98 protein-coding genes (2 of these 98 running past the window's edge) are annotated in these 115343 nt (G+C 70.9%); 38 read left to right on the top strand and 60 right to left on the bottom strand.

The window, feature by feature from the left end; genetic code table 11:
- On the top strand, nt 1–593 hold the 3' portion of the coding sequence (locus UA74_RS13115) for a cellulase family glycosylhydrolase (RefSeq protein ID WP_075740487.1). The gene continues 1024 nt to the left of window position 1, outside the view; the window shows 593 of its 1617 coding nt (coding positions 1025–1617); its start codon lies off the left edge, out of view; it ends in the stop codon at nt 591–593.
- A gap of 228 nt (nt 594–821) precedes the next feature.
- Here UA74_RS13115 and UA74_RS13110 read toward each other — a convergent pair whose 3' ends face one another.
- The 4 genes from UA74_RS13110 to UA74_RS13095 all read right to left on the bottom strand — a co-directional run bounded on the left by UA74_RS13110 (nt 822) and on the right by UA74_RS13095 (nt 4895).
- A complete protein-coding gene (locus UA74_RS13110; protein ID WP_083683172.1) occupies nt 822–1415 on the bottom strand; it encodes a winged helix-turn-helix domain-containing protein in 594 nt (197 codons plus the stop codon).
- A 529-nt stretch (nt 1416–1944) separates the two neighbouring features.
- The gene (locus UA74_RS13105) at nt 1945–2583 is read right to left on the bottom strand and encodes a DUF1707 SHOCT-like domain-containing protein (RefSeq protein WP_404799974.1); all 639 of its coding nucleotides are present in this window, start codon (nt 2581–2583) and stop codon (nt 1945–1947) included.
- A gap of 51 nt (nt 2584–2634) precedes the next feature.
- Nucleotides 2635–4269: an amidohydrolase gene (locus UA74_RS13100; protein ID WP_075740485.1), complete on the bottom strand. Its 1635-nt coding sequence runs from the start codon at nt 4267–4269 to the stop codon at nt 2635–2637.
- Nucleotides 4270–4319: 50 nt separating this feature from the next.
- Nucleotides 4320–4895 carry an FxsA family protein gene (locus UA74_RS13095; RefSeq protein WP_075740484.1) on the bottom strand — a complete coding sequence of 192 codons (576 nt, stop codon included), beginning with the start codon at nt 4893–4895 and terminating at the stop codon, nt 4320–4322.
- Between the two features lie 405 nt (nt 4896–5300).
- Between UA74_RS13095 and UA74_RS13090 the strand changes: the two genes are divergently transcribed.
- From UA74_RS13090 to UA74_RS13080, 3 genes are read left to right on the top strand one after another with little or no spacing between them, the layout of a single operon-like run.
- Nucleotides 5301–7910: an FtsX-like permease family protein gene (locus UA74_RS13090; protein WP_157434153.1), complete on the top strand. Its 2610-nt coding sequence runs from the start codon at nt 5301–5303 to the stop codon at nt 7908–7910.
- Nucleotides 7911–7914: 4 nt separating this feature from the next.
- Nucleotides 7915–8619: an ABC transporter ATP-binding protein gene (locus UA74_RS13085; RefSeq protein ID WP_075743760.1), complete on the top strand. Its 705-nt coding sequence runs from the start codon at nt 7915–7917 to the stop codon at nt 8617–8619.
- The gene (locus UA74_RS13080) at nt 8616–9305 is read left to right on the top strand and encodes an ABC transporter ATP-binding protein (RefSeq protein WP_075740482.1); all 690 of its coding nucleotides are present in this window, start codon (nt 8616–8618) and stop codon (nt 9303–9305) included. Before UA74_RS13085 ends, UA74_RS13080 begins: the two co-directional genes overlap by 4 nt.
- 9 nt (nt 9306–9314) lie before the next feature.
- Here UA74_RS13080 and UA74_RS13075 read toward each other — a convergent pair whose 3' ends face one another.
- Together UA74_RS13075 and UA74_RS13070 are read right to left on the bottom strand one after the other, a co-directional pair.
- Entirely contained in the window at nt 9315–10211 is an 897-nt protein-coding gene (locus UA74_RS13075; RefSeq protein ID WP_157434152.1) for a putative RNA methyltransferase, read from the bottom strand.
- Nucleotides 10212–10509: 298 nt separating this feature from the next.
- Nucleotides 10510–11160, bottom strand: a complete 651-nt coding sequence (locus tag UA74_RS13070; RefSeq protein WP_232237737.1) for a class I SAM-dependent methyltransferase — start codon at nt 11158–11160, stop codon at nt 10510–10512.
- A gap of 381 nt (nt 11161–11541) precedes the next feature.
- Here UA74_RS13070 and UA74_RS13065 point away from each other — a divergent pair, with 381 nt between their 5' ends.
- The gene (locus tag UA74_RS13065) at nt 11542–12621 is read left to right on the top strand and encodes a GDSL-type esterase/lipase family protein (RefSeq protein WP_075743757.1); all 1080 of its coding nucleotides are present in this window, start codon (nt 11542–11544) and stop codon (nt 12619–12621) included.
- A gap of 197 nt (nt 12622–12818) precedes the next feature.
- Here UA74_RS13065 and UA74_RS13060 read toward each other — a convergent pair whose 3' ends face one another.
- Complete coding sequence (locus UA74_RS13060) at nt 12819–13271, bottom strand: Lrp/AsnC family transcriptional regulator (protein ID WP_075740481.1); 453 nt, start codon at nt 13269–13271, stop codon at nt 12819–12821.
- Nucleotides 13268–14425: a M24 family metallopeptidase gene (locus tag UA74_RS13055; protein ID WP_075740480.1), complete on the bottom strand. Its 1158-nt coding sequence runs from the start codon at nt 14423–14425 to the stop codon at nt 13268–13270. The genes UA74_RS13060 and UA74_RS13055 overlap by 4 nt, the downstream gene beginning before the upstream one ends.
- A 145-nt stretch (nt 14426–14570) precedes the next feature.
- Here UA74_RS13055 and UA74_RS13050 point away from each other — a divergent pair, with 145 nt between their 5' ends.
- Nucleotides 14571–15533, top strand: coding sequence for a 5'-3' exonuclease (locus UA74_RS13050; RefSeq protein ID WP_075740479.1), 963 nt, complete (start codon nt 14571–14573; stop codon nt 15531–15533).
- Nucleotides 15534–15750: 217 nt separating this feature from the next.
- Here UA74_RS13050 and UA74_RS13045 read toward each other — a convergent pair whose 3' ends face one another.
- The 3 genes from UA74_RS13045 to UA74_RS13035 all read right to left on the bottom strand — a co-directional run bounded on the left by UA74_RS13045 (nt 15751) and on the right by UA74_RS13035 (nt 20876).
- Nucleotides 15751–16965, bottom strand: coding sequence for a GNAT family N-acetyltransferase (locus UA74_RS13045; protein WP_075740478.1), 1215 nt, complete (start codon nt 16963–16965; stop codon nt 15751–15753).
- Between the two features lie 64 nt (nt 16966–17029).
- Nucleotides 17030–17668 carry a DUF4333 domain-containing protein gene (locus UA74_RS13040; protein WP_075740477.1) on the bottom strand — a complete coding sequence of 213 codons (639 nt, stop codon included), beginning with the start codon at nt 17666–17668 and terminating at the stop codon, nt 17030–17032.
- Between the two features lie 169 nt (nt 17669–17837).
- Nucleotides 17838–20876: a DEAD/DEAH box helicase gene (locus UA74_RS13035; protein WP_075764432.1), complete on the bottom strand. Its 3039-nt coding sequence runs from the start codon at nt 20874–20876 to the stop codon at nt 17838–17840.
- A gap of 522 nt (nt 20877–21398) precedes the next feature.
- Between UA74_RS13035 and UA74_RS13030 the strand changes: the two genes are divergently transcribed.
- Nucleotides 21399–21611, top strand: a complete 213-nt coding sequence (locus UA74_RS13030) for a zinc finger protein (protein WP_075740475.1) — start codon at nt 21399–21401, stop codon at nt 21609–21611.
- 149 nt (nt 21612–21760) lie between these two features.
- Here UA74_RS13030 and tatA read toward each other — a convergent pair whose 3' ends face one another.
- The 5 genes from tatA to pafA form a co-directional block, all read right to left on the bottom strand.
- A complete protein-coding gene (tatA, locus tag UA74_RS13025; protein WP_075740474.1) occupies nt 21761–22168 on the bottom strand; it encodes a Sec-independent protein translocase subunit TatA in 408 nt (135 codons plus the stop codon).
- On the bottom strand, nt 22146–22415 hold the full coding sequence (locus tag UA74_RS34255) for a bacteriophage holin (protein WP_075740473.1): 270 nt from the start codon (nt 22413–22415) through the stop codon (nt 22146–22148). The genes tatA and UA74_RS34255 overlap by 23 nt, the downstream gene beginning before the upstream one ends.
- A 4-nt stretch (nt 22416–22419) precedes the next feature.
- A complete protein-coding gene (locus UA74_RS13015) occupies nt 22420–23409 on the bottom strand; it encodes a helix-turn-helix transcriptional regulator (RefSeq protein ID WP_075740472.1) in 990 nt (329 codons plus the stop codon).
- Nucleotides 23406–24383: a helix-turn-helix transcriptional regulator gene (locus UA74_RS13010; RefSeq protein ID WP_075743756.1), complete on the bottom strand. Its 978-nt coding sequence runs from the start codon at nt 24381–24383 to the stop codon at nt 23406–23408. The genes UA74_RS13015 and UA74_RS13010 overlap by 4 nt, the downstream gene beginning before the upstream one ends.
- A 153-nt stretch (nt 24384–24536) precedes the next feature.
- Complete coding sequence (gene pafA, locus UA74_RS13005) at nt 24537–25895, bottom strand: Pup--protein ligase (RefSeq protein WP_075740471.1); 1359 nt, start codon at nt 25893–25895, stop codon at nt 24537–24539.
- Between the two features lie 170 nt (nt 25896–26065).
- Between pafA and UA74_RS13000 the strand changes: the two genes are divergently transcribed.
- Together UA74_RS13000 and UA74_RS12995 are read left to right on the top strand one after the other, a co-directional pair.
- A complete protein-coding gene (locus UA74_RS13000; RefSeq protein ID WP_083683171.1) occupies nt 26066–27460 on the top strand; it encodes a bifunctional phosphatase PAP2/diacylglycerol kinase family protein in 1395 nt (464 codons plus the stop codon).
- Between the two features lie 157 nt (nt 27461–27617).
- Complete coding sequence (locus UA74_RS12995; protein WP_075740469.1) at nt 27618–28103, top strand: universal stress protein; 486 nt, start codon at nt 27618–27620, stop codon at nt 28101–28103.
- Between the two features lie 210 nt (nt 28104–28313).
- Here the strand turns inward: UA74_RS12995 and prcA are convergent, their stop codons facing one another.
- The 4 genes from prcA to dop all read right to left on the bottom strand — a co-directional run bounded on the left by prcA (nt 28314) and on the right by dop (nt 32183).
- Nucleotides 28314–29102, bottom strand: a complete 789-nt coding sequence (gene prcA, locus UA74_RS12990) for a proteasome subunit alpha (RefSeq protein ID WP_075740468.1) — start codon at nt 29100–29102, stop codon at nt 28314–28316.
- Between the two features lie 276 nt (nt 29103–29378).
- A complete protein-coding gene (gene prcB / locus UA74_RS12985; RefSeq protein WP_075743755.1) occupies nt 29379–30224 on the bottom strand; it encodes a proteasome subunit beta in 846 nt (281 codons plus the stop codon).
- 172 nt (nt 30225–30396) lie between these two features.
- Nucleotides 30397–30594, bottom strand: coding sequence for a ubiquitin-like protein Pup (locus tag UA74_RS12980; RefSeq protein ID WP_075740467.1), 198 nt, complete (start codon nt 30592–30594; stop codon nt 30397–30399).
- 89 nt (nt 30595–30683) lie between these two features.
- Nucleotides 30684–32183, bottom strand: coding sequence for a depupylase/deamidase Dop (dop, locus tag UA74_RS12975; RefSeq protein WP_075740466.1), 1500 nt, complete (start codon nt 32181–32183; stop codon nt 30684–30686).
- A gap of 56 nt (nt 32184–32239) precedes the next feature.
- On the opposite strand from dop, the gene UA74_RS12970 reads away from it, so the two are divergent.
- The gene (locus tag UA74_RS12970; RefSeq protein WP_075764428.1) at nt 32240–32767 is read left to right on the top strand and encodes an NUDIX hydrolase; all 528 of its coding nucleotides are present in this window, start codon (nt 32240–32242) and stop codon (nt 32765–32767) included.
- 249 nt (nt 32768–33016) lie between these two features.
- On the opposite strand, the gene UA74_RS12965 is transcribed toward UA74_RS12970, so the two are convergent.
- The 3 genes from UA74_RS12965 to arc form a co-directional block, all read right to left on the bottom strand.
- Nucleotides 33017–33973, bottom strand: a complete 957-nt coding sequence (locus UA74_RS12965; protein ID WP_075766111.1) for an aldo/keto reductase — start codon at nt 33971–33973, stop codon at nt 33017–33019.
- Nucleotides 33974–34553: 580 nt separating this feature from the next.
- Nucleotides 34554–35087, bottom strand: coding sequence for a DUF3558 family protein (locus UA74_RS12955; protein ID WP_083683170.1), 534 nt, complete (start codon nt 35085–35087; stop codon nt 34554–34556).
- A gap of 477 nt (nt 35088–35564) precedes the next feature.
- On the bottom strand, nt 35565–37358 hold the full coding sequence (gene arc / locus UA74_RS12950; protein ID WP_075743753.1) for a proteasome ATPase: 1794 nt from the start codon (nt 37356–37358) through the stop codon (nt 35565–35567).
- A gap of 229 nt (nt 37359–37587) precedes the next feature.
- Between arc and UA74_RS12945 the strand changes: the two genes are divergently transcribed.
- The 3 genes from UA74_RS12945 (at nt 37588) to UA74_RS31760 (ending at nt 40775) form a co-directional block, all read left to right on the top strand.
- The gene (locus UA74_RS12945) at nt 37588–38304 is read left to right on the top strand and encodes an Rv0361 family membrane protein (RefSeq protein WP_075740463.1); all 717 of its coding nucleotides are present in this window, start codon (nt 37588–37590) and stop codon (nt 38302–38304) included.
- Nucleotides 38305–38567: 263 nt separating this feature from the next.
- Nucleotides 38568–39401: a hypothetical protein gene (locus tag UA74_RS32795; RefSeq protein WP_075740462.1), complete on the top strand. Its 834-nt coding sequence runs from the start codon at nt 38568–38570 to the stop codon at nt 39399–39401.
- Nucleotides 39402–39905: 504 nt separating this feature from the next.
- Nucleotides 39906–40775, top strand: a complete 870-nt coding sequence (locus tag UA74_RS31760) for a hypothetical protein (protein WP_157442211.1) — start codon at nt 39906–39908, stop codon at nt 40773–40775.
- A gap of 138 nt (nt 40776–40913) precedes the next feature.
- On the opposite strand, the gene UA74_RS12925 is transcribed toward UA74_RS31760, so the two are convergent.
- Complete coding sequence (locus UA74_RS12925) at nt 40914–41747, bottom strand: tRNA (adenine-N1)-methyltransferase (protein WP_075743752.1); 834 nt, start codon at nt 41745–41747, stop codon at nt 40914–40916.
- A gap of 219 nt (nt 41748–41966) precedes the next feature.
- Nucleotides 41967–43097, bottom strand: coding sequence for a site-2 protease family protein (locus UA74_RS12920; RefSeq protein WP_075740459.1), 1131 nt, complete (start codon nt 43095–43097; stop codon nt 41967–41969).
- A gap of 408 nt (nt 43098–43505) precedes the next feature.
- On the opposite strand from UA74_RS12920, the gene UA74_RS12915 reads away from it, so the two are divergent.
- Both UA74_RS12915 and UA74_RS12910 read left to right on the top strand, forming a co-directional pair.
- Nucleotides 43506–44399 (top strand): RecB family exonuclease, encoded by an 894-nt coding sequence (locus UA74_RS12915; protein WP_075764422.1) that lies wholly within the window; start codon nt 43506–43508, stop codon nt 44397–44399.
- Nucleotides 44400–44580: 181 nt separating this feature from the next.
- Nucleotides 44581–46566, top strand: a complete 1986-nt coding sequence (locus tag UA74_RS12910; protein ID WP_075764420.1) for an ABC1 kinase family protein — start codon at nt 44581–44583, stop codon at nt 46564–46566.
- A 95-nt stretch (nt 46567–46661) separates the two neighbouring features.
- Here UA74_RS12910 and UA74_RS12905 read toward each other — a convergent pair whose 3' ends face one another.
- Complete coding sequence (locus UA74_RS12905) at nt 46662–46973, bottom strand: antibiotic biosynthesis monooxygenase family protein (RefSeq protein ID WP_075740456.1); 312 nt, start codon at nt 46971–46973, stop codon at nt 46662–46664.
- 529 nt (nt 46974–47502) lie between these two features.
- On the opposite strand from UA74_RS12905, the gene add reads away from it, so the two are divergent.
- Nucleotides 47503–48537, top strand: coding sequence for an adenosine deaminase (gene add / locus UA74_RS12900; RefSeq protein WP_075740455.1), 1035 nt, complete (start codon nt 47503–47505; stop codon nt 48535–48537).
- A gap of 166 nt (nt 48538–48703) precedes the next feature.
- On the opposite strand, the gene hisG is transcribed toward add, so the two are convergent.
- From hisG to lanKC, 7 genes are all read right to left on the bottom strand, one after another.
- Nucleotides 48704–49549 carry an ATP phosphoribosyltransferase gene (gene hisG / locus UA74_RS12895; RefSeq protein WP_075740454.1) on the bottom strand — a complete coding sequence of 282 codons (846 nt, stop codon included), beginning with the start codon at nt 49547–49549 and terminating at the stop codon, nt 48704–48706.
- A 17-nt stretch (nt 49550–49566) separates the two neighbouring features.
- Nucleotides 49567–49830 carry a phosphoribosyl-ATP diphosphatase gene (locus UA74_RS12890; RefSeq protein WP_075743751.1) on the bottom strand — a complete coding sequence of 88 codons (264 nt, stop codon included), beginning with the start codon at nt 49828–49830 and terminating at the stop codon, nt 49567–49569.
- Nucleotides 49831–50164: 334 nt separating this feature from the next.
- On the bottom strand, nt 50165–50497 hold the full coding sequence (locus tag UA74_RS12885; RefSeq protein WP_075740453.1) for a hypothetical protein: 333 nt from the start codon (nt 50495–50497) through the stop codon (nt 50165–50167).
- Complete coding sequence (locus UA74_RS12880; protein WP_075764418.1) at nt 50494–52875, bottom strand: prolyl oligopeptidase family serine peptidase; 2382 nt, start codon at nt 52873–52875, stop codon at nt 50494–50496. The genes UA74_RS12885 and UA74_RS12880 overlap by 4 nt, the downstream gene beginning before the upstream one ends.
- Entirely contained in the window at nt 52872–54404 is a 1533-nt protein-coding gene (locus UA74_RS12875; RefSeq protein ID WP_075740451.1) for an MFS transporter, read from the bottom strand. Before UA74_RS12875 ends, UA74_RS12880 begins: the two co-directional genes overlap by 4 nt.
- Nucleotides 54405–54496: 92 nt before the next feature.
- Nucleotides 54497–54601, bottom strand: coding sequence for a class III lanthipeptide (locus UA74_RS32790; RefSeq protein WP_198043007.1), 105 nt, complete (start codon nt 54599–54601; stop codon nt 54497–54499).
- Nucleotides 54598–57255: a class III lanthionine synthetase LanKC gene (gene lanKC / locus UA74_RS12870; RefSeq protein ID WP_075740450.1), complete on the bottom strand. Its 2658-nt coding sequence runs from the start codon at nt 57253–57255 to the stop codon at nt 54598–54600. The genes UA74_RS32790 and lanKC overlap by 4 nt, the downstream gene beginning before the upstream one ends.
- A 324-nt stretch (nt 57256–57579) precedes the next feature.
- Here lanKC and UA74_RS12865 point away from each other — a divergent pair, with 324 nt between their 5' ends.
- Nucleotides 57580–58218, top strand: a complete 639-nt coding sequence (locus UA74_RS12865) for a transcriptional regulator (RefSeq protein ID WP_075740449.1) — start codon at nt 57580–57582, stop codon at nt 58216–58218.
- Between the two features lie 64 nt (nt 58219–58282).
- Here UA74_RS12865 and UA74_RS12860 read toward each other — a convergent pair whose 3' ends face one another.
- From UA74_RS12860 to UA74_RS12850, 3 genes are all read right to left on the bottom strand, one after another.
- Nucleotides 58283–59584, bottom strand: a complete 1302-nt coding sequence (locus UA74_RS12860) for a sensor histidine kinase (protein WP_075740448.1) — start codon at nt 59582–59584, stop codon at nt 58283–58285.
- Nucleotides 59585–59954: 370 nt separating this feature from the next.
- Nucleotides 59955–61463: a carboxylesterase/lipase family protein gene (locus UA74_RS12855; RefSeq protein ID WP_075764416.1), complete on the bottom strand. Its 1509-nt coding sequence runs from the start codon at nt 61461–61463 to the stop codon at nt 59955–59957.
- Nucleotides 61464–61641: 178 nt separating this feature from the next.
- A complete protein-coding gene (locus tag UA74_RS12850; RefSeq protein ID WP_075740446.1) occupies nt 61642–62451 on the bottom strand; it encodes a methyltransferase domain-containing protein in 810 nt (269 codons plus the stop codon).
- Nucleotides 62452–63005: 554 nt separating this feature from the next.
- Here UA74_RS12850 and UA74_RS12845 point away from each other — a divergent pair.
- Entirely contained in the window at nt 63006–63950 is a 945-nt protein-coding gene (locus UA74_RS12845; RefSeq protein WP_198043006.1) for a polyprenyl synthetase family protein, read from the top strand.
- A 59-nt stretch (nt 63951–64009) separates the two neighbouring features.
- Complete coding sequence (shc, locus tag UA74_RS12840; protein WP_083683168.1) at nt 64010–65950, top strand: squalene--hopene cyclase; 1941 nt, start codon at nt 64010–64012, stop codon at nt 65948–65950.
- Here shc and UA74_RS30755 read toward each other — a convergent pair.
- Complete coding sequence (locus UA74_RS30755) at nt 65887–66438, bottom strand: PPOX class F420-dependent oxidoreductase (protein WP_198043005.1); 552 nt, start codon at nt 66436–66438, stop codon at nt 65887–65889. The two genes, shc and UA74_RS30755, sit on opposite strands and share 64 nt — an antisense overlap.
- 279 nt (nt 66439–66717) lie before the next feature.
- Between UA74_RS30755 and UA74_RS12830 the strand changes: the two genes are divergently transcribed.
- Together UA74_RS12830 and UA74_RS12825 are read left to right on the top strand one after the other, a co-directional pair.
- On the top strand, nt 66718–67488 hold the full coding sequence (locus tag UA74_RS12830) for a methyltransferase domain-containing protein (RefSeq protein ID WP_232237736.1): 771 nt from the start codon (nt 66718–66720) through the stop codon (nt 67486–67488).
- Between the two features lie 119 nt (nt 67489–67607).
- Nucleotides 67608–68513, top strand: a complete 906-nt coding sequence (locus UA74_RS12825) for a prenyltransferase (RefSeq protein WP_075740442.1) — start codon at nt 67608–67610, stop codon at nt 68511–68513.
- Nucleotides 68514–68936: 423 nt separating this feature from the next.
- Here the strand turns inward: UA74_RS12825 and UA74_RS12820 are convergent, their stop codons facing one another.
- The 3 genes from UA74_RS12820 to UA74_RS12810 are packed head-to-tail and all read right to left on the bottom strand — an operon-like array spanning nt 68937 to nt 71312.
- Nucleotides 68937–69617: a maleylpyruvate isomerase N-terminal domain-containing protein gene (locus UA74_RS12820; protein WP_075740441.1), complete on the bottom strand. Its 681-nt coding sequence runs from the start codon at nt 69615–69617 to the stop codon at nt 68937–68939.
- Entirely contained in the window at nt 69614–70135 is a 522-nt protein-coding gene (locus UA74_RS12815; protein ID WP_083683166.1) for an aromatic-ring-hydroxylating dioxygenase subunit beta, read from the bottom strand. Before UA74_RS12815 ends, UA74_RS12820 begins: the two co-directional genes overlap by 4 nt.
- A gap of 7 nt (nt 70136–70142) precedes the next feature.
- Nucleotides 70143–71312, bottom strand: a complete 1170-nt coding sequence (locus UA74_RS12810) for an aromatic ring-hydroxylating oxygenase subunit alpha (protein WP_198043004.1) — start codon at nt 71310–71312, stop codon at nt 70143–70145.
- A 366-nt stretch (nt 71313–71678) separates the two neighbouring features.
- Here UA74_RS12810 and UA74_RS12805 point away from each other — a divergent pair, with 366 nt between their 5' ends.
- Together UA74_RS12805 and UA74_RS12800 are read left to right on the top strand one after the other, a co-directional pair.
- Nucleotides 71679–73013: a cytochrome P450 gene (locus tag UA74_RS12805; protein WP_075740439.1), complete on the top strand. Its 1335-nt coding sequence runs from the start codon at nt 71679–71681 to the stop codon at nt 73011–73013.
- Between the two features lie 30 nt (nt 73014–73043).
- Nucleotides 73044–73577, top strand: coding sequence for a cupin domain-containing protein (locus tag UA74_RS12800; RefSeq protein ID WP_157434148.1), 534 nt, complete (start codon nt 73044–73046; stop codon nt 73575–73577).
- 22 nt (nt 73578–73599) lie between these two features.
- Here the strand turns inward: UA74_RS12800 and UA74_RS12795 are convergent, their stop codons facing one another.
- On the bottom strand, nt 73600–74652 hold the full coding sequence (locus UA74_RS12795) for a zinc-binding dehydrogenase (protein ID WP_075743748.1): 1053 nt from the start codon (nt 74650–74652) through the stop codon (nt 73600–73602).
- Nucleotides 74653–75206: 554 nt separating this feature from the next.
- Here UA74_RS12795 and UA74_RS12790 point away from each other — a divergent pair.
- Together UA74_RS12790 and UA74_RS12785 are read left to right on the top strand one after the other, a co-directional pair.
- The gene (locus tag UA74_RS12790; RefSeq protein WP_083683165.1) at nt 75207–76457 is read left to right on the top strand and encodes a cytochrome P450; all 1251 of its coding nucleotides are present in this window, start codon (nt 75207–75209) and stop codon (nt 76455–76457) included.
- A gap of 243 nt (nt 76458–76700) precedes the next feature.
- Complete coding sequence (locus UA74_RS12785) at nt 76701–77243, top strand: MOSC domain-containing protein (RefSeq protein WP_075764414.1); 543 nt, start codon at nt 76701–76703, stop codon at nt 77241–77243.
- 405 nt (nt 77244–77648) lie between these two features.
- Here UA74_RS12785 and UA74_RS12780 read toward each other — a convergent pair whose 3' ends face one another.
- Nucleotides 77649–78500 carry a GNAT family N-acetyltransferase gene (locus UA74_RS12780; protein ID WP_075740436.1) on the bottom strand — a complete coding sequence of 284 codons (852 nt, stop codon included), beginning with the start codon at nt 78498–78500 and terminating at the stop codon, nt 77649–77651.
- A 245-nt stretch (nt 78501–78745) separates the two neighbouring features.
- Nucleotides 78746–79975 (bottom strand): sialidase family protein, encoded by a 1230-nt coding sequence (locus UA74_RS12775; protein ID WP_075764412.1) that lies wholly within the window; start codon nt 79973–79975, stop codon nt 78746–78748.
- 180 nt (nt 79976–80155) lie between these two features.
- Here UA74_RS12775 and UA74_RS12770 point away from each other — a divergent pair, with 180 nt between their 5' ends.
- On the top strand, nt 80156–80563 hold the full coding sequence (locus tag UA74_RS12770) for a hypothetical protein (RefSeq protein WP_157434147.1): 408 nt from the start codon (nt 80156–80158) through the stop codon (nt 80561–80563).
- 80 nt (nt 80564–80643) lie between these two features.
- Nucleotides 80644–82965 (top strand): protein translocase subunit SecD, encoded by a 2322-nt coding sequence (gene secD, locus UA74_RS12765; RefSeq protein WP_157434146.1) that lies wholly within the window; start codon nt 80644–80646, stop codon nt 82963–82965.
- 289 nt (nt 82966–83254) lie between these two features.
- Here the strand turns inward: secD and UA74_RS12760 are convergent, their stop codons facing one another.
- Complete coding sequence (locus tag UA74_RS12760) at nt 83255–83854, bottom strand: TetR/AcrR family transcriptional regulator (RefSeq protein WP_075740433.1); 600 nt, start codon at nt 83852–83854, stop codon at nt 83255–83257.
- A 153-nt stretch (nt 83855–84007) separates the two neighbouring features.
- On the opposite strand from UA74_RS12760, the gene UA74_RS12755 reads away from it, so the two are divergent.
- From UA74_RS12755 to UA74_RS12735, 4 genes are all read left to right on the top strand, one after another.
- Entirely contained in the window at nt 84008–85372 is a 1365-nt protein-coding gene (locus UA74_RS12755; protein WP_075740432.1) for an APC family permease, read from the top strand.
- 222 nt (nt 85373–85594) lie between these two features.
- Nucleotides 85595–90370 (top strand): OmpL47-type beta-barrel domain-containing protein, encoded by a 4776-nt coding sequence (locus UA74_RS12750; RefSeq protein WP_083683164.1) that lies wholly within the window; start codon nt 85595–85597, stop codon nt 90368–90370.
- Between the two features lie 79 nt (nt 90371–90449).
- Nucleotides 90450–91139 carry a 3-keto-disaccharide hydrolase gene (locus UA74_RS12745; RefSeq protein WP_083683163.1) on the top strand — a complete coding sequence of 230 codons (690 nt, stop codon included), beginning with the start codon at nt 90450–90452 and terminating at the stop codon, nt 91137–91139.
- Between the two features lie 684 nt (nt 91140–91823).
- The gene (locus UA74_RS12735) at nt 91824–92552 is read left to right on the top strand and encodes a sugar isomerase domain-containing protein (protein WP_075740429.1); all 729 of its coding nucleotides are present in this window, start codon (nt 91824–91826) and stop codon (nt 92550–92552) included.
- Between the two features lie 54 nt (nt 92553–92606).
- Here the strand turns inward: UA74_RS12735 and UA74_RS12730 are convergent, their stop codons facing one another.
- On the bottom strand, nt 92607–93011 hold the full coding sequence (locus tag UA74_RS12730; RefSeq protein ID WP_075740428.1) for a winged helix-turn-helix transcriptional regulator: 405 nt from the start codon (nt 93009–93011) through the stop codon (nt 92607–92609).
- Nucleotides 93012–93157: 146 nt separating this feature from the next.
- On the opposite strand from UA74_RS12730, the gene UA74_RS12725 reads away from it, so the two are divergent.
- Together UA74_RS12725 and UA74_RS33995 are read left to right on the top strand one after the other, a co-directional pair.
- The gene (locus UA74_RS12725; protein ID WP_232237735.1) at nt 93158–93883 is read left to right on the top strand and encodes an SDR family oxidoreductase; all 726 of its coding nucleotides are present in this window, start codon (nt 93158–93160) and stop codon (nt 93881–93883) included.
- Nucleotides 93880–94011, top strand: a complete 132-nt coding sequence (locus UA74_RS33995; protein ID WP_257787506.1) for a hypothetical protein — start codon at nt 93880–93882, stop codon at nt 94009–94011. Before UA74_RS12725 ends, UA74_RS33995 begins: the two co-directional genes overlap by 4 nt.
- A gap of 415 nt (nt 94012–94426) precedes the next feature.
- Here the strand turns inward: UA74_RS33995 and UA74_RS12720 are convergent, their stop codons facing one another.
- The 6 genes from UA74_RS12720 to UA74_RS12695 all read right to left on the bottom strand — a co-directional run bounded on the left by UA74_RS12720 (nt 94427) and on the right by UA74_RS12695 (nt 99803).
- The gene (locus UA74_RS12720; RefSeq protein WP_075743744.1) at nt 94427–95233 is read right to left on the bottom strand and encodes an enoyl-CoA hydratase/isomerase family protein; all 807 of its coding nucleotides are present in this window, start codon (nt 95231–95233) and stop codon (nt 94427–94429) included.
- Nucleotides 95234–95411: 178 nt separating this feature from the next.
- On the bottom strand, nt 95412–95621 hold the full coding sequence (locus UA74_RS12715) for a helix-turn-helix domain-containing protein (protein WP_075740427.1): 210 nt from the start codon (nt 95619–95621) through the stop codon (nt 95412–95414).
- 176 nt (nt 95622–95797) lie between these two features.
- On the bottom strand, nt 95798–97426 hold the full coding sequence (locus UA74_RS12710) for an ABC-F family ATP-binding cassette domain-containing protein (protein ID WP_075740426.1): 1629 nt from the start codon (nt 97424–97426) through the stop codon (nt 95798–95800).
- 227 nt (nt 97427–97653) lie between these two features.
- The gene (locus UA74_RS12705) at nt 97654–98214 is read right to left on the bottom strand and encodes a hypothetical protein (RefSeq protein ID WP_075740425.1); all 561 of its coding nucleotides are present in this window, start codon (nt 98212–98214) and stop codon (nt 97654–97656) included.
- 273 nt (nt 98215–98487) lie between these two features.
- Entirely contained in the window at nt 98488–99207 is a 720-nt protein-coding gene (locus UA74_RS12700) for an acVLRF1 family peptidyl-tRNA hydrolase (protein ID WP_075743743.1), read from the bottom strand.
- Nucleotides 99204–99803 carry a hypothetical protein gene (locus tag UA74_RS12695; protein ID WP_075740424.1) on the bottom strand — a complete coding sequence of 200 codons (600 nt, stop codon included), beginning with the start codon at nt 99801–99803 and terminating at the stop codon, nt 99204–99206. The genes UA74_RS12700 and UA74_RS12695 overlap by 4 nt, the downstream gene beginning before the upstream one ends.
- 159 nt (nt 99804–99962) lie before the next feature.
- On the opposite strand from UA74_RS12695, the gene UA74_RS12690 reads away from it, so the two are divergent.
- A complete protein-coding gene (locus tag UA74_RS12690; protein WP_075740423.1) occupies nt 99963–100688 on the top strand; it encodes a class I SAM-dependent methyltransferase in 726 nt (241 codons plus the stop codon).
- 317 nt (nt 100689–101005) lie between these two features.
- On the opposite strand, the gene UA74_RS12685 is transcribed toward UA74_RS12690, so the two are convergent.
- From UA74_RS12685 to UA74_RS12670, 4 genes are all read right to left on the bottom strand, one after another.
- Complete coding sequence (locus tag UA74_RS12685) at nt 101006–102568, bottom strand: deoxyguanosinetriphosphate triphosphohydrolase family protein (protein ID WP_075743742.1); 1563 nt, start codon at nt 102566–102568, stop codon at nt 101006–101008.
- A gap of 195 nt (nt 102569–102763) precedes the next feature.
- Nucleotides 102764–104224, bottom strand: a complete 1461-nt coding sequence (locus tag UA74_RS33515) for an SDR family oxidoreductase (RefSeq protein ID WP_232237734.1) — start codon at nt 104222–104224, stop codon at nt 102764–102766.
- A 90-nt stretch (nt 104225–104314) separates the two neighbouring features.
- A complete protein-coding gene (locus UA74_RS12675; RefSeq protein WP_198043003.1) occupies nt 104315–105259 on the bottom strand; it encodes an alpha/beta hydrolase in 945 nt (314 codons plus the stop codon).
- Between the two features lie 20 nt (nt 105260–105279).
- The gene (locus UA74_RS12670; protein WP_075764408.1) at nt 105280–107778 is read right to left on the bottom strand and encodes a glycosyl hydrolase family 95 catalytic domain-containing protein; all 2499 of its coding nucleotides are present in this window, start codon (nt 107776–107778) and stop codon (nt 105280–105282) included.
- A 248-nt stretch (nt 107779–108026) separates the two neighbouring features.
- On the opposite strand from UA74_RS12670, the gene UA74_RS12665 reads away from it, so the two are divergent.
- Both UA74_RS12665 and UA74_RS12660 read left to right on the top strand, forming a co-directional pair.
- Nucleotides 108027–109256, top strand: coding sequence for a lycopene cyclase family protein (locus UA74_RS12665; RefSeq protein ID WP_232237732.1), 1230 nt, complete (start codon nt 108027–108029; stop codon nt 109254–109256).
- A gap of 68 nt (nt 109257–109324) precedes the next feature.
- Complete coding sequence (locus UA74_RS12660) at nt 109325–111061, top strand: GGDEF domain-containing protein (RefSeq protein WP_075740421.1); 1737 nt, start codon at nt 109325–109327, stop codon at nt 111059–111061.
- Between the two features lie 182 nt (nt 111062–111243).
- On the opposite strand, the gene UA74_RS12655 is transcribed toward UA74_RS12660, so the two are convergent.
- A complete protein-coding gene (locus tag UA74_RS12655) occupies nt 111244–111642 on the bottom strand; it encodes a hypothetical protein (RefSeq protein WP_232237731.1) in 399 nt (132 codons plus the stop codon).
- Nucleotides 111643–111783: 141 nt separating this feature from the next.
- Between UA74_RS12655 and UA74_RS12650 the strand changes: the two genes are divergently transcribed.
- Both UA74_RS12650 and UA74_RS33510 read left to right on the top strand, forming a co-directional pair.
- Nucleotides 111784–112662, top strand: a complete 879-nt coding sequence (locus UA74_RS12650; protein WP_075743737.1) for a helix-turn-helix domain-containing protein — start codon at nt 111784–111786, stop codon at nt 112660–112662.
- A gap of 96 nt (nt 112663–112758) precedes the next feature.
- A complete protein-coding gene (locus tag UA74_RS33510) occupies nt 112759–112893 on the top strand; it encodes a DUF397 domain-containing protein (RefSeq protein ID WP_232237837.1) in 135 nt (44 codons plus the stop codon).
- A gap of 128 nt (nt 112894–113021) precedes the next feature.
- Here UA74_RS33510 and UA74_RS12640 read toward each other — a convergent pair whose 3' ends face one another.
- The 4 genes from UA74_RS12640 to sufC form a co-directional block, all read right to left on the bottom strand.
- Nucleotides 113022–113441 (bottom strand): metal-sulfur cluster assembly factor, encoded by a 420-nt coding sequence (locus UA74_RS12640; protein ID WP_083683160.1) that lies wholly within the window; start codon nt 113439–113441, stop codon nt 113022–113024.
- Complete coding sequence (gene sufU, locus UA74_RS12635; protein WP_075740419.1) at nt 113438–113899, bottom strand: Fe-S cluster assembly sulfur transfer protein SufU; 462 nt, start codon at nt 113897–113899, stop codon at nt 113438–113440. Before sufU ends, UA74_RS12640 begins: the two co-directional genes overlap by 4 nt.
- Nucleotide 113900: 1 nt before the next feature.
- Complete coding sequence (locus UA74_RS12630; RefSeq protein ID WP_075740418.1) at nt 113901–115211, bottom strand: cysteine desulfurase; 1311 nt, start codon at nt 115209–115211, stop codon at nt 113901–113903.
- Between the two features lie 130 nt (nt 115212–115341).
- Nucleotides 115342–115343 carry a 2-nt sliver of a Fe-S cluster assembly ATPase SufC gene (gene sufC, locus UA74_RS12625; protein WP_075740417.1) on the bottom strand. 769 nt of this gene lie beyond the right edge of the window, so only 2 of the gene's 771 nt are visible here; its start codon lies beyond the right edge, outside the window — the gene reads right to left on this strand; the stop codon is cut by the window's right edge — 2 of its three bases fall inside, at nt 115342–115343.

Genomic DNA, 115343 nt, shown 5'->3' with positions numbered 1-115343 from the left:
GAACGCCGAGCGCCTCGGCGGTGTCCGCGACCAGCGTCACGCTGAACTGGACGGCGTCCACCGACGACGTCGGCGTCACCGGCTATCAGGTGGTGCGCGTGGCAGGCGGTCAGGAGACCGCCGCCGTCACGAGTCCCACGAACTCGGCGACCGTGGCCGGACTGCATCCCGACACCGCCTACAGCTTCGCGGTGTACGCGCGTGACGCGGCGGGCAACCGATCGGCCCGGTCCGCCACCACGACCGTCACCACCGAGCCGGGGCAGGCGGCAGGCTCCTGCGCGGTGTCCTACCGCGTCTCCGGTCAGTGGGGCGGCGGCTTCCAGGCCGACGTGGTGATCCGCAACACCGGGACGAGTCCGATCAACGGCTGGACCCTCGGCTGGAGTTATCCCGACGGGCAGACCGTGTCCAACGTCTGGGGCGGGACCGCGACCCAGACCGGGAACACGGTCACCGTGCGCAATGTCGACTACACGGCCGCCATCCCGGTCGGCGGGTCGGTATCCTTCGGCTTCCTCGGCAGTTGGACCGGCACCAACAGCGTCCCCGCCGCGTTCACCCTCAACAACGGGGGCTGCACCGTCGCCTGACGCCCGGCTCGTCCGGGCCTGCCGAGGCGGCGGGCCCGGACGTGCAGGCCGCGTGTCATGGCGGGCAGGTGTTCGACGGACGGCTGAGCAGGCGGCGGTGCGGACGGTCCCTCGAGGACGGTCCATCGTCGACGGCGGCGTCCCGAGCACTGGGCGCCGGGGTCTTCGCACCGGCGCCGTCACACCGACGGCCGACCGCGCCGGTCGAAGGCCGCAGGCACCGACTGATCAGAGCTGTCCACGCCGCACGACCACGCCTGCGGCGTCGTCGATCCGGTAGCCGACACCCCGGACGGTGCTGATCACCTCGACGTCGTCGCCGAGCTTGGCCCGGATGCGCCGGACGTGCACGTCCACCGTCCGGGCGCCGGGCGGCTCCTGCGCCGCGCCCCAGAGCCGGGTGATGAGCGAGTTCCGTCGATGTACTCGGTCGCGGTGCTCGCAGAGGAAGAGCAGGAGGTCGAACTCCAGCCGCGTCAGCTCCACCACCGTGCCTCGGCAGGAGACGCTGCGGGAGGGCACGTCGATCAGCACGGTCGGCACGGGCCGCGTCAACGAGACGATCCGCCTGCGCGGCGGCGTCTCGACCGAGGGGAGCAGCCGGGGCGCGGCGGCTCGCAACGTGGTTCCCCGCACCGTCACGGTCACCGAGTGCGGTTGGAGGACGGTGCCGATGATCTCGATCAGCCTGCCTGCCAGACCGGTCGGGTCGTCCGTCTCGGCGTTCATGGTGACGATGACGGCCGTCTCGCTGATCGGCTCGTCAGCGGGTTCGGCCGCGGGTGTCGTGGTGAGCGGTGATGTCTGGGTCGGCTGCGCCATGGAGTTCCTCACCGAGGGCCTGAGCAGGACTGGTCTCGCCGAGCGGACCCCTCGAACAGGCCTGAGTGGACACGCGGGCGTAGTCCACGTGACGACGTCGCGTGAGCACGGTGGGAACCACAGCATGATCGCATCAAGCCCACGGCCGGGTGTCAACGACTCCCAGTGACTGGACGCTTCGGCGCAGTGGTCACGACGTGCGTCGCGGCGGCCGACACCCGACGACAGAGCGCGGACTCGGTGCCGGGAGGCGACGGCGTGGACCACCGGCGAGCTGAGCCGGACGGGCTGCCCAGCACGCTCCCACCGGGGGGATGATGGAGTGGGCCGTCGACGAACCCGCCGCCGCCCGGAGCGACGCGGAGCGGACCCGCTCCGATCAGCGAGACAGGGCCCGCCCGGCAGGACCGCCCGACCCGCCACGAAGGTGTCACGAACCGGCCTGCGCGGGCGTCGCGGCGTGGCACCGACGGCGCGACCTCGGGCGGGACCGAGTCCGTCGGACGCACCGCCTCGGCGACCGCCGAGTTCAGTCCTCCAGCTCGCGATCCCGCTTGCGCTTGCGCTTCTTCTTGGGATTCTTGATGTCCGAGCCGCCGAGCACCGAGTACGAGCGGATGCGGATCACCGGCGAATTGGGCAGGACCGCGGTCTCATCGATCTTGACCTCGTCGCCGCCCATGAGATCGAATCCGCCGGACTTCTCCACCCGGACACCGCGCGGAACGATCACGGTGTGCCCGCCGAGGATGCTGACCAGCGTGAGTTCGACCTCGGGTGCGTCCAGCTCGGCGTCACAGAGGTTGATGTCGCTGCCGCCGAGGAGGCCGAAGAAGCCCATCCGACGCCGGACCCGCCAGCGCCCCTTGAGATCGCTGCCGCCGAGCACGGCGAGGTTCCACTTGCGCTTGCCGCCCGCCTCGTCGTCACCGTCGGAGCGCACCGCCAGGGGCGGTGCCTCCGGTGCGGTGCGAGACACCGGCAGGTCGGTCACCAGCATGTCCAGCTCGCTGCGAGTCGTCGCCTCGTAGGCGAGCCCGACGCGATGAGTGAACTCGTCGAGACTCAACCGCCCCTCACCGACGGCCTGGTTCAGCAGGGACGCGATCTCGTTGCGCTCGGCATCGGAGGCGCGGACCTCCGGGTTGCGGTCCGGTTGTTCCGTCACGGTCATGCACCCTACGTGGTGAGCAGGCGTCCTCGTGCGGGCACGGTGGAATCAGCTGACGGGCAGCAGGCCCTCCGCGTCGTGGATCACTCGGCCCCGCAGCACCGTGGCGCGGCAGACGGGCAGGTCGGCGCCCGGCTCCACCGAGGGCAGTCGCGGGACCCTGGAGCGGGGATCGGTCGACCAACGGGCGATCCGGCTGTCGGAGACGGGCGTGACCAGCTCCCCCGCCGTCCAGATCGCATAGGTGGCCGAGGCGCCGGGCACCAGCGTCCCGGTCAGCTCCTCGGCGGCACCGGCCGCCCGCCAGCCGCCCCTGGTATGCGCGGTGAACGCGGCTCGCGGTGAGATGCCTGCGCCGGGGGTGCGGTGGTGGACGGCGGCCCGCACGGCGGCCCAGGGCCCGACCGAGGTGACCGGCGCGTCCGAGCCGAACGCCAACGAGACGCCTGCCGAGGCCAGCGTCGAGAAGGGATTGAGCCCGGCCGCCCGCGAGACGCCCAGCCGCTCGGCGTACATGCCGCTCTCGCCGCCCCACAACGCGTCGAACATCGGCTGCACGGAGGCGGTGATCCCCCAGCGGGCCAGCTCGGCGGCCTGTTCGGCGTCGACCATCTCCAGGTGCTCCAGGCGGTGCCGTCGTACGGTGAGGGCCCGCAGCCCCACGGCGGCCTCGGCAAGGCGGAAGCCCTCGATGATCGCCGCGGTGGCGTCGTCGCCGATCACGTGGAAGCCCGCCTGGAGACCGTGGCGGGTGCACTCCACCAGGTGTTCGGCGATCTGGGGCGGCTCCAGGTAGCGGGCGCCGCTGGTGTCGGGAGCGTCGGTGTAGGGCGCGCGCAGCGCGGCGGTGCGGGAGCCGAGGGCGCCGTCGGCGAACAGGTCGCCCGCCAGCCCCGCCACCCGCAGGCGGCGGGCGACGCCCACCGCGCCGAGTTCGCCCCAGTACCCGGTGACCTCGGGAAGGTCTTCGGTGCCCGCCAGGACGAACAGGTCGTGGAGGTCCTGAGGGTCGGAGATGTCCGGTCCCGCGCACTCGTGCACGGCGGCGATGCCCTGCGCGGCGGCGTGACGCAGGAAGCCGAGCTGCGCGGCCCGACGCTGCGCGCCGTCGATGCCGTCGCGGGCCACCCCACGAACCAGATGATGAGCGTCCCTGGCCAACGGCCCGTCCTCGTGGAATCCCGCCGCCGACCGCGCCTCGGGCACCATGGCGAGCAGCGCGCTGGAGACCAGCGCGGAGTGGACGTCGATCCGGGACAGGTACACCGGCTTCGCGCCGACTGCCGCGTCGATCTCGGCTCTGGTCGGCGGACGGTGCTCCGGCCAGCGACTCTCATCCCAGCCGTGGCCCCACAGGACTCCGGCGGGGTGGGCGGCGGCGTGCTCGGCCAGGCGCCGAAGACAGTCGGCGAGCGTCGGACAGCCGGTGAGGTCGAGCCCTTCCAGCAGCAGGCCCGCCGAGGTCGCGTGGACGTGGGCATCGACGAAGGCAGGCGCGACGAACGCATCGTCCAGATCGACCGTCGTGGCCTGCCCGCCGAAGAGGGCGTCGCCCGCCGCGTCCTGGCCGATCCAGACGACGACGCCGTCGATGATCGCCATCGCGGTGGCGTCCTGGCTGGCGGGCGAGTGGATCCGACCGCCCCTCAACAGGAGCGTGGTGGGGTGCGCAGTGGTCGTCACAGTGGTGCAGTCTGCCCCGGCCTCCCCGGACGGGCGGACGGGGTGTGAGGTCAATCGCGATCGTCGCCGGGCTTCGGATCGCCGGTAGGCCTGCCTGCCGGTCCGTCGGCATTACGGGGCTCGGACTCGATGGTCTCGGAGAGCACCTCGCCGTCGATGACCTCGCCCTCGACGACATCCCCGCGAGCGGTGGTGCCCGAGCGTGGGATCGGCCCACCTGGCCCGCCGGGACGGGGCCCGAACGGCGACGCACCGCCGCCTGCCTGGGCCGCGAAGGGTCCGCCGGGCTGGGCGACGAAACGAGGGCTGCGCCGCATCCGACGCGCGACGAGGGTGCGACTGCCGGGGATCAGTAGGAGCAGCCCCGAGGCCGTCGTGATCAGGCCCGGGATGAGGAACAGGATCGCCACGACGATGGTGGTCGGGTCGGCGGAGTCGGACGGCAGCCTGCGGTGGCGCATCGCCTCCTGCATGGCGGCCATCGCCCGGCTGCCCTCCCTGCGGAGCAGGAAGCCGCCCAGAACACTGCTGCCGACGACCAACAGGAGTGTGAACAGCACTCCGATGAGGTTGCCCACCACGATCAGGGCAGTGATCTCCAGGAGCATGAGCAACAACAGAGGCACGTGGGCGGCTCCTTGAGAGGTCGGCGGCCCGTGGTCCGGGCAGCTGGCGGCTCGTCTTGTACTCAACGAACGAGACGTCCGTTTTGCTCCCGCCGCCGAGTCCGATGGTAGTGACGGTCCGGTCCGGGCCGTCGCCCCCGCCGCCAGGGGCAGGCAGGCAGGCCCGTGCGCGACGTCACCGACGGGACCGGCCGAGGTCACCGTGCGCGACGAAACCGTTCCGCTGCGCGGCCGTCCCCGCAGTGCAGGCCCGGTGCATGCTCGCCGAGTGTCGGACGGTCGACCGTCGGCCCGCGGCTCGTCGAACACGAGATCGTCCGGCAGTCGGAGTCAGGTGTTACCAAAGCATGTCGGTTCGCCCGAATCGGTGGTGGCGCATTTCACCGTCGTGTCACGCTCGTGCGCGTGAAGTCCGAGCGAAGGCCGACCCTCAAGCTGCCGTGGACCAGGGCACCACGCGCTGCATTGTCCAGTCCCTCCACCATGCTGGTCGCGGTGTTGACCGGGCTGGTCCTGTCATTCGTGATCGCCGGTGCCGTGTTGCACGTCTCCACGGTGGGCAGCGCCGCCGTCCAGTACAACCTGGATCGGCTGTGCCCCCAGGCCGTCGGCCCGAACGTCGTCGGCGAGGACCTCGCTGCCGAGAATTCCGCGACGCTGGTGGAAGCGGCGCGGGAGGCAGGCACCGAGCACGGCTTCACCGAGAGCATCACCGGCCGCTACACCTACCCGACCGGGATCGCCTTCGGCGAGAACACCCCGACCAGCAGGCTCGGTCACCGTGACGGGGCCCTGGATCACCTCCGGGTCGTCGAGGGCGGCGACCGCAGCGGACTGTGGATCGCCCAGTCGGTGGCGGAGGCGGGCGAGGTCGAGATCGGCGACCGTCCGAGTCTCGCGGGCGTCACCGACCTGCCACCCGTGACCACCGTCTACGCAGACCTGGCGGCGCCCCAGGAGGACTACTGGTGCACCGAGGAGGGGACCGTCACCGTGCGGCCGCTCAGCGGTGACTTCGAGGACGCCCAGGTGGCGTTCTTCGCCGACGGCGACGAGTTCGACGACTTCGCGCACCAGTCGGGGACACCACTCATCACCACGGTCCGCTACCCCGTCGAGACACCCGACACCCCGGAGCAGGCGGCGGCGCTGTCGGAACGGGCCCGGCTGCTCACCTCGGAAGTGCACGAGGCCGTCGCGCACTTCCCGGTGTTCGAGCCGGTGAACGCCAGGGCCTATCTGGACCGACCGGTGGAGCTGTCCCATGAGTCCAGCCGGACGGTGACCCTGGCCGTACTGCCGTTGACACTGGTCAGCCTGTTGGTCGGCCTGGTCGGAGTCGCAGCGGTCGCGATGCAGTGGTGTCAGCGCAGACATACCGAGATCCGGCTGCTCTGGTCACGCGGGATCTCCCCCGCCTCGATCGGCGGCAAGGCCGTCCTGGAACTGGGACTGCCGCTGACCGTGGGCATCGGACTGGGCGTCGGCACGGCAGCGGCCACGCTGAGCCTGTTCGCCCCCTCCTCGGTCATCCAGCCGGGCACCGTCACCACCCTGACGGTGATCATGCTCTGCGTGGCGGTCATCGCCGTCGGCGTGCTGGCGGGCACGGTGGCACTGCGGACCAGGGCCGCCTTCGAGCGCGAACGGGTCCAGCGCGGCGGACGCGGGCGACGAGTGCTCGCCCTTCTGCCGTGGGAGCTGGTGAGCGCCGGGCTGGCCGTCTGGGCGGGCAGCCGCCTCTGGGACGGCGCGCTGACCGTCGAGACGGGTGAGGTCATCCCCCGCATCGACCCGGTCGCCCTGGCCTTCCCGCTGTTGGTCGTGCTCACCGTCGCCGGTCTGGTCGCCCGCCTGCTCAACGGCTCGCTGATCAAGTCTCATCGCCTGCGCATGTGGTCGCGGCCTGCGGCTCAGCTGGGCATCCGCAGGCTCGCCGCCTCCCGGGGCACCGTGACGGGCGTGCTCGTCGTGGCGCTGCTGGCGGTGGGCACGATCGCCGTCGGCGACGGCGTCGTCACCGCGCAACGGCAGGCCTTCGACGCGAAGTCCGGGTTGAGCGTGGGGGCCGAGAGCGCGGTGCAGATCGGGAACGCGGAGGTTCGCGACGGTCTCGTCCTGCCGGACTCGCTGGCGGGGCAGTCCACCATGGTGGGCGTCACGACCCGCGACATCCTCGATCAGGGGCGGGACGGGCGCATCATGGCGGTCGACCCGGCCACCTTCGCCGACGGCGCCTACGCCGATGACACGCCCCTGCATCAGCAGATCAGCGAGCAGCTCGGCTCGCTGGGGGCGCCCGACGCCGACGGCGTGGTTCCCGCGCTGGCGGTCGGCGGCGCCGCCGAAGGCACGGTCGACACCGGTCGCGGACTTCAGGTCCGCACCACCGGGTCGTTGGAGGGCTTCCCCGGCCTCACCCGAGGGATCGGCTACGTGATCTCCGCCGAGGCCGTGGACCAGCCTTCGACCCTCGGCGCCTGGTACGTGTGGTCGACCCTGGACCTGACCGAGGTGGTCGATGCGCTGGCCGCCGTGGACGTCATGGCGCTCAACACCGCTGAGCGGTCGTCGGCCATGGACGCGCTCGCCTTCCTCACCATCCAGTGGACCTTCTCCTTCATCGTGGTGCTCGGCGTCGTGCTGGCGGTGCTCGCGGTCGTGTCGCTGCTGCTGGCGGTCGAGGCCCGGCGTAGACAGAACGTGCTCTCGGGCGCTTTGGCGACCCGGATGGGTCTGCGGCTGCGGACCCTGGTGTCGAGTTATCTCGTGGAGTTGAGCGTCGTCGCCGTGCTCGCCATCGGCTTCGGGGCGCTGGCGGGCATCATCGGGGCGGAGTTGTCGGCGGTGCGGCTGGACCCGGCGCCGGAGGTCTTCCCGCTGCCGTCCCCCGGAATGCCGCTGGGCTTCTTGATCTGGACGGTGCTGATCGGCGCCGCGGTGGTGGCGATCGCGAGCTGGATCGCGGTCCGTCTGGTGCGGACCGCACGAGTGGGAGAGCTGATCCGTGGCTGAGACGATGACCGCCGAGCCGACCTCGGCTGTCGAGCAGGTACTGGGACTGCGTTCGGTGTCGGTGACCTACCCGACGCCGTCGGGGCCGGTGAGCGCCGTGCGCGACGTGACCCTGGACGTTCCCGCCCGTGGCCTGACCGTGCTGGCAGGCCCGTCCGGCTCGGGGAAGTCCACCCTGCTGCGGGTCCTCGCGCTGCTCGACCGACCGACCTCGGGCCAGGTGCTCCTGCGGGACCGTGAACTGGGCAGGCTGGACGCGGGCGCGCTGCGCCGACTGCGTCGCAGCCGGATCGCGCTGGTCTACCAGAATCCGGGCGAGAACCTGTTCGACTACCTGACGGTGGCGGAGAACCTGCGCGCCGCCGCGCAGCTGGCGAACCGGCCCGATCCCGGCGAGGAGCTGCTCGAGGAGCTCGGCCTGCCGGGAACCGGGGGCTGGCGCATCCGGGCGCTCTCGGGGGGACAGCAGCAGCGACTCGCGTTGGCCTGCACCCTGGCCATGGGGTGCGAGGTCGTGCTGGCCGACGAGCCCACCTCCCAGCTCGACGCGCGGTCGGCGGACCTGGTGCTCGACTCGCTGCGCCGCGTCACCGCGCTGAACGTCCCGGTGGTGGTCGCCTCGCACGACGAGCGGCTGCGGGCCGGGGCCGACACCCTGGTGTGGCTCCGGGACGGCGAACTGATCAAGGTCGAAGGGGGACGACGATGAGTGAGGCAGGTGTACTGATCGACACGGTGGTCCTGCGGGCGAACGGCGTACGTCGTTCCTTCCCGCAGGGCACGAGCCGGGTCGAGGTGCTGCGCGGAGTGGACCTGGCCGTGTCGGCAGGCGAGGTCGTGACGCTGTCCGGGCCGTCGGGCTCGGGAAAGAGCGCGTTGTTCTCCGTGCTCTGTGGCTTCGACCAGCCCGACGAGGGCGAGGTGCTCATCCTGGGCGAGCCGATGAGCCCGATGGTCGCCTGGCACGTCGTGGCCGTGCTGCCCCAGGCCATGGGGCTGGCCGACGAGCTGACGCTCGCCGAGAACGTGGCGCTGCCGATGCGGCTGGCGCCCGAGGAGATCGCGGGCAGGCTCGGCGACGTCGACCGGCGGGTGACGGAACTGCTGACGATTCTGAAAGTCGATCAGCTCGCCGAGCGCTACCCGTCCGAGGTGTCCTTCGGCCAGCAGCAGCGGGTGGCGCTGGCCCGAGCACTGGCGATCCGTCCCCGACTGCTGCTCGCCGACGAGCCGACCGCGCATCTGGATCACGAGATGGTGGGCGCGGTGCTCGGTCTGCTCCACGAGGCGGCCGAGGACGGCACCTGTGTGCTGCTGTCCACCCACGACGACGAGGTCCGCGCCGCCGCCGACCGCAGACTCCAGATCGTCGATGGTCAGGTGACGGAGGGCTGAGGGACGGGGCTACGCCGGGCCGTACCGGGAGACGTCGACGGAGAAGTCGACCTCGATCCTCTCCGGCAGCCCGGCGACCTTCTCGGCGAGCGCCGCCGAGTCCTGGTGCCACGCGTTGGGTCCCATGCCGACGACCGCCCGTACCTGGGCGTGATCCAGCTCGCGGCGCCAGGTGACGGTGTCTCGGTCCCGTAGCACCAGGCCGGGCCCCAGCGTGTCGGCGAGGCGGCCGCGCTTGTCCGGCGCGACGGTGAGCAGGTCCAGCTCGGCGACCAGCTGTGCCAGGTGCCGGTCGGTGGGGGTGACGATGAGCAGCGTGCCCTGCGGCGCGAGCACGCGCCGCAGTTCGGCGCCGTTGCGCGGCGCGAAGACGTTGATCGCCGCCGCCACCGAGCCGGTGCGGATCGGCAGTCCGCGCCACACGTCGCAGCACACGGCGGCCATCCGCCGATGCGCCTTGGCCGCCCGGCGCAGCGCGTGCTTGGACAGGTCCACGGCGACGCCGACGCGGTCGGGCATCTCGGCCAGCACCCGGCCGAGATGGCGACCGGTGCCCGCGCCGACGTCGAGCACGCAGCTGGACGCGTCGGCAGCGGCGGCGACCAGCGGAGCCAGGGCCTCGGAGATCGGATCGAGGTGGCCGCCCGACAGGAACTCCTCCCGTGCGGCCACCATCGCCGCCGTGTCCGCCACGTGCGGGTTGCTCGCGCCGGAGAGCAGGGAGACGTAGCCCTGGCGGGCGACGTCGAAGACATGGCCCGCCGGACATCGCAGCGAGGCGTCGGCGCGATGCAGGTCCTGGGCGCAGTGCGGGCAGCGCAGGAAGGGAACCGCCTGGTCGAGGGGTGTCGGCGCGGTCGTCACCTCGTCGCCGCCCCCGCCGTCGAGTGATGGCCGGTCCGGCATGTCGTCGTCACGAGCCGATACCTTAGAGCCTGTCTTCCCTCCTCCTCCGTCGTGAGCGGGGATCAGCGTGGCTGAGCTGCCAGGCGACAGGAGAGCCACGACGGAGTCATGGTGGGGCGACGACCACTGCCGCCGATCGCCGCGCAGGCCCCGGGCAACAGGACAGCGGGGAGCAAGAACAGGCTCTCCGGCGGCGGTCCGGGTGGAGTCAATACGGCTGGACGTCGAGCAGTACGCATCCGAGCTACGAACCCACCGCGCAGGGACACCCGCGGCGTGGCCGCTCGGGCGTCGCTCGTCAGCGCAGGGACGTCGCCGGACGTCGAGAGAACAACGAGTACCGCCAGTAGAGCCGCCTGCGGATGACGACGTCGGGCAGCAGCAGTTCGGCCTCCCGGCGGATCTCCGCGAGGGTCATCCGAGGCTCGCTGACCGGCGCCGTGTCCACGACGGACGTCGCACGGCCGCGTAGCCGAGAGGAGAGGCGGACCGCGACGTTCGCCGCGAGGTTCGTCGGAGCGGCGATCAGGTCCGGGAGAAGGTCGGGCAGCGTGACCTGTCGGTAACAGCCGAGCACCGCCAGGACTCCGCCGGGCGTCAGGGCCCGAGACAGCCGAGTGATCGTCTCGGCGAAGGGCATGTGGTGGATGCTGGCGAGCGCGGCGATGTAGTCATAGCGGCCCTCGCCCAGGTCGTGCTCGGCGAGGTCGGCGTGCACGTACCGGACGTGCGGCAGGTCGGCAGACCGCGATCGGGCGGTCTCGATCACCTCGGCGGAGCGGTCCAGGGCGTCGACGGCACTCGCCCGCAGCGCCAGTCGCCGGGCGAAGACCCCGGTTCCGCAGCCCACGTCCAGCGCCCGAGCACAGTCCGGCGGAACCCGGCGCAGCAACGACCCGTGATAGAAGTCGTTGTGGTTGAAGCCGGGCCGTCCCACGCCGTCAGTCACGTGACTCGCGCCTCCTACCGGACGGATCGCTCACCGGTGTTCACCCGCCGGAATCCCCGATCGGCATCGGTGACGGGACGCAGCCGCCGTCGCGCCGTCTCCGGGTAGGACGACACCAACATCGTCGAATGCTATCGATCGCCGCGGGCCCTGCCGTGGCCCGGAGGGCGGTCCGCCAGTCCGGCCGTCGACGAGGCGGGTCGGCCCGGTCCGGGGCGCGCCGACGAGATCGGCACGACCGAAGGCGAGGGCGTCGCGACCGGAGACCGGTCTCAGGTCGAGACCGGCGAGCCGAGGTCGAGGGCGGTCCGGTCGATCACCGTCCTCGGTCCGGCCCGATGGATGGCGAGCAGTCACGACGGACTCTTAGACTGGACGACGATGCACCCTCCTCGCCACCGACTCCCGATCCTCCTGCTGATCCTCGCACCCGTGCTCGGCCTCGTGGTGCTGGTCGGCGACAGCCCCGTGCCGCCGAGACCCGGCCCGCCGCCCGGCGCCCCCGACGTGGTGGTGGCCATGGGCGACAGCACGATGTCGGGAGAGGGCGCGGGCGACTACGAGGTGGGCACCCACGGCGAGGACGGGAACTGGTGCCACCGCTCCCCCGCCGCTCTGATCAACCTCGTCGACGACGACGCCATCGACGAGCGGATCAACCTGAGCTGCTCGAGCGCTCGCTCCGAGCACCTGCGGATCGACGGCGACGGACAGCACGGCGCCGAGTCGCAGACGGCGCTGCTGGCCGAGCTGGCGGCGGAGAACCGCGTCCGGGCCGTGGTCATCGGGCTGGGCGCCAACGACGATCCCCGGTTCTCCGACGTGCTCAGCGCCTGTTTCCAGGCCTGGTTCCTCCGTAACGGACCGGGCTGCACCCACGGCGAATTCGAAGACGAGTGGCTGGACCGAGTCGACCGGATGGTCCCGAAGGTGAGCAACGTGCTGGAGGACGTCCGCACCGTGATGCGGGCCAACGGCTACCCGGACAACGCCTACGAACTCGTCGTGCAGTCCTACGCCTCGCCGGTGGGTCCGGACATCCAACGCGATCTCGGCAGCCTGGCGGGCTGCCCGTTCCGCGTCGAGGACGCCCAGTGGATGCGGGAGGTCGGCGTGCAGACCCTCTCCGACGGGCTGCGTCGCGCGGCCGACAGCGTGGACGCCCGATTCCTCGACTATGCGGAGGCGGGTGTCGGCCGCGAGGCGTGTTCCGCCGAGAAGCAGACCGAGGAGTGGTTCACCCGGCTCGTGGTCGACTGGTCCGCGCTGGAGGACGAGGACCGCGCCCCGCACGCCGTGCAGGAGTCGTTCCATCCCAATGCCGCCGGGCATCGCGCCTTCGCCCAGTGTCTGTCGGAGTTCCTCACCACGGACGCCTCGTCGGCCCGCTGCCTGCCCGATCAGCAGGGCGGTCTGCGGGCCGTCCCGGAGACGGGACAGACCAGTCAGGCCACCGGCTAGCGCCGGCCTCCGCCACGAACAGGCCGGGCCCGCAGCGCCGGTCTGTGCCCCTGCCCTTCTGTTGCGCGGGGGCCTGCGCGGCGATCTGCGGCGCCGTCGTCGGTCACCATGGCATCCGTGACGGCTTCCGCAGGCCCCCGGGCAGCTCGTCCACGCCGATCCCCGCTCACGACTCCAAGGGGATCAAAGACAGGCTCTCAGACGGCGGGCGAGCGGTTCTCGAACGGGGTGGAGAGGACGACCGTGGTGCGGGTGGCGACCTTGGCGGCCTCGCGAATCTGCCGCAGCAGGTCCTCCAGGCCTGCGGGCGAGGCGACCCGCACCCGCAGGATGTAGGACTCCTCCCCCGCCACCGAGTAGCAGGACTCGATCTGCGGGAGGTGCCGCAGCCGTTGCGGGTAGTCGTCGGGAGCGGCCGGATCGGTCGGCGTGAGCGAGATGAAGGCCGTCAGGCCGAGGCCGATCTGGTCGCCGTCCAGCCGCGCCGCGTAACCCTGCACGACGCCGCGCTGTTCCAGCCGCTTGACGCGCTGGTGCACGGCCGACACGCTCAGTCCCACCCGCTCGGCGAGGTCGGTGAAGCTGCAACGGCCGTCGGCGGCCAGCTCACGCAGGATCGCACGGTCAGTGGGTTCCAGGCCTGCGGTCATGCCGGTAGCACCGCGAGCTCGTGCGGCCTGGTGTTCACCGCCCGGACGCCGTCGGCGGTGACCACGACGATGTCCTCGATCCGCGCTCCCCAGCGGCCGGGCAGGTACAGGCCCGGTTCCACGCTGAAGGCCATGCCCTCCTGAAGCGGCAGATCGTTGCCGCCGACGATGTAGGGCTCCTCGTGCACGTCCAGACCGATGCCGTGTCCGGTGCGGTGGATGAAGAACTCGCCGAGTCCGGCCTCCTCGATGGTCCCGCGCGCCGCCGCGTCGATCTCGGCGGCCGTCACGCCCGGCCGGACCGCGTCCACGGCGGCCTGCTGGGCCCGCCGCAGCACCTCGTAGGCGTCGTGGACGTCGGAGTGCGCGGGTTCGCCGAGGACGTAGGTCCGGGTGCAGTCGGAGTTGTAGCCCGACTCGACGGGTCCGCCGATGTCGATCACCACCACGTCGCCCGCCTCGACGACGCGGTCGGAGACACGGTGATGCGGGCTCGCCCCGTTCGGGCCGGACCCGACGATCACGAAGTCCGGTCGGGTGTGTCCCTCGGCGACGATCGCGGCGGCGATGTCGGCACCGATCTCGGCCTCGGTGCGACCCACCCGCAGCCACTCGCCCATCCTGGCGTGCACCCGGTCGATGGCGGCGCCCGCTGCCGCCAGCCCCTCGATCTCCTCGGCGGTCTTGCGCATCCGCAGCTCGCGCAGCACCGGGCCGGTGAGGCTCTGTTCGATGCTCGGGTCCGCAGCGCGCAGACCGAGCACGTGCAGCGCCTCCAGCATGTCGCCGACGGCGACCCGACGGGGCGTCGATCCTCCTCGGGACAGCAGGTCGACGACCAGCCGGTAGGGGTCCTCGCCGTCCACCCAGGTGGCGATCTCCAGCCCGATCTCGGCGGCGGGCACCTCGGTGAATCCGGGGGCCTCCAGCTTGGGCAGCACCAGCACCGGGGCGCCGCCGATGGACGCGGCAGGCACCACGAGCGTGGTGAGCCGTTCTCGGGAGCCGCCCTCGACGCCGAGCAGGTACCGGAGGTCGGAGCCCGGAGCGACGACCAGCGCGTCGACACCCGCTTCCGTGCACGCCTCGCGGGCCCGATCGAGTCGGGAACGCAGCACCTGGGCGGGGGGCAGGGAGGAGGAAGTCGACGCCATGGGCGACAGCGTAGCGAGCCGCCCGCGTCGGGCAAGGCGCGTGCCTGCCCCGATACGCCGCCCCGCCGGTCGGGCGAGCGCCCGAGGGACCTCGGCAGCCGGGGATCGAGGCGCGATCGTCAGCCATGGCCGGCAGGCTGGGGCGGTGAACGCTCCCCTGGTGCTGCTCGACTCCGCGAGCCTGTGGTTCCGCTCCTTCCATGCCCTGCCCGAGTCGTTGACCGCCCCGGACGGCACGCCGGTCAACGCCGTGCGCGGCTTCGTCGACACCGTGTCGCGCATCGTGTCGGATCGACGACCCGGCAGACTCGTCTGCTGTCTGGACGCCGACTGGCGGCCGGAGTTCCGAGTGCGAGCGCTGCCCTCGTACAAGGCCCACCGGGTCGCCGAGGAGGCGCCGCACGAGGGCACCGAGCCCGGCGCGGCCGAGTCGGTGCCGGACACGCTGACGCCGCAGGTGCCGATCATCCTGGACGTGCTGGCAGCGGCGGGGCTGGCGACCGCCGAGGCAGCGGGCTTCGAGGCGGACGACGTGATCGGCACCCTCGCCGCCCGCGAGGACCGCGATCCGGTGGAGATCGTGACCGGCGATCGCGACCTGTTCCAGACCGTGCGCACCGAACCGACGTCGGTGGTCGTCCTCTACGTCGGGCGAGGCTGGCTGAAGCGGGACCGGATCGGCCCGGCGGAACTGGCGGCGAAGTACGGGATTCCCGAAGAGGGCGCCGGTTCCGCCTACGCGGAGATGGCGATGCTGCGCGGCGATCCGTCCGACGGGCTGCCCGGCGTGCCCGGCATCGGCGAGAAGACCGCGGCGAGACTGATCACCGGCTTCGGCTCGCTTGCCGCGCTGCGGAAGGCGGCCGAGGAGGGCTCGGCGGGGATTCCCGCTCGAGCACGGGCAGCGCTGCTCGGCTCGGCCGACTACCTGGACGTCGCCCCGACCGTGGTGCGAGTGGCGCTCGACGCGCCGATCAGCGGGAGCGACTCCGACCTCGTCCCGACCCGGCCCGCCGACCCGGCCCGGCTCGCCGAGCTGGGCGAACGCTGGGGACTCGGCGGTTCACTCGGTCGACTGACTCACGCTCTGGGGGCAGCAGACCGATAGGGGCGAAGGCACCGACGGATCGATCGAGGAGGCCCCATGGCGCCGGCCGCAGGGGCCGAGCCACTCGACGAGCGGCATCGGGCCCCCGCAGGCACCGGAGCCCTGCGGACGGCGGCTCCGGCGGCCGCAACGCGCCGGTTCACCTGCGCCAGGGGATGAGCGAGCCGCCGGGTCCGGCCGGGTGAAGACACCGTCGCAGAAGGGCCTCGCCCGGCCGTCAGAAGAAGGTGCCGCAGTACGGGGGCGTCGGGGTGCGGAACAGTCGGTCGGCCCGGCCCAGTGCCGCCTGGCCGGGTTCGCCGGACCAGGTGATCAAGCCGTTCTCGGCGAGCGTCGACGGCGCGACGTCGCCCAGATAGAGGGCGCCGAGCGCGGCCACGCCCATCACGAGATCTGCGGTGGCCTCGGTACGGCGGGCGCCGTCGGCGCCGACCCGGTATCGGCCGGTGTTCGCGGGCAGCAGGTCGTCGACCAGCTCGATCACCACGGGCTCCGCGTCGCCGTACGACCGGGCCGCCAAGGCGGCGGACACGTCGAGCAGGCGCAGCCAGGTCGAGTCGGTCACGCCGTCGACGCCCACGGCCCGGCGATCGACGAGTGACCACTCCAGCGGGTCGTCCAGCGGCTGCGAGCCTGCCTTGATCACGGCGGTCAGGTCGAGGCCGATCAGGAAGCGCCAGAGTTCCCGGATCGCCGTCGGCGTCGCGCCGTGCAGGTCCTCGACGCGCAGTTCGGCGCGAAAGCCGCCCGACTTCACGGCCCGGTAGGTGACGAAGCCGTCGGCGACGCCGTCGGCGTTGGTGTGCACCGCCGTGCGGGCGAGACCGTCGAGCTTGGTCTCCCGCACCCGCCAGATGCCCCACAGCCCGGCCGGGCGAGTCATCATGCCCGGTCGGCGCAGACCGATCTGCTCGTAGAGCGCGGGCAGCAGGGTCTCGGCCTCGGCGGCGTCGATCAGCCGGGTCCGGCCGACTCGCGGAAGATCGGGCCGGATCTCGGCCGTCGACGGGTTCACCGTGATCGATCGCACCCGCTCGGCGACGCCGTAGCCGAACCGCCCGTAGATGGTCGCCTCGCTGGCACGCAGGGTGGCGATGACATCGCCCTGCTCCACGAGGCTGCTCAACTGGCGACGTTGCAGGGCCGTGAGGATGCCGCGTCTGGTGTGATCGGCACGCACGCCGATCCTGCTGACGGCGCCCATCCTCGGCACCGCGCCGCCGGGCACGGCCAGGGCGGAGGGATAGGACATCGCGGTGCCGACCAGTTCGTCGCCGTCGAAGGCGCCCAGCGCTCGTCCCGGCACATAGCTGGGCCGCAGGTTGTCGAGTTGTTCGGCGGCGGTGGGGGGAAGGTGGAGCGTCCCCAGGAAGAGGGCGTCCGCTGCGGCGATGTCGGCGTCGTCGAGTGTTCTGATCTGGTAGTCGGGCACGTCGACGATGATGCCTGGTGGGCGCGCGGAAATGCGAATGCCTTTCACTGCGCGCCCGACCAGGTCAGGAGGGCTGGCCCACCTGGTACTCGCCGTCGTCGGTCTGGACGGAGATGGTGATGCGGGACGCCTCGCCGTCGACCGTCGCGGTGCACTCGAAGGAGGTGCCCGCCTCCAGCGGCTGGCCCGCCGGGCAGCTCACCCCGGTGACCTCACCTGCGCCGTAGTCGTCCTCGACGATCCGGGTGACCGCCTCGGCGACCGCGTTCTCGTCGAACACCCTGGTGTTGAAGAAGCCCGGCCAGACGAAGCCGAGGACGGCCAGTGCACCGAGGAGCACCACGACGATGCCGGTGATCACCCAGGGCAGTGCGGTCTTCTGCGGCTGCGGCGGCGGACCCTGCGGGTAGCCGTACCCGCCGGGCTGGCCGTAACCCTGCTGCGGGTAGCCGCCCTGCTGCGGGTAGCCCTGCTGCGGGTAACCGCCGGTCTGAGGATAGCCGCCGTACTCCTGACCAGCAGGCGGCTGGCCGTACCCCTGGCCCGCAGGCGGCTGCCCGTAGCCCTGCTGCGGGTAGCCGCCGTAGGCGCCCTGCTCCGGCGTCCCGCCCGTGGGAGTGCCGGGGTTGTAGCCCCCGTAAGGCTGCTGTCCCCACTGCTGCTGCGGGTCGTTCCCCCCGGACGGTCCGTACGGGCTGGTCATGGTTCGCCTCCGGGTCGACGCTGGAATGCGCGTGGCTGTTCGAGGGATCTGGTGCGGAGTCTCGTAGAGCGAAGTCTTCGTCACCGATCCGCGCGATCAAACCATAGTCTCTGTCGCTGACCACACCGAACAGTCGATGCCGTAGTAGTGCTGTGACCGGGAGTCGTTCTCACGACGTGCTCATCGCGACGACTCCCCGACGCAGGGCGACGACCGCCTTGGCTGCGGCGGCACCCACCGGATCCCGGGTGCCGACCACGTCACGAAGCTGGTCGAGCAGGTCCACGACCTGACGACACCAGCGCACGAAGTCGCCAGCCGACAGATCATGGCCCGTGCTCTCCGCCGCCGTCAGCACCTTCTCCAGCGACTCGCCGCGCGCCCACCGGTACACGGGCCAGGCGAAGCCCGCGTCCGGTTCGCGGGTGCGGTCCAGCCGGTGCCGCCGCTCGTCGTCCTCCAGATCGGCCCAGATGCGGATGGTCTCCGCCAGTGCGTCGGTGACCGGTCCCTCCGGCAGGGCCGCGACCGGGCCGGTGTCGCGACGCGACTCGAAGACCAGCGCGGAGACCACCGAGGCCAGCTCGGCCGGTCCGAGGCCTCGCCATACGCCGTGGCGCAGACATTCGGCCGCCAGCAGGTCGGACTCGCTGTAGATGCGGGCCAGCCGCCTGCCGTGTTCGCTGATCGTCTCCTGATCGACGACCACGACCGTGCCCTTGCCGCCGGGTGCCGCGCCGACGGCGGACACGGGGCCGACGGCGGACACGGCGTCCCTCGAAACCTCGGCAGGCTCGGCCTCGGCCTGCTCCGCCTCCGCAGCGGAACCGGCGGTCTCCTCGGCCACACCGGTCTCCGCAGTATCGCCGTCGGTTCCCGTCGCTCCCGCGCTCGCGGCGTCGTCCGCGTTCACGGCAGCGGTGGCGCCCTCGGCGTCCGGACCGCCGGGGACGGCGGGTGCAGGAGCCAGATAACCCCTCGCCCGCAGCAGCGCCCTGATCCGGTCGAAGGTGCGCACCAGCGAGTGGGTGGTGCCCGCCACCTTCCGGCGGAGCTGGTCGTTCTCACCCGCGAGACGATGGTGTCGCTCGGCCCATCTCGCGTGGTCCTCTCGCGAGTCACAGCCATGGCAGGGGTGGGCGCGCAGTGCACGACGCAGGGTGTTCAGCTCACCGTCCTCGTGCGGGGCACCCGGCCGGCTCCTGCCCCGGGCTGGCACCGCGATCCCGGTGTCGCGCAGCGCCGAGGCCAGGTCCCGCCTCGACCGGGGCGAGCGCACCTCGACGTCCTTGGGCAGCCGCATCCGGCCCAGCGCCTCCACCGGCGTCGGGAAGTCGACCACCGACAGCCTGCCCGCCCATCGATCCTCGGTGACCACCAGCGGGCGCGGCTCGTTGAGCGGGTCCAGGCCGGGATCGACGACCACGGCCAGCCCGGACCGCCTGCCAGCGGGCACGGCGATGACGTCGCCCTTGCGCAACCGCTCCAGCGAGGCCGCAGCATCGGCGCGCCTGCCTGCGGTGTTCTGCTTGGCCAGGACCTTCTCCCTGGCGGAGACGCGACGTCGCAGCTCCATGTACTCCTCGAAGTCGCCGAGGTGACAGCTCGCGGACTCCCGATAGCCCGCCAAGGCCTCCTCGTTGCGTTCGATCCGGCGAGACAGGCCGACCACCGAGCGGTCGGCCTGGAACTGGGCGAAGGACTGCTCCAACAGGTCGCGCGCCGCCGGGACGCCGACCCGGTGCACCAGGTTCACGGCCATGTTGTAGCCGGGCCGGAAGGAGGAGCGCAGCGGATAGGTCCTGGTCGAGGCCAGCCCGGCGACCTGCCGCGGATCGACGCCGGGCTGCCACATGACCACCGCGTGACCCTCGACGTCGATGCCGCGCCTGCCCGCCCTGCCGGTGAGCTGGGTGTACTCCCCCGGCGTCAGGTCGACGTGTGCCTCGCCGTTGTACTTGACCAGCTTCTCCAGCACCACGGTCCGCGCGGGCATGTTGATGCCCAGTGCCAGCGTCTCCGTGGCGAAGACGGCCCGGACCAGCCCGCGCACGAACAGCTCCTCCACCGTCTCCTTGAAGGCGGGCAGCATTCCCGCGTGGTGGGCGGCGACCCCGCGCTCCAACGCCTCTCGCCATTCCCAGTAACCCAGGACACCGAGGTCGCCGTCCGGCAGGTCGACGGTCTTGAGGTCGATGACGCGACGAATCTCCTCGGCCTCGGCCTCGGTGGTCAGCCGCAGCCCGCCGCGAACGCACTGGGTGACGGCGGCGTCGCAGCCCGCTCGACTGAAGATGAAGACGATCGCGGGCAGCAGCCCGGCGGCGCCGAGTCGCTCGATGACGTCGGTGCGCGCGGGCGGCCGGAACCGGGCGGGATGCGAAGCGCCGTTCCGTCGGTCACGCGGCCCCCGGTCCCGACGCGGCCCCCGCCAGGCAGGCTCGCTGCGCTCGGTGTTCTGCACCTGACGCAACAGGTTCGGGTTGAGCTTCAGCTCGCCTGCGGACTCCCCGCCGAACAGGTCCATCGTGCGGCTGCCGACCATCATGTGCTGCCAGAGCGGCACCGGTCGATGCTCGTCGACCACCACGGAGGTGTCGCCTCGGACGGCCACCAGCCATTCGCCGAACTCCTCGGCGTTGCTGACCGTCGCCGACAGCGACACCAGGCGGACACTCTCCGGCAGATGGAGGATGACCTCCTCCCACACCGCGCCCCGGAATCGATCCGCGAGGTAGTGGACCTCGTCCATCACGACGTAGCCGAGCCCGTCGAGGCTGGACGAGCCCGCGTAGAGCATGTTCCGCAGGACCTCGGTGGTCATCACGACCACGGGGGCGTGGCCGTTGACTGCCGCGTCGCCCGTGAGCAGCCCGACGTTCTCGGCGCCGTGTCGGGCACACAAGTCCGCGTACTTCTGATTGGAGAGCGCCTTGATGGGCGTCGTGTAGAAGCACTTCCTTCCCTCGGCGAGTGCGAGATGGACGGCGAACTCGCCGACGACGGTCTTGCCCGCGCCGGTCGGCGCGCAGACCAGGACGGCGTGTCCCACCTCCAGCGCCCGGCAGGAGGCGAGTTGAAACGGATCGAGCTCGAAGGCGATCTCGCTGAGGAACTCCGTCAGCCTCGGATGGGCCTGACGTGAGCGGGCAGCGGCGTAACGCTCCGCAGGAGACGTCGCCGAATTGTTCGAAGAGCGTGCGGCCACGGCATCAGGCTTTCACATCGGGCCGACGTGCACCCGAGTCTTCGGCGGTCTGTTCACACCTGTCGGACGACGGCGCCGGGACGAGAGCGGAGCGGGGCGGTCCTCGGGCGGCGGCGCGGCGTCGTTCGGCGCGGACCAGCCGATACACCAGCCCGACGTACCGACGTCAGCCAAGTGGGACCGAAAGGAGGACGGGCGAACGGCCCGGCCGCCCGTGCCGACCGGCGCTGCGGCGCCACGCGAGGTGCTGCGATGCCCGTCGATGCCCCGACGGTCCGGCGGGAGCCGGGCGGGCGGCGAGGCCCTCGCGCAGGCGAGCTCGGCAGGCGGACCGCGGCAGGGAGGGACTTCGGCCGGAATCGGCCGGAGCGGAGCAGGCCGCCCCCGGACGGAGACCGCAGGCGTCACTAGGAAGGCGGAACCTCTCGCCATCAGTCGTTCAGCGTCGTTAACGTGGTGAGGCGAGATCATCACCGGCCGTGGTGATCCTCGCTCTCACGGACAGCAGAGGGGTGTGCACTGGTGAGCGTCTACCACTGGCAGCCTGCGAGCAGGCAGCGCCATGTGCTGCCCGGACCACGCGGCACGTACAAAACCGGAGACAAGGCGACCGCCCTGTGCGAGGAGTTGGTCGAAGTGGCCGACACGGCGACCATGGCGCGATTCTGGGCGAGCTGCGAGAAGTGCTGGGAGGCAGCCAAGCAGGTCGACATGTCGGCGACCAGACCGCGCTGAGGAGGGCCGTGAAGCGGCATTGTGAGACGAGGCCCGGAGCATCATCCCGGTGCCTGCTCCGGCCGGACGGCGAGCAGCCGACCGGCCGGGACTGACGGCGGAAACGACGGGCAGGAGACAGGCAGCGCCCAGACCCGGGCGGACGGGACCTACTGCGCGGGCGGCGTCTGCGTCGTCGAGGGCTGCGGCTGGGCAGCCTGCTGCGGTTCGGCGGCGGGCTGGGCGACCGGCTGCGCGACGGGCTGCGGAGCGGCGACCGGCTCGGCGACGGGCTGCGCCTGCGGCTGCGCGACGGGCTGCTGCACGACCGGCTGCGCGACCGGCGGCTGGGGAGCGGCCAACGGCTGCGGCGCGGCCGCCTGGGCCGGATCTGCCTGCGGCGCGGCCTCGGCGGCCGCCTCGTCCTTGCCGTCGTTGCGCATGCCCTTGGTCTCCGCCTTGAGGATGCGGGCCGACTGGCCGAGCGAACGAGCCATCTGCGGCAGCTTCGTGGCGCCGAACAGCAGCACGAGCACGCCCGCGATGATCAGGATCTCAGCGGTTCCCAGGTTGAACATTGATGATGCTCCCGTTCTCGTCCGTGTGCCCGTGCCGAGGCCTTGACATGGGCCGACGCCGCTCCTTCACCGCCACCTCCACGGCAGCGAGCCGTGCTCGGAGCAGGCCGCCCCGGTCCTCGACGGTACGCCGCAGTCGCGACTGCGCACGACGCACCGTCCGCACGGACCTTAGTAGTCGGAGCACGACGACGACCAGGAGGAGGAGACCGAGGGCGATCATCAGCCCGCTGAGCAGATACGACACGGCCTTACCGTAGTCCGTCGGCGATGAGATCGGCGGCGAGCTTCTCACCGAGCAGCAGCGCCTCCGACGCCTGGCTGCGGACCGCCTCGGCGAGGCTGCGGGGCTCCAGCACCCGCACGCCGCTGCCCAGTCCGAGCACCAGGCGCAGCATCCACGAGCTGTCGGAATAGCGCATGGTGACCCGCAGGCTGCCGTCCTCGAGTTCGACGGGCTCCTCCACCGGGTGATACTCGGCGACCCAGCGCGCGTCACGACCGAGGACGAGCACGGCCGCGAGCTGGTCGGGCGCGGCGCGGAACGGTCCGGTGGTCAGATCGACGGGCTCGGCATGCTGCGGCGGGGCGGCGGGCTCGTCGGTCACCTCGGCCTGGTCGACGCGATCCATCCGGAACAGGCGCATCCCCTCGGCCGAACGGCACCAGCCCTCCAGGTACTCGCGGCCGTCCAGCAGGACCAGTCGTGTCGGGTCGACCGTCCGTTCGCTGATCTCGTCGCGCGAGGCCGTGTAGTACCTGATCCGCAGGGCCCGCCGAAGCTCCAGTGCCCGCTGCGCTGCCTCCTGCACGCCAGCTCGGACCGCGCCTCGCCTGCCGAGGCCGACCACGACGCCCGCTGGCTGGGCCCGGCCGACCGCGGCCTCGATCTTGGCGACGGCACGGACGACCGCGTCGACGTCGGCGAGTCCGGGGTCGTCGGTCAGCGCCCGCAACGCCACCAGCAGCGAGGTCGCCTCGGTCGTGGTGAGCCGCAGCGGCCTGCTCATCCCGGCGTCGTAGGAGACCATCACCGACTCGTCGTCGAATGACAGGTCGATCAGGTCGCCGGGGCCGTAGCCGGGCAGCCCGCACATCCACAGCAGCTCGAGGTCCTTGCGCAGCTGTCGAGGCGTGACGTCGAAGTCCGCCGCCGCCTCGGCCAGCGGGATGCCCGGTCTGGCCAGCAGGTACGGCACCAGAGCCAGCAGGCGGGACAGCCGTTCGGACGAGGCGCTCATCGTTCTCCCTCTCCCATCGCGCCGAGCAGCACCTCGCGCACGGACTCCCGCAGCGACTCCGGCTCGACGACCAGGACGTCCGGACCGTAGCCCGCGATCCAGTCGGAGGCGGAGCCGGAGTGGTTGAACTCGATCTCCAGCAGGTCGCCGTCGATCCCGCCGACGACGCGCTCGCCGGTCGTCCTGCCGTGCCTGCGCAGCCCGTTGGCCCGGTCCTTGGCGATCCAGAGCAGTGCGGGCGGCGCGGGCGGCGGCGGCTCGGCGGTGGCCGCGACGATCGACAGCAGGTCGACGCCCTCCGGACGCTGGACCGCGCCGTCGGGACCGGAGGTCGTGACCGGCCCGACGATGCGCGAGAGCCGGAAGCATCGGGTGGCCTGGCGGTCGAGATCGTGTCCGACCAGGTACCAGCGCCCGCGCCAGGACACCACGCCCCAGGGTTCGACGACTCGGCGCATCGGCTCAGGACTGCTGCTGCGCCGGTGATCGAAGGTGACCAACCGCCCTGCCTGCACCGCCGCGTGCAGCACGGCGAACGACGGCTCGCTGATCCGCACCCTGGGCTCCACGGCGGGAGCGGTGCCGTGATCGACGTCCACGCCCGCGGCTCGTAGCTTGACCACGGCCCGGCGAGCGGCGTCGGCGAAGTCGTGCGAGTCCCAGAGCCGGGCGGCCAGTGCCACGGCGGCGGCCTCGTCGGGCTCCAGGTCGATCTCGCCCAGCTCGTAGTCCCGGCGGGCGATGCGGTACCCCTCGGTGCCGTCGAAGCCGGAGTTTCGGCCGGTCTCCAACGGAATGCCCAGGTCCCGCAGCTCGGCCTTGTCCCGTTCGAACATCCGGAAGAACGCGTCGCCGGTGGGCGCGTCCGCGTAACCGGGGACGATCCCCCGAATTCGATCGGCGCCGAGGAACTGACGGGTGGAGAGCAGGCACAACACCAGGTTCACCAGGCGCTCAGCGCGTGCAGTCGACACGATCGGCACCCTAGTCGTTGCGGGTGGCCCGTCGTGACGCGACCGCCTGATTTCCGGCCGAAGGTCCGTGCCTGGGCGATCAGGCCGCAGGCAGGCGGGGTGCGGGCCGGGCGGGGCCGCTCGTGGCGACGAGTCACCCCGCCCGACGCCCGGTCACAGCGACGCGATCAGCCGCTCCACCCGTTCGTCCACGGCACGGAACGGGTCCTTGCACAGCACGGTGCGCTGTGCCTGGTCGTTGAGCTTGAGATGCACCCAGTCGACGGTGAAGTCCCGGTTGGCGGTCTGGGCCGCCGCGATGAAGTCGCCGCGCAGCTTCGCCCTGGTGGTCTGCGGTGGCGTGTCCTTGGCGGCCTCGATCTCGCCGTCGTCGGTGACCCTGGCGACCAGGTCCTTGCGTTGCAGCAGGTCGAAGAGCCCCCGGCCCCGACGGATGTCGTGGTAGGCGAGGTCGATCTGCGCGATGCGCGGGCTGGACAGCTCCAGATCGTGCTTGTTCCGATAGCGATCGATGAGCCGCTGCTTGACGGCCCAGTCGATCTCCCGATCGATGAGGCCGAGGTTCTGCTGCTCGACGGCGTCGAGCGTGCGACCCCACAACTCCACCACGCGGTCGAGCAGCGCATCCGGCTCGCGGTCGCGCAGGTGCTCGACGGCCTTGGCGTAGTAGTCCCGCTGGATGTCCAGCGCGGAGGCCTCCCGGCCGCCCGCAAGCCGAACGTTGCGCCGCCCGGTCAGGTCGTGGCTGATCTCGCGAATGGCCCGGATCGGGTTGTCCAGCGTGAAGTCGCGGAACTGCACGCCCGCCTCGATCATCTCCAGCACGAGGTGCGCGCTGCCGACTTTGAGCATCGTGGTCGCCTCGGACATGTTCGAGTCCCCGACGATCACATGGAGCCTGCGGTAGCGCTCGGCGTCGGCGTGCGGCTCGTCCCGCGTGTTGATGATCGGTCGAGACCGCGTGGTCGCGCTGGAGACGCCCTCCCAGATGTGCTCGGCCCGCTGCGACAGGCAGTAGACCGCGCCCCGAGGGGTCTGCAGGACCTTGCCCGCACCGCAGATGAGCTGGCGGGTGACGAGGAACGGCAGAAGGACGTCGGCGATCCTTGCGAACTCGCCTGCCCGCCCCACCAGGTAGTTCTCGTGACAACCGTAGGAGTTGCCCGCCGAGTCGGTGTTGTTCTTGAACAGGAAGATGTCCCCGCCGATGCCCTCGTCGGCGAGCCGCCGCTCGGCGTCGACCAGCAGATCCTCCAGGACCCGCTCGCCCGCCTTGTCATGGGTCACCAGCTGCGCGATGTCGTCGCACTCCGCCGTGGCGTACTCGGGGTGCGAGCCCACGTCGAGGTAGAGCCGCGAGCCGTTGCGCAGGAACACGTTGGAGGAGCGCCCCCAGGACACCACCCGTCGGAACAGATATCTGGCCACCTCGTCCGGGGAGAGCCGACGCTGCCCGTGAAAGGTGCACGTCACCCCGAACTCGGTCTCGATCCCGAAGATCCGCCGCTGCATGGGTCCACAGTAAGCGCTGCGACGGGATTCCTCCGTGATCCGTTCGGGGAAACGCTAGCGTCTATCCGGTGTGGAAATGGCTGCGCAGCGTTGCAGGTGAGGTCGACCGCCGGGATCGAGAACTCGTCCGGCGGAGTTCACGCCTACCGAAAAGCCCTGTCGACCCCCTGATGAAGGAACTGGGCACGGCCGCCAACCACAGTCTGCTGTGGTTCACGGCCGCCTCGGTGCTCGCATTACGCAAGGGGCCGACACGCCGAGCGGCGTGGCGCGGGCTCGCCGCGATCGCCGGGGCGAGCGCACTGGCCAACGCGGTCGGCAAGCCGCTGTTCCCTCGCAGGCGCCCTGCGGTGGAGCTGATTCCCGAGTCACGTCGGTATCGGAATCCCCCACGGTCCTCGTCCTTCCCCTCCGGACACGCCGCCTCGGCCGCCGCCTTCGCCACGGCGGTGGCCATGGAGAGCCCTCGGACGGCCAGGGTGGTGGCGCCGTTGGCCGCCGCGGTGGCCTTCTCGCGGGTGCACACCGGAGTGCACTGGCCCAGCGACGTCCTCGGCGGTGCGCTGCTCGGCGCGGCGGTCGCCGGGGCCACCCGACGCTGGTGGCCGGTCCCGGAGGAGGTCTACGACGGCCCCGGCGTGGAGGTGGACCTCCCCCCGCTCAGCGACGGCGCGGGCCTGGTGCTGCTGATCAATCCCGGTTCGGGGCTGGAGGGCGAGGACGCGGGCGAACAGATCGCCCAGGCGTGGCCGGCGGCCACCGTGGTCTACCCGAAAGAGGGCGTCGACCTGATCGACCAGTTCGCCGAGATCGTGGACGGACTCGGCTCGGCCGTGCGGGCGGTCGGGGTCTCCGGCGGTGACGGCACCGTGGCGGCCGTGGCGGCCGTCGCCGCCGTGCGCAAGCTCCCGCTGCTCGTGATCCCCGGCGGCACGCTGAACCACTTCGCCCGCGACATCCGGGTGGACGGGCCGACCGCGGCGACCATGGCAGCCGAGCACGGCACCGGCATCGAGGTCGATCTGGGCAGTGTCGAGATCGACGGCCGGATCGAACGGTGGTTCCTCAACACGGCGAGCCTCGGCGGCTATCCCGACCTGGTCGGATACCGGGAACGCTGGGAGGACCGGTATGGCAAGTGGCCTGCGGCGGCTGCGGCGCTGGTACGGGTGCTGCGCGAGTCCCGGCCGCTCACGGTGCGCATCGACGGCCGGGTCCGACAGGTGTGGCTGCTGTTCGTGGGCAACGGCGTCTACACGCCGCGCGGCTTCGCCCCGATGATCCGCGGCGGGCTGCACCACGGCACGCTGGACGTGCGCTATGTGCGCGCCGACGTCCGATTCTCCCGGCTTCGGTTCGTGCTGGCCGCCGTGACCGGCGCACTGCATCACAGTCGCACCTACGTGCAGCGCGAGTGCGCGGAACTGGTCGTGCAGGTGGCGGGCGACCCCGTCATCGCGGCGACCGACGGCGAGGTGGGCCCGGCGGGACGTCGATTCCGCTTCGCGGCCCACTGCGGCACGCTCCGGGTGTATCGGCCGCGCCTGAGCAGAGTCGAGCCGTGACCACCCTGGATTTCCCCCGAACGGCAGCTCGCCACAGTAGTGTGGCATGTCTCACGCTGGAGCGAGCGACGCAGGGAGGCCGTCATGCCGAAGATCGTCGAGGTCCACCGTTCGAGACAAGACCCCCACACCCCGCCGCGATCGGGCCGGTGACGCCATGCGCGCTGACCTGGACATCGACGGCGGCGTCGTCGTCGGCATCGACGGCTCGGACGCCTCGCTCCACGCCCTGTCCCTGGCGTCCGACGAGGCCCGGCGGCGAGACTGTCCGCTGCACGTCGTGCGCGCGTGGACCCTGCGCACCGCGCCTCGGCCGCCGGACGTCCCGCCGTCGGCGGTCCCCAGCGTCGCCGAGTTCCGCGACTGGATCGTCCTGCGTACTCGGGCGCTCGTCGAGCACACCTTGCCCGATCCCGAGAATCTGGCCAGGGTTCAGCTTCATCTGCCGCGTTCCCAGGCCGTCGGCGCGCTGTTGACGGCCGCGGAGACGGCCGACCTGCTGGTGGTGGGCCACCGGGGTCGCGGCAGCAGGCTGATGCTCGGGTCGGTGGCGGCGATCTGTGTCCGCCGTGCGGGGTGTCCGGTGCTGGTCACCCGGCCGCATCACCGTCGCGCGTCGAGGCGGAACCCCGCAGCAGGCTGAGTCGCGCATCCGCCCGGGTTGTTCGCCGGGCCGGGGCAGGCCGCGTCGGAGGTCGGCAGGCGATCGGCGCTCACCGAGTCGTTGACGACGTCGGGACGCGCCGTGGTCGCCCATCGTGGCCGGCCGCACTCGGCTCGCACACCCCGCCGGCCCCGGCCGTCGCCCGACTGGCGGCGGGCCGGGGCCGGGGCCGGGTGGCGTGACTCGGTCCTACTTCTTCTCGTCCGGCGCGGCCGAGGCGTCCTCGGGCTTCTCGGCCGTCGCGGGCTCGGTCTTCGCGGCGCCCTCGCCGAGCATCTCCGTCACGACGGCCGGGGGGATGCGTCGGAAGGCGCGATGCGGCCGATCCCGTTCCAGCACGGCCACCTCGAGCTGGCCGAGGGCGGGCTCTCTCGCCTCGCCCTTGCTCGCCGTCCCCTTGCCCGTCGTCGGTTCCGTGGTCAGGGCACTCACGGCACTCCGCAGCGTCTCGGCCAGGCTCGACGAGGCGTGGTCGGAGTCGCGCAGTGCGCCGGAGATGGTCTCGGCCTGACCGCCCATCACGACGAAGCCGGGCTCCTCGATGATGGAGCCGTCGTAGGTGAGGTGGTAGAGCTGGTCGAGATCCGGCGAGGCCCCGACCTCGGCCACACAGATCTCCACCTCGTAGGGCTTGATCTGCTCGGTGAAGATCGCGCCGAGCGTCTTGGCGTAGAAGCTGGCCAGCGACCGACCGGAGACGTCTCGACGGTCGTAGGCGTAGCCGGTCAGGTCGGCGTGCCGGATGCCCGCCACCCGCAGATTCTCGAACTCCGGGTAGCGACCGGCAGCCGCGAATCCGATGCGGTCGTAGATCTCCGAAACCTTGTGCAGCGTCTTCGACGGGTTCTCGGCGACGAAGAGCACGCCGCCCGCATAGGTCAGCACGATGGCGCTGCGGCCCTTGGCGATGCCTTTGCGGGCCAGCTCGGACCGCTCGCGCATCAACTGCTCTGGCGAGGCGTAGAACGGCATGCTCACGAGGGACGCTCCTGGCGTGGTCGGGCGGGCACGGAATGAGTGGGAGTAGTCAGTGCCTGCGCGGGGCGGGCGGAGGGGGTCGACGTCCGAGGGGAACGGACGCGAGCAGGCGGGAAACCCTGGGCGACGCCCACAGCGCGGGCCGACGCACGTCGGGCGTGATCGACGACGGCGACGGGCACGGGGCACGGCACCGCCCGCCGAAGCGCGCATCGGGCGATCGACTGCCCCGACACGGCGGGCGAGACGCGCAGGAAGGCGCGGGACACCACGGACTCAGCCGCCCGGATTCTCCTGGCGGCCTGCCACCACCGCGCGGGCGACGGCCTCGGCCCGATCGTCGTCGAGTCGCACCGCCCCCTCCGCCCCGGTGATCAGGACCACCGTCGGATAGATCCGGCGGACGAGGTCGGGATGGCCGGTCGCCGTGTCGTCGTCGGCGGCGTCGTAGAGGGCCTCCACGGCGACCCGCACCGCCGCGTCGGCGTCGGCGTCGGGGTCGTGTCGCTTCTTCAAGGCCGACTTGGCGAACAGCGAGCCGGACCCCACCGCGTGATAGCCGGCCCGTTCCTCGTACCGGCCGCCCGCGACGTCATAGGAGATGATGCGGCCCGCCCGGTCGGGGTCGGCCGCGTTGACGTCGTAGCCCACGAACAGCGGGACGGCCGCGAGCCCCATCATCGCCTGCTCCAGGTTGCCCCGGACCATGCCCGCGAGCTGGTTGGCCTTGCCGTCCAGCGACAGCGAGACGCCGTGGATCTTCTCGTAGTGCTGAAGCTCCACGGTGAACAGCCGGGCCAGCTCGACGGCGATCCCGGCCGCTCCCGCGATGGCCACGGCGGAGTGGTCGTCGGTGACGTACACCTTGTCCACGTCCCGCTGCGCGATCAGGTTTCCGCTGGTGGCGCGGCGGTCCCCTGCGATCAACACGCCACCTCGGAAGGTGACTCCGACGATCGTCGTGCCGTGCGGCGCGTCCACCCGGCCCCCGTTCTCAGCTCGGCCGCCGGGCAGCAGCCCCGGTGAGGCCGCCCGGAGGAAGTCGACGAAGGACGAGCCCGGCGCGAGGTAGGCGGCGGGCAGCACGGCGCCGGACGAGGGCGCGACCGAGGACTGTTCCATCGACGCGATGATCTCCTTGATCTGAGGAAGGGTGGCGGGTCGCCGACGGCGGGATCTGATCCCGCCCTCGGCGGAGAGGGGCACCTCGGCTGCATCCGACGGCACCTCGGCAGAGGAGAGTGCCTCGACTGCATCCAATGGCACCTCGGCGGAGAAGAGTGCCTCAGTGCGGCTACTCGCCGCCCTTCTGGACGTAGGCCCGAACGAAGTCCTCCGCGTTCTCCTCGAGCACGTCGTCGATCTCATCCAGGATCGTGTCGACGTCCTCGCCGAGCTGCTCGCGGCGTTCCTGGCCGCCGGTGCCCGCGTCCGGGGTCTCGTCCTCGTCGCCGTCACCGCCGCCATGGCGTTGCACTCGTTCCTGTGCCATCTCGCCTCCCTTATTACAGTGGAGCCCGCCATCAACATTACCCAGCAGTGCCTGCCCTGTCGCCTGTCGACGCGGGCCGGTCCGGGTCCTCAACGACGAGTCAAGGAGTCCACCAGTTCCTCCGCCGTCTGTGCCGCCTCCAACAGGTGTCCGACGTGCGCCTTCGTGCCGCGAAGGGGTTCGAGGGTGGGAATCCGCACCAGCGAGTCTCGACCCAGATCGAAGATCACCGAGTCCCACGAGGCGGCCGAGACCGCCGAGGGGTAACGCTCCAGGCAGCGGCCCCGGAAATAGGCCCTGGTGTCCTCCGGCGGGGCGGTCACCGCAGCCAGGACCTCTTCCTCCGCGACGAGCCTGCGCATCGAGCCGCGCGCGACCAGGCGGTTGTAGAGGCCCTTGTCGAGCCGGACGTCGGAGTACTGGAGGTCCACCAGGTGCAGCCGGGGCGAGGCCCAGCCGAGGCCGTCCCGGCTGCGGTAGCCCTCGAGCAGCCGGAGCTTGGCAGGCCAGTCGAGCCGATCGGCGCACTCCATCGGGTCACGACCGAGGGCGGAGAGGATCTCGCCCCAGGCGGCCAGCACGTCCCGCCCCGGCGGTTCCACGCCACCCGCCTCGGCGAAGCGCTCGGCCCGCTCGTGATAGGCCCACTGCAGGTCGAGGCCGGTGAAGCGGCGGCCGTCCGCCAACGAGACGGTGGCCCGCAGGCCGGGGTCGTGGCTGATGGCGTGGACGGCGTGGACGGGATCGGCGAGCCGGAGGTCGTCGAACCGGTGGCCGGACTCGATCATGTCCAGGACCAGCGCCGTCGTGCCCAGCTTGAGATAGGTCGAGGTCTCGGCCAGGTTCGCGTCACCGATGATGACGTGCAGCCTGCGGTACTTGTCGGCGTCGGCGTGCGGCTCGTCACGGGTGTTGATGATGCCCCGCTTGAGAGTGGTCTCGAGGCCGACCTCGACCTCGATGTAGTCGGCGCGCTGTGAGAGCTGGAAGCCCGCGCCGTCGCCGGATGCGCCGAGGCCGACCCGCCCGGAGCCGCAGATCACCTGCCTGGAGGCGAAGAAGGGCGTCAGACCTGCGACGACGGCGGTGAACGGGGTGCTGCGTGCCATCAGATAGTTCTCGTGCGTGCCGTAGGAGGCACCCTTGTTGTCGATGTTGTTCTTGTAGAGCTGGAGCCGGGGCTGGCCGGGCACGGTGGCGGCCCGCATCGCCGCCGCCTCCATGATCCGCTCGCCCGCCTTGTCCCAGATGACCGCGTCGCGAGGGTTGGTGACCTCGGGTGCCGAGTACTCCGGGTGCGCATGGTCGACGTAGAGCCGGGCGCCGTTGGTGAGGATGACGTTGGCGGCACCGAGATCGTCGGAGTCGGGATCGGCGGACGGGAAGTGACCCGCGCCCAGATCGAAGCCGCGCGCGTCGCGCAGCGGGGACTCGACCTCGTAGTCCCACCGGGCCCGCCGCGACCGAGGGATGTCCGCCGAGGCCGCATAGGCCAGCACCACCTGCGTCGAGGTGAGCACCGGATTGGCGGTGCTGTCCCCCGGCACTGCGATGCCGTATTCCACCTCGGTGCCCATGATCCGCCGCATGGTCGTCAGCCTACGGGTTCAGGGGGTCTGACGGTCAGTGGTGAGAGGATCACTCGATGGGCACTCCAGACGAGCTGGTCGCCGTGTTCGACGCGACCGGCAGCCGGATCGGAGCCACCACCCGCGCAGACATGCGAGCGCGCTCGCTGTGGCACGCCGCGAGTTCGGTTCTCGTCCGATCGGGTAATGGCAGGCGGGTCTACGTGCATCGGCGGACCGAGACCAAGGACGTGTTCCCCGGCAGGTACGACTGTTGGGCGGGCGGGGTGCTGGGGGCGGACGAGGAGATGGGCCAGTGCGCACGGCGTGAGCTGGCCGAAGAACTCGGCGTGAGCGGAACACCGCTGGTCCGACTGTTCGACGGCCGGTACGAGTCCGACACGGTGCGGCTCTTCACCACCGCATTCGAGGTGCGCTGGGACGGCCCGATCCGGCATCAGCTCACGGAGATCGCCGAGGGCGGCTGGCTGGACCTGGCGGCGTTGCGCGCCAAGGTCGCGGACCCGGCCTGGCCGATGGTCCCGGACGGCCGCGAGCTGGCTCGGCGGTGGCTGACCCTGCTCGACGCGGGCGAGTTCGACTGATCAGCGCTCGACCGATCGTCGAGCGACGGACCACTCTCCCCGGCCGGTCACCTGTTCGACAGTCTCACCCGTTCGGCGGACATCGCAGTCCCGGACGGGCATCACGGTCGCCTCGGGCGGGGCGTCGCCTGCCGTTCGGCGCCGCGATTCGGGAAGCCGTCGGTGTCCTCGGCGGTGCGGACTCGGGCCTCGGATCGAGGACCGCGGCCGTCACCGGACCCGAGGAGACGAGTCAGGTCCAGGGACGGGTCAGGTCCAGGACAGCTCGGCACGCTCGTTCCAGTACCGGTCGGCGGGGACGGCGAGGCCGAGCAGCGCGTCGAGTTCGGCCGCATCGAGGCGCAGGCCGTCGACGGCGAGGTTGGCGCGAAACTGTGCGGGTCCGGCGGGTCCCAGCAGCACGGTGTCCACCCACGGTCGAGACAACGCCGCCGCCAGCGCGACCGCGTCCGGACCGACCTCGTGCCTACGGGCGATCTCGGCGAGCACCTCGGGCGGACGCACCACCAGCCTGCCGTTGGCCAGCGCCTCCTTCACCAGGACGTGGAAGCCTGCTGCGTGCGCCTCGGCGAGTGCGCCGCCCACTGAGGGCTCCAGGGGATTCCACGTCGACTGCACCGTCTGGAACAGCCGCCGTCCGTCGACCTCCAACGCCGAGGCCCTGCGCACCGTGTCGGCCTGGCGGGGTCCGGAGGTGGAGAAGCCGAGCCGGACTCCCTCGCCCGCGATGTCGGCGAGTTCGGCGAGCAGGTCGGCGTCGTCGAACAGCGGACTGTCCCAGGTCAGCGAGTGCACCTGGTAGAGGTCGATCCGGTCGCCGAGGAGATCCCGGCTCTGCGCCCACTGGGTTCGCAGTCGGGCCGAGGAGTGCTCCTTGACCTCGTGCACGGGAGCATCGGCCCGCCAGTCGGCGACGTAGGCGTAGCCCCACTTGCTCGACACCATGACGTCGGTGTGCCCCCGGTCGTCGAGCCAGTCCGCGAGGAACTCCTCGGAGCGACCGTAGGACCGGGCGGCGTCGACCCAGCGGACGCCCTGCGCATAGGCGACGTCCAGCGTCGCCCAGGTCGCCGCACGCATCGCCGCGACGGTGCGCTCCGCAGGCAGCTCCCGCTCTCGGCCGAGGTTGATGTAGGCGGGACGGCCGAGGGCGGCCAGCCCCAGTGCCAGGCGGGGGACGACCGGGCGATCAGACGTGTCGGACACGGACGCCACGGTAACCGCAGGCCGCTGGCCGAGCCGAGACGGCACCGGTCGCCGGTGCGAGCGCTGTCCGCACGGCACGGGAGATCTGCGGCACCGCCGTCGGCGGTCGACGCCGGTCGGCCGAGCAGCGCTCGCGGTGCAGCGCACCGCCCGACTGGGCGATGCCGAGGATCAACAGCCCCGCCGTCACCCTGCCGCCGGACCGATGCTCACGCGGCAATGGTCACCGCAGGCGAGGGCGGCAGAGACGGCCCTCCGGACCTCGTCGAGACCCGGCCGAACGGGCGACGGTCAGGATCAGGACCGCCCCGAAGGCGAGGCGGGCGCCGCCGGTCACACCCGCCGCACCGCCTCAGCGCCACGGGCACCGCAGTCCCGTTCCGTGCCGAGTCCCGGAGATCGAGTCCCGGTGGCTGCGGGAACGCTCGTCGGCAGGCCGGATCACCTACCCTCGCTGGGCCCCGCTCCGCTCGCAGCCGTCGGGGGCCTGCGGACGACGACGTCCGTCGGGGTCCCGCCGGACAGCTGGCAATCCTGGCCGGGAGCGGACCGAGGACACGCCTGCCGAACTGCCTACCGATCAGCGGTTGTTCAGGACCTCGGTCGCCAGCCGCGACGCCACCTCGCACGACGGCTCGTCCTGACTCAGCCGGACGTCCACGCTGAGCGCCGCACCGTCGACGTCCACCAGGACCGCACAGCCCTCGGCGGTGGCGCCCTGGCTGCCCGGCAGACCCGCGATCTCCACCGCCGAGATCTCCCCGGTGATCAGCGTGTCGGACTCCACCCATTCCGAATACGGCGCGCCGGTGACCGCCGTGATCGTGGCCCCTTCGAGGTAATCCCGATTAGTCCAATTGCAGGTAGGCCCCTGCATCCGATTGGTGGTGTAATTCCCCGTCGCGTCGGGTAATTCGTCGAGCACCACCTGAGTCGGCTCGTCACAGGCTCGTTTCGTGGCGGCGATCAGTTCGTCCTCGGCGGTCTCGACGACGCTTCGGATGTCGGCGTCCCCACCGGGGGCGGCGGAGTCTGCCTCGCTGCACGCGGCCACGAACAGCAGCAACACCGCCGACGCGCCCACGCCCGCCAACCGAGGATTAGGAATCGACATATCAACTACCTCTGTAATCGCATCGGGCAAATGACGCTCATGGGGCTCGCCAGCCGAGCAAATCCCACTTCGTGGACTCGATCAGTGCGGGCGACGGCATTCTCCGGACCGCACATCGACCCCACACCTCGCCGTCGTCACTCGAACTTTGGAAGCGAAGATCACCATACACAGCGGGCAGGCCCGGATTGCAAGATCGAAAAGAAGTCACCAGAAGCGAAATTTTCACCGGAGCAGCGGGCTGGCCGCTGACCTGCGTGATCAGCCTGCCCCGAGCGGGGACCGGGGCGGCGATCGCGGACCTTCCTGCCCACCCGTTGAAATTCAGACCACCGCAAGCAATTCACCAGATAGGCACGGCAGCCCGAAAGGAATTCGCGAGAACCGCGGAGCCGGGCACGACGCGACGGGCCCGTCGCCGATGAATGCATCGGCGACGGGCCCGCTGCTCGTCGATCAGCGTTCTCCGGGGTCGGGTTACAGGTACTGCCCCGTGTTCGTCGCGGTGTCGATGGCTCGGCCGGACTCCTGATTCTTGCCGGTGACCAGAGTGCGGATGTAGACGATCCGCTCCCCCTTCTTGCCCGAGATCCGCGCCCAGTCGTCCGGGTTCGTCGTGTTGGGCAGGTCCTCGTTCTCGGCGAACTCGTCCACGATGGCGTCCAGCAGGTGCTGGACGCGGAGGCCGGGCTGTCCGGTCTCCAGCACGCCCTTGATCGCGGCCTTCTTCGCCCGGTCCACGATGTTCTGGATCATCGCCCCGGAGTTGAAGTCGCGGAAGTACAGCACCTCTTTGTCACCGTTGGCGTAGGTGACCTCCAGGAAGCGGTTCTCATCCGACTCGGCGTACATGCGCTCGACGGTGTTCTGGATCATCGCCTCGACGCAGGCCTGCTTGTCGCCTCGGAACTCCACCAGGTCGTCGGCGTGGATCGGCAACGTGGCGGTCAGATACTTCGAGAAGATGTCCTTCGCGCCCTCGGCGTCCGGCCGCTCGATCTTGATCTTCACGTCGAGCCTGCCTGGCCGCAGGATTGCCGGGTCGATCATGTCCTCCCGGTTGGAGGCGCCGATCACGATGACGTTCTCCAGCCCCTCGACACCGTCGATCTCACTGAGGAGCTGCGGGACGATGGTCGTCTCGACGTCGGAGGAGACGCCGCTGCCCCTGGTGCGGAAGATCGAGTCCATCTCGTCGAAGAAGACGATCACCGGCGTGCCCTCGGAGGCCTTCTCCCTGGCCCGCTGGAAGATGAGCCGAATGTGTCGCTCCGTCTCGCCGACGAACTTGTTCAGCAGCTCGGGGCCCTTGATGTTGAGGAAGTAGGACTTGGCCTGCTCGTCGGGGCCGCCTCGGGCCGAGACGACCTGTTTGGCCAGCGAGTTGGCCACGGCCTTGGCGATCAGCGTCTTGCCGCAGCCGGGCGGGCCGTACAGCAGCACGCCCTTCGGCGGCCGTAGTTCGTACTCCCGGAAGAGGTCGGCATGCAGGAAGGGCAGCTCCACCGCGTCGCGGATCTGCTCGATCTGCCTGCCGAGACCACCGATGTCGGTGTAGCCCACATCGGGGACCTCTTCCAGGACCAGATCCTCGACCTCGGCCTTGGGCACCCGTTCGTAGGCATAGCCTGCCTTGCTGTCCACCAACAGGGAGTCGCCCGACTTCAGCGGCGACTCGGCCAGCGGAGCCGCCAGCCACACCAGACGTTCCTCGTCAGTGTGACCCACGACCAGTGCACGGCTCGGGCTGTCCTGGCCGGGATCGGACAGAACCTCGCGCAGGGTGCAGATCTCGCCGATCCGCTCGTATCCGCCCGCCTCCACCACGGTCAACGCCTCGTTGAGGCGCACCGTCTGGCCTAGGGTGAGGTCGCCGATCTCCACGTTGGGCGAGAGCGGGACTCGCATCCGACGGCTGGCGGTGAACACGTCCACCGTGCCGTCCTCGTGGCCCCGCAGGAAGACCCCGTAGCCGCTCGGCGGCTGCGCGAGGCGGTCGACCTCTTCGCGCAGGGCCATGAGCTGCGTGCGGGCATCTTTGAGGGTGTCCACCAGTTTCGCGTTGCGCTCGGTAAGCTGGTCAATGCGATCAGACGCCTCGGCGAGGCGCTGTTCCACTAGTTGAGACTGTCGAGGAGACTGGGACGACTGGCGGCGCAGCAGTGCCACCTCGTCCTCCAGGAATCGGATCTGCGCAGCAAGCTCGGCGTCGCCGCCGAACCTCTGCTCGTCGCCGCTGTCAGGCCTGCTGCCGGGATGGTCGTGCGGCATCTCGGCACCTCCTCCCGTGCTGGTGGATACCACGGTACCGGCGATCACCGTCCTTGGCGGTGTTGCTCCTGGGTGTGACCCATAAACGCCCGGTCGGCGGGACCGGATACACCGAACAGGCCTATTCGGCACGCCGAAGCAACTACCGTGCGTCCCGAGTGACCATGCAGGTTCGGCCGGTCGCTAAGCTCCGACCGGTCACGATGAGGCAGCAGTATGAGGAGAAGTCATGACCGTCCCGCCCAACCCCCAAGGCCCTTACGGCGGACAGCAGGGCCCGCAAGGCCAGCCGGGCGGTCAGCCGCCGTACGGCCAGCAGCCCGGACCGTACGGCCAGGGCCCGCAGGGCGGCCAGCCCCAGTTCGGCCAGCAGCCCGGCCAGCCCGAACAGTTCGGCCAGCAGCCCGGCGGCGCGCCCTACGGCCAGCAGCCTGACGGCTTCGGCGGCCCCGAGGGCGGCGCGCCCAAGAAGAGCCCGCTGCCCTGGATCCTCGCGGGCGGCGGCGTCGTCGTGATCGCCGTCATCGTCGTGCTGATCTTCACCCTGGGTGGTGGTGGCGCGGGCGGTTCGAGCAGTCCCCAGCAGGCCGCGGACGACTTCACCGCAGCGTTCAACGACGGCGACTACCAGCGTGTCAACGAACTCATGTGCGAAGCCGACCGGGCTGAGGACAGCGAGCTCGCCGAGGCCGAAGAGGCCATGTCCGAGATGACCGACGAGCTGGCGGCTCAGTTCGGCGAGGGCGTCTCCGTCGAGTTCTCGGTCGACAACGTGAGCGAGCCTGCCGACGGCAGTGCCACCGCCGAGCTGAGCTTCCGCTTCAACGGCCTCGACCCGGAGATGGAGGAGATGCTGGCAGGCAGCATGGACGAGATGACCTTCCCTCTCGAACTTGTCGACGAGGACGGCTGGCGAGTCTGCGGCATGAGCGGCATGACCGGTTGAGCGAGATCGTCTGATCAACTCGGCTGACGAATGCGGCCGGGCTCGTACGAGCCCGGCCGCATTCTGCGTCTCCAGCCTGTGCACGTGAGAATTTCTCTCACTGCCCACCATGCTTCTTTGGCAAGAGGCCACCCAGCACCTCATGGGCCGATACGGTCGCCCGGCAGAGGTGTGTGAGTCACGGGACCGACGCCGCAGTCATGCGGGTCGGCGCGCTCTGCCGATAGACGTCGACGAGACCACCGTGAGTCGTAGGAGAGAACATGTCCATGCCGCCTCAACAGCCCGGCCCGTACGGCCAGCAAGGAGGCTGGCAACCCCAGCAGGGCGGCCCGCAGTCCGGCGGCTTCCCCCAGCAACATCCCCAGCAGGGCGGCCCCCAGTCGGGCGGCTTCCCCCAGCAGTACGGACCGGGCGGTCAGCAGGGCTACGGTCAGCCCGGCCAGTACGGCCCCGGTCAGCAGGGTCCCGGTCAGTACGGCCAGCCCGGTCAGTACGGCCAGCCCGGCGGCTTCGGCCCCGAAGGCGGGCCCCCGAAGAAGAGCGCGCTGCCCTGGATTCTGGCGGGCAGTGGCGTCGTCCTGATCGCCGTCGTGGCCGTCCTCATCTTCACTCTGGGCGGCGACGACGGCGACGAGCAGGCCGCCCAGCCCGGCACGGGCGGAACGAGCAGCACCACCGAGGAGAGTCCCGACCCGTCCGACGACGAAGGCACACTGCCGGACGGCGGCGGACTCGCCACCGGGTCACCGCAGGCGACGGCCGACGCCTTCGCCGCCGCGCTGACCGAAGAGGACTACATCGCCGCCAACGCGTTGATCTGCGAGGCGGAGCGGGTGTCAGACGCCGAGGCCTCGGAACTCGACCTCATGGAAGGGGCGCCGCCGGAGATCGCCGATGCCCAGCCGCAGTTCACCGCCACCTCGGTGTCGGAGCCCACGGCCGACGGCGTCGTCACCGGCGTGATCGAGTTCTCCCTCACCGGCCTGCCGCCGGAGATCGAGCAGACCGCCGAGGACCAGGGCATCGCGCTCACCAATGAGCTGCCGATCGAACTGGTCGACGAAGGCGAGTGGAAGGTCTGCAGCTTCGGCTGAGACCGACGCGGTCGCCGTCCCTCGATCACGGCCGGGCTCGTCCTCGAGCCCGGCCGTGATCGCGTTCCACCGACATGGTCGACCGGCCACGGCGGGTCGCGCCGAACAACGGTGTGCGGCCCGTCGACGAGCCGGTCGAGTCGACCCACTCCCGACATTCGAGGTCAGCTCCGGCGAGTCCGTCTTCGGTCCCGCTCCAACGTGCGCGGAGCTCGGCGTCGGTGAGCTGCTGGCGACCGGAGGAAGCCGTCCCGGAGTCGTCATGACCGACGACGACGCAGCTCGCCACTCCTGCCCCGCGCAACGGGACACCAGCGACCAAGGACAGGTTCGAAGAATCGTCGTGCCGATCAGCGGGCGACTTACCGGCAACCAGTCACCATTCCCGCGACCTCGCCCGATAGCGTCGCCCGCACGCCACCGCCCGGATCGGATGCGGATCGGCGCATCGCGGGCACCGGCTCGGTGTCGGCTCGACCTTCCTCAGTCGTAGGAGACATCTTCATGTCCATGCCACCTCAGCCAGGCCCGTACGGGCCGCCCGGCGGCTGGCAGCAGCAGCCCGGACCGCAGTCGGGCGGCTTCCCGCAGCAACCCGGCGGGTATCCCAAGCAACCCGGCGGGTATCCCCAGCAACCCGGCGGGTATCCCCAGCCCGGCGGCCCGCCGTCCGGCGGCTTCCCCCAGCAGCAGCCCGGACCGCAACCGGGTTGGAGCGGGCAACAGCAAGGTTGGGGCGGGCAGCAGCCCGGCTACGGTCCGCAGTACGACCCCGCCGGGTCGGGGGGTCCCGGCGGGCCGAAGAAGAGCCCGCTGCCCTGGATCCTCGGCGGCGGCGGGGTGCTCGTCGTCGTCCTGATCGTCGTCCTCGTGCTCGTCCTCGGCGACGACTCCGACGGCGGCGCCACGACCGACGCGGGCGGCTCCGGCGCCCCTGGCGACAGCCGGTCCGACGGCGGTGGCGGGGACGGCAGTGGCGGCGGTGTCTCGGGAAGCCCGGAGCAGGCGGCCCAGACGCTGGCCGAAGCCGTGACGAATGAGGACTTCCAGACGTTCGTCGACATGACCTGCACGCAGTACCAGGACGAGCTGGGCGTCTCGGGCGTCGAGGACTTCGCCGCCGGTCTGGACCCCGGTGCGATCGATCCGTCGCTGGCCGCCATCGAGGTCGCCTTCACCGTCGACGCGGTCGCGCAGCTCAGCCCGGGGGAGGCGGAGGCGCGGATGCTGATCTCCTACACCAACGTGCCCGCCGAGATGGCGGACTACCTGACCGAGATGGCCATGTACTTCACTCTGGTGCCGGAGGACGGCCAGTGGAAGGTCTGTGACTACCGGGTGGACGAGAACTCCCTGATCATCCCCACCTACTGACCCTCCCGAACCGTCGATCGCGACCCGCGGCGTCGCCGCCGAGCACTCCGCTCGCGGCGACGCCGTTCGTCGTTCACGGTTCCGGTCGCCGAAGACGGTCCCGGCAGGGACTCGTCTCCGATGTGGAGCGAACCGGCGTCAGCCCTTGCTCGGCCGCCGCTGCGGCCTCGGCGCGGTCACCCCGTCGGCGAGCCGCCGCGCGGTGAGCAGGAAGGCGGTGTGGGCGACCATCCGGTGCTCCGGCCGCACCGCGAGACCGACGACGTGCCAGGGCCGGACGAGCGTCTCCCAGGCTTCCGGCTCGGTCCAGCACTGCTGCTCACGCAGCGCCTCGGTGATCCGGGAGAGCTGGGTGACGGTGGCGACGTACACCACGAGGACGCCGCCGGGAATCAGGTTCGCCGCGACGACGTCGAGCATCTCCCACGGCCCGACCATGTCCAGGATCACGCGGTCGACGGGCCCGCCGTCGTAGTCGGCCAGGTCGGCGACGTGCAGCGACCAGTTGTCCGGCTTGTCACCGAAGAAGCGCCGCACGTTGCGGTCGGCATGATCGGCGTGGTCCTGCCGGATCTCGTAGGAGGTCACCGAGCCCTCGGAGCCGACGGCCCGCAGCAGCGAGCACGTCAGTGCGCCGGAGCCTGCGCCTGCCTCCAGCACTCGCGCGCCAGGGAAGACGTCCCCCCACATCAAGATCTGCGCCGCGTCCTTGGGATAGATGACCTGTGCGCCTCGGGGCATCGAGAGCGTGTAGTCGGCCAGCCGAGGGCGCAGCGCGAGATAGGAGGTCCCGCCGCCCGCCGACGTCACGACCGAGCCCTCCGGGGCGCCGATGAGCGCGTCATGAGCCAGTCTCCCTCGATGGGTGTGGTACTCGCCGCCCTCTTCGAGCACCACGGTGTAGTGCCTGCCCTTGGGGTCGGTGAGCTGTACCCGGTCGCCGATCTGGAACGGGCCGCTGACGCTGCTCACTGGTGTCGAACCTCCTGCGATGATCTGGGGGAAGCCGCGTCGATCCCCGCCGTTCCTGCTCGCCGGGAGGAGGATCGGGCGTCGGCTCCGCGAGTGCGCCGCACGGCGTGCGGCGGCGCTGATGGTCGCAGACCGGCGGCCGTCTGCCGCGCGGAACCTCCCGATCGCCCGCTGCACCGCCTCGTCCATGGTCGGACACCGGCCGACGGGAGCCGTCGATCAGCCTGCGTCGAGCGCCGCCCGCAGCTCCTCCCTGCGGAGCACCCCGCACGGTCGCCCGTCGGCGTCGACGACGAGGAACTGCCAGGCCGAGGTGCTCAGCACCCGCTCGGCGATCTCCTCCCCCGACTCCGAGTCCAGGACGACGTTCTCCGCCGTGATCGCCTCGGTCGCGTACTCGGCAGGAGAGGACGGCGAGACGACCGCCAGCTCCTCGGCCGCCCGGCGATCCAGCAGGCCGACGGCGACCCCGTCGGCCCGCACCAGTACGACGCCGCGCCCGGCCGAGGCGGCCAGCGCGTCGGCCACCGGGCTCTCGGAGGGGAGCTGCAACACCGGTCGGGTCAGCTCCGCAAGCCGCAGCTCCGGCGGCCAGACCCGCCTGCCGGTGACCGCGAGTTCGGCGCTGATCCCCATCGCGATGAACCAGATCATGATCACGCAGGCGCCCAGCCGCAGCCAGCGGTCGTCGCTGCCCGCGAGGAGGCCTGCCGCAGCCCACCAGGCGAGCAGCACCGCGACCAGCGTCCCGCCGACCGCCGCCGCCCTGGTACCAGTCACCCGTCGGCCGCTGACCGCCCAGACCGCCGCCCGCAGGACCCGTCCCCCGTCGAGCGGCAGACCGGGCAGCAGGTTGAAGGCCCCGACGACGGCGTTGGCGACGGCGACCTGGACGACGAGCAGCCAGAGCACCCCGCGCGGCTCGATGATCGGCAGAAGACCCGCGAAGAAGGCGGCGAGGGCGAGCGACACCGCCGGGCCTGCCGCCGCGATCAGCCCTTCCTGCCCCGCCCTGGCGGGGGTCCGGACGAGTTCGGCCACACCGCCGAGGAACTGGAGTCGGATGCGGCGGACCGGCAGGCCGAGGCGCAGTGCCACGAAACAGTGTCCCAGTTCGTGAAGCAGCACCGAGACGCCCAGCAGGAGGGCGAACGCCGCCGCGAGGAGTGCCGAGGTGACCAGCCCGGTGTCCGGGAGCAGTCTGCGCACCAACGGCGTGTACAGGGCGACGATCAACAGGGAGATCAGCCACCAGGACGGGGCCAGCAGGACCGGCACGCCGCTCACTCGGAGCAGCAGCAGTCCCGACACCGAACCCGCTGACGGGGCGGGTCTGCTGGCGGCGGGCATCTAGGCAGCCTAGAACCCCGGGGGTGAGGCGGCAGTGCATCGGGTCGCCCAGCGCCGCCGAGGCCCGGTACCCCGGTGGTCGAGCGGGCCCTCGGCCCGGCACCCCGACGAGGCCCGGCACCACGGGAACCCGGCGGAGGTCGAGGACGACGCCGAAGACCAGGGCGGCACGGCCGAACACAGCACAGGCCTGTCTCGACATCCCCGTCTCGGCGTCCCCGCCCCTCGACATCCCCGTCTCGGTGTCCCCGTCTCGGTGTGGCGGCCCGCCGGGCGCTCGGTGCCCGACCGGCCGGGCGCGCGCGCCGGTCGTCCCGGCGCAGTGGACGACGCCGAGGTCGCATCCGGCTCGGTCACGCGCCTCGCGTCGCGGTCGGACCGTCGGCCGGGTGACCTAGGGTGCGCTGCATGACCGACACGGCGGGCACGAGCATCGACGCGGGCCGACGTTCCACGGGCACCGTCAGGAGACCTGCGCTGTCGCCCTCTCGGGCAGGCGACTTCAAGCAGTGTCCCCTGCTGTATCGCTTCCGGGCGGTCGATCGGCTCCCGGAGAAGCCGACGAAGGCACAGGTCCGAGGAACGGTCGTCCACGCCGTCCTGGAACGGCTCTTCGCGCTGCCGATCGACGAGCGGCTGCCAGAACGCGCCGAGGCCCTGCTCGAGCCCTGCTGGCAGGAGCTGTCCGCCGATCAGCCTGCCTGGACCGCGTTGTTCACCGGGCCGGACGATCCCGCGCTCGCGGAGTGGCTCGGTTCGGCGCGACGGCTGCTGGCGGGCTACTTCGAACTCGAGGACCCGCGACGGCTGGAGCCGGAGGCCTGTGAGCTGCTGGTGGAGACCGAACTCGACTCCGGCGTGCTGCTGCGCGGCTACATCGACCGCATCGACGTCGCCCCGACCGGCGAGATCCGGGTGGTGGACTACAAGACCGGCGCGGCGCCGCGTGCGATCGGCGAGGGCAAGGCCCTCTTCCAGATGAAGTTCTACGCCCTGGCCCTGTGGCGGCTGCGCGGCGTGGTGCCCCGCCAGCTCCGGCTGATGTACCTGGCCGATCGGCAGTCCCTGTCCTACACGCCCGACGAGGCCGAGCTGCGCCGCTTCGAGCGCACCCTCGACGCGATCTGGCAGGCCATTCTGCGCGCCGGTCGTACCGGCGACTTCCGCCCCAACCGCAGCAGGCTGTGCGACTGGTGCGATCATCAGGCGTTCTGTCCTGAGTTCGGCGGGACTCCCCCGACCTATCCCGGCTGGCCGGAGCCGATCGCACCCGACGAGACCCCGTTGGACCGCGCCGACTGACCTCCGGCTGCGGGCGGGCTCGGCGAGCGGCCGCGCATGCCTGCCGGGTTCGGCGGCTGGCAGACCGCGTCGAGGTGCCGGGCAGCTCCGGCCCGTGGCGCGGCTCGACCGGAGGGTCGTTGCCTCGACGGACAGAGCGGATCGATCTCACGGGTCTCACGTGTCGTCGAGAGGGGTACTCATGCTCGCCATCGTGGCGGCGGTGACGTTCATCGGACTGGTCTTCTTGTTCGGCACGATGGCGCGTCGCCTCCTCGGTATTCGCTTCAGTCGGTTCCGCGCGGTGGCGGCCGGGCTGCTCGCGCTGACCATCGGCGGCCCGCTGGTGAGTCTGATCGTGGGCTCCTCGCTCGAGCAGGGTGAGGGCGTGGCGTTGCTCCTGCTCGTCCTCGCGACCGCCTGTGCCGTGCTGGCCGCAATGATCTTCCTCGTGCTGGCCGAGGCGTTCGTGCCGAGCGGTTCGGTGCCCCGAGTGATGGAGTGGCTGCCCGCGCTGCGGCGGCGTATCGCCAGAACCAGCCGTTACACCCGCCTGAGCACGATCGCCGTCCGACATGGACTGGGCCCGTATCTGCGCGGTCGCGGTGAGGCCGCACCGTCCTCGGTGGGCGGCAGGCAGCGGCTGGCCCGCTCGCTGCGCGCCGCCCTCGACGAGGGCGGGGTCACCTTCATCAAGCTAGGCCAGGTGCTGTCGACTCGGCAGGATCTCCTCCCGCCGGAGTTCGTCGAGGAGCTGGCAGGCCTGCAGGACCGGGCGAGCGCGGCGCCGTGGGAGCAGGTCGAGGAGGTTCTGGTCGCCGAGCTGGGCAGACCGGTCCAGGAGGTCTTCGCCGAGTTCGACCAGGAGCCGCTCGCGGCGGCGTCGATCGCGCAGGTGTACGTGGCTCGGCTGCGCACCGGCGAGGAAGTGATCGTCAAGGTCCAGCGACCGGGCATCAGGACCACGGTGGAGCGGGATCTCGACATCGTCACCCGACTGGGCCGTTCGCTCCAGAACGGCACTCGCTGGGGTCGGTCGCTGGGGGTCGCGGAGCTGACCGAGGGTTTCGCCGAGGCGCTGCGCGAGGAGCTGGACTTCCGCATCGAGGCGGGCAACATGGCGGCGGTGGGCGCGGCCGCTCGGCTCCGAGCCGACACGAGCGTGCTGTACCCGGTCCCGCACGAGGAGCTGTCCGGCGAGCGGGTACTGGTGATGGACCGGCTGCCCGGCCGGTCGCTGCGGCGATCGGGCTCGATGGTCGACGAGGCGGGGTGGGACCGTGCCGAACTGGCTCGCTCGCTGCTGCACTGCGTGCTGCGGCAGATCATGTTCGACGGGGTGTTCCACGCCGACCCGCATCCGGGCAACGTCATGGTGACCGAGACAGGCCGAATCGGGCTGCTGGACTTCGGCTCGGTGGGCAGGCTCGACGGCCTCACCAAGGACTCGCTGGCCCAGCTGCTGCTCGGGTTGAACGCGGGCAACGCCTCGATGGTGGCCGACGCGCTGCTGGCGGTGGTGGAACGTCCCGACGACGTGGACGAACAGCGGCTGGAGCGAGCACTCGGCCAGTTCATGGCCCGCCATCTCAGCGCGGGCATGACGCCGTCCGCCCAGATGTTCGTCGACCTCTTCGGCATCGTGTCGCGCCACGGCCTCGCGGTGCCGCCGCAGCTCGCCGCCGTGGCGCGGGCGCTGGGCACCCTCGAAGGCACCCTGCAGGTCCTGCTGCCCCGGTTCGACCTGGTCGCCGAGGCACGGACCTTCGGGGAGCAGGCGCTGGCCTCCCAGGGCACCGCAGGCTCGGTTCGGGAGACGGTCAAGGGCGAGCTGCTCGCCATGCTGCCCATGCTGCGCAGACTGCCCCGGCGCCTGGACCGGATCTCCGATTCGCTGGAGCAGGGCAGGCTGAGCATCAACGTGCGGCTGTTCGCCGACGAGCGGGATCGCCGCTTCGCCACCGGTCTGGTGCACCAGGTCCTCTTGACCCTGCTCGGCATCACCAGCGGCCTGATCGCGGTGATGCTGCTCGGACTGCAGGGCGGGCCGCAGGTGTTGGGGAGCGAACTGTCGCTGTATGCCGTGTTCGGCTACTGCCTGCTCGTCATCGCGTCGGTGCTCGTGCTCCGGGTGCTGGTGTCGATCTTCCGTACCGATCGAGGTCGGGACCCGGCGAGCCGACTCTGACCTCGGCCTGCATCCGTCCGGCGGACGACCTGCCGCGATCACGCCGCCGAGCCGAGGCGCCCACCGCGAGGACGCCTCGGATGTCAGCTCGGGTGTCAGTGGACAGCCGCCACGTCGGGCAGCACCGACGCGTAGTGCTCGACGGTGGGGAACGGGTCGTAGAAGTGGTGCAGCAGCTCGCGCCACCTCGGGTAGTCCGGCCCCTGCCGGAAGCCGACCGTGTGATCCTCCAAGGTGGCCCACCGGACGAGCAGCAGGTAGCGCCCCGGCTGCTCCAGACATCGGCTCAGATCGAGGCCGAGGAAGCCCGGCGACGCGGAGATGAGCGGTCGCGCCTGGGCGAAGGCGAGTTCGAACTCGGCCTCGCGGTCGGGGATCACGTCGAGGGTGGCGGCTTCGAGGATCATCACGTTGTCCTTGCTCGGTCGACATGGCGGGGAGACCGAGTCTCGCGCGAGGGGGCGACGGCGCCGCATCCCGCACGACGACCGCGACGACGAGCGACGCCGCACGGATCGGCATGCTCGATCTCCGCCGCCGCGAGCGGCCCTCGAAGCGGACTGCGCGGCTGCTCCGATACCGGCGCGTGCTCGTCGCCGGCCGGACTCCGTGCCGCCGCCAGACGTCGGCAGGCAGGTCGGCGCCCGTCGGCCACACCGTCCCGCCGAAGCCTGCCGCCCGCCGAGATCGCCTCGGGGGCAGGCAGACTCCCCGGACGCCGCTCGCGCGATCTCCGAAGACGAGTGACACGAGACAGACCGGCCGGCTACAGTGCGGGGCATGCGTCCGTTCCCCGAGCCGCCTCCTCTGCCCCTGTACGGGGAGGATCACGAACGCGGAGACCTCGCACCCTGAACCGGCGACGAGCAGGCCGTTCGTCGCGCCGCTCGTCTCGCAGACACTCACTCCACCCCCACCCGGTCAGGGAGCTTCGTCATGCCCGAGTCCACCCGCTCCGTCCACACCTTGATCGACGCGCTGCCCAAGGTCGAACTCCACGTCCACCTCGAGGGCTCGATCGCCCCGACCACCCTGCTGACGCTGGCGCGCAAACACGACCTGCCCGCCGTGCCCGCCACCCTGGACGCGTTGCGCGAGTGGTACGCGTTCCGCGACTTCCCGCACTTCATCGACGTGTACCTGACGTCGGTGCAGGCGCTGCGGGACGAGGAGGACTTCGCGCTGCTCACGTTGGAGACCGCGCGCAACCTCGCCCGCCAGAACGTCCGGCACGCCGAGGTCCATCTCAGCCTGCTCAACCATCTGGAGCGCGACGTGCCCGCCGAGGTCGTCTTCGCGGGGATCGAGGCGGGGCGCAGACAGGCCGAGCAGGAGCACGGGATCACGCTGACCTGGATTCCCGACTTCCCGGGTCACTACGGCGTCGAGGCGGGCGAGCAGACGCTCAAGGAGGTCCTCGACGTCGGTCCGGACTCCGTGATCGGTTTCGGCGTCGGCGGCATCGAGGTCGAGCGAGACCCGTTCGTCGACATCTTCGCCAAGGCGAGGGCAGCCGGGCTGCACAGCCTCCCGCACGCGGGCGAGACGCACGGCCCGGACCGCGTCTGGTCGGCCATCCGCACCCTGCACGCCGAGCGCATCGGACACGGCATCGGGAGTATGCAGGACCCGGAACTGGTCGCCTACCTGCGCGACACGCAGCTCCCGGTCGACGTCTCGCCGACCTCGAACGTCGCGACCCGCATGGTCGCGACCGCAGCGGAGCACCCGCTGCCGCAGATGCTCGCCGAGGGCGTCTTCGTCACGCTCAACTCCGACGACCCGCCGATGTTCGGCACCGACCTGACCAACGAGTACCGCACCGCGCACGAGATCGGTCTGGCCCCGGAACAGCTCGCGCTGCTGGCCCGCAACGGCGTCACCGCGTCCTTCCTGCCTGCGGAGCGCAAGGCCGCCCTGCACGCGGAGATCGGCGCGGTGGTCGCCCGCTGGCAGGCAGGCGAGATCTGATCTGAACGACGCAGGCCGTGACCAGGTCCGAGTACGACCTGGTCACGGCCGGTCCGCCCGGCATGACTTCGCTCGACGGTGCGGCGTCAGCCTTCCGCAAGCGGTGCGTGCCCACCGGAGGTGAGCGGAGCACCGCCCGCGCCCGGTCGGAGCGCGGGGCGCGTCGTCACAGCCGACAGAAGCGGATGTCCGAGGCGAGGATCGCCTTGGCACCGAGGACGGCGAGCTGATCCATCACCTCGTTGGCCTGCTTCCTGGGCACCATCACGCGTACCGCGTTCCAGTCCTGTTCGGCCAGCGTGGAGACCGTCGGCGACTCCAGGCCGGGAGCGACGTGGATCGCCTCCGGCAGCAGCGCCGCCGGGCAGTTGTAGTCGAGCATCAGATACTGCTGCGCGATCACCACACCCTGCAGCCGGGCGGCGAGCTGCGCCCTGGCCGGGTTGTCCTCGGCGTCCACGCCTTCCAGCAGTACCGCCTCGGAGACGCAGATCGGGGCGCCGAAGGCCACCAGGCCGTGCTGGCGCAGGGTGACACCCGACTCCACGACGTCGGCGACCGCGTCGGCGACGTCGAGCTGCACCGAGATCTCCACCGCGCCTTCCAGGCGGATGACCTCGGCCTCCACGCCGTGCCGAAGGAGGTCGCTGCGGACCAGCCGAGGATAGGAGGTGGCGATCCGCCTTCCCGCGAGGTCGGCGACCGTCCACTCTCGGCCTGCGGGCGCGGCGTACCGGAAGGTGGAGCCGCCGAAACCAAGGCCCAGCCGTTCCCTGACCGGCGCCTCGGAGTCCAGGGCCAGGTCACGACCGGTGATTCCCATGTCCAGTCGGCCGGAGCCGACGTAGACGGCGATGTCCTTGGGTCGAAGGAAGAAGAACTCGACCTCGTTGACCGTGTCGAGCACGGTGAGGTCCTTGGGGCCGGGCCTGCGGCGGTAGCCCGCCTCGGCCAGCATCTCCGACGCCTTCTCGGCGAGGGAGCCCTTGTTGGGGATGGCGACACGCAACATGTGGTGACTCCTCCGGCTCACAGGTGGCGGTATACGTCGGCGGTGTCGATCCCACGACCGATCATCAACACCTGAAGGCGGTAGAGAAGCTGGGAGATCTCCTCGGCGAGTCGCTCGTCGGACTCATGCTCGGCCGCGATCCAGACCTCGCCCGCCTCTTCCAGCACCTTCTTGCCCTGCGCATGGACCCCGGCATCCAGGGCGGCGACGGTGCCGGAACCCGCAGGACGGGTGGCGGCGCGATCACGTAGTTCCGCGAACAGCTCGTCGAACGTCTTCACGAGGCCCGATCCTCGCATCCCGGCCCGGAAGCCGCCCCGCTCACCCCGGTGTCCGAGCCCTGCGGGCCGCGACTCGCCGTGCTGGGCAGGCTGCGGGCGCGGCCCGGCGACGAATCGAGGGCACCCGCCCCGAACCAGGCCCTGGAGCAGCACACTGATCGTCCGGCCCGAGACCAGGCGGCACGGGGCCGCCTCGACCACGAACGAAACGCGGCTCGGACACACCGTCGGTGTCCGAGCCGCGCCTACGGAGATCTTGCGCTCTGGTACCGGCCCGGCACGCCCGCCCCCGTCGGGTGACGCCTTTCGTCGGGCAGGCTCCGATCGAGACGGATCAGAAGCAGTACACCGTCACCTGCGCGTTGAACCCGTTGAGGAACGGGGTGACCTGAGTGCTGGTGACACTGCACTGCCAGCGCTCGAAGCCGCCGTGAATCCAGGCCCACTGGTAGGCCTGATTCTCGGCCTGGAACACGGCGAGGAACTCGATCGCGCCGGAGCCGTAGCCGGTGAACCACCCGGCGGCAGCGGTCGTCTCGGCAGCGGACACCGACGAGGCGCCGGGCGCCGCCGTGATGGCGGGAGCGGCCGAGGCGATCGCTGTGCCGCCGAGTGCCATGGCCCCCGCCAACGCGGTCGAGACGAGTGCGCGTCGCACACTGTTCATGGTGTTTCCCTCCTAGTGTTCCGGTGTGACGACCTCGACGGAAGCCCCGTCGAGGAGTCCTGATGCGCCCCGGCTCGTCGGGGCGGGCGGCCGGACGGCGATGCGGCGAGACCCGTCTCCCCCGAGGAGCCCGCCCCCCGAACCGGCCCGGCCGCCTCGGCGAAGCCCGCCGCCCCGAGGAGACCCGTCTCCCTGGCGAGGAAGGCGAGGGTCTCGGCGGCGACGGCGGCCGCACGGTGCCGCGAGTGCTCGACATGTCCGGCATCGGGCAGGGCGCGCAAGAGGACCGGCCTGCCTGCGGGGTCCGCGTGCTGCATCGCCGCACACGTCTTGCGGGCGTGCATCGGATGCACTCTGGTGTCCCCGTCGGCGACGACGAAGAGCGTCGCGGGATACCCGATGCCCGGGCGAACCCGGTGGTACGGCGAGTAGGCCAGCAGCGCCAGGAACTGGGACTCGTCACGGACGCTGCCGTACTCGCCGCGCCAGAGCGGGCCGAGGCCGAACTGCTCGGAACGGATCATGTCCAGCACCGCTCCCCGCGCGACCCCTGCGGCGAACAGGTCGGGGCGCTGGGTGATCGCCGTGCCGACGAGGAGACCGCCGTTGCTCGACCCCAGCAGGCCGAGCCGGTCCGGCGAGGTGTGTCCGTCCGCGATCAGCCACTCGGCGGCGGCGTGGAGGTCGTCGAAGGTGTTCTGCTTCCGCTCCGACCTCCCCGCCCGATGCCAGGCCGCACCCTCGTCACCGCCGCCGCGCACGCAGGCGATCGCCACGAGGCCGCCTTCGGCCACCCAGGCGAGCAGCTCCGGGTCGTAGGCGGGCACAGTGGGGATGCCGAAGCCGCCGTAGGCGGTGAGCAGGGTGGGCAGAGGGCTACGAGGCCGCACCGCGAGGTCGGCGGTCCTGCCGAGCAGGAACAGGCGGACCGGGGTGCCGTCGGCCGAGCGATACCGGACCTGTCGGACGGCCGTCGCGGGACTCGGTCGGCTCGCCTGCCGGGTGATCGCCAGACAGAAGCCGGTGACGAGGTCGCAGCGCAGCCGGGTCGGCGGCGTGACGAAGTCCGTGTAGACGAACCGGACCTCCCGATGCCCGGTCTCGACGATCTGCCCGACCCGACCTGGCCCCGGCAGCGTGATCGTCCTGAGCCGCCGCCCGGTCGCCCGGTCATGCAGGGCTGCCTCGTGGGCGCCGCCCAGCAGCCGGAGGACGAGCAGCACGGGTGTGCCCTCGAGGAGGGTCACCGAGGCCAGCGTCGCGTCGGGCAGCGCGGGCACCACCTCCCGCCAGTGCTCGGGATGCGGGTCCGCAGGCTCGACACGACACAACCGCCGGTTCGGCGCGCGGTGTGTGGTCAGCAGATACAGCAGGCCGTCCGGTCCGATCTCGGCGTGGGTGCGCGCGTCGATCCCCTCGGTGACGCAGCGGATCAGGGGGCGGACGGGGTCGGCGAACGCGGTGGGATCGGCGAGGTCGGCCAGCCAGACTCGGTTGCCGCCGCCTGCGGCAGACCCGCAGTGCAGCAGGAGCCACCGGCCCCGGTCGATCCGCAGTGAGATCGCGGCGGCTCCCTCGGTCGCCACGGTGATCGCGGCCAGGAGACCTGCGGGCACCACGTCCGGTTCGGCCGTGATCGGCGTCTCGACACCCGGCCGGGTCGCGCCGGAGTTCTCGGGGACGCGGACCGCGTCCAAGCCGCCTGCCTGCGACGTCGGTTCGCGGGCGGCGAGTCCCGCGCCGCGCGCGGGCCTCGCCGCGCGTCGGCTGTCGAGTCGGTGCAGTGCGACGACGGGGCGGGTACCCGCCGACGCGACGGACGCAGGCTCCTGCGACACGTAGAAGAAGGCGGAGCAGTCGGGCAGCCAGGCGATGGAGGAGTACCGCGTCGGTCCGACCGGGCCGTCGAGGATCGTGCCGGTGTCGGCGTCGATCACCAGGATCGCCCCGTACTCGACGCCTCGCCGGGAGAGCTGACACGCCACCACGCGGCCGTCGGGGGACGGCGCGAAGCGGTCCAGCACCGGGTGGCCGACGGGATCGATCTCCCTCGGGTCGCAGACGGTCACGACCGACCCGTCGGCACGGCGCATTCTCAGCCCGCCGTCCGCGCCGTCGCCCGACGGGGGCAGGAACTCGCGGTCGCCGAACCGCATCGACGTGGGCTCCGGTCGCACGTCCGACTCCTCGAGCCGATCGGCGAACCGCCTGCGCACCCGGCAGTCACGGAAGTAGGCGTCGACGAGCCGCCCCTGCGCGGCAGTCCACTCCACGGTGTCCCCGGTCTCGTGCTCCAGGCTCCGATACGGATCGGGCACGACGCGCCCGTGCAGCACGTCGACCTCCGTGCCTCGGGGGGCGGGCGGGTAGGCGTTCATCGGGCGACCTCGGGGCGGTTGTCCGCCGCCGTGGTGGTCGGGCTCTCGGCGACGGCCCGTCGATCGGGATCGCCGTCCCAGGCTGTCGACCGAGTCGTCTCGGCAGCCGGCGAGGCGGAGGCGGAGCGGGGAACGACTGCATCGGGTCCGGTGCCGGTCCGGCGGGCAGCCGTGGTCCGAGGTGCCGCCGCCTGCGGCTGAACAGTCCGGTCCGGCTCGGTGCGGGGCGTCGCAGTCTGAGACGTCTCAGACTGGGAGGTCTCCGACTGGGAGGTGTCCGACTGGGAGGTCTCAGGCCGGGGCGTCGCAGTCCGGGGCGCCGCCGTCTGGGGCCCGGCGCCGTGCCGAGCGGCGGGCAGCAGGATCAGGGCGAGCAGACCGATGACGACGGCAGCCCACAACGTCGGACGGATTCCGATGATCTCGGAGAGGAGACCTGCGGCCACCGAGCCGAGGATGAAGGCGAGGGTGCCGACGAGTTGAAAGCTCGCCGAGAACCGGCCCAGCACCTCCTCCCCCAGCTCCCGACCCGCGAAGCCGACCATGCCCACGTTGGCCACGGCCCCGCAGAAGATCGGCAGGCCCAGCCCGAAGGCCGCCACCGCCATCGCCAGCGGCAGCGGTCCCGAGGCGAGCGGCAGCAGGGCGGTGGTGGCGGCGACTCCCGCGAAGCCGACGGTGGCCAGCCGCTGCGGGACGACCCGGTCGGCGAGCCGGGCCGCGACGAGGCTGCCCGCCAGTCCGCACAGGCCGCTGACCACGAACAGGGCGCCGTACCAGAGAGCGGGAACCTCCAGGACCGTGAGCACGAAGAGCGCCGTCAGCGCTGCGACCATTCCCCGCATCACCTGGCTGACCGCGAGGAACGGTGCGAGCCTGCGCAGGTACGGGCTGTCGCCGATCGCTCGGAAGCCTGCCAGCAGGTCGGCCGGGCGCACTCGCCTGCCCGTGGGGGACGTCGGCCGTTCCGGGGCGGCGATCCGCACCAGGCACAGTGCACTGATCAGGCGGGTGCCGATGTTGACGAGCAGGGCGCCGACCGGACCGGTGATCGCGATGAGCGGACCGGCGAGTCCTCGGCCGGTCAGGTCGCCGACGAACTCCCCGCTCTGCAGGTGTGCGCGTGCCCTGGTCTGGCCGTCGCGGTCCACGATGCTGCCGAGGTGGGCGAAGTAGACGGCCTCGGTGAGGGCGCCCAGGCAGCCGAGGACGAAGGCGAACGCGGCGAGCAGCCCGACGTCGACCCAGTTCCCGGCGACGCCGAGCGCGACGACGCCGACGGCGGCTGCGGCGACGAGTTCCGCGCCGATCAGCCACGGTCGCTTCCGGGGCAGCCGATCGGCGAGCGTGGCCAGTGGCAGGCCGAACAACAGGACGCTGAGACTGCTCGCGGCGGTGAGCAGCCCCATCTGGACGCCGGTCGCCCCGACCGTCTGCACGGCGATCAGGGGAATGGCCACAGCAGTGAAGGCGGAGCCGACGCTCGTGCTGCTCTGACCGATCCAGTACAGCCGCAGGTCGCGTCGCATCTCGGTCCTCTCTGCCGCTGTGTCGCGGCGGACCCCGCGGGGCTCGGTGGTGGGGCCGAGTCCCGCGGGGTCGGTGGTTCACCGCAGGAACATCACTGGATGTTGTCGTTGCTGCAGACCACGCTGACGGAGCTGCAGGGAACCAACTCGCTGTCGCTGTCGTCGACGAGCTGCTGAAGCGCGAGGATCTCGGTCATGTCATGTCACCTCCTCTCCGTTCGTCGAGGGTGAAGAACTGGTCGGCGGGGCCGTGCACGACGCGGTGCAGGGCCAGCAGCACACCTGCCGAGCCGCTGTGCAGGTCGGCCGTGAATCGGGTGACGGAGCCGCCGAGGACCCGGAGTCCGTCGCGGTGCCGCACGACGTACTTGACGAGGCCGGTGGCCAGTCGGAGCGCGGTGTCCCGTGCTGCCTCGCGCCCCGCGCCTGCTCGGTCGGCGTGCTCGGACCAGGCGTAGGCGCCGCCCGCCAGGCCCTGGTAGAGGCCGGGGTCGATCGCACAGCTCACCGCGCAGTCGGCGGCGATGCCGGGCAGCATGGTCCGGCAGCGTTCGTCGTCGGCGGCATATCGGCCCAGCACGAGGGCGACGCCTGCCGAACCGGCCCCGAGGTAGGGCAGCTGTCTGCGCATCTCGGCACGCTCCTCGAAGGACAGATCACCGTTCGGGGTCTGCACGACCCCGTCGAGCTCGGCGTGGATCAGGTCGAGGCCCGCGCGCCGGAACCGGTCCTCACCGGTCTCCACGGCCAGTTGATGCAAGAACAGGGCCACCCCGCTGCGGCCGCGCAGCAGTCCGGGCAGGATTCGTCCCAACAGCCCGACCGGGTCGTCGAGTTCGCAGAGCCACTCGCCCAGGTCCGCGGCGGCCAGCAGCTGCTTCTCGTCGCCGGTCCGACGATGCAGGGCGAGCTGGGCGAGGCCGACGCCTGCGGCACCGCCCTCCAGGTTGATCGACTCGCGGGTCAGTACATGCCGTTGCGCGTGGTCGATCAGTTCGCGTGCCTCGTCCAGTTCGCCGAGTTCGGCGAGCACCCAGGACAGGCCTGCCGTCCCGACGTGCAGGCCGGGGGCGAGCTCGTCCCGCACCGCGAGGGCGTCCCGACGGAACCGGACGCGGATCTCCTCGGGCACGGTCGTGCCCGCGTGGTGCAGCGCGTGCAGGACCCCCGCCGTGCCGTAGGCGACGCACACCGTGTTGGTGCGGTATCCGCCGGGAGACGGCGGGAAGAGCCAGTCGTCTCGTTCGGGGCGCGCCATCGCGAGTATTCCGGCGGCGAGGTCCTCGGAGAGTGCCAGCAGCGACTCGATCGGCCGCTCGTCGAGGTCCGCCGGTCCTGGCAGGGGGCGGTGCGCACGAGCGGCGGCCACCAGCGCGGGAATCCCCTCCCCTGCCGCGCCGGAAGCGGTCGCCGCCGCGGCGGAGACGGTGCGGGTGGTGGTGTCGTAGTACCGCAGCGCGGCACCCCACAGCTCGTCGGCGGGGGACGCCGCGACGTCGTCGAGGCCGAGATCGCGGGTGAGCAGTTCGACGCGGCCCGCGCCGTCGATCTCCATGAGCCGTTGGAGCGGGAACAACAGGAGCAGGGCCAGGGCGGCGAACCCGTAGGAGTCCGAGTCCACCCCCTCGGCGACCAGGGTCCTCGGCGGTGAGAAGCCCTCGGTGCCGAGCTGAATCTCCGGGTCGGTGAGCAGCGCCGTGGCCTCGAAGTCCACCAGCCGCACGGCGTCATCCGAGTCGATCAGCACGTTGCCGGGGCTGAGGTCGCCGAACCGCCTGCCCACGGCGCGCAGCCGGTCCATGATGCTGCGCAGCTCGGTGAGGACGCCGTGAGCCCGCCTGACATAGGCGAGCCGATCCTCTGGCGTGGTCGCGGGCCTGATCAGCCGGTTGTAGGTGCCGCTCCAGGTCACCATCGGGGTGCCGGGCACGTGCTCGGTGACCATGAACTCGTGCTCCCACGCACGGAAGTAGTCGATCGGCTCCGGGGCGAGGCCCGGATCGGCAGCGTGCAGCTCGACGAGAGTGCGGTGTTCCCGGCGAAGGCGGGTCTGTGCTTCGATCCCGTCCCAGGTCAGCCCGTTGTGTGCGCGGGCCTCCTTGACGAACACCGTGCGGCCGCTCCGCTCGTCCACCGCCTGGTAGCTGCCGCCCGCGTTGCTGTGCCGGATCGCCTTCTCGACGCGGTACCGACCGGCGAGGACCACGGAGCCCTGATGATCGGGTCCGGACTCCGTCACGAAGGGGTCGGTCACTCCCGGGGGCAGGGTGAAGTAGGGCTGCCGCTCGTCGGCGATCGCCTGTCCCGTGCCGTCGAGAAGCAGCGACTGACGGGTGCCGTCGGAGAGCAGCCTGGCGCGCGGCGAGAATCCGCCGTATCGGTAATGAACCGAGGTCGAGTCGCGATAGCGCCGGTCGGTGAGGATGTGCGGCGCCTCGGCTTCTCGCCGTCGTTCGACGAGTCGATCCATCAGGTGCCGTGCGGTCTCGACGTCGGGGGGATAGAGCGCGCAGAACTTCCCCGCCTGTGGACGAGGTCCGTGCTTGTGATGTAACGCGAGGAAGAACTGTTCCGCGGCGAGGTGCTTGAATCGAACGCGTTCTTCGAAACAGATCTCGGCGACCACGTCCAGCGTGGTCTGGGCGTCCGGCAGCGCACTGGAGACGTGGATCTTCCAGCCCTGTTCCACCGAGCGCACGTCGGGCGCCGACCAGGCGAGCCAGCAGTCCAGCGGCGTCGCCGTCCAGTCCGGCGGCACCGTGGCGGGCCGGTATCGGGTTCCGGGGTCGGCGAGCTGGTCCAGCGGGAGGTAATACTCGCTGCTGGCGAACATCAGCCAGAACTCGCGCATCGTGGCTCCCCCCGGATCGGCGTTCCTCGGATCTCGGCCTCTTCTCGACCGGACGATGCTGATCCTGCGGGAGTCGGGAAGGCCTTCCCAGCCCCCTTTTCGGAGGTGTTGACGCGATGCGGGCGGGACCGCTAGGCGAATTATCGCGAATCAGCCCGATCACTCGTGGAATTCGTGCAGGACCGCCTATGCTCCAGGGAATCGAAGCGCGCGATTCCGCGAACAGGGGGGTTCGATGGGGAGCGAACGGCGATCCGGGTCTGCACCGCTGCCGTCACACGGCGAGAACGACGAGGGCCCGTGTCCCGACGACATCGACGCCGCATGATCACGGTCTCGTTCGTCGACGACGACCAGATGCTGTTGGACGGGCTGGCCGCCTGGTTGTCGTCCGTGCCCGACCTGCGGCTGCTCGGCACGATGCGCACGGTGGACGAACTCCTGGCCGCACCGGGAGCCCGCCCGCAGGTGGTGGTGCTGGACCTGCTGCTCGCCGACCGCTCCGATCCCGTCGAGAACGTCCGCCGTCTGGTCACGGCCGACGTCCAGGTCCTGGTGGCCAGCGTGGTGCCGCACGTCGAGCACGGGGTGGACGTCGTCCGGGCGGGGGCGCTGGGCTACCTCACCAAGGATCACGCGCTCGACGTGCTGGCCGACGCGATCCGACAGGTCGCGGCCGGGGAGACCGTCTACTCCACCGAACTCGCCTACTCATGGTCTCGAGACACCAGGCCGGAACGACCCCGCCTGGCCGCGCAGGAGCGGGCCGTGCTCGTCGCCTACGCCTCCGGGATGACGTTGACGGCGGCGGCACGACGCGCCGGGGTGCAGCCTGCGACCGCGAAGAAGTACCTCGCGAAGGTGAAGGAGAAGTACCGCGAACTGGGCCGCGCCACCTACACCAAGCTGGACCTGGCCAACCGGGTCCGTGAGGACGGCCTCGCCCGCTATCCGCTGAGCTGAGACGGACCGGCCGCCGTCGCCGGGTCTGCTCCGCCGCCGGTGCGCGGCGACGGAGCCCCGGTCCTCACTGGCGCGACCGGGCTCCGGCGACTCCCGTCGTCGCCAGGGCGGGCCGGATCTCCTGCCGCCACGAGAGTTCCAGACAGGTTCCCTCGCCGAACATCGAGAACAACTCCACGCGGCCGCCGACCTCCTGCATGCGATCGATCACCGAGCGGCCGAGCCCGAGGCCCCTCGGCGTGGTGTCCGGATCGAAGCCGACGCCCCGGTCGACGACTCGCAGGGTGAGTTCGGCGTCCTCCCAGTCGACGGTCACCCACGCCTCGGGTGAGCGGGCATGCCGGGCGACGTTGTTGAGCCCCTCCCGGCAGGCGTCGGCGACGGCCTCGACGACATGTCGGGGAAGATGACCGGGCAGGGTGCCCGGCAGGTAGTGCACGCGCAGCCCGAGCCCCTCCGCGTCGGCGATGACCTCGGCGAGTTTGTCGCCGAGGCCGGTGAAGCCGCCCGCGGAGTCCTCGACGATCAGCCGCCGGATGTAGTCGGCATCCTTGGCGCACCGCCGCCGCACCTGATCCGTGCGATGGTCGAGCCCGCCGCGTGCGATGGCGGTCAGGGTCGCCAGCGCCGTGTCGTGCAGGGCGCGGTAGTGGGCGATGCGCTCGTGGAAGCGCGCCTGATCGGCGGCCTTGGCGACCTCGGTCGCGAGCCTGCGCTGCGAGGCCTCGTCGAGGATGCGCGACTGCGCTGAGAGGTAACGGCGCATGTAGTGCAGCAGCAGTCCGAACCAGAGGCAGGAGTTGAGGTGGCCGATCATGTTCGGCGTGACCGCGAAGGAGGCACCCCCGCCGCTCAACGCCCAGACGTAGGCGATCATCGGGGCGAGCGACACGAGGATCGCCGCTCTCGGGGCCAGCGTCGCCCCGATGAGCGCCGCCGTGCCCAGCACGTACTTCGACGACCAGTTGACCGAGGTGAACTCCGTGCCCGGCAGACAGTTGCGGGTGACCGCCGCCAGCAGCACGCAGCCGATCAGGACGTCGACGGCGACCATGCCGTGGGTGAACCAGCCGCGCCGCCCGATCCCAGCGGCCATGAGGACGTTCCAGCCGAAGGCGCAGGCGAGCAGCAGTCCGTTGAGGACGACGGCGTGATAGCTCGCGGCCTGCGACGCGGCCAGGGCGGGCAGCAGATAGCTGGCCCGCTGACCGAACAGGAGCACGGCGATGAAGCGGCGGGCCCGCTCCTCCCCCGGTTTGGAGAGCATGTAGCGAGGGTCGAGCCAGCCGAGAGTGCCGCCGGGCGCCAGGCCTCGTAACCGTCGGAGTCTCGCCGCATGCCCCCACCAGGACGTGAACCGGCTCATCCCGCACCATCTCCCCGGACCGCCGCCGGTCGGCCAGCCCCCACCGGCGAGTCGAACGGTAACCGGGCCGTGACCGGCCGTGCCGATCTGTCGACGCACCGACGTCTATTCGTGATGCGGTCGCGTCCGGGACGTCCGCCGAGCACACACGGTGATCACGGCCGGTACGGGGCAGGCCTCGACGGACCTGGCGGCGAGGGGGTCGAGGATCACGGGAGGGGATCTACGGCGGGACATTCCACCTGCTGAAACGTCCCCATGCGCGGTGTTCGACAGGGTGGACCGGCCTCGGCACCACAGACCCGACGACCGGGCCGCGCCCACTCCTCGACCGAGTCCGACACGCTTCGTGTCCGGGCTCCGGTGCCCGTCAGCCCGCGGTGTCGTTCGGCCGGACCGTATCGCGCCGGACGGCGCCGTCGTCGGCTCGGCGGTCGAGCGAGTCGTGCGGCGTCTGCCAGATCCGGGTCGGCGATGGCCCGACGGCGGCGGGCACGGCGGGCCAGCCGGGATCTCCGTCGGTCGCGAAACCGACCCAGGACGCCGTCATCCGACGCGACAGTGCCCGGTCTGCCTCGCCCGGCGGACCGCCGATCAGGAAGTGCGCCCCCGGCACGTCGAGATTGCCGAAGGCGAACGGGAGGTCGGCGTTGTGCCAGGCCGGAACCGGGCCGCCGGGACCGAGGCGGCGGGCGAAGCGAGCCGACCAGGCTCGACCGCCTGCCCCGACGTGCTCCTCGATCAGCCGGGCGGCGGGCCTGCCGACGACGAACTCACCGAACACGTCGAGATAGGACTCGACGATCGAGGCCGCAGGCCGACGCCGACGCAGGCCGAGGACGATCTCCTCGGGAATGCCCATCGCCGCGACGAAGTCGGCGAAGCCCGCCTCGTCGACCACCGACGGCACGCCGTCAACCGCGTGCAGCAGCCAGTGCTCGTCCGCCGTGCGGCAGACCAGCAGGTCGACGTCGGAAGCGAGGCCCGTGCGCAGCTGCTCCTCCGGGGACGCGGCGAGCAGCGCATCGGCCCCGCCGTCGGCGGGCACCGGGCCGTAGAGGACCGAATCGTAGTACCGGCGGCCCTCGGCCGGGTCCGCACGGCAGGCGGCCGACACCGCGTCGGAGGCGGCGACGAGCGTCTGCGGCGATGCCTCGGACAGGCGAGTCACCGAGGGCAGCCCGGCCACGGCGGCGATCCGCTCGGCGACGTCGTCGGCAGCGTCACGAGTGAAACGCACCCCGACGGGACTGTGGGCGATCACTCGGCGGAACAGCCCGCGTGCCTCGGGCAGCCCCAGCAGGCAGGCCGCCGAGGTCGCGCCCGCCGACTGGCCCGCGAGGGTGACCTGATCGGGATCGCCGCCGAACGCCGCGATCTCGTCTCGAACCCAGTGCAGTGCGGCGAGCTGGTCGAGCAGCCCTCGATCGTCCGGGAATCCCGCGAGCCGCCCGAAGCCCTCGAAGCCCAGCCGGTAATTGCACGTGACCACCACGAGTCCGGCCGAGGCCAACGTCGTCCCGTCGAAGTCGGGCTGGGCCGCCGACCCGAAGGTGAACGCCCCGCCGTGCAGCCAGCACAGGACCGGCGACGGCGGGCGGTCGGCGGCGGGCCGGCGCGTCCAGACGTTCACCGTGAGGACGTCCTCGTCGCCCGGCGACCAGGTCGGCATGCCGGGCAGCCGCGCGGACTGCGGCGCGACGGGCCCGAAGGACCGAGCGTCGCGGACTCCGGCCCACCCGGCGGCGGGGCGGGGCGCCCGGAAGCGGTCCGCACCGAAGGGCGGGGCCGCGTAGGGGATGCCGAGGAAGGCGAGCACCTCCGGCGAGCGTGCGATGCCGCGCACCCGACCGGCGGAGGTGGCGACGAGGTCGTCCATTCCGATCCCCCCGTCTTCGCCACCGCCGGTCGACGGACGACGATTGGGCACTGTAACCGGGCGCACGCGTCGAAGGCAGCTCGATTTCCGTGCCCGCCGGGCCGATGGGCGCCCGCGTCGGCGCAGCCCGTCCGAGCCGACAACCGACGGCGGGCCGAGGACCGTCGGCCGGTCGGCCTCAGGCCCGGCAGAGCACCTCGCCGTGCAGGACGGCGAACCAGGCGCCGTCGTCCTCGGCCCACTCCCGCCAACCCGCCGCGATCCGCTGCAGCTCCGCCTCCGTCGCGTGCCCCTCGTGGCGCGCGCGGGCGGCCACGGTGGACTCGGTCATGCGCTCGGCCCACAGGCCGCTCCACCAGGCCCGGTCGTCCGGATCGGCATAGCACCAGGTGGAGGCGGTGGCGGTGACGTCGGTGAACCCGGCCTGGCGAGCCCAGGAGGACAGTCGACGGCCCGCGTCCGGCTCGCCGCCCGCGGCACGGGCGACGCGGCGATAGACCGAGCGCCACTCCCGCATCGCAAGCGGCTCAGGGAACCAGGTCATCGCGGCGTAGTCGGCGTCGCGGACGGCGACCAGTCCACCGGGGCGGCACACCCGACGCATCTCCCGCAGCGCGCCGACCGGATCGGCGAGATGCTGCAACACCTGGTGTGCATGGACTACGTCCACGGCGTCGTCCGGCAGATCGAGCGCGTAGACGTCGTCGGCACGCACCTCGAGGTCGGTCAGACCGCGATCCTCGGCCAATGCTCGGGTGGCCGCGATCGCGACGGGTGCCACGTCGACTGCGACGACCCGGCCGGGAGCCACCCGCTCGGCCAGCTCGACGGTGATCGTGCCGGGACCGCATCCGACGTCGAGCAGATCGAGGCCGGGCCGCAGCCGATCCAGCAGATAGCCGGCGGAGTTGGCCGCCGTCCGCCATCGATGGGACCGCAGCACCGAGTCGTGGTGTCCGTGCACATACTGATCAGCCTCTGCGGTCATGGGCCCTCCCCGTCGTTCGTCCCGCGCCCCGACCGTACCGGGCGCCTCCCATCATTCGAGAGCGGGCTCTCATGATTCGAGAAAATAGCACCATGCCGGGACCAGCCGACCAGAGCAGACCCGACGCCGCCCGCAACCGAGGAGACGTCATTTAACGCGGCCGAAATCGGACCTCGGGAATAAGCCGGTCCGCATACTGGGAGTGACGATCGGCGAATCGCGTCACAATCGGTGATCCTGGTGTTCCCGCGCCACCTGCGCGAACTTCGACGACCGGCGGATCGACCGCCAACCGCCTTTGTTATTCACTACTCCATTCGTCCCAGTCGAGCTTAGTGCAGGCGTCTCTCCCGCCGCCGCCTCAAAACCAATTTCAACTCGGCGCGGAGTCTTGCCTGCCATTGTGCCGACTGGCAGTGTGAAAGCGATCAACAAGTCATCTGAGTCTTTCAAGGGGGCGGTGCACCATGACATCCAGGTCGTCATCGAGCAGTTCTTCTTTTCCCCGACTCACCACGGATCTGGCGGCGGTGCGGCGGGCGATCATCGATTCGGTGACTGTGGGCGACGAGCGAGCGCGAGGCCCTTTCGAGCATTTCACCCGCAGGCCGGGCAGGCTCTTCCGGCCGACACTCGCGCTGACCTCGGCCTACGTCGTCGACCACCAGGTGTCCGCCGAGGAGGTGATCCCCGCCGCCGTGACCGTGGAGCTGCTCCACCTGGCCACGCTCTGCCATGACGACCTGTGCGACCGAGCAGAGACCCGACGAGGTCACCCGACCGTCAACGCGCTGTTCGGCGACGCGACCGCCCTGATCTCCGGTGACTATCTGCTCGCCTGCGCCACCGGCACGGCGGCGTCGTTGGGCACCCTGCCGATGCAGCTCATCGGCGAGACCTTGAAGACGATCTGCATGGGCCAGTTGCAGGAGGGCCTCGACCTCTACGACGTCGACCGCTCGGAGAGCGCCTACTTCGCCGCCATCACCGGCAAGACCGCCGCCCTCATGGAGGCCAGCGCGGTGCTCGGCGCGGCAGCGGCAGGCGGGGACGCGGTCGCCAGAGCAGGCATGGGGTCCTTCGGCCGCAACCTCGGCATCGCCTTCCAGATCTGGGACGACGTGCTCGACATCTGGGCGCCGAACGGCGTGACCGGCAAGGAGTCCGGGCAGGACCTGGCCAACGGGGTCTACACGCTGCCGGTGATCTACGCACTGCGCGAGCGGCCCGCCGAGCTGCAGCCCCTGCTCAGCAAGGGCGAGTTCACCCCGCAACGCCGTGAGGAGATCCTCGCCGTGCTCGGCCGCACCGATGCCGCGGAACAGTCCCTCCGCGTGGCCAGGGCCCACATCGAGCAGGCGCTGTCCGACGTCCGCTCCCTGCCCGGCGTCGCGCCGGACTCGGCGGAGCGGCTCATCGCCGTCGCGCGGCTGCTCATGCCCGAGATCGACCGGCTGCTCCCCCGGCCAGAGCATGTCGAGACCTCTGTCGTCGCCTGAGCGGCGGTGCTCGTGCTCACCATCGAGAAGTCCGAAACGAGAATGATCAAGAGGTGGCCATGACCAAGGTCGATGACGCCCTCGCACAGGCAGTCGACTGGCTGCTGAAACAGCAGGACAGCGAGGGTTACTGGTACGCGCCGGTGCTGACGAACGTGACGGCAGAGGCAGGCGAGCTGTTCATGCACGAGTTCCTCGGGACGCGAACCGAGGAGTACACCACGACCACGGCCCGCTGGATCAGGTCTCAACAACGAGCCGACGGCACCTGGGCGACCTTCCCCGGCGGACCGGCGGAGCTGTCGGTCACCATCGAGGCCTACCTGGCGTTACGACTGGCGGGAGATCGACCCGACGAGCCGCACATGGCTGCGGCGGCGGCGTTCTGCCGGGAGGCGGGCGGCGCCGAGCGCTCCCGCATGGTCACCAGGATCTGGCTCGCCATCCTGGGGCAGTGGTCCTGGGACGAGCTGCCCGTCATCCCCCCGGAGCTGATGTTCGTCCCCCGCGAGTCCTCGATGTCGGTGTACGGGTTCTCCGGCTGGACTCGGATGGCCGTCATCCCGTTGACCCTGATCAGCTCGCACCGGCCGACCGTCACGCTGCCCTTCGACGTCGACGAGTTACGGTCGGAGCAGCCCGTGCCGCCGCCCGCCGACCCGCCGCTGCTGAGCTGGCCCGGCATGTTCGTCCGGATGGACCGGCTGCTCCACCGCTACGAGCGACGGCCCGTCGCCAGGGTCCGACGCACGGCGGCCCGACTGGCCGAGCAGTGGATGATGCGGCATCAGGAGGTCGACGGCTCCTGGCTGGGGATCCACCTGATCACCGTGTTCGGGCTGCTCGGGCTCGGCGCGGCCGGCTATCGAGCCGACCATCCGACCATGGTCGCCGGCCTGCGCGGGCTGAGCCGCTTCGCCGTCACTGAGCAGACGCCACAGGGCGTCGCGCGCCGGGTCGCCTGCTGTCCAGGGCCGGTCTGGGACACCGCGCTGGTCGTGCTCGCCCTGCTGGACTCGGGAACCGACCCAGCCGACGACCGAGTCCGCGCGGCGGCGGAGTGGCTGTTGGACCGGGAGATCCGCACCAAGGGCGACTGGGCGGTCAACCGACCCGATCTGGTGCCCGGCGCGTGGTCCTTCCCCTTCGCCATGGAGCACTTCCCCGACTGCGACGACACCAGCCTCGTCGTCCTGGCCCTGCACCGAGTGGCCGAGGCCGACGGCTCGCCGATCGCCGAGCGCGCCGCAGCCGCCGCCGACCGAGGCTTCGGGTGGCTCTTCGGCCAGCAGTCCGAGAACGGGGGCTGGGCCGTCTACGACGCCGACAAGACCTCGGACATCCTCGCGCAGCTGCCCTTCTGCGATTTCGGGGTCGCGACCGATCCCCCCTCGGTGGACATCACCGCGCACGTGGTGGAGGCCTTCGCCCGAATACTGCCGCCCGACGACCCGAGGATGCGCAACGGCGCCCTCTACCTGCTGAAGACTCAGGAAGAGGACGGATCGTGGTTCGGCCGCTGGGGTGCGAATTACGTCTACGGCACCGGAGCGGCGGTGCCCGCCCTGATCGCGGCGGGCGCCTCACCGCAGAGCCGGGCTGTTCGTCGGGCAGTGCGCTGGCTGGTCGACCATCAGAACGCCGACGGCGGCTGGGGTGAGGATCTGCGCTCCTACGACGACGACTCGTGGCGGGGCAGGGGCGAGTCGACGCCCTCCCAGACCGCGTGGGCGCTGCTCGCGCTGCACGCGGCAGGCGAGGGCGAGGACACGGACGTGGTCCGGCGCGGCATCGAATGGCTGACCAGCAGGCAGCTCCCGGACGGCACCTGGGAGGAGCATCTGTTCACCGGCACCGGGTTCCCCGGCGACTTCTACATCGGATACCCGCTCTACCGGCAGATCTTCCCCATCATGGCGCTGGGCAGGTATCGGCGTCAGCCGGTCACCGGGTCACCGGCCTCGGTGGCGGCAGAGTCGTCCAAGACGATCTCCAGGTAGCACATGTCGACCCGCAGCAGGTCCTGGATCAGCGCACACGCGGCGCGGACCAGGCGGTAGCCCCGCCGGAGCGCCAGCTCCGCGCTCGCCTCCTCGGCTGGTCCGAGGAGGCGAGCGCGGGCGGGAACCGCCGGAGCGGTGGGGACGCCTCTGGTGGTGCACGGGGCCAGCAGCACTCGAGGCTCACGCCGTACGCGCTTGACCTTGCCGGACGGGCGCTGGGTGCGGACGTAGACGATCCCCGCCGTCCGAGCCGCCCAGACCGGGGTCGCCACCCGGGAGCCGTCCCGCCGGAACGTGATCAACAGGGTCTGCTTTCCCCGTGCGATCGACTCCGGCGTGGACTCGGTCCGGTCGGGCATCGCGTCGAGCAGCTCGAGGATGCGAACGGACGGAATGCTGAGCCGGTCGGCGACCCGGCCGCCGGGCAGGGCCCGACCCGCGACCGGACGAGCGGACCGACGGGCGGGACGAACGGCGTCGCTCACGGACGCACCTCCTGTAGTCCTGGCACGCTTCGAGGCCGATTCACCCACCGGCCGATCCGCGATTATGACCGCCCTGCCTGGAATCCAGCAGCGGTTGTTCGACCATTGAAGGTCTCGGTTTAGCAGCAGGCACCTCGAGGCACGCTTGAGTACCACTGGATTGGCCAGAAGGGTTGCCACCGATGGACGCATAGACCATTGTATGGATGCCGCCAGACAGCTCTACTTCCTTCTCTGAATCCTCTCTCTCGGCCGACTCGACACGACGGGATGACGACGGTGAGCAGCACTCGGATTCCGAATGACCCGCGCCAGTACGACGAACTCGCCGATCAATGGTGGAACCCGGAGGGCACTTTCGCGTCGCTCTCCTGGATCGCCCGCTGCCGCGCGGCCCTGGTGCCCACCGCGACCAGAGAGAACGCCGTGCTGGTGGACGTCGCGTGCGGCGGCGGCCTGCTGCACCCGCACCTGGTCGGGAAGGGTTACACCCACGTCGGCGTGGACCTCTCGGCCGAGAGCGGCCGGGTCGCCCGCGCCCACGGCGTGGACCAGGTGATCCGAGGCGACATGAATCGCATTCCGTTGGCGAACGAGTGTGCCGACGTCGTCACGGCGGGCCAGTGTCTTGAGCACGTCACCGACCCGGCCAGGGTGATCGCCGAATGCTGTCGAATCCTCCGGCCGGGCGGCACGCTCGTGGTGGACACGATCCCGGACACCGCCATAGCGCGACTGCTGATCATCACACTGGCCGAGAACCTGCCGCTCCGGGTCAAGGCGCCCAAAGGCTGCCATGACCACCGACTGTTCGTGAACCGAGCGGGTCTGGTGCGAGCCGCTGCGGCGCACGGAGTCTCGCTGCGTCTTCAGGGTCTCGCGCCCAAGCTCAGCGACATACCCGGATTCCTGTTTCACCGCCGTCCGGAGATCCGCCTCATCCCCTCGCGCAACACCAGCGTTCTCTTCCAGGGTGTGGGGGTGAAGCGAGTGCGTGCCGACGCGAGGAGTCACCGCGAGGCGAGGAGACCGGCGGGCATCGGCGGCTAGAACCGACGGCCAGGACGGTACTCGGCGGTCCGGCTCGTCCAGGTCCGGAGCGCGACATAGCGAAGTCCGCTCAGTCCCGCGAGCGGTCCGATCGCCGGAAACTCCCGGGAGGAGTCCCCATGACCACCGACTCGGCAGCCCTCTCCCATTCCAGGCCCGCTCGCCTCCTCGACTGGGTGCACGCGTCGGGTCCGCCGTTGATCCTCGTTCTGGTGCTCCAGGGCGCCTATGCCGTCTCCGCCTCCCACCATCTGGAGCAGCTCTCCCCGTGGCGGGTGGGCCTGACGCTGGCGATGTTCGTCTTCGACGGCATCGGACGGCGACTGATCAACGACTACGAGGACCATGCCCGCGGTCTGGACCGGCCGGACCGGGTCCGGCCGGACAGCTCGTTGGCGCTGGGACTGGACATGCGCGTGGTCCGTCGCGTCGGCATGACCGGATTCGTGCTGGCCTGGCTCTGCGCAGGCTACCTGGCGGTGACGACGACGCCGTGGCTGCTGTTGTCGATCCCGATCCTCTATCTCGCCTACTTCGCCTATGCGGGCGGCCGTCGACCACTGGGCCATCGGGGCCTCGGGGAGGCCCTCGACTTCGTGTTCACCGGCACGATGGTGACGTTGGTGGTCGGCTGGGTGAACGTGGGCCGGGTCGACGGCGCCCTGGTGCTGGCCGCGCTCGGCGCCGGCTTCCTGTTCATGAGCCTGATGCTGCACAACAACGCCCGTGACGTGGAGAAGGACGCCGCAGTGGGCAAGACGACGCTGCCACAGCTCGTCCCGCCGTCGGCGACCAAGGCCGTCTACGTCGCCGGACTGTCGGGCTTCTACCTCTGCGTCGCGGGCATCGCGGTGCTGCTGTCGGCGCCCTGGTACCTGCTGCCGCTGGTCACGCTGCCCTGGACCGCGTCGCTGGCCGTCACGGTCCTCCGAGGCCCGATCGGCGACAAGATGGTCTCCTGGGCGCGGCTGTACCTGCTGATGATCGCGAACTTCGCGTTGTTCTCCGTCGGCGCCTGGCTGTGAGTGGGCGGGTCGGCTCAGTCGAGCCTGCCTACCGTGTCGACGGCCTCCGGTCCGATGGTCTCCCCTCCGGCGGGTCCCGCCGGCTCCACTCGGCGTCGGAGCGGGTGCGGCCCTGCCGAGCGCGGGCGAAGCCGCCGATCACCTCGTGATCGGCCACGGGCCCAACCCGCAGGAGGTGCCCGTTGCGGCGTGGAATGGCACAGGCCGGCCCCGCCGTCGCCCGGAGTCCAGCCTGCGCACCGGCCGATTCCGTCCCCCGGCGGCGCCGACCGGCCGAGGACGCGGGCATCCCGCCTGATCCTGTCCTGCGGTGGCCGGGACGATGCCGAGCCGATCGGCCTGCGTCCGGCCCGCGACTCCGTCTGGCTCGATCTCGGCTCGCCCCGGCGCAGCCTGGTCAGGTGCCGATCAGGCCGGGTCGGGTCAGGTCAGCACGGGGAACAGTTCCGGACCGGCGTCGCGGCCGGTGGCCAGCTCCACGAATCGGGCAGGCCCGGCCAGGACCACGAGCACGTCGGCCGTCCTGGCCAGGGCCTCGGCGGCGGGTTCCGGTACGCGGTCGACGGCCGAGGCCGCGTCGAGCAGGTGCACGGTGCCCTCGACGAGTCGCGTCAGCACGTAGTCGCCGAGCGCGATGTCGCCTGCCGGGCTGGCCACGACCGAGTCCCAGGCGGCCTGCGTTCGTTCGAGCACCACGGGGGCGTCCTCGGCGAACCAGCCGACCAGCTCGGTCCGGCCCGCCTCCGCCGCCGCCCGCGCGGCCGAGTCCACCATCGAGGGTCCGTGGGGCAGTCCCCGCAGGTATCGGAAATAGTCGGCCGCGTCGGTCCGCGAAGGCGGGGAGTCCGACCGGCCGTCCACGGCGGTGCCCAGGACACCGACCCCCCTGGCGACATGGGCGTACAGCTCGGTCATCGTCCAGCCGGGCAGTCGCGTCGGGGACCGCCACCCGGCATCGTCGAGCCCCGCGCCGAGCCCTGCCCAGCTCGCCCAGTTCTCGGCGAGCAGCGCGAGGTCTGCCGTGGTCCCGCCCGCCCGGCTCCCCCGCACGGGCAGGGCCGAGGCGCCGCTGCCCTGCGTGGCCCGATCCTGCTGCGAGGTCACAGCGGATAGACCATGGCGTTCTTGATCAGCGCACCGTCGTAGACGGCCGTCTTCTCGGCGAAGCGAAGGGTCCCACCGTCGTCGCGCACCAGGTCACGGTAGCGCCCCGAGGCGTAGACCTCGGTGTGCTCCTCATTGAGGCTCTGCAGCACGACGAAGGACGCCTCCACCGCCAACAGGCCCGGCTCGTCGGTGTGGCTCACCCGGAGCCCCGAGACGAGATGACGCATCGACCTCGGCGCGTAGACCGAGACGTTCTCGATGGCGTTGACACGGTCGGAGAGCCCCGGAACGCCCTCGCAGCGCATCATCGCCAAGGGCAGTCCCGCATCGGCGTTCTCCCGTGAGATCGCCAGATATCGACAGTCGTCCTCGAACAGGCCGAGCCACTCGGTCAGCCGCTTCTCGTCGAGCAGCTCCGTGTAGTCGGTGTAGAGCCGCAGGACCCGGAACCACAGCTCCATCGACGTGGACTGCCCGACGTCGCGGCTGAGTGCGGTCTCGGTGGTCTCGGTCATCGCTGCCTCACAGTCCCATCACCTGGCGATAGTGGCGGTAGAACGCCCTGATGGCCACCTCGGTCACCATGTGCTCGGTGTCCTCGGTTCCATGGCCGCCCATCTCGACGACGGCCTCCGCGTCGTCGCTGCCCTGAAGTCCACGCTGGTTGTAGGCCAGCACCTCCCAGTCGTCGATGCCGACCAGCCCGGCGGGCCCCTGGAGGTTGGCCTGACGCAGCCTGCGCCGAGTCATCTCCGCATCGTCGTCGGCGTAACCGAAGTAGGTCCAGTGCAGTTCGGTCACCCCGGCCGCGCGCGTGACGATCTGCCGCATCGCGAGGGTGTTGGTCTGCTGTTGGATCATCAGGTTCGGCCACAGGGTCTGCATCACCACCGTCTCCGGACCCGCGAACTCCTTGGCGGGGACCAGCATGTTCGGATCGGCCAGCCGCAGGGAGGTGTCCAGGTTCTCGATGTCCGCGGTCGCCGCTGTGTGTCGCTGTTCCCCGCGCCGGGAGCTGAGCACCGCATGCTGACCGGTCGCGTCCATCAGCACCCGGGACGGCTGGTCGGCCCGGAACAGTCCGAGGCTGACGAGGAAGACGTGCAGCAGACTCGCGTGGTACGGGTCCTTGATGTTCTCGAAGATCAGCTTCCAGTTGGCCGGGATGCGGTGTCGCTGGTAGCCGAGCACCGTCAGCTCTCGTCCGTCGAACACCCGGTCGAAGTACTGGGTCATCTGGGCACCGAGGTAGGCCTCCAACGGCGGTACGGCGTGGTCGAGGCTCGCGAAGACCACTCCGTTGCGCTCGGCGACCGCCAGCCGCCGCAATCCGTGCTCGGCGGGCTCGAAGTCAGCGGGCATCCCGCCGTTGCCGCCGACGCCCCGCCGGAACGGCACGCCGCGCAGCGTGCCGTCCAGGCCATAGGTCCACTGGTGGTAAGGACAGACGAAGCGGCGGGCATTGCCCGAGCGCTCCATGCAGAATTCCAGTCCTCGGTGCGCACACCGGTTGAGCACGGCGTTGATCGCCCCGTCCTCGGCCCGCACCACGATGATCGGATGTCCGCCGACGAAGGTCCGCACGAAGTCGCCGGGACGCGGAATCTCGGCCGCCAACGCCACGTAGTTCCAGAACGGCCCGGCGAAGATCCGCTCTTGTTCTCGACGGTAGACGTCGGCTGCCGTGTACACCCAGTAAGGGACTCGAGAGACACTCGAACCCGGCCATATCCGGGCGAACTCGGAATCCGCGACAAGGCCTTCTGGTGCGACGGTGCTGGGTGTCGACATGCCCGACTCCTCGACTCAGAAACTACCTCTGGTACCCGCGCATTTGCCGCCGCAGATTAGCACTCAGCGCAGCATCGAAATACCCGAATGGAGCACTATTGCGCCGGGCGGCGCAGCGCAGTGCGGCGACCGGCTGCCGGTCGGACGTCGGAACTCGCACTAACCGGAGAATCACGGAGTCAAGACTGTTCCTGGCACGAGAGAACTGATTGAGTCGGCGCAGGCGGAACAGCTCCACCGCCACCAGCCGACGAATGCGAGGAACTGATGGGAAGCCCGCAATCACTTGCCGAGCGCAGATCCGCACCGGGCGACGGCCTGCCGCCGGGGCCGAGCGCGCCTGCGATTCTGCAGACCGCGATGCTGGCAGGCCGGTTACAGCCGTATCTCGACTCGTGTCGACGACGCTACGGCGACTGCTTCACGCTGCGCACGGTGACCTGGGGGCCCTGTGTCTTCGTGTCGAGCCCAGAACTGGTCAAGGAGGTGTTCACCGGCGACCCGGACGTCCTGCGGGCCGGGGAGCACTCCACCGAGATCGGCCTCGGCGAGGTACTCGGCCCGACGGCGTTCGTCATCAAGGACGGGGAGGAGCATCGACGGCGACGGCACAGCGTCTCGCCCGCGTTCCAGGGCAAGGCGGTCCGGCGCAGCGCGCAGGAGATCGGCGAGATCACCCGTGCCGAGGTGGCTCGCTGGCCGAGGAACACTCCCGTCGCCCTGTTGGAGCCGATGCAGTCCATCGCCCTCGAGGTGATCCTGCGGATCGTCATCGGCGTCACCGACGAGACCAGGACGCAGCGGCTGCGTGCCCTGCTGCCCCGCGTCGCGTCCTTCGATCGGGGGCCGATGCTGTGGTCGGGCCTCCGGAAGATGCCTGCCTGGCAGCGATATCTCCGCATCCAGGCGGAGGCTCGCGATCTGCTGGGACAGGAGATCGCGGACCGTCGAACCAGAACGGATCTGGCCGAGCGCACCGACATCCTCTCGACGGTGCTCGCGAGCGGCAACGCCGTCGCCGAGGACGACTCCGAACTGATCGACCTGCTCATCTCGCTGCTGCTGGCCGGGCACGAGACCTCGTCCACCGGCATGGCCTGGGCGCTGGAACGACTCGTACAGCATCCGGAGGCGATGCACCGGATTCAGGCGGCCGTCGACCTGGACGATCCGACACTGGACGCTCAGCTCGACTCCCTGGTGCGGGAGGCCCTGCGGATCAGGACGATCACCCCGATCATGGCCCGCAAGACCGCCGCGCCGGTCCGGATCGGCCGCTGGGACCTCCCGGCAGGAGTGAACGTGATGATCTCCACCGGCCTCGTTCACCTGTCACCGGACAACTACGAGGCGCCGGAGGAGTTTCGGCCGGACCGGTTCCTGCACGTCAAACCCGACCCCTATGCATGGGTCCCCTTCGGCGGCGGCGCACGGCGCTGCGTGGGCGCCGCACTGGCGCTGCTCGAGATGAAAGAGGTGCTGCGCACCGTGCTCACCGAGGTGGACCTGCACCGCGTCGACGATCGCTCGGAGCCTCCTCGGCTGCGGCACGTCACCTTCGTACCCGGTCGCGGCGCGCGCGTCGTGGTGCGTCCGCGCTGACCGATCCGACCGTCAGGAGAGGTGACCGTGATGTCCGAAGCACCCGACGTGACCACGACCGCGGGCTCGGCCGGGCCGACGACCGCGCTGCCCCGCACGCCGTTTCCCTGGGGACTGGTCCGAGGCTCGACCGAGTACGCCCGGTTCCGGCTCCCGTTCCTCGACGGGGCGCTGCTGCTGTCAGGTCAGGACACCGACGACGCGTTCGCCCTGCTGGAGATGCGGCTCGGCCCGGAGCAGGGGCCGGACCCGCACCTCCACCGCGACGAGGACGAGTACTTCCACGTCGTGGAGGGCAGTTACCGGTTCCGGATCGGCGACACGACGTTGGACTGCGGGCCGGGCGACGTCGTCAAGGTCGGCCGAGGGGTGCCGCATCAGCTCACGGCGGGACCGGCAGGCGGCCGACACCTCACGATGTTCGTCCCCGCCGGGCCGGAGGGCTGGTTCATCGAAGCGGACAGCCTGGCCCGGCGTGGTGAGTTGAACCTCGCCACGCTGGGCCCGCTGTTCGAGCGGTACGGCATGAGTCAGGTGGACTCCACGACGACACGGATGATCTGATCCGCTGCGCCGTCGGTGGTGCTCACCCCTGAGCGTCCACGGTGAGCACCACCCGGCCGAAGTTGCGAGCCTCCTCCAGATGCCGATGCGCGTCGGCGGCCTGCTCCAGGGTGAACGCGGACTCCGGATCGACGACGGCCCGCAGTCCCTCGGACACGTCCCTCCACAGTGCCTGGACGTCGGCGGGCCGAGCGGTTCGGACACCGAGGACCCGCTGGTTGCGCAGGTACATCTGCCGCAGATCGAGCTGCGCCGTCCCGCCTGCCATCGCACCGGAGCACACGACGGTCCCGCCTGCGGCGAGCAGCGGCGCGGTACGCGCCCACAGGGACGGATCGACGAGGTTGTCGACGACCGCGTCCACGCCCGCGCCCTCGGTCGCCTCGCGGATCGTCTCGGCGAAGTCCGGCGAATCCGGATCGAGCACCAGATCCGCCCCGAGTCCCGCCACCAGCTCGCGCTTCCAGCCCTGGCGCGAACACGCCGCAACCCGCGCTCCCCGATGGAGCGCAAGCCGGACCAGGGTCGAGCCGAGCCCGCCGGACGCACCGTGGACGAGCACCCACGAACCCGCCGTCACCTCGGCAAGGTCGAGCTGACGCCGGGCCACTGCGCCATTCAGGGCCAACGCACACACTTCGAGGTCGCTGACGTCCTCGGGCACCGGGTGGACGTTGCGGGCGGGCACGACGCAGTAGCGCGCGTAGGCACCCTGCCGGTGGACGCCGATCAGCCGCAGGTCGGCACAGCTCTCCGTGCGTCCCGCCAGGCAGGCCCGGCAGCGGGCACAGTGCACGACCGGGAACACCGCCACCCGCCGGCCCAGGAGTGCGCCGTCCACGTCCGCTGCGGCGGCGACCACCTCGCCGACGTGGTCGGCACCCAGGACGTGGGGGAAGCTCAGGCTGCGGGCGAAGGGCAGTCGGCCTGCCCTGGTCTCGATGCACAGCGTGCGTCCGACGCTGACCGCACGCACCTGCACGAGCACCTCACCCGGACCGGGCAGCGGGACCGGCAGTTCCTCGATGCGCAGGGTCTCCGGGCCGCCGAACTCGTGATGAACGACGGCCTTCATCGATTCCGGTATCGCGTCCCCGACCACGGAGTTCGACGGAAGCGTTGACGGCGACGGGACAGGGAACATTGCGGACACAGGACCTCCCGTGATCTGGGCGCCGAGATGCGCGCCCTCGACGTTGTCGCATTCGGTCAAGTACACCCGTGCCTGCATTGTCGACTCGAGTGATCCGCGAGAGTGTCGCGATTCCTCGACGCGAGAATGCCGCACCGCTGCTCGATCAGGTTCCACTTCGGACGAATCGGACGCCTCCTGCCTGCCGACCCGGCCCGTATCATGCCGTATCGGCTCGCTGCGGCGACAAATCTCGACTCAAGAATTCATCGACTAGCGGTCGACCGACCGTGGCCACCTCGGCAGGCCGTGGGATATCTCGTTCCCAGAATGACGGCCGACCAACCGGCGTGCATAACTCACGGATCATGTCCAGCTTTTCGTGACCTGTTTTCCACCGTTATCGCGCCACTAAAATGCGACGCGATCACCCGCGATCTCCACGGTGCTCCCGAATGGCACACAGCGCACGAGTCGACGGCGAAGCGAGGCAGACGATGACCCATTCCGATATCGTGCCCGACGACACCACGGTCGACGAGGGCACGAACGCCCTGCCGGACTATCCCTTCAGCAGACCCTCGGCGGTGGAGATGCCCGCCGAGCTGCACGCCGCGCGGGAACAGGGACCGATCATCCGGGTTCGGCTGACGGTGACCGGGCTGCCGGTGTACCTGGTGACACGGCATGACGTGATGCGCCGCGTCCTCGCCGACCCGAGGTTCAGTCGCGCGGCGGGGACGGCACCAGACGCACCCGCCTACGGAGTGGACCGCCCGCCGCCGGGAACACTGTTCACCACCGACGGGCCTGCGCACACCCGCCTACGGCGCCTGATCAGTGCGAAGTTCACCGGAGCCCGGGTGCAGGCACTGGTACCCAGGGTCGAGGAGATCGTCGAGGACCTGCTGGACGCCATGGCGCGGACCGGAGCACCCGCCGACCTCAACGAGGCGCTGGCCTTCCCCCTGCCGGTGACCGTCATCTGCGAGCTGTTGGACGTCCCCTTCGAGGACCGAGGCGAGTTCCGCCGGTGGACCGACATGCTGAACTCGCTGGACCCCCTGCGGCGGGAGGAGACACAGCAGAGTCAGCTGGCGCTCGTCGGATACCTGGCCCGGCTCATCGAGCGCAAACGGGCCGAGGGCGACGGCGGCGGGGACGACCTGATCACGGCGTTGATCGCGGCCCATGACGAGCAGGGCCGCCTCGATCTGACCGAACTGTTGATGCTCACCCTGGCGATGCTCGTCGGCGGCTACCTCACGACGACCAGCATGGTGACCTCGGCGGTCCTGACCCTGCTGCGCAACCCGATGGAGCTTCGCAGGCTCCAGGAACAGCCCGACCTCATCGACGCCTACGTCGAGGAGCTGTTGCGGATCAACCCGCTCGGTGACGCGGGGCCCATCAGCATCGCGACCGAGGACGTGGAGATCGAGGGTGTGCTCATCCCGGCGGGCAGCGGCGTGGTCACCGCCTTCTCCTCCGCCAACCACGACGAGTCCGTCTTCCCCCGGCCGCACCGTTTCGATCCCGACCGGCCGGCGAACCCGCACCTCGCGTTCGGTCACGGCAGCCACCGCTGTCCGGGCGCTGCGCTGGCGCGCATGGAACTGCGGGTGGCGATCAACGCCCTGTTCCGCCGCTTCCCGGATCTGCGGCTGGCCGTCCCCCTCGAGCAGCTGCGCCATCGGCCCGGCCAGGTACTGCTCAGTCTGGAGGAGCTTCCGGTCGCCTGGGGTTAGCCCGCCTGGGGAACCGGCACCCGATGCCACCGAGGCGTTGGGCTGGGACGGACAGGAGGACTGCGCCGACCTTCTCCTCGTCATGTTCGGGTGCCATGCTCGGGTCGTCGTCGCCGGGTGCGGACTCCGGTGATGGCGGTCGGCTGCACACGCGAGGCCGAGATACCGTTCTCTCCCAGCGAAAGCCGGGGTCGGACACCCGGCCTGCGGCGAGATGGTGCTTCCTATGAGGAGGAACGGATCATGCAGCCGACGGTGACGGCGATCAGCAGCAGCGCGACGCACGACTTCAGCAAGACCGTTCGTGCTGCGATCACGCTGCGGACGGGCACCGGAGTCGAGGGCGACGCGCATCGGGGTGAGACGGTCCGGCATCGCTCTCGGGTGGCCCGCGATCCGAGTGCGCCCAATCTCAGACAGGTCCACCTGATTCACAGCGAGCTGTTCACTCGACTGGCGGCGGCGGGTCATCAGGTGCGACCGGGCGATCTCGGGGAGAACGTCACCACGCGGGGGGTCGAATTACTGGACCTGCCCACCGGGACGCAGCTGCTGCTGGGTGCGGACGCCCTGATCGAGATCACCGGGCTGCGAAATCCGTGTCGCCAGATCGACGCCTTCCAACCGGGCCTGTTGAAGGAGGTCGTCAGTCGCGACGCGGCGGGGGAACTGATCCGGTTGGCAGGCGTGATGGCCGTCGTCCTGGCCGACGGCGTCGTCCGCCCCGGCGATCCGATCGAGGTGCGGCTGCCCGCCGAGCCGCATCACCGGCTGATCCCCGTCTGAGGCCTGCGGGACGTCCCCGCGATGTGCCTGGTGCGGGCACGGCGAGCAGCCTCGCCCGTAGGGCGTCACGCAGGCGGCGCCGCACGGCAGCTCGCCGGGCGGGGCCCACGTGACGCCGTCGACGGGGTGCACTTCGACGACTACTTCTCCCGCTGTCCGGTGCTGCCGCTGTCCGGTGAGCGGGTGTGCACCGGCGGCTCCCGAGGAGAACGCGGCACGACGGCGAGACGCGACAGCCTGCCCCGACAAATCCTGTGCTTCGCATCCGCCGCCGAGCCGCGCGGAGGCGGGAATGCGGGCTCGGCATCCGGACACGCTCGACCGGACCCCGCACGCGACCCGTGTCCCGCCGAACCGAGGCCGGGGGCGGTACCTCGCCGACACACGGACCTGCCGCTCGAGGTCTCACCGTTCGGCGACCACCTGTGCATGCGCCACCGTCACGGCGCCGAGTTCGGCGGAGGCCGCCCGCACATCGGCCATGCTGTCGTCGACCTCGGCGGCCAGGACCGTCTCGGGCGGAAGCACCGCAGCGACCGTGCAGAGCAGCTCCCGCGCCACCGAGGGCGCCCCGGCCGCCGTGGGCCGCACGGAGCCGCCGCTGAAGGTCCAGTCCTCGTCCTTGATCAACAGGGCCACGCCCGCAGGCCGTCCCGGTGCGGCGTCCACCAGCACAGCGCCCGTGGCGGCGGCGAGGTGGTTCTCGCGCACCATGTCGACGGTGAGCCGATCGGGCGGGTCGGTGGGATGGACGGCGCGATAGAAGCTCCGATACGCCTCCGCGACCTGCGGATCGTCCAGGGCGGCCGCCCGCCCCCAGCCCGCAGGCCGGGGCAGCCGATCCGCACGCAGTCGACGGATCTCCCCTTCGATCAGCACCCGTCGCAGCCCGAGGACGGACGCGAACGCCGCCGACGGCGTTCCCGGCCGCACCTTGGCTCGGAGCGGACGTCCGTCGGCGGCGGCGAGGTCGCGCAGCGCCGTGACGAGTGCCGCGCCGATGCCCCGCCGCCGAAACGGGGCCGGTACCTCCACATAGGCCCAGAGGCGGCGCGGGTGGAAGCGCGGCGAGAGCAGCGCGCCCACGCCCGCCACCATGCCGTCGACCTCCGCGACGAGGGTCCGCCGCCAGTGCTCACCGCCGCGCGGCGGGCCGATCAGCGCCCTGCCCTGCGCCCAGAGGACGTCGTGCTCCCCTGAGGCGGTGATCGCGGCGACCTCGACGGCGTCCTCGACTGCCCAGGGACGAATCCACATCGCCGTATTCTGTCACCGTCGCCGTGCACGACCTACACACAGCCGTCGCTCTCGGTAGCCGGTCGGACGACGAGCGTCTCGACGATGCGGTGCCGCTCCCGCCGCCCGGTCCGGCGAGCTCGCCTGCCCTCGCCCGTCGATCGCGAAGCCGCCCCGGCGCCGGGGCAGGGGATGGGACGGCGAGACGCGAGGCCCCGACCGAACACCGTGGCGGGCGGCGGACGATCAGGGCCGGACTCGGCTGCTCAGCCCTGCGCCGCCGCACTCACCGACAGGCGCTGGAAGGAGATCGTCTCGTAGGTCGAGTCGACGCCGGTCTCGTAGTAGACGCCGACCTCGTCCGCCGTCAGTGCCACGAGATCCGAGTAGGCCGCAGGCGCCTCGGAGAGAACGGCGCCGTCGGACCAGGTCTCGCCCTCGTCGGCGCTCGACCGCACGGTGAGGCGCTCCCGTCGGTTCGGACTCCCCGGTGCCGCGAGCAGCAGTGGGCCGTCCTGGACCTGGAGCAGACTGCCCTGGACGACCGGGGCGATGACCGCGGGCACCGGCTGGAGCGGGCCGTCGAAGCTCGCGCCGCCGTCGCTGCTGTAGGCGGCGGCACGGTTGCCCGGCGCGGTGCCGTTCTGGTTGCGGGTGTTGACGTAGAGCCTGCCGCCGGGCAGTTCGGCCACCGTCGACTCGTTGCCGTTGACCACGCCGTCCGGAGTGGGCTCCAGTGCGCCGATGGACCAGGTCAGGCCGCCGTCGTCGCTGTAGATCAGGTGAGCGTCGTAGTACTTGTCCTCGGTCCCGACGTCGGTGCTGCCCTCGGGCGGCGAGCTGGAGTGATTGGCGGGCACCACCAGGCGCCCCGCATGCGGGCCCTCGCGCAGCGCGATCGCATGCACGGGCCCCGTCGCGTACCACCGCCAGCCGGGCAGCTTGACGTCCTCGGTGATCTCGCGGGGTTCGGTCCAGGTCCGGCCGTCGTCCTCGCTGTGCTGCACCCACACTCGGCGGGAGTCGGGCTCCTCGACCTCGCCCGCCCTGATCTCGGTCTCGGTGACGTCGCCGCCGTTGTGCGTGGAGAGCAGGACGACCCGGCCGGTCTCGGGATCGACCACCGGGCTGGGATTTCCGAAGGTGTTCGGGCCGTTGTCCCCGACCACGGTCAGATCGCTCCAGGTCGCGCCGTCGTCGGCAGAGCGCTTGAGGACGAGGTCGATGTCGCCGCTGTCCCCGCCGCCGTCGCGGCGCCCCTCGGCGAAGGCCAGCAGGTCGCCGCCGGGTGCCCGGATGATCGCCGGGATGCGGAAGGTGTCGTAGCCCTCGGTTCCCGAGGTGTAGACAGCCGACGCGGCGGCGGGGTCGGACGCGTGGTCCGCCTGTGGATCCGCGACGGGACTGGTCTGGCCCGCCGCCGACCAGGTCCCGGCGGTCCCGACGGTCACGGCCGCGACCAGCAGGGTCGATGCGATGCGCGGTAAGGGTCTCATCACGCTCCTTTGAGGATGAGCGGTCGAGTCGCCGCAGTGGACGGCTCGATCGGTCCGGCGACCGAGTCGGACATCCGACATCGGACGTGGGATGTCTAGAAGCTACTGTCGGGGCCTGGCCATGACAACCCCACTCGGTACACTCCGCCCCGAGCAACCGCCTCGATCCAGGGAGCAGTCATGAGCACACGCTCCGGGCGAGTGCTCTCCTGGCCGTTGGTCGTCGTCGCGACGCTCTCCGCGGTGCTCGGACTGTTCTCCGCCGCAGGCGTTCGCACCGGCGTCACCGGCTCGACGACCGGGCAGGCATTCCTCAGCGCCCGCACCGAGTCCGTGGAACGCACCGGTTCCCGTGGCGTGCGCCCGTTCTCGGGCACGGCCTGGCAAGGGGCGCGCACCCAGGTGGGCGGCGGCGTCGTCGAGGAGTCGCCCCACCGGGAGCAGCTCCTCGGTCCCTCGGCCGCTCCGATGCTCGCGACTCCCCGATTCCTCGAACACCGGCCGATCCCGCCGAGCATCCGCGACCTGCGTCCCGCCTGGTCGGCACCCGACAGCAGCCGGGGGCCGCCCGCACCGCCGACCCGCTGAGCCATGACGACCGCCCATGCGGCCGTCTCACTGCTTCCCGTCGCCGCCGCGCAGCGGGAATCCGACCGCGGAGACTCAACGTGTCAGGCACATCAGAACGGCGCGGGCTGTTGGTACGGGGACTGCTGTCCCTGATCGTGCTCATCGCCTCTGGCGCACTGTTGTTCACCACCGAGCCACGGCTGGGGCTGGACCTCGAAGGCGGCACCCAGATCACCCTCGAGGGCATTCCCGGCGACGGCGTCGTCATCGATGACGAGTCGATGAACCAGACGCTGGAGGTCATCCGTCGCCGGGTGGACTCCCTCGGCGTCGCCGAGCCGAATCTGGTCCGATCCGGCGACAACCGGGTCGTCGTCGAACTACCCGGTGTGGAGGACCCCGAGGAGGCCCTGGCCACCATCGGGCGCACCGCCCAGCTGACCATCCATCCCGTGATCGCCGCCGCAAGCCCGGAGGAGGCCGAGGAGGCCGCCGATCCGGAGGCACAGGCGACCGAAGAGCTGGTCCTCACCGACGAGAACGGCGCGGCGCTGCGACTTGCGCCCGCCGCCATGACCGGCGAGGCGATCAACCGCGCCACCGCGCGGCTGGACGGCCAGACCGGCCGAGGCTGGTACGTCGGTCTCGACTTCGCCGATGCGGGCGGCTGGGCCCAGGTCACCGGCCAGGCCGCCTGCGCCCCGTACGGCGACCCCGCCCGACGGGTGGCGATCGTGCTGGACAACACGATCATCTCCGCCCCCGAGGTGCAGGGCGACACCACCTGCAACGTCGGCATCACCGGCGGCGGCGAGACCTCGATCACGGGCGACTTCAATCAGGAGGAGGCCGAGCAGCTCGCCCTGCTGATCAGCGACGGTGCCCTTCCGGTGCCCGTGGAGGTCGTCGAGCAGCGGACCCTCGGCCCGACACTGGGTCAGGACGCCATCGACGCCAGCATCACCGCCGCCGTCATCGGCATCAGCATCACCGGCCTCTTCCTGATCTTCGTCTACCGGCTCGCGGGCCTGATCGCCACCATCGCCCTCACCGCCTACACCGCGATCGCCTTCGGCCTGCTGCTGGCGATCGGCGCCACGATCACGCTGCCCGGCCTCGCGGGATTCGTGCTGGCGATCGGCATGGCGATGGACGCCAACGTGCTGATCTACGAGCGATCTCGTGAGGAGTACGCCGCCGGGGTCGGCACGAAGTCGGCGAAACGCCGGATGAGCAACGCGGTCAACGGCGGCTTCAAGGGCGCCATCACCGCCATCGCCGACTCCAACATCACCACCCTGCTGGCGGCGGCGCTGCTGTTCGCACTGGCCACCGGCCCGGTACGCGGCTTCGGCATCACGCTGAGCACCGGTGTCATCGCGTCGATGTTCAGTGCCCTGGTGCTCAGCCGGGTGCTCCAGCAGCTCGTGTTCCGAGGTCCCGTCGCCCGGCACCCCAAGATCAGCGGTATCGCGCATCTCGGGCGACTGCGTCAGTGGTTCGAGCGGAGGTCTCCCGACTTCCTGAAGAACTGGCGCAAGTGGATGATCGCCTTCGGGATCGTGCTCGTCGTGGTCGGCTCCGGCCTCGCCGTGCGCGGGCTGAACCTCGGCGTCGACTTCACCGGCGGCCGCTACATCTCCTACCAGGCCGAGCAGGAGCCCGACCTCGGTGCGGTCCGCAGTTCGCTCGAACAGGCGGGCTTCGACGACGCGGCGGTCTCCGGCGCCGACGGCAACGGCCTCACCATTCGCACCGGCCCGCTGGAGGAGGAGCGGGTCGGCGAGATCCGCGAGGCCGTCATCTCGGCGGTGGGTCCGGCCGAACAGCTGCAGAGCGACCTGATCGGCCCGAGCCTCGGCGAGGAGCTACGAGATCGAGCGATCCTCGCGCTGTTGCTGGGTGCGCTGGCCCAGGTGATCTACCTGTCGTTCCGGTTCGACTGGCGGCTGGGCCTTGCCGTGATCGTCGGACTGGCCGCCGACGTGGTGTTCCTGCTCGGCGTGTTCGCCTGGACCGGCAGACTGGTCGACGGGGTGTTCGTCGCCTCGATGCTCACCGTGATCGGATACTCGGTCAACGACTCGGTCGTCGTCTTCGACCGAGTACGCGAGCTACGCGCCGATCGACCCAAGGATCCGTTCTATCGGGTCGCGGGCGCCGCGGTGCTGCAGACCATGCCACGAACGGTGAACACCGGCATCGGTGTCTTCGCGGTGCTCGGCGCGCTGTTGTTCCTCGGCAGCGGCTCCCTGGTCGACTTCGCCCTGGCCGTGATCATCGGTGCCGTGATCGGCAACGTGACGACCATCGTGGTCGCCGCGCCGCTCGCGATCGGCCTCGATGCGAAGTGGCCGGGTGCGGCGAGGGTCCGCAAGAAGAAGAAGCGAGACGAGCACGGCAGCGGAGCGGTCGTCTAGCCTCTCGCTCATCGCTGATCACTCGGGCCGCGTCGAAGTCCTTCTTCGACGCGGCCCGACGCGTTGCGGGTCACGGCAGCCTGCGCGGCGCCGGCCCGGCCGCCACGGAGGATCAAGGCTGGGGAAGATCGAGCCGAGCCGGCGAGCGGCGGTCGGGAGCGGGGTACACCGGACAGCACACACGAATCGAGGCACCAGCAGGTTCACGCCGATCGGCGCGGGCCGCTACGGGCACCCGGCGGACCCGCATGGCGGGGTGCTCGAGTCCGGGGCGCTCGAGTCGGGGTGCTCAGTCCGACACGGTGGGCATGGACGCCGCAGCCCGCAAGGCGGGCGCGAGAGCACCGGGATCGTCCAGCCCGCCGCGATGCAGCACATCACCCGGCAACGCGAGCAGGGAGACGGCGAGCCCGAGGAAGTAGGCGTCGAGCCTGCCCGCCTCCTCGTGGCGCAGGGTCCGGCCCGCCTCGCGGTGCAGCGCGACCGCCGAGTCGATGTTGGCGGTCACCATCTCGCCGAGGGCGGCCCGGATGCTCGGCCTGCGCACGGCCTCCAGATACAGCTCCACCAGGGCGAGGAACTGAGCGCGACCGTCCAGCGTGGAGCGGACCAGCATCGCGCGGTATAGGTGGTCGACGTCCTCGGCGGTGACGACCTCCGGCCGCTGCTCGTGCAGTGCCCGCACGGCAGCGCGATGCTGTTCGGACATGTGTGCGGCGATCGCCTCCATGAGCGATTCTCGGCTGGGAAAGAGGTCCGCCGTGGTGCCCTCGGGCTGCGCGGCCTCGCGGTCGACCGCACGATGGGTGAGCCCGCGACCACCCTCGCGGGCGAGGACCTCGATGGCCGCCTCGGCGAGCAGCGCGCGGCGCGATTGCCGTTCGGGCATTCCTTCTCGTCAGCTCCTGTTTCCCGGCGTGTCACGTATTCCGACTACCCTGTGCGACCTTACTGGGTCGAAGATCAAGCGGGACCTGCGACTTCATTGATCACATTCCGTCACCGATGTTCTCGACTCCCGACCAGGACAGGACGTGTCACGATGAAGCCGCCGTCTGCAGATCGAGGACCGAAGGGCGACGAGGAGCGCGGCGGAGCACTGCGCCGTCGGCTGGGCACCGGTGACGCGGTGTTCGTCGGCCTTGGCGCGATGCTCGGCGCCGGCGTCTTCACCGCCTTCTCGCCTGCGGCCCGCGCGGCCGGAACGCTCGTGCTGCTCGCACTCGCGCTGGCGGGCTTCGTGGCGGTGTGCAACGCGATCTCCTCGGCTCGGCTGGCCGCGCGATACCCGGTCGCGGGCGGAACCTACGTCTACGGGCGGGAACGACTCGGACCGTTCTGGGGCTACCTGGCGGGGTGGTGCTTCATCGTCGGGAAGACGGCGAGCTGCGCGGCGATGGCGCTGACCGTCGGGTTCTATCTGTGGCCGGAGCAGGCCCGACCGGTCGCGGCGGCGACGCTGCTGGCGCTGACCGCGCTGAGTCTGTTCGGCGTGCGCCGCGCCCTGTGGTTCACCAGGATCGCGGTCGTGTCGGTACTGCTGGTCCTGGTGTTCGTCGCGATCGCGGCCGGGTGGGGCGACCCGAGGCCCGTCGGCGTCGTCGCAGGGGCGGCGGCGGCGCCGAGTCCGGGCGGGTTGCTGGAGGCCGCCGGGCTGCTCTTCTTCGCCTTCGCAGGCTATGCACGCATCACGACGCTGGGCGAGGAGGTGCGAAGTCCACGACGGACGATCGGCCGCGCCGTGCCGATCGCACTGGGCATCACGTTGATCGTCTATCTCGGCCTGGCCTCGACGCTGCTCGTGGGCGTCGGCGCCGACGCGGTGGCAGGGTGGTCGGACCCGCTCGCGTCGGTGGTCGCGGCCTCGGACCTCGCCGCGGCGACGCCGTTCGTGCGGGCGGGGGCGGTGCTGGCGGCCGGGGCAGCGCTGTCCGCCCTGCTGCTCGGCGTCTCGCGAACGGTGCTGGCGATGGCGCGGGATCGCAGGCTGCCCGGCGTGCTCGCCGAGGTCGACGCCCGGCACGGGGTGCCGTTGCGGGCCGAGCTCGCGGTGGGCGTGGTGGCCGCGGCCGCCGTGCTGACGGCCGATCTCCGCGAGGTGATCGGCTTCTCCTCCTTCGGAGTGCTGGTCTACTACGCGATCGCCAACGCCGCCGCGTGGACGCTGAGTCGGGCCGAGCACCGGCCGCCGCGACCGCTGGCGGCGGCAGGCCTGGCGGGCTGTGTGCTGCTGGCCCTCAGCCTGCCGTCCCGCTCGGTCCTCGGCGGGCTGATCCTGCTCGCGCTAGGTGTTCTCGGCTGGGTGTTCCTGGCCCGATCCGGCAGCCGGCGAATCAAGACGAACGACCCGCATAGTACAAGCGGTGAATTAATTCGATCGGCAGACCAGAATCCGACGAATGGCTGACTCAACCCTCTTCACAGCCAGCACAGAGGGTGCCTGAACATTCTTTCTTCGCCATCGCACACGTCCTATGCCCGTCGCCATAGCACAGTATTTCGCAAGAATAAAGACTGTGTTAACACCGAATGCATTCACATACTTGGGGCCGCCCCGAAGAAAGTGGTCGGGCTCTCCTGGCGGCGGGAGAGCACGGTCACCGTCTCGCCATGTCCAGAAAGGACTCGCATGTCATCGATACGCCGTCGCGCACTGGGGCTAGCCCTCGGTGCAGCGCTGCTGGTGCCACTGGCGGGGGTCGCTCCGGCGGTCGCCCAACAGGCAGACCAGCAATCGCCGGACGCGAGCCCCCGGCTCACCCAGGTCCCCGAGGACCTGACGCCCTTCGCCGAGGCAGCGGGCGACTTCGAGAAGATCCAGCTCACCGAGGACGTCGGCGAGCCGATGGCCTTGGCCGTCACCCCGGACGGCCGCGTGCTGATGACCGACCGACGCGGCATCATCAAGATCTTCAACCCGGACAGCTACAACGTGACCACCGCCGCGGAGATCCAGGTCTACGCAGGCGAGGAGGACGGGCTCCAGGGCATCGCCGTGGACCCCGACTTCGAGGAGAACGGCTGGGTCTACACCTATTACTCCCCACCGGACCCCGAGCCGCGCAACCGCCTGTCCCGATTCACGCTCGAAGGCGACGTGATCGACCGCGACAGCGAGCAGATCATCCTGGAAGTGCCCACGCAGCGCGACCTGTGCTGTCACGTGGGCGGTGACATCGACTTCGACTCCGAGGGCAACCTGTACCTGTCCACCGGAGACAACACCAACTCCTGGGCCTCCGACGGGTACACCCCCATCGACGAGCGCGAGAGCCGGTCGGCCTTCGACGCGCAGCGGTCCTCCGGCAACACCAACGACCTGCGCGGCAAGCTCCTGCGCATCCACGTCGAGGACGACGGCAGCTACACCATCCCCGAGGGCAACCTGTTCCCGGAGGGCACCGAGGGCACCCGCCCCGAGGTCTACTACATGGGCCTGCGCAATCCCTTCCGATTCAGCGTCGACCAGGAGACCGACCGGATCTTCCTCGGCGTCGTCGGGCCGGACGCGCGGGACGGCAACCCCGAGCGGGGTCCGCACGCCTACGACGAGGTCTACCTCATGGACGGCCCCGGCAACGGCGGCTGGCCCTTCTGCATGGGGCCCAACGAGCCCTACCGGGACTACGACTTCGCCACCGGCGAGTCCGGCCCGGCCTTCGACTGCGACGCCCCGGTCAACGACTCCCCCAACAACACGGGCCTGACCGACCTGCCGCCCGCCACGCCTGCGGACATCTTCTACACCTACGGCTGCTCCGAGGAGTTCCCCGAGATCTCCTGTGAAGGCGGCAACTCCGCCTTCGGCGGGCCGGTGTACCGCTACGACGAATCGCTCGACTCGCCGACCAAGTTCCCCGAGTCGTACGACGGCGCACACTTCTTCTACGAATACTCAAGAAACTTCGTGGCGGACGTCCGGTTCGACGAGAACGGCGACTACTCCTCGATGACGCCGTTCCTCGAGGAATTGGACTTCAACCAGCCGATGGACATGGAGTTCGGCCCGGAGGGCTCGCTCTACGTCATCGAGTACGGCGGCGGGTTCTTCACCCCCGGCACCTACGCCGGGCTGTACCGGATCGACCACACCCAGGGTGTGCAGTCCCCGGACGTCTCGCTGGCCACCACCGAGACCTCGGGCGAAGCCCCGCTCGAGGTGACCTTCGACGCCACCGGCACCTCCGACCCCAACGGCGGCGACCTGACCTACGCCTGGGACTTCGAGGGTGACGGCGTCGACGACGCCGACGGCATCACCGGCACGCACACCTACACCGAGGCAGGCGTCTACAACGCCAAGCTCACCGTGACGAACTCGGCGGGCCGGGAGACCGTGCGCCGGGTGACGATCACGATCGGCAACTTCGCTCCGCAGGTCGAGTTCACCACTCCGGGCGACGGAAGTCTCTTCGAGTGGGGCGACCGGGTGGCCTACGACGTCTCGGTGGAGGACCAGGAGGACGGCAGCATCGGGGACGGCATCAGCTGTTCCGCCGTCACCGTGCAGACCGCGCTCGGCCATGACGTGCACGCCCACCCGCAGAGCAACATCCAGAACTGCGAGGGCGTCACGACGATCCAGGAGGACGGCGGACACGGCGGCGACGCCAACCTGTTCTACGTGCTGCGCTCCAGCTACGAGGACCGAGGCAACGAGGGCGTCGCAGCCACCTCCGGCGAGCACGAGATCATCCTCCAGCCCAAGCGCAAGCAGGCCATCTACCACGACGGCTCCGAAGGCGTGGAGACCATCGACGACGAGGCCGCCGAAGGCGGTCGCGCCCTGGGCAGCGTGCACGCGGGCGACTGGGTCTCCTTCTCCCCATACAACCTGTCCATGATCGACTCCGTGCGGCTGACCGCGGCAGGCCTGGCGGGCGGCACCGTCGAGCTGCGGGCGAACGCACCCGACGGCGAGCTCATCTCCTCGACCGAGGTCCCGGCGGGCTCCGGCGAGTACGTCGAACTCGACCCGGTGGAGATCACCGCACCAGAGGGCACCTTCGAGCTGTTCGTGGTGTTCGACGGCGAGTCCGATCAGGAACTCCTGAACCTGAACTACTTCGAGTTCGACGGTCTCGGCGCGGCAGGCCCCAGGGTCATCCACGCCGAGTCGGACGTGTCGCGAGGCGCCGCACCGCTCACCGCCAACCTCACGGTCTCCGGGGAGGCGCTGCCCGAGGGCACCACCTTCGCCTGGGATCTGGGTGACGGGAACACCGCCGAGGGCGCGGCCGTGTCGCACTCCTACGAGGCGACCGGGGAGTACACGGCCTCGGTGACCGCCACCGACGCCGACGGCGTGGTGCGGGGCACCGCCGAGACGGCGGTGTCGGTCTTCGATCCGATCGACGGCACCATCGAGGTCACCCCGGAGTCGGCCGAACTCGAGACCCGGGACCAGCAGCAGGTCTCGGCGACGTTCACGCCCGGCGAGGGAACGCCCGCCGACAGCCCGGTGAGCATCGAGGTCTACCGGTCCTCCCCCGCCAGCGACCTCCCGCCGGGACACACCGAGGGTGAGCCCTACGTCCGCGTCGAGCAGCACATCGCGGAGCCCGACGAGAACGGCACCGTCGCCTTCGACTACACGAGCACGGTCGGCGCAACCGACCACATCGTGGCCTGCCTCGGCTACGGCGGCTCGTGTGTGCGGGGCGAGAGCCTGGTCGTCACCGACGACGGCCCGGTCAACCTCCGTGACGACCTCGCACTCGACGACGGCGTCGTGACCTGGCAGGCCACCGCCGACGAAGAGGGCTGGATCACCCTGTACGACGGCAAGAGCCTGGCGGGCTGGGACCACGTCGGTCAGGGCGGCTTCGAGGTGACCGAGGAAGGCCTGTTGGCACCGCAGTCCGGTGGATTCGGCATCCTCTACTACGCCGACGCCGAGTTCGAGGACTACGTCATGGAGGCGGAGTACGAGAGCTTCAGCGTCAGCGCGAACTCCGGTCTGTTCCAGCGCTTCCCCGACCCGCAGGGCGACGCGGGCGTGCCCGGTCGTGAGGGCTACGAGGTCGCGATCCTCGACCGCGTCGACGACGTGGTCAACCGGACCGGCTCGATCAGCGGCCTGATGGCGGCGAAGTACCTGACCGCCAAGCCTCCGTACGGCGGCTGGAACCTCTTCGAGATCGAGGTCACCGGCGATCAGTACAACGTGGTCCTCAACGACCGCGTGGTCACCGAGTACACGGGCGACGGAAGCCGGGGTCAGGGCGGACACATCGGGCTGGAGAACAGCAACTCCAACCAGCTCCACTTCCGCAACATCCGGATCAAGCCGACGGGTGACGGCGGCGGTGAGGACACGACGGCTCCGGTGACCACGGCGAGCACCACGCCGAGCGAGCCCGACGGCCAGGAAGGCTGGTACACCACCAGCCCCGTCCAGATCACCCTCGAGGCCACCGACGACGCCAGCGACGTCGCCACCACCGAATACCGCATCGGCGACGGCGACTGGACCACCTACGAAGAACCGATCACCCTCACCGACGACGGCACCCACACCGTCGACTACCGCTCCACCGACACCGCAGGCAACACCGAAGACACCCAGACCCTCGACATCGCCCTCGACACCACCGCACCCACCACCGAGGCCACCTTCCCCGACTCCTCCGACGGCGGCTGGCACGACGGTGAGGTCACCGTCGCGCTCGCGGGCACCGACGAGGGCAGCGGAGTGGCCAGGACCGAGTGGAGCCTCGACGGCGGCGACTGGACCGCCTACGAGGAGCCGGTGTCGGTGTCCGGCGAGGGACCGCACTCGCTGCTCTACCGGACCGTCGACGTGGCGGGCAACGTGGAGGACGAGAAGGCCGCCACCATCCTCATCGACCCCACCGCACCCACCCTGGTGGTCGCGGGCGTGGCCGATGGACGGGTCTACGGCGACGCCACCGACCTCGTCCTGCACTGGCAGGCCGAGGACAACACGTCAGGGCTGGACTCCGTGATCGGCACCCTCAACGACGAGGACATCGACTCCGGCAACTACGTGGCCCTGTACCAGCTCCCGCTGGGCATGCAGGAGCTCTCCGTCACCGCGACGGACCTGGCGGGCAACACCACGGAGCAGACGGTGGCCTTCGCCACCACCACCTCCACCCGCGACATCAGCCAGCTGATCGACCGATTCCGCGCCACCAACCGACTCTCCCTCACCGCCACCACCCAGCTCCGCACCCAACTCACCACCGCGCGGCTGGCCGAGGCACAGGGCGACGACCACGCCACCATCGAGGAGCTCCAGACGCTCCAGACCCTCGTGGCGGACACCACCCTCGTCACCGCGGAGGACATCCGCAGCACCCTCGACCGCGACATCCAGGCGGTCATCGACACCATCGAGGGAGTGGCGGTGACGGGCGCCTCGGACAACGCTGTCGAGTGAGGCGCACGCAGTGAGACGAAGGGGCGGACCGACGACGACGTCGGTCCGCCCCGCCCTCCCAGCTCAGGAAGGACACACGATGCGCGGAACACGACGAGCCCTCGGGATGGCACTCGCGGGCGTGACGCTGAGCGGCCTGATGTCCACCGGTCTCGCGGTCGGCGCGGGCGCGGCGCCCGCTCCGGAGCCGCAGGTCGCGAAGGACCCCACCGCCAAGGCCTGTGAGGCCCCGGTGCGACTGTTCGACGGCAGCACCACCGAAGGCTGGTATCAGGCGGGTCCCGGCGGCTTCGACGTCGTCGACGGCACCCTCCAGACCCGCGACGGCATGGGCCTGCTCTGGTATGACGAGCGAGAGTTCGGCGACTACATCCTCATGCTCGACTGGCGGGTCACCGCCGAGACGGACAATGCAGGCGTCTTCGTCCGATTCCCCGACCCCGGCGACGACCCGTGGGTGGCCGTCGACGAGGGCTACGAGATCCAGATCAACGACAACCCGGCAGGCGATCCGCAGAAGACCGGCGCCATCTACAACCACCAGGAGCCCAGCTCGTATCCGTCCAACGAGGTCGGCGAGTGGAACCGCTACGTCATCAAGATCGTGGACGAGCGGTACCAGGTGTTCCTGAACGGCACGCTGGTCAACGACTTCACCAGCACCGACCCGGCGCGGGGGCTGGAAGGGTACGTGGGCCTGCAGAACCACGACCCGGACACCCGCACCCAGTTCCGCAACATCTGGGTCCAGCCGCTGTGTGACCAGTAGTCCGCCACTCTCCAGGTCTGCTCTGGCCGTCGCCAGGCCGTAGCAGCAGGCAGCAGCGCCGTCGGCGCCCTCCGTCACCGTCACCGGAGGGCATCGGCGGCGTCTGTCGTCTTTCGGGCCCGGTCCCGGCGGCGTCGGCGAGTCCCCCGGCGAGCGGCCCGTGCCGAAGAACGACAACGTCCTCGTCGTCCTCGTCGTCCTCGTCGCAGGTCGGCGACGATCGGCAGGCACCGCCGACGATTCCGGTCGCCACGAGCAACGAGCCGGGGCGGGACGGTGGTCCGGAGGGGGAATGGTCCAGCCGAGACAGACCGGGCGTGCCGAGCAGTGCGAATCAAGGATGCCGGGCCTGCCCGAGTCCGGCCGCGCAGTCGGCTGACCACGACATCGCACGCGGCCGACTGACCGCAGCTGTCCGAGACAGCGAGGGAAGCCGAGAGGTCTCACTCCTCGGTCGAGACGAGCTGCTTGGTTCGGCCGCCCGTGAGACGCCGCTTCAGCTCGGTCGCGACGGTCTCAGCTCGCCTCGGCGGTGCCCCGACCCCGATCGCCGAAACCCCAGGGCGCCCCGTCGATACGCGCTTCCCCACGCTGCCGCCTGAACCAGGCCCAGTCACCGGCGGTGCCTGCTCCACGGGCGGGTGTGGTATAGACCAGTCGATGATTCCGGCGAAGGAGGCGGCGATGGCCGACACCACCACTACCACGAGCTTCGGCGAGCTCACCCGAACGCACTTGGCGGCAGTGGAGGCAGCCAACGCGGCGTCCGTCGACGCCGCGGCGACGGCGATCCTGGCGACGATCGAGGCAGGCGCCACCGTCTACACGGCAGGCGCCGGGCATTCACTGGCCGCCGTCGCGGAGACCTTCTATCGAGCGGGCGGACTCGCCTGTGTACGTCCGCTCTACCACCGTGATCTGCTGCCGATGCACGGTGCGCGCAGCAGCACCTTCGCCGAGCGCAGGCCGGGCCTGGCTGCCGAGGTGCTCGCCTCGATCACGCTCACCCGCGACGACACCCTGGTGGTCTTCTCCCACTCCGGCATCAACCCCTATCCGGTCGAGCTGGCCGAGGCGGGCCGGGCCGCAGGCTGCCGAGTGATTGCCGTGACCTCACAGATCGCGTCGGCGAACGCACCCCGCCGCGCGCACAGCACGGTCGCCGAACAGGCGGACGTCGTGCTCGACACCCTCGTGCCGCCCGGCGACGCGGCTTATCCGGTCGAGGCGCCTGCCACCGGCCCGCTGTCCTCCCTCACCACCGGATTCCTGTGGAACCTCGTCCTGGTGGCGCTGCACGACCGCTCCACGGCCGAACTGCCCCGCTGGCGCAGCGCGAACGTGGCAGGCGGCGACGAGGCCAACCGAGTGCTCTTCGACGAACAACTCGTCTCGGTTCCCGAGCTGGGCTGACCCCGAGGCGATCCGCCAGGCCCGACTGCGGCGCCGCCGTCACCCGACGCACGCTCACCCGCCGCCGTGCAGCTCGTCGTGTCGTCGCTGGGCGGTGACGATGTCGTCTGCCCGCACCGCGATCCAGTCGAGCATCTGCTGTAGCGGAACGGTCAGCTCTCGCCCCATCTCGGTGAGCGAGTATGAGACGCGCGGCGGGATGCTGGCCTCGACCTCGCGGCGCAGCAGTCCGTCGCGCGTCAGCGCGCGCAGATTCTGGGCGAGCATCTTCTCGCTGATCCCGCCGATTCGGTCGCGGAGCAGGTAGAACCGCAGCGGCCCGTCCTGCAGCGCCGCGAGGATCAGCACACCCCACCGGCCCGCGATGTGGGTGAGGATCACCCGTCCAGGGCAGTCGCTGTTGAACGCGTCACCCTTCGGATCGGGAGCGCCCCCGGTCGCCTGCACACCTACGTCCACCTCGCCAACTTACCGACAGGTTGGCTCTTACAAAAAGTAAGCCTGACTCCTACGGTGATCGTCGCCCGCCATCCCGACGGGCGACGGCGACCACCCGCTCCCGGCAGGACGCGAGAACGCCGGGCGGACGACGAGAAGGAGCAGCCATGTCGGAAACCACCATGACGTTGGTGATCGGCGCCACGGGCCACGTCGGCGGGCAGGTGGCCGCGCTGCTCGCCGAGAACGGCTCGCCGGTCCGCGCGCTGGTCCATCGACCCGAGGCCCGACTGCCCGTCGGTGTGGAGGCCGTACGAGGGGATCTCACCGACCTCACCTCCCTACGAGCCGCGCTGCCGGGGGTGGACGCGGTCTTCCTGGTCTGGCCGCTGGGCACTCCCGAGTCCGCACCCGCGATCATGGACGTGCTCCACGACAGCGTGCGGCGCGTCGTCTTCCTCTCGACCCTCGCCGTCGACGATGATCTCGAGGAGCAGGACAATGCGATCGGTGCGCTGCACGTGGTCGTGGAGGACGCCATCCGGCGGTCCGGTCTGGAATGGACGTTCCTGCGCCCCGCCGAGTTCGCCACCAACACGCTGCAATGGGCGGCCGACATCCGTGCCGGGTCGGTGGTCCGGGGCGCGTTCGGCGCGGCGGCCGGGACGTTGATCCATGAGCGCGACATCGCCGAGGTCGGGGTGCGGGCATTGCTCGGGCCGGGCCGCGTGGGGCGAAGCCATGTGCTGACCGGCACGCAGACCCTCACCCAGATCGAGCAGGTGCGCATCCTCGGTGAGGTGATCGGTCGTCCACTGCACTGGGAGGAGCTCCCTCCCGAGGCGGCCAGGGAGCGCCTGCTGAGTGGCTGTCCAAGGACTTCGCCGACGTGATGCTCGCGGGTCGCGCCGCGATGGTGGACCAGCCGCTCGGGCCGATCTCGACCGTGCAGGAGGCCGTCGGCAGCCCGGCACGATCCTTCCGGCAGTGGGCGATCGACCACGCCGACGACTTCCGCTGACGGACACCTCCTCGGCGGCGCGAGCCGCGAGGGCAGACCTTCGGGCCACGGCCGCCCTCGCGAGGCACGGTGCCGAGGAGACGACGCGCACTCGATGCCGCCTCGAGCCGACCCGCGAGACGTCCAGCCCGACGAACGCGCACCGCCGTCCGACCGCGAGCGCACGCGGAACCTCGAGGTCCGTCCCAGGACGGGACGGCGAGGCACCACATCGGCATTCCTACGTCCGCACGGGCCCGCCACACAGGACCGCGCGCGGGACCCACCCGATGCGCAGCCTGCCTGCGACGCCGTCCTCGATCGACAGGGCGACGGCAGGCACGACGAGAGACCGAAGAGGCGGGCACCCCCGCCCTCCGATGTCGTCCGTCACCCACGAGACCCGGACCAGCCGGGTGTCTTTCCCTCGTCGTGCCTAGTCGCCCGATCCTCGGACCAGCCGCGTGACTAATCGCAGCTGCGCCGCTCGCTCCGCCGCAGCCTGCACTGCCTGCGGGGCGCCGTCGGCCGCGTCGGAGAGCAGTCGCACCGTCTCCGACACCGACTCCCGTGGGGCGGCGAGCACCGACTCGACGAGCCGGTCCACCGCCGCAGGAAGTTCGGTCGAGGTCACGACCTCGTTGGCCAGGCCGATCCGGAGCGCCTCATCGGCGCCGACGAATCGGCCGGTCACGCACAGCTCCACGGCTCGCGCATAGCCCACCAACCGCACGAGCCAGGATGTACCACCCAGGTCGGGCACCAGCCCGAGCCTGGTCTCGACCATCGCGAACTGCACGTCCTCGGTCACGATCCGCAGATCGCAGGCCAAGGCGAGTTGCAGTCCCGCACCGATCGCGTGACCGTGCACCGCCGCGATAGTCAACCGTTCCGGCCGGGCCAGCCACGCGAACCCGGCCTGGAACTCCGCGATCCTGGCATCGGCCTCGTCGGGCGGGAGTGCCGCCAGTGACGGCAGTCCCGGCATCCCGTCGACACCGTCCACGGTGAACAGCCCGCGGTCCAGCCCCGAGGAGAAGGACCGCCCCGTTCCCGCGATCACCACCACGCGCACGGAGTCGGGCAGTGTCTGCCCGATCCGATGTAAGGCCTCCCAGGTTCGAGGCGTCTGCGCGCCCCGTACCTCGGGTCGATCCAGCGTGATCGTGGCCCGAGGACCGTCGACGGCCAGTCGGACGCCCGCACGACGCAGCGTGTCGACGTCCACCGGTTCGTCTGTCACCCGACGGCCTCCCTCGATCCGCCGCGCTGCGGGCGCGACGGCTGCCTTCCGGACGCGATGTCGCACGTCCTGTTCTCTCTGACACCGATCTCGAGGACTCCGATCTCTCGGCTCCCGATCTCAGTGGGGGGAACCGGGGACTCGGCCGGGCAATGCCGTCCGAACCCCGGTCTCGTGATCACTTCTTCTTCGTTCGGGTAGCGCCCCCACGCCCCCGCAGCTGCACGCCGGATTCGCTGAGGACCCGATGAACGAAGCCGTACGAGCGACCGGTTGACTCGGCCAGGGCACGAATGCTCGCGCCCTTCTCGTACTTCTTCTTCAGATCCGTCGCAAGCTTGTCCCGTGCGGCGCCGGTGATGCGGGCGCCCTTCTTCAGGTCAGCCACCTTGTCCCGCCTTCCGTCCGAGCAGGTCGGGCCCCTTGCGGCCCCCGTCGGGGCAATGATCGAACACGAACAGCATTAATGCCAGGCGATCATGGGAAAACATCGCAAAGTGTTCATCGCCGTACTGTCCGTCATCATCGCTGACCAGGGGGTATCACGAAGTCACCGCGCGTCGATCAGGCGAGCTGTACCAGCTCCAGATAATCCTCAGACCAGTGATCCTCGGTGCCGTCCGGCAGAAGAATCACCCGTTCGGGTTCGAGGGCTTGCACTGCACCCGGGTCGTGTGTCACAAGGATCACCGCACCCTTGTACGTCCGGAGCGCCTCGAGCACCTGTTCCCGGCTCGCCGGGTCGAGGTTGTTGGTCGGCTCGTCGAGGAGCAGGACGTTGGCCGCGCTGGACACCAGGCCCGCGAGCGCCAGCCGGGTCTTCTCACCGCCGGACAGCGTGCCCGCAGGCTGGTCGAGCTGCTCCCCGGTGAACAGGAAGGCCCCGAGCAGGGTCCTGAGCTGTTGAGCGGGTGCGTCGGGGGCGGCGTGCTGGATGTTCTCCCAGACGCTCGCCGAGTGGTCCAGCGTCTCGTGTTCCTGGGCGTAGTAGCCGATGCGCAGGCCGTGGCCGGGGATCACCGAGCCAGCGTCGGGCGTCTCCCGCCCGCCGATCATCCGCAGCAGGGTCGTCTTGCCCGCACCGTTGAGCCCCAGCACCACCACGCGGGAGCCTCGGTCGACGGCCAGGTCGACGCCCGTGAAGATCTCCAGCGAGCCGTAGGACTTCGACAGGCCCTCGGCCGTCAGCGGCGTCCGGCCGCAGGGCGCGGGGGCCGGGAAGACGATCCTGGCGACCTTGTCGGAGACGCGCTGCTCGTCGAGGCCGGCCAGCAGCTTGTCGGCTCGCTTGGCCATGTTCTGCGCCGCGACGGCCTTGGTGGCCTTGGCGCGCATCTTGTCCGCCTGCGCCATCAGGGCCGAGGCCTTCTTCTCGGCGTTGGCCCGCTCGCGGCGGCGACGCTTCTCGTCGGTCGCCCGTGCCTCCAGGTAGCGCTTCCACTCCATGTTGTAGATGTCGACCTCGCTGCGGGTCGCGTCGAGGAACCACACCTTGTTGACGACGGCCGCCAGCAGCTCCACGTCGTGGCTGATCACGATCAGGCCGCCGGTGTGCGAGCGCAGGAAGTCGCGAAGCCAGACGATGGAGTCCGCGTCCAGGTGGTTGGTGGGCTCGTCCAGCAGCAGCGTCGTCTCGGACCGGCCGCCGGGGCCGGACTCCGAGGCGGCGAACAGGATACGCGCGAGCTCCACTCGACGCCGTTGACCACCGGAGAGGGTGCTCAGCGGCTGGGTCAGGATGCGGTCGGCGAGGCCGAGGTTGGAGCAGATCCGCGCCGCCTCGCTCTCGGCCGCGTAGCCGCCGAGGGAGGAGAACCGGTCCTCCAGCCGCCCGTACCGCCGGATCGCCTCATCGCGCTTGCGCTCGTCGACCAGCTCCGCCATCGCGTTCTGCGCCTTCTCCATCTCGCGCAGCAGCTCGTCGAGGCCCCTGGCGGAGAGGACACGGTCCTTCGCGGCCACCGAGAGGTCTCCCTCCCTGGGGTCCTGCGGCAGGTAGCCCAGCTCGCCGGTCCGACGGGCCTCGCCCCCGTAGGGCGCCCCCTCGCCTGCCAGCACCTTCAGCGTGGTGGTCTTCCCTGCGCCGTTGCGGCCGACGAGGCCGATGCGGTCGCCGCCCTGCACTCGCAGGTTGGCGTCCGCGAGCAGGATGCGCGAACCCGCGCGCAGTTCGAGATCGGTCGCAGTGATCAAGAGAGAACTCCGAGAAAGAGACGTGTGGTCACGGGCATGAGAGAGCCGCTCGTCGAGAACGCGACGAGCCTGCCCATAGGTCAATCGATGCGGACCACGCATCCCAGTGTACGGGTCGGATCAACGGGGTTTCCCGGCGCCGAGTGCGCAGGCGAGCGGGCGGCACCGAGCCCGCAGGTGAGCAGACGCCGCCGTGGCGCCGAAGCGCTGCCGAGGGAGACGTCGCGTCAGAGGCGACGGTGGTCGACGTGGCCTGCATCGACGCCGACGCCCCGAACACCCGCCATCCGTCGGTCAGAACGGCCTCCCCGCGTCGACTCATCCGCCCCGGAGACCACCCGGGCCACCGGGGGCCACAGCAGGCGGTCGCAGGTGCCGTCACGCCCTGCGTCGCACCGAGGCAGGCGCATCGATCGCGCCGAGGGCAGGCAGGCTCCGTCACCGCGTCGGTGCTCGCCGGTCGAGCCGGACATCCACCGACGCCGTCGACGTCGATCTCGCCGCAGGCCGTGTCGGTCCAGCCAGGCCGCGAGGGAGGCCGCGATCGCATCGGGCTGGTCCTCCGGGGTGTGATGACCGGCGACGAGCGGGTGCCCGACGATCTCCAGGCCCGTGATCGTGGCCGCACACCACTCGAGGAGCGCAGGCCCCGTCATCGTCCCCGGCCCCGGCTCGAAGGTGCGGAGCAGCTTGGGGACGTCGGCGCTGTCGGCGAGCCACTCGCCGTACCTGGTGACCCTGGCCACCACGTCGGCGGGTTCCCCGCCGAGCGCATCGCCGTGGGCCATTGTAGGAGAGGCAGCCGATCGGCCCAGGTCGGATACGGCCGTCGGTAGACGGCGAGGTCCTCCTCGCTGAGGCCACCGGCGACCGTGGCAGGCAGGACCTGTGCGACGGGGCTCGTCCGAGACGGCGGTCTGCTCCACTCGACCGGTCGGCACCGGGACCGCCGCCGATCGGCGCTGCCCGGCACCGCCCTGCGACGTGGACCCTCGAGTCGTTCGCCCGGCGGGTCGCGGCCGGTGACCGGACCACGACGGCTCTCACGGCGGGAGCCCCCGTCAAGCTCCGTCCGAGGTTCGGTCCGAGCGTTCGACGACCACGACCTCCACGGCGAGCGCCCGTCGCGCGGCCTCGTCCAGCACGACCCGGCGCGGCTCGACCACGTCCAGCACCCTGGGCTCGGCGATGGCGAACAGCGGGGCCAGCCGAGGATCGGCCCGCACCTCGTCCAGCGCGGTCCGGTCGCCGCCCAGCACCACGGCGTCCAGCGTCGGCGCCTCGGGCAGCAGCACCTCGAACGTCGCCTCGCCCGCCGCCGACAGCGACACCCTGGCCTGACCCGCTCGGCGGCGGGCGAACCGCTGCTGAGACCAGCCGCCCGCCTTGTTCCGGCCGTGGACCTGCCGCCTGCCCGTGCGGGAGACCGTCACCCGGCCGTCCACCGCCACGCCCACGCTGTAGCCGCCGAGGCGGACCAGCACCAGACCGATCCGTCGCGACCGCAGCACGTGCTCGACGAGCACCTCGACCGCCCGGTCCGGCGATCCGCCCTCGCCCGCGCCGAGACCGGCGCTGCGCCCGTCGGTCAGGCCACCGAAGGGGACGACCACGGAGGCGCGGGCCCCGTCGGACGCGATGACCCGGACCTCCCCCGCGGTGGTCTCCGTCGCGGCGAGACCGCCGTGACGTCCGGCGAACCGCTCGAACCAGCCTGCGAGTCGCGCGGGCTCGACCTCCACCGCCCGGCCGCCGCCCGCGACGCTGCGCACCCGGCTCATCGCGGCGCCACCGCGACCCACACCGGCAGCGGGTGGCCGCTCTCCGCAGGTGAGAGCCGCTGTACCCCGACGAAGCCCGCGATCTCGAAGGCCTGGGCGATCTGGTCTCGGCTGAGCACACGGTGCCGGGTGGACGTGCTGTGGGCGACCTCCCAGCGGCCCTGGATGCGGTGCAGCCGCATCACTTCCAGGCCGTAGCCGGTGCCGTCCTCGGCCCAGTCCCAGAGCTGCACGATGATCTGTCTCGTCTCGCCCACCCCGGTGACCTTCGGCGGCGGCGCCGTCGGGCGAAGGCTGCGGAGTCCGCTGAGCTCGGGGACCGCCGCCACCACCAGTCCCCCGGGTCGCAACGCCCGCCGCGCGGCGGCGAGGGCGCCGCTCACACTGCCCTCGTGGGCGAGCTGCGGGAGGACGTCGTCGCCGACCCGCACCACGTCGAGGCGCTCAGTCAGCCGCCCGTCGAGCACGTCGAGCAGTTCGGCGGTCCGGTGTTGTTCGGACCCCAGCACCGCCTCGGCCACCTGTCCGAGGGCATCCGGTCGCGCAGCGGAGCCCGCCGAGGCGTGCACGCTGCCGGGAAATCGGCCGCCGGTCATCTCAGAGAGACTAGTGCCGAGACTGATCACGACTGTTCGTGACATCACCTCGGTCGACGCTGCTCCGGAGCCGGGTCGCCCGCCTGCTGGCGAGGGCAGGCCCCGGCGGATCGGGAGATCCGCTTGCCGACCGGCTCGGCGAGACGAGACAGTGCCGCGATGTACTCCGACGTCGAGGCCGCCGCACTCTACGACCGCCTCAATCCCTGGGGGCCGAGCGACGACTTCTACCTGGGATTCGTGATGGCCGCTCCCACCGTGCTGGACGTCGGCTGTGGCACCGGCATGCTGCTGCACCGGGCCCGCGAGTCCGGGCATTCCGGACGGCTCTGCGGGCTGGACCCGGATGCCTCGGCGTTGGCGAGGGCCCGCCGACGCGGCGACGTCGAGTGGGTGACGGGCCGAGCCGAGGACATCGCGTGGCGCCGGGAGTTCGATCTGGCGCTCATGGCGAGCAACGCGTTCCAGGTCCTGGTCACCGACGCCGAGCTGCGTGCATCCCTGCGGGCGATCCGAGCCGCGCTGGTCGACGGAGGTCAATTCGTCTTCGGCACCCGCAATCCGTCGGCACGGGCGTGGGAACGCTGGAATCCCGAGAACGCCACCGACCTCGTCGACGACGCGGGGCGCGAGCTGCGCGTGACGCACCACGTCGAGTCCGTCCTCGCCGACGTGGTCACGTTCACCGAGACCACCGCGACCCGCGACGGCGAGCCGCTGCGCGTCGATCGGACGTCCCTTCGCTTCCTGGACGTTGCAGGATTGGAGGGCTTCCTTGGTGCGGCGGGTCTCGAGGTGGAGGCCCTTCATGGGGACTGGTCGCGGGGTGCGCTCACCGACACGAGCACCGACATCGTGGTCGTCGCCCGCGCCGCACGGCCATGACGGGACAGAACCGGGCACCGGCAGGGCAGGGCAGGGCTTCGCCGAGCCTCGCAGGCGTTGAGCGACGACGACACGCGGGGCGCACTCCTCCGTCACGTCGACGCCCGTGTCGAGTCGCTGCGCTGTCCGGCTGCGGTGATCTGACCTCGATCGGGGGCACTCCCGGGTGCGCCGTCGGTCGGACCTGCGCCGGGCTGCACCCGGCCGCCGGGTGAGACGACGCGGCCGGTCACCACACCGCAGGCGACCGGGACGGAGTCGGGCGGATGTCATGCCGCTGCGCCACAGCCCGCACCCACCGGAGCCGATCGGAAGTCTCAGAGGACGAACGCATCAGCCCAGGTCTGGCCGGAGCGGCCGGACAACGCGTCCATCAACGCCACTGCCTGTCGATCACTGAGCGAGGCGACGAAGTCGACGACGGCGCGGCCTCTCGCGAGCGCGTGCACGGCGTCGCGGCCCGCAGGCACCTCGCCGGTCGGCCCGGCCAGCAGGGTCGGCTCGGTCGACGCCAGCGCCTGATACTCCTGATCGGCCAGCTCCACGAGGTCATGCAGCCTGCGCGGCAGCCGCGCCGCCTCCATCCGGTCGGTCAGCCACTGCTCCAGGGCCTCGACGAGCGTGGTGAGCAGCCGGGCCTGGCCGCGCTGATGGAGTGCCAGGTCGGGCCGCAGCAGCACGAAGTGTCGGTGGATGAACTTGAGCACCTGGACGTCGTGCCACTGCTGCGGCGCCAGGACGATGTGCGCGGAGCGCGTCGTCGGCTCCGCGACCACGCGGACGCCCGCGACCAGCCTGCTCGTCCAGCTCGTCGAGAACCGCGCGACGGTCTGCTCCGCCTCGTTCGAGCCGTCGAAGGGCACGGCGAGGAGGCTGTCGACGACCTCCCGCTCCACCCGGCTCACCGCCGCGTCGAAGGCGTCGTCGTCGACGATCCAGGAGTCCTTCAGGTGCAGTCTGCGCCGTAGGCCCTCCAGCGCGTGACCCGGTTGGCGGGCCCGCGCGGCGAGGTCGGCGTCGGACAGCGCGCCGAGGGCGATCGACCGGCTGCGCCAGCCGTGCAGCTCGGCCCACACCGTGGCGTGCTGTAGGACGCCGACCCGATGAAAATCGTCGAGGTCGTGGATCGCGTAGGCGATGTCATCAGCGGTGTCCATCACGGCCGCCTCCACCGTCTGCTGCCAGTCCGGGATACGGCCGAGGAAGGGAGCGCGGGCCTGTGCGAGGTCGTCGAGTTCGGTGACGTAGACGGAGAACTTGGCCGATCCGGTGCCGGGGAAGTCCGCAGGCTCCGTGGCGCCACGCGGCGGCACCGTCATCGACCTGGGATGCGGACGGGGCCGGGAGAGTCTGGTCCAGGGGTACTTCAGCACCGAGGCGCGGACCGCAGCAGTCAGGTCGAGGCCGGTGGCGGAGACCGCAGCGACCGGCGGTCCGCCCGGATCGGTGGTGGTGATGATCCGGAACGACTGCGCATTGCCCTCGAAGCCGTCGGCGAGGCCGAAGCGATTGCGGGCCAGCCGGTCCAGGACCTGCTCGCCGAGGTGCCCGAACGGCGGGTGGCCGAGGTCGTGAGCCAGCGAGGCCGCCTCGACGACGTCGACGTCCAGGCCGCCCAGCTTCTCGACGAGCCTCGCCGCGGCGGGGTCGGTGCGGAGGCGTTCCGCGATGCCTCTGGCGATCTGGGCGACCTTCAGGCTGTGGGTGAGCCTGTTGTGCAGCAGCAGACCGGAGCCGGTCGGGCTGACCACCTGGGTGACTCCGCCGAGCCGGGAGAAGAACGGCGACGCGGCGACGCGGTCTCGGTCGACGCGGAAGGGCAGGGCGGACAGATCCGACGGCGTCCGCACCGCGCCGGACCGCCGCGACGCGCGCAGCATCTCTGGTGTCGTCTCCTCGGTCACCCGACGACCGTATCCCCGAGCGGCGACGCCGGGGAACGACGGCATCGCGAGCCGGCGGTGCGCGGACTCCGGTGCGAGCTCGCGTTCGCCCGCGAGTCGGCGGCCGAGCCCGCCGCCCGAGTTCCGCCCCGAGGTCACGGGCGCGCTGCCGTGTCACCGCGATGCCGAGCGTCAGGCCAGAGTGTTCCCGCCGTTGACCGCGATGCGCTGACCGGTGATGAAGCCCGCCTCCACCGAGGCGAGATGGGCGACGGCGGCGCCGACCTCCTCGACCAGGCCGAACCGCCCCACCGGGACCCGCTCAAGGTAGGCACGGCCCGACTCCTCGGTCACGGTGCCGTGCCGCTCGGTCGGAATCCAGCCGGGGGCGACCAGGTTGACGGTGATGCCGTGGGGCGCGAGCTCGCGCGCCCAGGAGCGGGTCAGACCCAGCTGGGCGGCCTTCGCCGCGACATAGGCGGAGGACTCGGGCACGCCGAGCTCGACCACCTCCGACCCGATGTTGACGATGCGACCGTGGCCGCGCTTCCGCATTTCGGGAATGACCTCCTTGACCAGCAGCAGCGGGCTCTTGGCGAAGAACTCCAGCTGGTCGAGCATGTCCCGCCAGGTCAGGTCCTCGACCTTGACGGCGGGCTGTGCACCGGTGGCGTTGAGGACCAGCACGTCCACCGCACCCAACCTCTTCCGCACTGCACGGCACAGATCGGCGACCTGGGTCTCGTCGGTGACGTCGGCACGGAAGATCTCCGCCGTCCCGCCTGCGGCGCCAATCCGACGCCGGACCTCCTGAGCACCCGCCTCGTCGCGAACGAAGTTGATCGCCACGGCCAGGCCTCGACGGGCCAGCGCCTCGGCGATCGCCGCGCCGAGGCCCCGCGAGGCACCGGTCACCATGGCGACCCTCGCCTCGGGTGCGACGTCGCGGGCGTGGACGTCCAGCGGGCCCGGCGGGTGGTCTGCGCCGCCGCCGAGCTCGGTGGCGGCAGGCCGCGCCTCGGGGTCGGCGGTGGAGTTCTCGGCGGCCCCGGCATCGCTGTCGGGCGCGGTCTCCGTCGCTGACCCGGAACTCGATTCGCCGACGACCTCGACATCGGTCCCTGTGCCGTGTTTGATCTCGGGGCTCGCCCCGGCTGCGGTGGCGGTCGTCGGCTGGGAAGCGACGAGGCCGGCCCGCGACCCCGACGTCACCTCCGGTGCACTCGGGCCGCCGCTCGCAGACCCGGCGGCGGCCCTCCGCAGGGCCTCGGCGACGCGGGCGTCGTTCTCGGCATCGGTCGTCATGGTCGCGGCGGGGTCGACGTCCGCCGACTGTCCGGCCGTCGTCTCGTCGCGGTCCGCCCGCGGAGCGGCGGGCTCGGGGAGCAGCAGGCTGTTCGACACGGTCTTGGCGCCCGGCGGCGTCCTGGTCCCCGTGGCGGTCCTGGCGCCTGCCGAGGTCCGCCCGCCCGCCGCCGTCCGGTGCCCGACGGTGGAGCGATGACCCGATCGCCTCGCCGACGCCTCCTCGACGGGCGCGGTGAGCGGCTCAGAACTGTCGGCACCCGATGCTGCCTGCACAGTGGAACCTAAGCCGGGCTCCGCCCGTTTCCGATCGCGTCCGCCCCAACGCAGCATGCCTGACAGCCCCATGACCACAGGATGACGTTCGTGACGGCGAAGATCCATCGATCTTCGCCGTCAGCTGAACCACACTCCGGCGCAGGACGGCCGCGTCGCCGGTCAGGCCCGCGTCAGCGGGTGGAGAGCCTGGTGGAGCGTCTCGCCGTACTCGCGCAGCGCGCGGCGAGACACCCCGGCATCGGGCACGCACACGTCGAAGCCGTGGAAGGTGCCGGGGAACAGGTGGAACTCGGTGGGAACCCCGGCCTCGGTCAGCCGTCCGGCGTACTCGACGGCCTCGTCGCGCAGCGGATCGGCGTCGGCGGCGGTGAGATACGCCGCAGGCAGTCCGCGGAGGTCCTCGGCGCGCGCAGGCGCGGCGTACGGGGGAACGTCGCCGCTCCACCCCGAGAGGTAGTGCCGCCACATCTGCTCGAGCGCGGGCGAGTCGAAGACGGGGACGCCTGCGAGCCCGGTGCTGGAGGGCGTGCGACGGCGATCGTCGAGCACGGGCTGGATCAGGAGTTGGAAGACCAGGGCAGGCCCGTCGTGGTCCCGAGCCCACAGGGCCACCCCGGCGGCCAGCCCCGCACCCGCGCTGCTGCCGCCCACCGCGATGCGTGTCGGGTCCCAGCCGTGCTCCGGCGCCGCCGCCACGACCCAGTCGAGCACGGCGAGGCAGTCCTGGAGTCCCGCCGGATAGGGATGTTCGGGCGCCAGCCGGTAGTCGACCGACACGACGACGCACTCCCCGGCGGCCGCCAGGCGCGTGCACCAGCTGTCGCTGCCGTCGAGGTCGCCGAGCATGAACGCCCCGCCGTGAATCCACAGCAGCACCGGGGCGTCGGCGCCCACCGAGTCCGGGACGTAGATCCGTACCGGCACCTCGGGCGCGCCCGCCCCGCCCGGCACAGTGCGATCGTGCCGGGGGATCTCCGGCAGCTCCGTCAAGCCGAGCAGGGTCCCCTGCCGCGCCCGCTCCCGATCGCGTCCTCGGGCCGCAGCCGCGTCCGACAGGTCGTCGGCCGGGCGCAGCGCGGCCTGTTCGACGAGTTCGACGTCCATCTCTCGATTCCTTCTCTCATTCATCGGGCTTCGTGCTCGGTCGAGTGTGAGAGTGGCCCCGCCTCGGTCAGCGTGATCGACATCGTCTCGGCCGTCGTCGTCACCAGGTGCGCGCAGGGATCGTCGGTCGGTTCGATGCGGCCGCCTGCGACGCTCAGCCTGCCGATGCGGGGCAGCACGAGCCGCAGGGACGCCTCGGGCGGGCCGGACACCCTGGCCTCGACTCGGCCGGGCGCCCAGTGCAGCCGCTCGACCGTGGTTCCGCCCCGCCCCCGCAGCCCTCGGACGGTGCCGGTGGGCCAGGCGGCCGGCAGCGCGGGCAGCAGCGACAGCAGTCCCGGCGAGGACCGCACCAGCATCGCCGCGACGACGGCCGGCAGTCCGCCGCTGACGTCCACATTGAACAGTCGGTCGACGTCGTGGGTGGAGGCGAGGTTGGGCCACCAGTAGTCGCCGGTGAGCCGGGTGACGATGTCGTGGGCGTGCTCGGCCAGCCCGAGCTGCGCGGCGGCCAGGCCGAGCTGCACCAGGCCGAAGGCCATGTCCCCCGCGTCGCCCGCCTCCCCGGTACGCCAGGCCAGCCTGCGTTCGATCGTCACCCGGGCCGCAGTCCGCAACGCCGGGTCGACGAACGCGGGGTCCGACTCGAACCACAGTGGATAGAGCTGCGAGGCGTGTCGATGCGCGTGGTTCTCGTCCTGCCCCGGCGCGATCCACTCCGCGAGCGAGCCGTCGTCGGCGATCCGATAAGCGGGCAGCCGGGCCAGCAGAGCACTCCACCGCCGCACCCGGTCCGGCGGCACCGCCGCCGGGGCGTGCTCGGCCGCCGAGATGAGGTTCCGCAACAGGCAGGCGACGGCGGCGACGTCCATGGTCGCGTCGACACAGGCCTGCGAGCCGGTGTTGGCCGGGTGGTTCTCCGGGGAGTAGGAGGGCACGAAGCTCAGCGGGGCGGCCCCGGCCTGCTCGCCGTCGGGTCGGTCGCCGCTCGCGCCGTGCAGCAGCTCGGCGTAGAAGTCGGCCGCCTCGGTCATGAAGGGCAGCGCCCTGGTGATCAGGAACTCCCGGTCGCCGGTGTAGAGCCAGTAGTCGTGGTAGTAACGGGCGGCCCAGGCGGCGCCCGCCGTCCAGAAGGTCAGGCAGAACTCGGCGGAGAAGTGGTTGTGCAGGCCGTGCGTCGGGCTCGTCCTCGGCGGCAGCAGGATGCCTGCCGCGCCGTACAGGCGGCGGGCGTTGTGCCGGAAATCGGCCAGGTGCGCCTCCAGCAGGTCGAAGAACGGCAACAGCAGCTCGGCGTTCCCGGTGACGAGCAGGCAGGCCAGCGCGCTCTGCACGTTGCCGTCCAAGGTCCAGTCACTCGACCACGCAGGCTCCCAGTCGCCCTGCCACACGCCCTGCAGCGTCGGCGGCAGCAGGCCGGTGCTGGAGATGATGTTGTGCCGCCCCGCGTCGAAGGCCAGCTGAATCAGGGCCGTGGAGCCCCGCTCGGCCAACAGTTCCTCGACGGTCCGAGGTGCGGTGAGCGGATCGCCCAGTTCCAGCCGGACCGTGTCGAACAGGGCGGCGTGTCTACGGGCGTGCGCGGCCAGCAGCGCCTCGGCGTCGGCGGGTAGGTCAGCCAGCGGCGGCGCGGCGGGCGCGACCGGGACGGCGGGCTCCCCCTCGTGGTCGACCGTCAGACGCAGCAGTACGAGCAGCTCGGTCGCGTCGACGAAGCGCAGGGTCTCGCCGTCGATCTCTGCGGTGCCGCCGGTCCGGATCACTCTGGCCTCGGCGCGGACGCCTCGTACTCCGCCAGGAAAAGAGTCCAGGAAGGTCATCGCGTAGGTCAGCTCGACGGCGGCGCCGCCCGGGGCGGTCTGCTCGCCGCCTGCCCCGGCGGCCATCGGGCGTTCAGGAGCCGGGCGCGCCGACCGACGCACCCGCGAGGGCGGCACCCCGTCTCCTGCGGGCACGGTCAGCGCCACCGCTCCGGTCAGCCGAGCACCGTCGACCGCGCGCAGCCGGAACACCACGACGTCGGCGTCTCGGGAGACGAAGGCCGAGCGGTCGCGGCCCGCCCAGCGGGTGCTGGTCAGTCCGGAACCGAAGTCGACGTCGTGCCGAGGTCCGTCGTCCGCCGCCGCCCGCACGCCGTCGGCGCGGGTGTCGGCAGGCGGGGTGTCGATCGACAGGGTGACGCCGGGGACGAGCGGGTCGGTGAAGTGCAGCGCACGGTAGCCCTCCTCGCGGGCGATCCGCTCCACCCGCTCGGCGGCCTGCTGCGGCCTGCCGTCCAGGATCAGTGCCCGCAGTTCGGGCAGCACGGCGGCGGTGTCCGGGGGGTCCCTCGGCGGATGGACGGGTCGGAACAGCCGCTCGTGCGTGACGGTGAGGCGATGCTCGTGCGCCGAGCCGAACATCGCAGCGCCCTGCACACCGTTTCCGCTGATCAGGCCCCGCTCCCAGTGGTCGGCCCTCGTGACGCCGGAGAATCCGCTGCGACTTGGGCGGGCGGACGCCGACGGCTGCTGTCTCATGAGTCCTCCTGGCCGCGCCGAGCTGCGCCGCGTCGCCTGCTGCGCGGCCGACGCGGTCTCTGGTCAGAAGACTTGCCTGCGCCGCAGGGCGTGTCCAGGCCCTACCGCGCCGCCGACTGCGGGTTCGACCGATTCCGGCCGACCACCGCCGACGACGACCGAGAAGGCGGCGGGCGGCCGGGACGGCGGCGGAGACCCGCGGCGGGACTGCGACGGCGACAAGGCAGGAGGCCGGGTCCGTTCGTCGTGTGACAGAGATCCCTGGTAGGCATGGGAACGTGGTCGATGTCCTCATCGCGGGAGCCGGTCCGGCGGGACTGGCGCTGGCCTGCGCCTGCGTGGACGCCGGGCTCTCGGTGACGGTCGCCGACCCGGCCGGCGATCGGCCGTGGCGGGCCAGCTACGGCCTGTGGCGCGACGAGCTGCCCGGCCTGCCCGATCACCTCGTGGCGGCGCGGGCGAGCACCGCCGTGGTCGTCACCGACGCCCGCCGCCGACTCGACGACCGCGAGTACTGCGTACTGGACAACCTCGCGCTGCGTGCGGAGCTGGCTCGACCCGAGATCACGCTGCGGCGCGGGCGGGTGCGCGGGGTCGAGCACCACCCCCACGGATCGACCATCGGCCTGTCCGACGGGACGAGCATCGAGGCAGGTCTCCTCGTCGACGCGACGGGCACCCGCGCCAGGGCAGGCGGCCCGACCTCGGCGCAGACGGCCTTCGGGCTCGTCTTGCCCGCCGCCGCCACCCGCGGCTACCTCGGGCCGGGCGAGGCGATGTTCATGGACTGGCGCGCGCCGAGCCCGGCCGAGACGGCAGGATCGCCGCCGAGCTTCTGTTACGCCGTGCCGCTGGGCGCCGACGAGGTGCTGATCGAGGAGACCTGTCTGGCAGGCAGGCCCGCCGCGTCGATCGGCGAACTCCGCACGCGGCTGGCCACCCGCCTGGCCGGACACGGCGTGGACGTCGGAAGGGCACACCGGCAGGAACGGGTCTGGATCGACCTCGATCGCAGCCCCCGCAGGCCCCGCCGCGTCCTGAGCTTCGGCGCGGCGGCGGGGCTCGGACATCCCGCGACCGGCTACGGCCTGGCCGCCGCACTGCGGCTGGCCCCGGCGACGGCTGCCGCGCTGGCAACGCACCGCACGCACGGACCTGCGGCGGCGGTGAAAGCCGCGCATCGGGCCTCGTGGCCCGTTCAGGCGAGTCTGGTGCACGCCCTGCGGCGCTATGGTCTGAAGGCGCTGCTCACTCTCGACCAGGACGAGTGCGCCGCGTTCTTCACCGCGTTCTTCCGGCTGCCCTCGGAGCTGCGCGCCGCGTACCTCTCCGATCGGGAGGACACGGTGGCCACCTCGCGGGCGATGATCGCACTGCTGTCGTTGGTACCAGCGCCGACGCGGTGGCGGTTGATCAGCGGCGGACGATCGGCGATGACGCCCCGCCGCAGCCTGGGCGCGCAGCGCCACGCAGTGTGATCGAACATACAGCCCGGGAACGAGAGAACATCTCGTCCTGGGTTCCGCACAGGGAGGAGCATGGCCAGGTGACTGCGCCGCCGCAGAACGTGCGCTTCGCCTTTCAGCCGCTGGTCAATCTCGCCACCGGCGGAATCGTCGCGCTTGAAGCCCTGCCCCGGCCACACGGGGGCGAGATGCGCGAACTGTTCCGTCAGGCCGTCGCGGCCCGCAGGCTCACCGAACTCGACGTCGAGTTGGCGGTGGGCGCCGCCTCGGCGGCAGCGGCAGGCGGTACCCGACTGCCGCTGCACCTCAATGTGCTCGCCGGGACCGTCGCCTACGACCAGGAGCGGTTCGACCAGCTGGACGCGACGCTGGCCGAGGCGGGCAGGCCGACGCACCAGGTCACCCTGGAGATCGGCGCGCCGTTCTACCGGCTGGACCCGGAAGCCCTCTTACAGGGGTTGGGCAGGCTCCGGGATCGCGGCTACCGACTGGCGCTCGACGGACTCGGCCAAGGTGATGCGTCGCTCCAGCTCGTCACCGCCGGTGCGATCGACATGCTCAAGCTCGATCCGACGCTGACCGCCGATCTCGGGGCCGTGCCGCAGCGAGCCGCGTTCCTGGAGTCGATGGCGTCCTTCGCCGAGCGAGCAGGCCTGCAGCTGGTCGCCCAGGGCGTCGAGAACGAGGACCAGCTCACCCGGCTGCGCTCGGGCGGCATCGCCCTCGTCCAAGGCGACCTGATCGCCCCGGCCTCCCGCAGACCGATGTCGCAGCTGGCGGTGACCTCGGTGCTGTCGGAGCTCACCCAGGTCCAGGCGCCCCGGATCGCGGCCCGCTCGGCCGGACCCCGGATCACCGACTTCCTCCAGCCCGCGGTGCCGCTGCCCACCACCGCGACCGCCGAGGAGGTGCGCGTCGTCTTCGCCGACCATCCCGACAGCACCAGCGTCGTGCTGCTCGACGGGACGGGCCGACCCCACCGACTGGTCGACCGCAACCGCTTCCTGCTGGCCGTCACCGGTCCGTACGGGCACGCGCTGCACGCGCGACGGGAGGCGTTGCGGCTCGCGGAGGAGCCGAAGCTGGTGGGCACGCACAACACCGTGGTGGAGGCGCTGGACCTGGTCGCCGACTCCGGGCCGGACCAGATGTACGTCGACCTCGTGGTGGTCGACGAGGCCGGCCGCTGCCTCGGCGTCGTCCGGGCCGGTGACCTCTTCCGGGGCGTCGCCGAGCTGAAGGTGGAGCAGGCCGCCACGCTGAACCCGCTGACCCGGCTGCCCGGCACCGACACGGTCGCCGTGGAGATCGATCAGCGACTCCTGGACGGCGACGCGTTCACCGTGAGCTGGCTGGACATCGACGGCTTCAAGGCAGTGAACGACACGGTCGGCTTCGCGGCGGGCGACGAGCTGATCCGCTCGCTGGGCAGGCACCTGACCGACCTCGCCGCGTCGATGCCCGGAGTGATCGTCGGCCACGTCGGCGGCGACGACTTCCTGGTGGTCTGCGAACTCGACCAGCTCATGCCGCTGGGCGCGGAGGTGCTGGACGCCCGGCGGCAGGCCGAGGACGTGGTGGTCACGGTGTCGCTGGCCTCGCTGGTGTGCGCGCCGGGGACGGTGGTCGATCACTACGACGCCTCCCGACGCCTGTCGCCGCTGAAGGCGCGAGCGAAGCGGCTGCTCGGGACCAGCTGGGTGGTGGGCCGGTCGACCTCCGACCAGGTCGACGAGCTGCGCGGCACGGCGCCGCCGGTCGCCCCGCAGGGCACACCACGGGCCCAGACCCCGTCCCGCAGGCGCGCGATCGGCTGAGGAACGAGCGCGGTCCGCTCCGCCGGCGTCGCAACCTGCCGGGCGACCGCCGAGGGCAGGCAGGGCAACACGGTCGCCACCGCAGAGATCGGCGCACAGTGCGGAGGCGCAGCCCGCTCGGTGTGGTGGAGAGGCCGAGCGGGCCTTCGCTCGATCTGTCTCGGTCGGATGCCGCCGGTAAGTCAGGCGGCACCAGGTTCGTCGTGTTCATCGTTCTCGTCGGACTCGTCACCCTCGTCCAGAGCCGTGGCCCTGGCAGGGTCGTGCCAGACGATGCGCGCGTCGATGTGATCCTCTGCGCTCCGGAAGCCGAGCAGCGCGTTCTCCGGCCTGGCGAGGATCATGCGACACGTCCGGTCGGCGGAGACGAGTTCGGCATGGTCGGGAAAGGCGAAACCCCAGGCGGCGATCCGCGCATCGGCACGCTCGCCGTACTCCTCGACGACGGCGAACAATCGCGGAGCCTCGTCGGCGACGATCTCAGCGAGGATCTCGGCGAAGGTCTCCTCGTCGCACAGGGGTGACGGGGTGCCGGGGGAAGACTGATCGTCTCGGCGCGGTGCAGTGGCGGGAGTCGTCATTCATGCTCTCCTTTTTGATCTTGCCGACGTCCTACGGGATGCCCACCCAAGGAACGCGAGCGGTAGTTAGCAGTATGGTTAGACGTCTAACGGTCCGAAATCCCCAGGATGGGTGTGTGGGCCTGCCAGCCTCACGGCACGATGAAGCCCGTTCGCGGGCAGAGAGGTACTGAAGTGGTCGGTCGTGGTGATCCATCACCGCTGCGGTGGTTGATCGGTGTCGAGCTTGCGCGTTTTCGGAATGCACACCGGCTGGCGTTGAGCGAGGTCAGCGCTCGACTACAGATGTCACGTGCGAAGGTCGGGCATCTAGAGACCGGACATCAACAACAATCCCCTGACGACATCGCGGCCGTGCTGAAGCTTTACGGTGCCGAGCAGCGTGACATCGACCGACTGACCTCTTTGGCGGGCCGGGCTGACGATGCGACGTGGTGGGCGGCATGGGCGAACCTCGTGCCCGACTGGCTGAAGACCTTTGTCGGCTTGGAAGGACTGGCCGCGCGGGAGTTCGTCTTCGAACCGTTGATCATTCCTGGTCTCTTGCAGACCGAGGCGTATGCGGAGATCGTCACGGCGGGCACTCCCCGGGTGCGTGCCGACCACGGCGAACGATTCGTGGGCTTCCGTATGGCGCGGGCGCGCCGCCTCAGCGAAGGCGACCATCCACTCCATCTGCACGCTGTGATCGGGGAAGCTGCTCTGCGCCTGCGAGTGGGCACTGCCGAGGTGCGTCGTGATCAGCTGAGTCATCTCGTACGGATGGCGGAGCTGCCCAACGTGACCATCCAGGTCCTCCGGCCAGAAGACGGGCTGCACACCGCGATGACCGGCCAGTTCGTGGTCTTGGACTTCGACGAGGCGCGGTCTATCGCCTACGCGGAGCTGCATGACGGTTCCGTCTACGTTCAAGATCCCGACCAGGTGCGCTCCTATAGCCTGGTGGCAGAGAACTTGCAGCGTGTCGCGCTCGGCCCCACCCAGTCGTCGACGCTGATCAAGTCGATGACCGAGGCCTAGGGACTCAAGCGGAGGAGAGCCATGCACACGTCAGCTCAAGCGAGTGGTGGCTGGCGGACGTCCAGCCGGAGCGCGAACAACGGCACCTGCGTCGAGTTGGCCTGCTTAGGGACCACCCACGCGATCCGCGACAGCAAGTCGCCAGACACCGGAACACTGTCCTTGACGTCCGTCCAGTCCGCTGACTTCTTCGCTGCGGTCAAGGCCGGCGTCTTCGACAGACGTCGCTGAGAAATCACGAGAGACGAACGGCCGGGTCCGGGCCCCAGGACAATACTGCGGCCGGACCCGATCGGGTCCGGCCGCAGTGGGTGACGACTCCCCCGGAGTCATCACCTGCCCCGAGACGGGGTCTCTCCTCAGACGGTGAAGCCAAGCGCGCGCAGCTGCTCGCGGCCCTCGTCGGTGATCTTCTCCGGGCCCCACGGCGGCATCCACACCCAGTTGATGCGGATGTCGTCCACGAGCCCGCCACCGGGGCCGCCGGTGAGCGCCGCCCTGGTCTGGTCCTCGATGACGTCGGTCAACGGGCACGCCGCCGAGGTCAACGTCATGTCCAGGGTCGCCACGTTGGCCTCGTCGACCGTCACGCCGTACACCAGGCCGAGGTCGACGACGTTGATGCCGAGCTCGGGGTCGACCACGTCGCGCATGGCCTCCTCGATGTCCTCGACCTCCGGCTTGTCCGCACGGGGAGCAGGCGGCTCGGGGAGTCCCTCGACCCCGCGCTGCACCTGCTCGGCCTCCTGGCCGGGATTCTGGTCTGCCACGCTGGTCATGCTGTCCTCACCTCGTCGACGACGCGGCTCACCGCGTCCTTGAACGCCATCCAGCCCAGCAGCGCGCACTTGACCCGCGCCGGGTATCTCGCCACCCCGGCGAAGGCGATGCCGTCGCCGAGGACGTCCTCGTCAGGTTCCACCTTGCCACGTCCCTGCATCAACTCCAGGAACGCCTCGGAGACCGTCAGGACCTCGGGCAGGGGGCGGCCGACGACGAGGTCGGTCAGCACCGAGGTCGAGGCCTGGCTGATCGAGCAGCCCTGTCCCTCGTAGGAGACGTCGAGGACGGTCGCGGCCGGGTCGTGGGCGGACAGGGCGACCCGCAGAGTCACCTCGTCGCCGCACATGGGGTTGACCTGGTGCGACTCGGCGTCGAACGGCTCCCGCAGGCCGTGGCCGTGCGGGCGCTTGTAGTGATCCAGGATGATCTCCTGGTACATCTGGTCGAGCTGCATGTCAGGCCACCCCCGCAGGCGACGTCAACCCGCCCGAGTCGACACCGAAGAACCGGCGGGCCTCTCGGACGCCCGCTACCAGCGCGTCGACGTCGGACAGGTCGTTGTACAGGTAGAAGCTGGCCCGCACGGTGGCGGGAACCGCCAGCCTGCGATGCAGCGGCCACGCGCAGTGATGTCCGACCCGCACCGCGACACCGAGGCTGTCCAGCACCTGCCCGGCGTCATGGGGGTGGATGTCGGCGATGGTGAAGGACACCGCCCCGCCCCGGTCGACGGTGTCGGTCGGCCCGACGATCCGCACGCCCGGCACCTCGCCGAGGCCTGCCAGCGCGGCCTCGGTCAGCGTCCGCTCGTGATCGGCGATGCGGTCCATCCCGACCACCCGCAGATAGTCCACGGCCGCGCCCAGCGCCACCGCCTGCGAGGTCATCGGCACGCCCGCCTCGAACCGCTGCGGCGGCGCGGCGAAGGTGGAGGCCTCCATGCGGACGGTCTCGATCATCGAGCCGCCGGTCAGGAACGGGGGCAGCACCGCCAGCAGCGCTCGCCTGCCGTACAGGACGCCGACCCCGGACGGACCGAGCATCTTGTGCCCGCTGAACACGGCGAAGTCCACGTCCAGCGCGCGCAGGTCGATCGGCGCGTGCGGCACGGACTGACAGGCGTCCAGCACGGTGAGCGCACCCACCCGGCGCGCCAGTGCCACCAGCTCCGCCACCGGGTTCACCGTGCCCAGCACGTTGGACTGGTGGGTGAAGGCGACGACCTTGGTCCGCTCGGTGATCACCGTGTCGGCGGCGGACAGGTCGAGCCTGCCCTCGTCGGTGACGCCGAACCACTTCAGCGTCGCACCGGTCCTGGCACAGAGCTGCTGCCAGGGCAGCAGATTGGCGTGGTGCTCCATCTCGGTCACCACGACCTCGTCGCCGGGACCGAGTCGGAACCGCTCGGCCGCAGGCCCCGCCGTCGCCGCGTTGCCCATCGCGTAGGCGACGAGGTTGACGCCCTCGGTGGCGTTCTTGGTGAACACCACCTCGTCGTCGGCGACGCCGACGAACGCGGCGATGCGCGCCCTGGCCGACTCGTAGGCGTCGGTGGCCTCCTCCGCGAGCTGGTGCGCGCCTCGGTGCACCGCCGCGTTGGAGGTCTCCAGGAACGCCCGTTCCGCGTCGAGCACCTGCCGGGGCCGTTGCGAGGTGGCGCCCGAGTCGAGGTAGACCAGCGGCTTCCCGTCCCGCACCGTCCTGGCGAGGATCGGGAAGTCAGCCTTGATGCTCGCGATGTCCAGCGGTGTCGCCGTGGTCGCCATGGCCGCCGCCTCCTTCTGTGTCACGATCCTCGCCCGTCTCCCTCGCCTGCCGTCCAGCCGGTCGTCGACCTCCGCTCGCGATGACGTCGTCCGCAGCGGACGAGGACGGCGGAGGCCGAGGACAGCGGCATC

Origin of the sequence: Actinoalloteichus fjordicus, assembly GCF_001941625.1 — a bacterium.
GTDB classification, from domain to species: domain Bacteria; phylum Actinomycetota; class Actinomycetes; order Mycobacteriales; family Pseudonocardiaceae; genus Actinoalloteichus_A; species Actinoalloteichus_A fjordicus.
Note: the sequence above shows the minus strand (reverse complement) of the source record. Positions and strands in the feature narration are given on the sequence as shown.

What these genes read in the sequence shown, in the direction of transcription:
- UA74_RS13110 (WP_083683172.1), bottom strand. Translation starts at nt 1,415, where the DNA reads ATGGCGCAGCCGACCCAGACATCACCGCTCACCACGACACCCGCGGCC.
- UA74_RS13085 (WP_075743760.1), top strand. Translation starts at nt 7,915, where the DNA reads ATGACCGCCGAGCCGACCTCGGCTGTCGAGCAGGTACTGGGACTGCGT.
- UA74_RS13080 (WP_075740482.1), top strand. Translation starts at nt 8,616, where the DNA reads ATGAGTGAGGCAGGTGTACTGATCGACACGGTGGTCCTGCGGGCGAAC.
- UA74_RS13075 (WP_157434152.1), bottom strand. Translation starts at nt 10,211, where the DNA reads ATGCCGGACCGGCCATCACTCGACGGCGGGGGCGGCGACGAGGTGACG.
- UA74_RS13065 (WP_075743757.1), top strand. Translation starts at nt 11,542, where the DNA reads ATGCACCCTCCTCGCCACCGACTCCCGATCCTCCTGCTGATCCTCGCA.
- UA74_RS13060 (WP_075740481.1), bottom strand. Translation starts at nt 13,271, where the DNA reads ATGACCGCAGGCCTGGAACCCACTGACCGTGCGATCCTGCGTGAGCTG.
- UA74_RS13055 (WP_075740480.1), bottom strand. Translation starts at nt 14,425, where the DNA reads ATGGCGTCGACTTCCTCCTCCCTGCCCCCCGCCCAGGTGCTGCGTTCC.
- UA74_RS13040 (WP_075740477.1), bottom strand. Translation starts at nt 17,668, where the DNA reads ATGACCAGCCCGTACGGACCGTCCGGGGGGAACGACCCGCAGCAGCAG.
- tatA (WP_075740474.1), bottom strand. Translation starts at nt 22,168, where the DNA reads ATGTTCAACCTGGGAACCGCTGAGATCCTGATCATCGCGGGCGTGCTC.
- UA74_RS13015 (WP_075740472.1), bottom strand. Translation starts at nt 23,409, where the DNA reads ATGAGCGCCTCGTCCGAACGGCTGTCCCGCCTGCTGGCTCTGGTGCCG.
- pafA (WP_075740471.1), bottom strand. Translation starts at nt 25,895, where the DNA reads ATGCAGCGGCGGATCTTCGGGATCGAGACCGAGTTCGGGGTGACGTGC.
- UA74_RS13000 (WP_083683171.1), top strand. Translation starts at nt 26,066, where the DNA reads ATGAAGGAACTGGGCACGGCCGCCAACCACAGTCTGCTGTGGTTCACG.
- UA74_RS12995 (WP_075740469.1), top strand. Translation starts at nt 27,618, where the DNA reads ATGCGCGCTGACCTGGACATCGACGGCGGCGTCGTCGTCGGCATCGAC.
- prcB (WP_075743755.1), bottom strand. Translation starts at nt 30,224, where the DNA reads ATGGAACAGTCCTCGGTCGCGCCCTCGTCCGGCGCCGTGCTGCCCGCC.
- UA74_RS12980 (WP_075740467.1), bottom strand. Translation starts at nt 30,594, where the DNA reads ATGGCACAGGAACGAGTGCAACGCCATGGCGGCGGTGACGGCGACGAG.
- dop (WP_075740466.1), bottom strand. Translation starts at nt 32,183, where the DNA reads ATGCGGCGGATCATGGGCACCGAGGTGGAATACGGCATCGCAGTGCCG.
- UA74_RS12970 (WP_075764428.1), top strand. Translation starts at nt 32,240, where the DNA reads ATGGGCACTCCAGACGAGCTGGTCGCCGTGTTCGACGCGACCGGCAGC.
- UA74_RS12955 (WP_083683170.1), bottom strand. Translation starts at nt 35,087, where the DNA reads ATGTCGATTCCTAATCCTCGGTTGGCGGGCGTGGGCGCGTCGGCGGTG.
- arc (WP_075743753.1), bottom strand. Translation starts at nt 37,358, where the DNA reads ATGCCGCACGACCATCCCGGCAGCAGGCCTGACAGCGGCGACGAGCAG.
- UA74_RS12945 (WP_075740463.1), top strand. Translation starts at nt 37,588, where the DNA reads ATGACCGTCCCGCCCAACCCCCAAGGCCCTTACGGCGGACAGCAGGGC.
- UA74_RS32795 (WP_075740462.1), top strand. Translation starts at nt 38,568, where the DNA reads ATGTCCATGCCGCCTCAACAGCCCGGCCCGTACGGCCAGCAAGGAGGC.
- UA74_RS31760 (WP_157442211.1), top strand. Translation starts at nt 39,906, where the DNA reads ATGTCCATGCCACCTCAGCCAGGCCCGTACGGGCCGCCCGGCGGCTGG.
- UA74_RS12920 (WP_075740459.1), bottom strand. Translation starts at nt 43,097, where the DNA reads ATGCCCGCCGCCAGCAGACCCGCCCCGTCAGCGGGTTCGGTGTCGGGA.
- UA74_RS12915 (WP_075764422.1), top strand. Translation starts at nt 43,506, where the DNA reads ATGACCGACACGGCGGGCACGAGCATCGACGCGGGCCGACGTTCCACG.
- UA74_RS12910 (WP_075764420.1), top strand. Translation starts at nt 44,581, where the DNA reads ATGCTCGCCATCGTGGCGGCGGTGACGTTCATCGGACTGGTCTTCTTG.
- UA74_RS12905 (WP_075740456.1), bottom strand. Translation starts at nt 46,973, where the DNA reads ATGATCCTCGAAGCCGCCACCCTCGACGTGATCCCCGACCGCGAGGCC.
- add (WP_075740455.1), top strand. Translation starts at nt 47,503, where the DNA reads ATGCCCGAGTCCACCCGCTCCGTCCACACCTTGATCGACGCGCTGCCC.
- hisG (WP_075740454.1), bottom strand. Translation starts at nt 49,549, where the DNA reads ATGTTGCGTGTCGCCATCCCCAACAAGGGCTCCCTCGCCGAGAAGGCG.
- UA74_RS12885 (WP_075740453.1), bottom strand. Translation starts at nt 50,497, where the DNA reads ATGAACAGTGTGCGACGCGCACTCGTCTCGACCGCGTTGGCGGGGGCC.
- UA74_RS12880 (WP_075764418.1), bottom strand. Translation starts at nt 52,875, where the DNA reads ATGAACGCCTACCCGCCCGCCCCCCGAGGCACGGAGGTCGACGTGCTG.
- UA74_RS12875 (WP_075740451.1), bottom strand. Translation starts at nt 54,404, where the DNA reads ATGCGACGCGACCTGCGGCTGTACTGGATCGGTCAGAGCAGCACGAGC.
- UA74_RS32790 (WP_198043007.1), bottom strand. Translation starts at nt 54,601, where the DNA reads ATGACCGAGATCCTCGCGCTTCAGCAGCTCGTCGACGACAGCGACAGC.
- lanKC (WP_075740450.1), bottom strand. Translation starts at nt 57,255, where the DNA reads ATGCGCGAGTTCTGGCTGATGTTCGCCAGCAGCGAGTATTACCTCCCG.
- UA74_RS12865 (WP_075740449.1), top strand. Translation starts at nt 57,580, where the DNA reads ATGATCACGGTCTCGTTCGTCGACGACGACCAGATGCTGTTGGACGGG.
- UA74_RS12860 (WP_075740448.1), bottom strand. Translation starts at nt 59,584, where the DNA reads ATGAGCCGGTTCACGTCCTGGTGGGGGCATGCGGCGAGACTCCGACGG.
- UA74_RS12855 (WP_075764416.1), bottom strand. Translation starts at nt 61,463, where the DNA reads ATGGACGACCTCGTCGCCACCTCCGCCGGTCGGGTGCGCGGCATCGCA.
- UA74_RS12850 (WP_075740446.1), bottom strand. Translation starts at nt 62,451, where the DNA reads ATGACCGCAGAGGCTGATCAGTATGTGCACGGACACCACGACTCGGTG.
- shc (WP_083683168.1), top strand. Translation starts at nt 64,010, where the DNA reads ATGACCAAGGTCGATGACGCCCTCGCACAGGCAGTCGACTGGCTGCTG.
- UA74_RS12825 (WP_075740442.1), top strand. Translation starts at nt 67,608, where the DNA reads ATGACCACCGACTCGGCAGCCCTCTCCCATTCCAGGCCCGCTCGCCTC.
- UA74_RS12815 (WP_083683166.1), bottom strand. Translation starts at nt 70,135, where the DNA reads ATGACCGAGACCACCGAGACCGCACTCAGCCGCGACGTCGGGCAGTCC.
- UA74_RS12805 (WP_075740439.1), top strand. Translation starts at nt 71,679, where the DNA reads ATGGGAAGCCCGCAATCACTTGCCGAGCGCAGATCCGCACCGGGCGAC.
- UA74_RS12800 (WP_157434148.1), top strand. Translation starts at nt 73,044, where the DNA reads ATGTCCGAAGCACCCGACGTGACCACGACCGCGGGCTCGGCCGGGCCG.
- UA74_RS12795 (WP_075743748.1), bottom strand. Translation starts at nt 74,652, where the DNA reads ATGAAGGCCGTCGTTCATCACGAGTTCGGCGGCCCGGAGACCCTGCGC.
- UA74_RS12790 (WP_083683165.1), top strand. Translation starts at nt 75,207, where the DNA reads ATGACCCATTCCGATATCGTGCCCGACGACACCACGGTCGACGAGGGC.
- UA74_RS12785 (WP_075764414.1), top strand. Translation starts at nt 76,701, where the DNA reads ATGCAGCCGACGGTGACGGCGATCAGCAGCAGCGCGACGCACGACTTC.
- UA74_RS12780 (WP_075740436.1), bottom strand. Translation starts at nt 78,500, where the DNA reads ATGTGGATTCGTCCCTGGGCAGTCGAGGACGCCGTCGAGGTCGCCGCG.
- UA74_RS12775 (WP_075764412.1), bottom strand. Translation starts at nt 79,975, where the DNA reads ATGAGACCCTTACCGCGCATCGCATCGACCCTGCTGGTCGCGGCCGTG.
- UA74_RS12770 (WP_157434147.1), top strand. Translation starts at nt 80,156, where the DNA reads ATGAGCACACGCTCCGGGCGAGTGCTCTCCTGGCCGTTGGTCGTCGTC.
- UA74_RS12760 (WP_075740433.1), bottom strand. Translation starts at nt 83,854, where the DNA reads ATGCCCGAACGGCAATCGCGCCGCGCGCTGCTCGCCGAGGCGGCCATC.
- UA74_RS12755 (WP_075740432.1), top strand. Translation starts at nt 84,008, where the DNA reads ATGAAGCCGCCGTCTGCAGATCGAGGACCGAAGGGCGACGAGGAGCGC.
- UA74_RS12750 (WP_083683164.1), top strand. Translation starts at nt 85,595, where the DNA reads ATGTCATCGATACGCCGTCGCGCACTGGGGCTAGCCCTCGGTGCAGCG.
- UA74_RS12745 (WP_083683163.1), top strand. Translation starts at nt 90,450, where the DNA reads ATGCGCGGAACACGACGAGCCCTCGGGATGGCACTCGCGGGCGTGACG.
- UA74_RS12735 (WP_075740429.1), top strand. Translation starts at nt 91,824, where the DNA reads ATGGCCGACACCACCACTACCACGAGCTTCGGCGAGCTCACCCGAACG.
- UA74_RS12725 (WP_232237735.1), top strand. Translation starts at nt 93,158, where the DNA reads ATGTCGGAAACCACCATGACGTTGGTGATCGGCGCCACGGGCCACGTC.
- UA74_RS12705 (WP_075740425.1), bottom strand. Translation starts at nt 98,214, where the DNA reads ATGGCCCACGGCGATGCGCTCGGCGGGGAACCCGCCGACGTGGTGGCC.
- UA74_RS12700 (WP_075743743.1), bottom strand. Translation starts at nt 99,207, where the DNA reads ATGAGCCGGGTGCGCAGCGTCGCGGGCGGCGGCCGGGCGGTGGAGGTC.
- UA74_RS12695 (WP_075740424.1), bottom strand. Translation starts at nt 99,803, where the DNA reads ATGACCGGCGGCCGATTTCCCGGCAGCGTGCACGCCTCGGCGGGCTCC.
- UA74_RS12690 (WP_075740423.1), top strand. Translation starts at nt 99,963, where the DNA reads ATGTACTCCGACGTCGAGGCCGCCGCACTCTACGACCGCCTCAATCCC.
- UA74_RS12685 (WP_075743742.1), bottom strand. Translation starts at nt 102,568, where the DNA reads ATGCTGCGCGCGTCGCGGCGGTCCGGCGCGGTGCGGACGCCGTCGGAT.
- UA74_RS33515 (WP_232237734.1), bottom strand. Translation starts at nt 104,224, where the DNA reads ATGGGGCTGTCAGGCATGCTGCGTTGGGGCGGACGCGATCGGAAACGG.
- UA74_RS12675 (WP_198043003.1), bottom strand. Translation starts at nt 105,259, where the DNA reads ATGGACGTCGAACTCGTCGAACAGGCCGCGCTGCGCCCGGCCGACGAC.
- UA74_RS12670 (WP_075764408.1), bottom strand. Translation starts at nt 107,778, where the DNA reads ATGAGACAGCAGCCGTCGGCGTCCGCCCGCCCAAGTCGCAGCGGATTC.
- UA74_RS12655 (WP_232237731.1), bottom strand. Translation starts at nt 111,642, where the DNA reads ATGACGACTCCCGCCACTGCACCGCGCCGAGACGATCAGTCTTCCCCC.
- UA74_RS12650 (WP_075743737.1), top strand. Translation starts at nt 111,784, where the DNA reads ATGAAGCCCGTTCGCGGGCAGAGAGGTACTGAAGTGGTCGGTCGTGGT.
- UA74_RS12640 (WP_083683160.1), bottom strand. Translation starts at nt 113,441, where the DNA reads ATGACCAGCGTGGCAGACCAGAATCCCGGCCAGGAGGCCGAGCAGGTG.
- sufU (WP_075740419.1), bottom strand. Translation starts at nt 113,899, where the DNA reads ATGCAGCTCGACCAGATGTACCAGGAGATCATCCTGGATCACTACAAG.
- UA74_RS12630 (WP_075740418.1), bottom strand. Translation starts at nt 115,211, where the DNA reads ATGGCGACCACGGCGACACCGCTGGACATCGCGAGCATCAAGGCTGAC.